This is a genomic window from Desulfomonilia bacterium (assembly GCA_036567785.1).
Classification (GTDB): domain Bacteria; phylum Desulfobacterota; class Desulfomonilia; order UBA1062; family UBA1062; genus DATCTV01.
The window spans coordinates 1-115,343 of sequence record DATCTV010000043.1; the positions used below are offsets into that span (position 1 = coordinate 1).

93 protein-coding genes and 1 tRNA gene (1 of these 94 running past the window's edge) are annotated in these 115,343 nt (G+C 47.3%); 45 read left to right on the forward strand and 49 right to left on the reverse strand.

Translation table 11 applies throughout. From position 1 onward, the window contains the following. A partial coding sequence (locus VIS94_12240) for a hypothetical protein (protein ID HEY9161836.1) occupies positions 1 to 197 on the forward strand: 197 nt, incomplete at its 5' end. Between the two features lie 277 nt (positions 198 to 474). Here VIS94_12240 and VIS94_12245 read toward each other — a convergent pair. The 19 genes from VIS94_12245 to VIS94_12335 all read right to left on the reverse strand — a co-directional run bounded on the left by VIS94_12245 (position 475) and on the right by VIS94_12335 (position 22,027). Beyond that, positions 475 to 975 (reverse strand): hypothetical protein, encoded by a 501-nt coding sequence (locus tag VIS94_12245; GenBank protein HEY9161837.1) that lies wholly within the window; start codon positions 973 to 975, stop codon positions 475 to 477. Positions 976 to 1,322: 347 nt separating this feature from the next. Beyond that, complete coding sequence (tssG, locus tag VIS94_12250) at positions 1,323 to 2,330, reverse strand: type VI secretion system baseplate subunit TssG (protein ID HEY9161838.1); 1,008 nt, start codon at positions 2,328 to 2,330, stop codon at positions 1,323 to 1,325. Next, positions 2,294 to 4,087, reverse strand: a complete 1,794-nt coding sequence (tssF, locus tag VIS94_12255; GenBank protein HEY9161839.1) for a type VI secretion system baseplate subunit TssF — start codon at positions 4,085 to 4,087, stop codon at positions 2,294 to 2,296. Before tssF ends, tssG begins: the two co-directional genes overlap by 37 nt. A 61-nt stretch (positions 4,088 to 4,148) precedes the next feature. Continuing rightward, complete coding sequence (locus VIS94_12260) at positions 4,149 to 4,553, reverse strand: four helix bundle protein (protein ID HEY9161840.1); 405 nt, start codon at positions 4,551 to 4,553, stop codon at positions 4,149 to 4,151. A 16-nt stretch (positions 4,554 to 4,569) separates the two neighbouring features. After that, on the reverse strand, positions 4,570 to 5,034 hold the full coding sequence (tssE, locus tag VIS94_12265) for a type VI secretion system baseplate subunit TssE (GenBank protein ID HEY9161841.1): 465 nt from the start codon (positions 5,032 to 5,034) through the stop codon (positions 4,570 to 4,572). Positions 5,035 to 5,103: 69 nt separating this feature from the next. Then, the gene (locus VIS94_12270; GenBank protein HEY9161842.1) at positions 5,104 to 6,054 is read right to left on the reverse strand and encodes a GNAT family N-acetyltransferase; all 951 of its coding nucleotides are present in this window, start codon (positions 6,052 to 6,054) and stop codon (positions 5,104 to 5,106) included. 156 nt (positions 6,055 to 6,210) lie between these two features. Then, entirely contained in the window at positions 6,211 to 6,708 is a 498-nt protein-coding gene (locus tag VIS94_12275) for a type VI secretion system tube protein Hcp (GenBank protein HEY9161843.1), read from the reverse strand. 110 nt (positions 6,709 to 6,818) lie between these two features. Beyond that, the gene (gene tssC / locus VIS94_12280) at positions 6,819 to 8,309 is read right to left on the reverse strand and encodes a type VI secretion system contractile sheath large subunit (GenBank protein HEY9161844.1); all 1,491 of its coding nucleotides are present in this window, start codon (positions 8,307 to 8,309) and stop codon (positions 6,819 to 6,821) included. A gap of 19 nt (positions 8,310 to 8,328) precedes the next feature. Then, the gene (gene tssB / locus VIS94_12285) at positions 8,329 to 8,841 is read right to left on the reverse strand and encodes a type VI secretion system contractile sheath small subunit (GenBank protein HEY9161845.1); all 513 of its coding nucleotides are present in this window, start codon (positions 8,839 to 8,841) and stop codon (positions 8,329 to 8,331) included. A gap of 3 nt (positions 8,842 to 8,844) precedes the next feature. After that, on the reverse strand, positions 8,845 to 10,227 hold the full coding sequence (gene tssA, locus VIS94_12290) for a type VI secretion system protein TssA (protein ID HEY9161846.1): 1,383 nt from the start codon (positions 10,225 to 10,227) through the stop codon (positions 8,845 to 8,847). 10 nt (positions 10,228 to 10,237) lie between these two features. Then, a complete protein-coding gene (locus VIS94_12295) occupies positions 10,238 to 11,041 on the reverse strand; it encodes a type VI secretion system accessory protein TagJ (GenBank protein HEY9161847.1) in 804 nt (267 codons plus the stop codon). Positions 11,042 to 11,128: 87 nt separating this feature from the next. Further along, positions 11,129 to 11,815, reverse strand: coding sequence for a hypothetical protein (locus VIS94_12300; GenBank protein HEY9161848.1), 687 nt, complete (start codon positions 11,813 to 11,815; stop codon positions 11,129 to 11,131). Beyond that, positions 11,800 to 15,264 carry a type VI secretion protein IcmF/TssM N-terminal domain-containing protein gene (locus tag VIS94_12305; GenBank protein HEY9161849.1) on the reverse strand — a complete coding sequence of 1,155 codons (3,465 nt, stop codon included), beginning with the start codon at positions 15,262 to 15,264 and terminating at the stop codon, positions 11,800 to 11,802. The genes VIS94_12300 and VIS94_12305 overlap by 16 nt, the downstream gene beginning before the upstream one ends. A gap of 1 nt (position 15,265) precedes the next feature. Next, positions 15,266 to 15,931, reverse strand: a complete 666-nt coding sequence (locus VIS94_12310; GenBank protein HEY9161850.1) for a DotU family type IV/VI secretion system protein — start codon at positions 15,929 to 15,931, stop codon at positions 15,266 to 15,268. A gap of 2 nt (positions 15,932 to 15,933) precedes the next feature. Beyond that, positions 15,934 to 17,313, reverse strand: coding sequence for a type VI secretion system baseplate subunit TssK (gene tssK / locus VIS94_12315; protein HEY9161851.1), 1,380 nt, complete (start codon positions 17,311 to 17,313; stop codon positions 15,934 to 15,936). A 14-nt stretch (positions 17,314 to 17,327) separates the two neighbouring features. Further along, positions 17,328 to 17,849 carry a type VI secretion system lipoprotein TssJ gene (tssJ, locus tag VIS94_12320; GenBank protein ID HEY9161852.1) on the reverse strand — a complete coding sequence of 174 codons (522 nt, stop codon included), beginning with the start codon at positions 17,847 to 17,849 and terminating at the stop codon, positions 17,328 to 17,330. 4 nt (positions 17,850 to 17,853) lie between these two features. Next, entirely contained in the window at positions 17,854 to 18,573 is a 720-nt protein-coding gene (locus tag VIS94_12325; protein HEY9161853.1) for a hypothetical protein, read from the reverse strand. Between the two features lie 42 nt (positions 18,574 to 18,615). After that, positions 18,616 to 20,631, reverse strand: coding sequence for a hypothetical protein (locus tag VIS94_12330; protein HEY9161854.1), 2,016 nt, complete (start codon positions 20,629 to 20,631; stop codon positions 18,616 to 18,618). A 226-nt stretch (positions 20,632 to 20,857) separates the two neighbouring features. After that, the gene (locus VIS94_12335) at positions 20,858 to 22,027 is read right to left on the reverse strand and encodes a Xaa-Pro peptidase family protein (protein HEY9161855.1); all 1,170 of its coding nucleotides are present in this window, start codon (positions 22,025 to 22,027) and stop codon (positions 20,858 to 20,860) included. A gap of 257 nt (positions 22,028 to 22,284) precedes the next feature. Here VIS94_12335 and VIS94_12340 point away from each other — a divergent pair, with 257 nt between their 5' ends. Continuing rightward, complete coding sequence (locus VIS94_12340) at positions 22,285 to 23,865, forward strand: amidohydrolase family protein (GenBank protein ID HEY9161856.1); 1,581 nt, start codon at positions 22,285 to 22,287, stop codon at positions 23,863 to 23,865. A gap of 52 nt (positions 23,866 to 23,917) precedes the next feature. Here the strand turns inward: VIS94_12340 and VIS94_12345 are convergent, their stop codons facing one another. Beyond that, a complete protein-coding gene (locus VIS94_12345; GenBank protein ID HEY9161857.1) occupies positions 23,918 to 25,483 on the reverse strand; it encodes an FGGY-family carbohydrate kinase in 1,566 nt (521 codons plus the stop codon). A 154-nt stretch (positions 25,484 to 25,637) separates the two neighbouring features. Between VIS94_12345 and tatA the strand changes: the two genes are divergently transcribed. The 4 genes from tatA to VIS94_12365 all read left to right on the forward strand — a co-directional run bounded on the left by tatA (position 25,638) and on the right by VIS94_12365 (position 30,574). Beyond that, entirely contained in the window at positions 25,638 to 25,826 is a 189-nt protein-coding gene (gene tatA, locus VIS94_12350; protein ID HEY9161858.1) for a twin-arginine translocase TatA/TatE family subunit, read from the forward strand. A gap of 187 nt (positions 25,827 to 26,013) precedes the next feature. Then, positions 26,014 to 28,074 carry an MMPL family transporter gene (locus VIS94_12355; GenBank protein ID HEY9161859.1) on the forward strand — a complete coding sequence of 687 codons (2,061 nt, stop codon included), beginning with the start codon at positions 26,014 to 26,016 and terminating at the stop codon, positions 28,072 to 28,074. Beyond that, positions 28,071 to 29,480 (forward strand): hypothetical protein, encoded by a 1,410-nt coding sequence (locus tag VIS94_12360; protein HEY9161860.1) that lies wholly within the window; start codon positions 28,071 to 28,073, stop codon positions 29,478 to 29,480. Before VIS94_12355 ends, VIS94_12360 begins: the two co-directional genes overlap by 4 nt. 23 nt (positions 29,481 to 29,503) lie before the next feature. Further along, the gene (locus VIS94_12365; protein ID HEY9161861.1) at positions 29,504 to 30,574 is read left to right on the forward strand and encodes a branched-chain amino acid aminotransferase; all 1,071 of its coding nucleotides are present in this window, start codon (positions 29,504 to 29,506) and stop codon (positions 30,572 to 30,574) included. A 10-nt stretch (positions 30,575 to 30,584) separates the two neighbouring features. On the opposite strand, the gene VIS94_12370 is transcribed toward VIS94_12365, so the two are convergent. Genes VIS94_12370 through VIS94_12390 form a run of 5 tightly spaced genes read right to left on the reverse strand, consistent with a single transcriptional unit; the run spans position 30,585 to position 38,654 of the window. Beyond that, a complete protein-coding gene (locus VIS94_12370; protein HEY9161862.1) occupies positions 30,585 to 32,207 on the reverse strand; it encodes a DUF6178 family protein in 1,623 nt (540 codons plus the stop codon). 51 nt (positions 32,208 to 32,258) lie between these two features. After that, complete coding sequence (locus VIS94_12375) at positions 32,259 to 35,417, reverse strand: efflux RND transporter permease subunit (protein HEY9161863.1); 3,159 nt, start codon at positions 35,415 to 35,417, stop codon at positions 32,259 to 32,261. A 36-nt stretch (positions 35,418 to 35,453) separates the two neighbouring features. After that, positions 35,454 to 36,653, reverse strand: coding sequence for an efflux RND transporter periplasmic adaptor subunit (locus VIS94_12380; protein HEY9161864.1), 1,200 nt, complete (start codon positions 36,651 to 36,653; stop codon positions 35,454 to 35,456). 11 nt (positions 36,654 to 36,664) lie between these two features. Next, on the reverse strand, positions 36,665 to 38,065 hold the full coding sequence (locus VIS94_12385) for a TolC family protein (protein HEY9161865.1): 1,401 nt from the start codon (positions 38,063 to 38,065) through the stop codon (positions 36,665 to 36,667). Next, entirely contained in the window at positions 38,058 to 38,654 is a 597-nt protein-coding gene (locus tag VIS94_12390) for a TetR/AcrR family transcriptional regulator (GenBank protein HEY9161866.1), read from the reverse strand. Before VIS94_12390 ends, VIS94_12385 begins: the two co-directional genes overlap by 8 nt. A gap of 159 nt (positions 38,655 to 38,813) precedes the next feature. Here VIS94_12390 and VIS94_12395 point away from each other — a divergent pair, with 159 nt between their 5' ends. From VIS94_12395 to VIS94_12405, 3 genes are read left to right on the forward strand one after another with little or no spacing between them, the layout of a single operon-like run. Beyond that, complete coding sequence (locus VIS94_12395) at positions 38,814 to 40,685, forward strand: GNAT family N-acetyltransferase (protein ID HEY9161867.1); 1,872 nt, start codon at positions 38,814 to 38,816, stop codon at positions 40,683 to 40,685. A 19-nt stretch (positions 40,686 to 40,704) separates the two neighbouring features. Further along, positions 40,705 to 41,055: an STAS domain-containing protein gene (locus tag VIS94_12400; GenBank protein HEY9161868.1), complete on the forward strand. Its 351-nt coding sequence runs from the start codon at positions 40,705 to 40,707 to the stop codon at positions 41,053 to 41,055. 44 nt (positions 41,056 to 41,099) lie between these two features. Continuing rightward, positions 41,100 to 43,445, forward strand: coding sequence for a SpoIIE family protein phosphatase (locus tag VIS94_12405; GenBank protein HEY9161869.1), 2,346 nt, complete (start codon positions 41,100 to 41,102; stop codon positions 43,443 to 43,445). A gap of 96 nt (positions 43,446 to 43,541) precedes the next feature. Here VIS94_12405 and VIS94_12410 read toward each other — a convergent pair whose 3' ends face one another. Beyond that, positions 43,542 to 43,742: a cold-shock protein gene (locus VIS94_12410; protein ID HEY9161870.1), complete on the reverse strand. Its 201-nt coding sequence runs from the start codon at positions 43,740 to 43,742 to the stop codon at positions 43,542 to 43,544. A gap of 241 nt (positions 43,743 to 43,983) precedes the next feature. Between VIS94_12410 and uvrB the strand changes: the two genes are divergently transcribed. After that, positions 43,984 to 45,978, forward strand: a complete 1,995-nt coding sequence (gene uvrB, locus VIS94_12415; protein HEY9161871.1) for an excinuclease ABC subunit UvrB — start codon at positions 43,984 to 43,986, stop codon at positions 45,976 to 45,978. Between the two features lie 3 nt (positions 45,979 to 45,981). Then, positions 45,982 to 46,725 (forward strand): lipopolysaccharide kinase InaA family protein, encoded by a 744-nt coding sequence (locus VIS94_12420; GenBank protein HEY9161872.1) that lies wholly within the window; start codon positions 45,982 to 45,984, stop codon positions 46,723 to 46,725. 42 nt (positions 46,726 to 46,767) lie between these two features. Here the strand turns inward: VIS94_12420 and VIS94_12425 are convergent, their stop codons facing one another. From VIS94_12425 to VIS94_12450, 6 genes are all read right to left on the reverse strand, one after another. Further along, positions 46,768 to 47,526 (reverse strand): DUF169 domain-containing protein, encoded by a 759-nt coding sequence (locus VIS94_12425; GenBank protein ID HEY9161873.1) that lies wholly within the window; start codon positions 47,524 to 47,526, stop codon positions 46,768 to 46,770. Further along, a complete protein-coding gene (locus tag VIS94_12430; GenBank protein HEY9161874.1) occupies positions 47,511 to 48,272 on the reverse strand; it encodes a lysophospholipid acyltransferase family protein in 762 nt (253 codons plus the stop codon). Before VIS94_12430 ends, VIS94_12425 begins: the two co-directional genes overlap by 16 nt. Positions 48,273 to 48,457: 185 nt before the next feature. After that, positions 48,458 to 50,983, reverse strand: coding sequence for a zinc dependent phospholipase C family protein (locus VIS94_12435; protein ID HEY9161875.1), 2,526 nt, complete (start codon positions 50,981 to 50,983; stop codon positions 48,458 to 48,460). 180 nt (positions 50,984 to 51,163) lie between these two features. Next, positions 51,164 to 51,781 (reverse strand): LPP20 family lipoprotein, encoded by a 618-nt coding sequence (locus VIS94_12440; protein ID HEY9161876.1) that lies wholly within the window; start codon positions 51,779 to 51,781, stop codon positions 51,164 to 51,166. Between the two features lie 99 nt (positions 51,782 to 51,880). After that, a complete protein-coding gene (locus VIS94_12445) occupies positions 51,881 to 53,011 on the reverse strand; it encodes a serine protease (GenBank protein ID HEY9161877.1) in 1,131 nt (376 codons plus the stop codon). A 101-nt stretch (positions 53,012 to 53,112) separates the two neighbouring features. Next, positions 53,113 to 54,369, reverse strand: a complete 1,257-nt coding sequence (locus VIS94_12450) for a lactate racemase domain-containing protein (GenBank protein ID HEY9161878.1) — start codon at positions 54,367 to 54,369, stop codon at positions 53,113 to 53,115. An 88-nt stretch (positions 54,370 to 54,457) separates the two neighbouring features. Here VIS94_12450 and VIS94_12455 point away from each other — a divergent pair, with 88 nt between their 5' ends. From VIS94_12455 to VIS94_12470, 4 genes are all read left to right on the forward strand, one after another. Continuing rightward, on the forward strand, positions 54,458 to 55,234 hold the full coding sequence (locus tag VIS94_12455) for a hypothetical protein (GenBank protein HEY9161879.1): 777 nt from the start codon (positions 54,458 to 54,460) through the stop codon (positions 55,232 to 55,234). Further along, positions 55,218 to 55,988, forward strand: coding sequence for a TPM domain-containing protein (locus VIS94_12460; protein ID HEY9161880.1), 771 nt, complete (start codon positions 55,218 to 55,220; stop codon positions 55,986 to 55,988). The genes VIS94_12455 and VIS94_12460 overlap by 17 nt, the downstream gene beginning before the upstream one ends. A gap of 82 nt (positions 55,989 to 56,070) precedes the next feature. Next, the gene (locus VIS94_12465) at positions 56,071 to 56,637 is read left to right on the forward strand and encodes a LemA family protein (protein HEY9161881.1); all 567 of its coding nucleotides are present in this window, start codon (positions 56,071 to 56,073) and stop codon (positions 56,635 to 56,637) included. Between the two features lie 8 nt (positions 56,638 to 56,645). Then, positions 56,646 to 58,151 carry an ATP-binding cassette domain-containing protein gene (locus tag VIS94_12470; GenBank protein ID HEY9161882.1) on the forward strand — a complete coding sequence of 502 codons (1,506 nt, stop codon included), beginning with the start codon at positions 56,646 to 56,648 and terminating at the stop codon, positions 58,149 to 58,151. A gap of 38 nt (positions 58,152 to 58,189) precedes the next feature. Here the strand turns inward: VIS94_12470 and VIS94_12475 are convergent, their stop codons facing one another. The 4 genes from VIS94_12475 to VIS94_12490 all read right to left on the reverse strand — a co-directional run bounded on the left by VIS94_12475 (position 58,190) and on the right by VIS94_12490 (position 63,477). Next, positions 58,190 to 58,510, reverse strand: coding sequence for a YkgJ family cysteine cluster protein (locus tag VIS94_12475; GenBank protein HEY9161883.1), 321 nt, complete (start codon positions 58,508 to 58,510; stop codon positions 58,190 to 58,192). Positions 58,511 to 58,534: 24 nt separating this feature from the next. Further along, entirely contained in the window at positions 58,535 to 59,590 is a 1,056-nt protein-coding gene (locus VIS94_12480; protein HEY9161884.1) for a mannose-1-phosphate guanylyltransferase, read from the reverse strand. Positions 59,591 to 59,621: 31 nt separating this feature from the next. After that, complete coding sequence (gene carB / locus VIS94_12485; protein ID HEY9161885.1) at positions 59,622 to 62,822, reverse strand: carbamoyl-phosphate synthase large subunit; 3,201 nt, start codon at positions 62,820 to 62,822, stop codon at positions 59,622 to 59,624. A 94-nt stretch (positions 62,823 to 62,916) separates the two neighbouring features. Beyond that, positions 62,917 to 63,477: a hypothetical protein gene (locus tag VIS94_12490; protein ID HEY9161886.1), complete on the reverse strand. Its 561-nt coding sequence runs from the start codon at positions 63,475 to 63,477 to the stop codon at positions 62,917 to 62,919. Between the two features lie 90 nt (positions 63,478 to 63,567). On the opposite strand from VIS94_12490, the gene hemB reads away from it, so the two are divergent. From hemB to VIS94_12505, 3 genes are read left to right on the forward strand one after another with little or no spacing between them, the layout of a single operon-like run. Beyond that, positions 63,568 to 64,539, forward strand: a complete 972-nt coding sequence (gene hemB / locus VIS94_12495) for a porphobilinogen synthase (GenBank protein ID HEY9161887.1) — start codon at positions 63,568 to 63,570, stop codon at positions 64,537 to 64,539. Next, a complete protein-coding gene (locus VIS94_12500) occupies positions 64,536 to 65,531 on the forward strand; it encodes a radical SAM protein (GenBank protein HEY9161888.1) in 996 nt (331 codons plus the stop codon). The genes hemB and VIS94_12500 overlap by 4 nt, the downstream gene beginning before the upstream one ends. Continuing rightward, complete coding sequence (locus VIS94_12505; GenBank protein HEY9161889.1) at positions 65,521 to 65,964, forward strand: Lrp/AsnC family transcriptional regulator; 444 nt, start codon at positions 65,521 to 65,523, stop codon at positions 65,962 to 65,964. Before VIS94_12500 ends, VIS94_12505 begins: the two co-directional genes overlap by 11 nt. Here the strand turns inward: VIS94_12505 and VIS94_12510 are convergent. Continuing rightward, the gene (locus VIS94_12510) at positions 65,961 to 66,458 is read right to left on the reverse strand and encodes a hypothetical protein (GenBank protein HEY9161890.1); all 498 of its coding nucleotides are present in this window, start codon (positions 66,456 to 66,458) and stop codon (positions 65,961 to 65,963) included. The genes VIS94_12505 and VIS94_12510 overlap by 4 nt on opposite strands. Before the next feature lie 396 nt (positions 66,459 to 66,854). Here VIS94_12510 and atpE point away from each other — a divergent pair, with 396 nt between their 5' ends. Together atpE and VIS94_12520 are read left to right on the forward strand one after the other, a co-directional pair. Next, a complete protein-coding gene (atpE, locus tag VIS94_12515; GenBank protein ID HEY9161891.1) occupies positions 66,855 to 67,229 on the forward strand; it encodes an ATP synthase F0 subunit C in 375 nt (124 codons plus the stop codon). Positions 67,230 to 67,284: 55 nt separating this feature from the next. Beyond that, a complete protein-coding gene (locus tag VIS94_12520; GenBank protein ID HEY9161892.1) occupies positions 67,285 to 68,583 on the forward strand; it encodes a cache domain-containing protein in 1,299 nt (432 codons plus the stop codon). A gap of 83 nt (positions 68,584 to 68,666) precedes the next feature. Here VIS94_12520 and VIS94_12525 read toward each other — a convergent pair whose 3' ends face one another. Together VIS94_12525 and VIS94_12530 are read right to left on the reverse strand one after the other, a co-directional pair. Then, positions 68,667 to 69,314 carry a response regulator transcription factor gene (locus VIS94_12525; GenBank protein ID HEY9161893.1) on the reverse strand — a complete coding sequence of 216 codons (648 nt, stop codon included), beginning with the start codon at positions 69,312 to 69,314 and terminating at the stop codon, positions 68,667 to 68,669. Between the two features lie 7 nt (positions 69,315 to 69,321). After that, positions 69,322 to 70,413 carry a PAS domain-containing protein gene (locus VIS94_12530; protein ID HEY9161894.1) on the reverse strand — a complete coding sequence of 364 codons (1,092 nt, stop codon included), beginning with the start codon at positions 70,411 to 70,413 and terminating at the stop codon, positions 69,322 to 69,324. A gap of 149 nt (positions 70,414 to 70,562) precedes the next feature. Between VIS94_12530 and VIS94_12535 the strand changes: the two genes are divergently transcribed. Beyond that, positions 70,563 to 71,123 (forward strand): type 1 glutamine amidotransferase domain-containing protein, encoded by a 561-nt coding sequence (locus VIS94_12535; GenBank protein HEY9161895.1) that lies wholly within the window; start codon positions 70,563 to 70,565, stop codon positions 71,121 to 71,123. 92 nt (positions 71,124 to 71,215) lie between these two features. Here VIS94_12535 and wrbA read toward each other — a convergent pair whose 3' ends face one another. Together wrbA and VIS94_12545 are read right to left on the reverse strand one after the other, a co-directional pair. Beyond that, the gene (gene wrbA / locus VIS94_12540) at positions 71,216 to 71,827 is read right to left on the reverse strand and encodes an NAD(P)H:quinone oxidoreductase (GenBank protein ID HEY9161896.1); all 612 of its coding nucleotides are present in this window, start codon (positions 71,825 to 71,827) and stop codon (positions 71,216 to 71,218) included. Positions 71,828 to 71,879: 52 nt separating this feature from the next. Next, entirely contained in the window at positions 71,880 to 72,785 is a 906-nt protein-coding gene (locus VIS94_12545) for a ferritin family protein (GenBank protein ID HEY9161897.1), read from the reverse strand. 222 nt (positions 72,786 to 73,007) lie between these two features. On the opposite strand from VIS94_12545, the gene VIS94_12550 reads away from it, so the two are divergent. Further along, positions 73,008 to 75,083: a thioredoxin domain-containing protein gene (locus tag VIS94_12550; GenBank protein ID HEY9161898.1), complete on the forward strand. Its 2,076-nt coding sequence runs from the start codon at positions 73,008 to 73,010 to the stop codon at positions 75,081 to 75,083. A 68-nt stretch (positions 75,084 to 75,151) separates the two neighbouring features. Here VIS94_12550 and tmk read toward each other — a convergent pair whose 3' ends face one another. Continuing rightward, complete coding sequence (gene tmk / locus VIS94_12555) at positions 75,152 to 75,742, reverse strand: dTMP kinase (protein HEY9161899.1); 591 nt, start codon at positions 75,740 to 75,742, stop codon at positions 75,152 to 75,154. Next, positions 75,739 to 78,405: a pyruvate, phosphate dikinase gene (ppdK, locus tag VIS94_12560; protein ID HEY9161900.1), complete on the reverse strand. Its 2,667-nt coding sequence runs from the start codon at positions 78,403 to 78,405 to the stop codon at positions 75,739 to 75,741. The genes tmk and ppdK overlap by 4 nt, the downstream gene beginning before the upstream one ends. A 375-nt stretch (positions 78,406 to 78,780) precedes the next feature. On the opposite strand from ppdK, the gene VIS94_12565 reads away from it, so the two are divergent. The 8 genes from VIS94_12565 (at position 78,781) to VIS94_12600 (ending at position 86,227) form a co-directional block, all read left to right on the forward strand. Next, positions 78,781 to 79,587, forward strand: coding sequence for a MotA/TolQ/ExbB proton channel family protein (locus VIS94_12565; GenBank protein HEY9161901.1), 807 nt, complete (start codon positions 78,781 to 78,783; stop codon positions 79,585 to 79,587). Then, on the forward strand, positions 79,587 to 80,351 hold the full coding sequence (locus tag VIS94_12570) for an OmpA family protein (protein HEY9161902.1): 765 nt from the start codon (positions 79,587 to 79,589) through the stop codon (positions 80,349 to 80,351). The genes VIS94_12565 and VIS94_12570 overlap by 1 nt, the downstream gene beginning before the upstream one ends. Continuing rightward, entirely contained in the window at positions 80,351 to 81,055 is a 705-nt protein-coding gene (locus VIS94_12575; protein ID HEY9161903.1) for an OmpA family protein, read from the forward strand. The genes VIS94_12570 and VIS94_12575 overlap by 1 nt, the downstream gene beginning before the upstream one ends. An 8-nt stretch (positions 81,056 to 81,063) precedes the next feature. Further along, positions 81,064 to 82,062 (forward strand): flagellar motor switch protein FliM, encoded by a 999-nt coding sequence (gene fliM / locus VIS94_12580; GenBank protein ID HEY9161904.1) that lies wholly within the window; start codon positions 81,064 to 81,066, stop codon positions 82,060 to 82,062. A 14-nt stretch (positions 82,063 to 82,076) separates the two neighbouring features. Further along, a complete protein-coding gene (gene fliN / locus VIS94_12585) occupies positions 82,077 to 82,544 on the forward strand; it encodes a flagellar motor switch protein FliN (protein HEY9161905.1) in 468 nt (155 codons plus the stop codon). A gap of 84 nt (positions 82,545 to 82,628) precedes the next feature. Further along, positions 82,629 to 85,181, forward strand: coding sequence for a DNA mismatch repair protein MutS (mutS, locus tag VIS94_12590; protein HEY9161906.1), 2,553 nt, complete (start codon positions 82,629 to 82,631; stop codon positions 85,179 to 85,181). Positions 85,182 to 85,259: 78 nt separating this feature from the next. Next, positions 85,260 to 85,448, forward strand: a complete 189-nt coding sequence (locus VIS94_12595) for a hypothetical protein (GenBank protein ID HEY9161907.1) — start codon at positions 85,260 to 85,262, stop codon at positions 85,446 to 85,448. Between the two features lie 95 nt (positions 85,449 to 85,543). Next, positions 85,544 to 86,227 (forward strand): response regulator, encoded by a 684-nt coding sequence (locus VIS94_12600; GenBank protein ID HEY9161908.1) that lies wholly within the window; start codon positions 85,544 to 85,546, stop codon positions 86,225 to 86,227. A gap of 10 nt (positions 86,228 to 86,237) precedes the next feature. On the opposite strand, the gene VIS94_12605 is transcribed toward VIS94_12600, so the two are convergent. From VIS94_12605 to VIS94_12615, 3 genes are all read right to left on the reverse strand, one after another. Beyond that, positions 86,238 to 88,322 (reverse strand): LssY C-terminal domain-containing protein, encoded by a 2,085-nt coding sequence (locus VIS94_12605; protein ID HEY9161909.1) that lies wholly within the window; start codon positions 88,320 to 88,322, stop codon positions 86,238 to 86,240. Positions 88,323 to 88,325: 3 nt separating this feature from the next. Further along, positions 88,326 to 89,444: a nitroreductase gene (locus tag VIS94_12610; protein ID HEY9161910.1), complete on the reverse strand. Its 1,119-nt coding sequence runs from the start codon at positions 89,442 to 89,444 to the stop codon at positions 88,326 to 88,328. 230 nt (positions 89,445 to 89,674) lie between these two features. After that, a complete protein-coding gene (locus VIS94_12615) occupies positions 89,675 to 90,520 on the reverse strand; it encodes an NAD-dependent deacylase (GenBank protein ID HEY9161911.1) in 846 nt (281 codons plus the stop codon). Positions 90,521 to 90,623: 103 nt separating this feature from the next. On the opposite strand from VIS94_12615, the gene VIS94_12620 reads away from it, so the two are divergent. Next, positions 90,624 to 91,775 (forward strand): 6-phosphofructokinase, encoded by a 1,152-nt coding sequence (locus VIS94_12620; protein ID HEY9161912.1) that lies wholly within the window; start codon positions 90,624 to 90,626, stop codon positions 91,773 to 91,775. 35 nt (positions 91,776 to 91,810) lie between these two features. Here the strand turns inward: VIS94_12620 and VIS94_12625 are convergent, their stop codons facing one another. After that, positions 91,811 to 92,680 carry a shikimate dehydrogenase gene (locus VIS94_12625; GenBank protein HEY9161913.1) on the reverse strand — a complete coding sequence of 290 codons (870 nt, stop codon included), beginning with the start codon at positions 92,678 to 92,680 and terminating at the stop codon, positions 91,811 to 91,813. 233 nt (positions 92,681 to 92,913) lie between these two features. Between VIS94_12625 and VIS94_12630 the strand changes: the two genes are divergently transcribed. The 8 genes from VIS94_12630 (at position 92,914) to VIS94_12665 (ending at position 103,742) form a co-directional block, all read left to right on the forward strand. Continuing rightward, positions 92,914 to 92,988 (forward strand) — tRNA-Gly (locus VIS94_12630). Positions 92,989 to 93,269: 281 nt separating this feature from the next. After that, positions 93,270 to 94,910, forward strand: coding sequence for an AMP-binding protein (locus VIS94_12635; protein ID HEY9161914.1), 1,641 nt, complete (start codon positions 93,270 to 93,272; stop codon positions 94,908 to 94,910). Between the two features lie 251 nt (positions 94,911 to 95,161). After that, the gene (locus VIS94_12640; GenBank protein HEY9161915.1) at positions 95,162 to 95,917 is read left to right on the forward strand and encodes a GntR family transcriptional regulator; all 756 of its coding nucleotides are present in this window, start codon (positions 95,162 to 95,164) and stop codon (positions 95,915 to 95,917) included. Positions 95,918 to 95,980: 63 nt separating this feature from the next. Continuing rightward, a complete protein-coding gene (locus VIS94_12645; protein HEY9161916.1) occupies positions 95,981 to 97,654 on the forward strand; it encodes an FAD-binding protein in 1,674 nt (557 codons plus the stop codon). Then, the gene (locus VIS94_12650; GenBank protein HEY9161917.1) at positions 97,651 to 99,267 is read left to right on the forward strand and encodes an FAD-dependent oxidoreductase; all 1,617 of its coding nucleotides are present in this window, start codon (positions 97,651 to 97,653) and stop codon (positions 99,265 to 99,267) included. The genes VIS94_12645 and VIS94_12650 overlap by 4 nt, the downstream gene beginning before the upstream one ends. A gap of 51 nt (positions 99,268 to 99,318) precedes the next feature. Further along, entirely contained in the window at positions 99,319 to 100,557 is a 1,239-nt protein-coding gene (locus tag VIS94_12655) for an aminotransferase class III-fold pyridoxal phosphate-dependent enzyme (GenBank protein HEY9161918.1), read from the forward strand. A gap of 45 nt (positions 100,558 to 100,602) precedes the next feature. Then, on the forward strand, positions 100,603 to 102,297 hold the full coding sequence (locus tag VIS94_12660; GenBank protein ID HEY9161919.1) for a thiamine pyrophosphate-binding protein: 1,695 nt from the start codon (positions 100,603 to 100,605) through the stop codon (positions 102,295 to 102,297). Between the two features lie 17 nt (positions 102,298 to 102,314). After that, on the forward strand, positions 102,315 to 103,742 hold the full coding sequence (locus VIS94_12665) for an NAD-dependent succinate-semialdehyde dehydrogenase (GenBank protein HEY9161920.1): 1,428 nt from the start codon (positions 102,315 to 102,317) through the stop codon (positions 103,740 to 103,742). Between the two features lie 62 nt (positions 103,743 to 103,804). Here the strand turns inward: VIS94_12665 and VIS94_12670 are convergent, their stop codons facing one another. Together VIS94_12670 and tviB are read right to left on the reverse strand one after the other, a co-directional pair. After that, a complete protein-coding gene (locus VIS94_12670) occupies positions 103,805 to 105,067 on the reverse strand; it encodes an MFS transporter (GenBank protein ID HEY9161921.1) in 1,263 nt (420 codons plus the stop codon). Positions 105,068 to 105,165: 98 nt separating this feature from the next. Next, entirely contained in the window at positions 105,166 to 106,419 is a 1,254-nt protein-coding gene (gene tviB, locus VIS94_12675) for a Vi polysaccharide biosynthesis UDP-N-acetylglucosamine C-6 dehydrogenase TviB (protein HEY9161922.1), read from the reverse strand. A gap of 168 nt (positions 106,420 to 106,587) precedes the next feature. On the opposite strand from tviB, the gene fusA reads away from it, so the two are divergent. The 6 genes in view from fusA to gspE are tightly spaced (at most 56 nt apart) and all read left to right on the forward strand, a layout consistent with a single transcriptional unit that may run on beyond the window. Next, on the forward strand, positions 106,588 to 108,612 hold the full coding sequence (fusA, locus tag VIS94_12680; protein HEY9161923.1) for an elongation factor G: 2,025 nt from the start codon (positions 106,588 to 106,590) through the stop codon (positions 108,610 to 108,612). Between the two features lie 8 nt (positions 108,613 to 108,620). Beyond that, a complete protein-coding gene (locus VIS94_12685; protein ID HEY9161924.1) occupies positions 108,621 to 109,454 on the forward strand; it encodes a type II secretion system protein N in 834 nt (277 codons plus the stop codon). A gap of 56 nt (positions 109,455 to 109,510) precedes the next feature. Further along, positions 109,511 to 111,013, forward strand: a complete 1,503-nt coding sequence (locus tag VIS94_12690; GenBank protein ID HEY9161925.1) for an AAA family ATPase — start codon at positions 109,511 to 109,513, stop codon at positions 111,011 to 111,013. After that, complete coding sequence (locus VIS94_12695) at positions 111,010 to 111,708, forward strand: tetratricopeptide repeat protein (GenBank protein ID HEY9161926.1); 699 nt, start codon at positions 111,010 to 111,012, stop codon at positions 111,706 to 111,708. The genes VIS94_12690 and VIS94_12695 overlap by 4 nt, the downstream gene beginning before the upstream one ends. Positions 111,709 to 111,735: 27 nt before the next feature. Beyond that, on the forward strand, positions 111,736 to 113,985 hold the full coding sequence (gene gspD, locus VIS94_12700; protein HEY9161927.1) for a type II secretion system secretin GspD: 2,250 nt from the start codon (positions 111,736 to 111,738) through the stop codon (positions 113,983 to 113,985). A 37-nt stretch (positions 113,986 to 114,022) separates the two neighbouring features. Beyond that, positions 114,023 to 115,343, forward strand: partial view of a type II secretion system ATPase GspE gene (gene gspE / locus VIS94_12705; protein HEY9161928.1) — the 5' portion only. The gene runs 380 nt beyond the window's last position; the window shows 1,321 of its 1,701 coding nt (coding positions 1-1,321); it begins with the start codon at positions 114,023 to 114,025; its stop codon lies off the right edge, out of view.

Here is a 115,343-nt window from a genome sequence, read left to right on the forward strand (position 1 = left end):
AACCCCGGCTTCTCTCTCCTTCAGTATCCGGATTATCTGCTCCTCTCCAAATCTCCCTCTCCTCATGGTACGATCCTCCTCTTACCTTTTTACCAGATCATACTCGCTTCAAATATGGCTTATTTTTCGGGGGGAAGGTCAAAAATGTTAAAAATAATCCAAGGATGGACGCAATATTTCCTATACAGCCCAAATAAGGTGACCTTACGAGATCTTCCAACATAATTTTATCAATATACCATATGTTATCATTATGCCAATCATGAACATAATTGCCAACGTCAAAATCACCCCTTGCTACCACCGCGGAGCAACTTATTGAAAAATACCACTAGGGAGAGGACTGGGGTGGCTGATTCTTTAATAACTTAATCAATAATAAGTTATATAGTTATCGGCTTTTAAAAGGGGTCAGCCCCCAACAATTGACAAGAAAAGATGAATGTTGAAACGCGATCCCTTATGATTCCCCGACTATTGTTTCTGTCGAAATCCATTTATAACCCATCCCGCAGAATATCCAAGGCCATACACCCCTAAGCTAATACCAAGCCAGACGAGGAAGGAGAATAGGATGGTTTCTAGTTGTTTAGTTCTTAACCGAGCCATGCCCTTCTCATATGCGGTCTCAACGGAGGCAAAGTCAACTTTCTTTGAATACCTATCATGGAGCCGAGTAAGTATTTCTTTATCGCTCAAATCGGCGTAGTACTTCACTCTAATTTCATCAGGTGACTCATAGTCAATTGTTCTAAAGTCATAGGGCGTCATGCCTCTCGGAAAATCCCTTTCTATCTCAGTTTTTGAAAAACCAGCATCCAACATTTTTTTAATGTATTCATCGTGTCTAAGAGCCTCAAGTTCTTTAAGGAATGCATCGTTTCCGGATACAAGTCTAATTGAGTCCAATAGTCTATTGCGATCAAGTTCTGATCCAGAGGGCAGAGTTAAAATCGTCAATGCCGTAGTAGCCAAAAAAAACAGCCCGCAGAAAACTATCCATAGACGCTGCCAACCGTTAAATTTTTTTTCATTCCTTATTCGTCCTTACAATTAATATACGTAATACACAATTATGATATTTATCAAACAGCTTCCTTGATATTATGCTTGAATAACTACACTAATGGTTTATTCAAATCAAATGGTTATATCTCATGATAGCTCTTTCTTTTTGCTCACCACTCACCACTTTTATACAGGGCGGCAGAACAAAGCAGGTCGAGGAGCGACGAAGCGGAAATGCGAGGTGTACTTTTACGTACTCCGCAGCGTTTCCGCTAGGAGCGACAATGAGATGCAAAGTTCTGGCGCCCTGTCGCTCAAACCTTCTCGCGGATGATAATGTACTTATCATCCGCCGCCCCGCCTTCAGGCTGTACCAGCCACGTCGTCTCCCCTATATGATACCCCAACCCTAATCCCAGCGGCGGTACTTCTTCTTTTTTAAGTATGATCTTCAGATCGTATTCATATTCAATGCCTGCTGAAAACCGCACCATCGCTTTGACAGGTTCCTCCATATCGCCGCCCGGAAGGAACTTTTGATATTCATCATAGCCCATTGGCCCGATATTAACCCGGAAACCTGTCTGCATGTCCGTCACTTCGGAACCCACGACCGTATCGACTCCGAGCGCGGCATTCGCCGTACCCAGGCTTGTCATGTCCTCGGTCGTCAATTTAATGCTGCGTTCTCTGAATTGTTCAAGGCTTACATCGGTACCTGTCATGCTTGATATAACTGCCGTGAGCGAAGAGACTGACGGTGCAGGCCTTGAAAGCTGGCCCGTGTAAAAAAGGAACCTCTCTGCCGGAAGGCCCGACATTTCGAGAAGCCATCTCGTACCAAGGCCTGAGAGGCTCAAGAGCATGGCGCTCAGTCTGTCGGTATGGTCCTCGGAATAGTTCTCGGCGAAACGGCTCCTTTTCCAGGCCAGGTAAAACAGAGTAATAAGCCTGTGGTGGAAGATGTCGAGAAAAGACGTAAGGCTGAAATCCTTTTCACGGTTTCTGTTAAGCGCCAGATCATTGAACCAGTACGGCATCACCCCCGACGGTCCGATCATACCCATGAATGCGACCGACATTACCGGAGGGCCGCCCTCTTTATCCTCAATCGAATCAATCTCGCAAGGTGGAAAGGCGAAACCCGGCTTCACTGAAAATCTCACGGGCTCTTTTCCGGGTTCAAGTGTAACGCCAAGTTTCTCTTTACCGGAACTCAGCTCTTCCAGCAGCCTTACGGCCTTGAAGAATGAAAATGACTGCGGCTCTGCGAAGAGCCTGTCGGTTATAGAAGTATTCTGCTTCCGTTTCTTGGCGGCCATTTCTTCAAGGGCTCCTTTTTCTGGACCGTCCTTGCCTCTAGCTGGACGAATGAGTTTATGGAAACGTATTGTGCCAGGAAACTCTCGAGGATGGAGGCGAACAAAAACAAACCGGCGCCTACGAATTTGTCCTCATCAAAGGTTATGCTGGTCTCGATCCCGCGGATGAAAGACACCCCTATCCTCCTTGTGACATGATCGGATGTGACCTTCGTGATGCCCGATATCTGCTGTCCCGTTGAAGGCGAGTTGTCGAAATCATACAGCTTGAGTATCTCTTTAAGGGCCTCCTCTCCTCCGCTCACAATCGAGAGGTAGTTGAGCGAGAGGTGCGAGATCAGCTTCCACTGAAGGCTTCCGCCCAGTGAAGGCCTTCTGCAAGGAGTAGGCTTTATGAGGCTAGTTATCCTTGAGAACGGGCCCGCCGTGTCGAGGTCGAAGTCTCCCTGAGAGTCGCCGAAAGAAAGCCTTGCAGGCAGGTCCCTGTTCGTGCATGTCACGTGTACGGTTACAGTCTCGACACCCGGGTCGGCAGGTTTCAGCGTTGCATCTGTGAACGACAGGTACACCTCGGTGCCGGAATCGCCCTTCTTGCCTGAATCGAGCCTCTTTATGTTCCAGAAGACCTTGCGGCCCTCTTCCTCGTCTCCAAGGTGCCTCAGCGAGAATATGGGCCTGTAATCAACCACCTTGCCGCCAGAAAGGCTTGAAACCACGCTGTCAACGGCAAACACCTCGGTGGCGTTCTGCCGCCTGATGTCAGGTATGATCCGGTAGTCGCTCATCCTGTGTTCTATTCTTACAGGCTCGGCTATCCTCTTGAATATGTTCACGGCAGGCGTTGCGTTAAGGCAGAAGGTCTCAGCACTCATTACAAGGTTCTGCTTTACCGGCCTATCGAGATATATCCATATATCCAGGGTGTCAGTAAGTTCGTAATCCCTGAGCCTTCCCAGACCCGTGACATCTACGAAGAGGAATTTCTCCGGGAAGCAGAAATATTCAAAGAGCAGCAGGTAGCCGGGGAACGAACGTGACGAATACGGCAGCAGGTTTTCTTCCTCTTTGAAGCCCGCAGGCCTGATTTCATCAGGGGAAAGCTGGATATTGACGGTTTGTCCCTGTATGCTTTTCGCCTCGAGTTCGACATGGCAGACATTGTTCATGAGGAGTTCATAAAGATTATATACATGCTGATGCTGGGCATTAAGGAAAAACCTTATGCCCTCCCACCCGAGCTGGGAGACCGGGATGCTGTTGAAAGTCTTAAGTTCAATTTTTATGGCCTGCTGGGCGTTTCTGATGCTGAGTCTGGGTGTCTTGAGCGATGCGGACGCCACCTCGACAGGCCAAGCGGAAACCGGGTATGAGGTCGAGAACTGGCAGGCTATCCCTCCCACGGGTTTGGAATATAGAGTCGTACCCTTTTCAATAGAAAAGCCCGAGGCAGGGATGTTCTGTCTGATTGGCTCGAATTTTACAATCGTCATGGACGGGATCGGGTTTATATAATGTGGGTATATGATGCTGAGCAGAGACTCGGTTATCTCCGGGAATTCGTCGTCGATCTTTTTGTGTACCCTGGCAGAGAGGAACGCAAACGCCTCGATCAGGCGCTCGGTATGCGGGTCTTCGCACTTGTCCGGCTCGAGCTGTAGCCGGCCTGCTATTTTCGGGTATTTGCGCGCAAATTCCGCACCTAACTGACGGATAAATGTCAGCTCTTTTTCATAGTAACTTAGAAGTTCATCATCCATAGTATTGGGAATCAGTGGTGAGTTGTGAGTGGTGAGTTAACAAACAAACGTAAATGATCATTTAAATACTCCCCAGTTTTTTTATTAAGTTATAAAACATCCTTTGAAGTTCGTCTATTTTCACCTGCACGCATTCATAATGTTCATGACATATGTAATTCAACTCTTTTGCAAGAATTATCTGTGTGTCAAGCTCTGCAAGAGAACCTTTCGCTACCGATAAAAATCTTATAAATTCCTTTGTGCTGTTCCTAGCCTGACCTTCGGCAATGTTAGAAGGAATTGAAATTGCTGACCTGCGTGTTTGATAAAAAAGCCCGAATTTTTCTATTTCGGGAAACGTATTTGTAAGTTCATATACCTTTTTCACAAGTTCCATACTTTTTTTCCAGACAAGAAGACTCTTATAATTTTTTACCTCTTTTCCGGTCTTATCCATCATGAACTGCCTTTTCTCACCACTCACTACTCGGAACTCGCCACTATCCCTTGACTGTATATTCGCCTCGGTTCACATCAAAAAACGTATCGAACGAGACAGGCTCGGTTTCCGGTTCGACGACAAGCATGGCGTTTATCCTGAACCTGAGAGAATTGATCCTCGAATCGCCCTCGACAACAACACTTACGTTCTTGAGCCTCGGCTCAAAGCGGGCGATCACCTTTTCCATGTCCTGTTTTATTGCTTTTTTCACAGATATATTTCCGGGGTTCTGGGATGTAAAGTCTGAAACACCGTATGTAAAGAGTGAACTGTTGACCTCTTTAAAACCATCGGGGGGGTCGAATATGTGCCGTCTTGTGTTGAGAAGGTTTTCCAGGTCGCGAACTACCTGCTCCTTGATCTGCCTTATATCAAGATACCTTTTCTGCGGAGGCTCCTGTGACAGATCTGGGTCATTGTCTATCAGCCTGTCCAGTATAGACGGAAGAATATTTTCATCCATAGGCATCATTTACCTTATTTAGCTTATAAGTTCGAGTGCCCTTTTAAAATCATATCGAAAATATCAGGATCATGAGCCTTTTGGATGCAGCCTTCCTGCAACCCAGTCATCTCTCAGTATTGCATAAATGACATAATCTTCGTACCTGCCCCACTTCAAAAACGCCTGCTGCAAATATCCTTCACTCTTCATTCCCAGCTTTTGCATCACTTTGCCTGAAGCAGGATTGCGTGCAAAATGCTTGGCGGTTATACGGTTCAAATCAATTTCCTCAAACCCGTATTTTATGATGGCCGATGCCGCCTCGGTGCAATAGCCACGACCCCAGAAATCTTTCCCGATCCAGTAGCCCAGTTCCCCTGAATTGCAGGCCTTATCGATTGCATGTATTGAAATACAACCCGCAAGGCCTCCGGTTTCCTTTATCGTAACGGCAAGTGCAAGCATTTTGTCGCCGGTGAATTCATCCTTATGCGTATTAATCCATGCTTCTGCCGCACCGGCGGGATACGGGTGCGGTATGGCCGCTGTCGTGTCCGCCACTGCAAAGTCACCCGCCAGCCTTTGAAGTTCCGGCGCATCGGACAGATTAAATGGCCTCAGCACCAGCCTTTTGGTGACAAGCGTGGGAATTTCTTTTTCTCCAAGGAATGAATCCGCATCATCATCACAATCACGGAAATTTTCAGGCACGAAACGTGGTGTGCAAACTGCCAGGAATATAAGGTCTTTCTCCCCTGTGTTCGTTATCCTCTGTCTTACTCCGGGAGGTATTACTGCAACATCGCCTTTTGAAACAGAAACCGCTTTTTCGCCGCCGATCTCGACAAGCCCCTCTCCCTCAATGATTATGTACCGTTCCCATGTGCCTTCGAGCCAGTGGAATCTTGTCGTGACCCCGGGCTCAACCCTTACCCTGGCAATGGACACTCTATTGTCGGCGGATGAGTTCCACCATTCCGTGATAAAACAGTTTTCTCTGAAATGATATTCCTGGGGATTATTTCCATGTACAGACATAAAATCAAGTTATTGAGCTGTTAAAGCTGATGAGTTGCAAAAGGATGTCCTCATGTCTTTATTTCTTAATAGTTTGAGAGCGTATCAGCTTCATTATTTTAAAGCCGAAAAACCTCTCCTGCTTTTTTGTCTTGCAGGAGAGGCTTTTTATTTATCTTACGAACCCTTATTGGTTACAAGGTCCCAGTTGGCGGCAACGTTTCCTTTGGGTTTTCCGGTCTGATGATCTGTCTCTGTGTAAGTCCATTCCATCTTGCCGTAGCTGAATGCGACCTCTTCCAGTGGCAGTGTCTCACCGCCCGATGTAGAGCCTCCAGGCCTGACGGAGCTCACGATAACATCGGTCATCTTATATTCCATATATTTGACCTTGTCTCCGCCTGCCCTGCAGAGTTCAACCTTGACTTCCTTGATATGACTGCCGTTGCAACAGAAAAGGTTGAGTTTGGGTGAAGCCTTGTCCAGCGCCTTGACGATTGTAAACGGGCTGTGTTCACATCTTTCCGCAGTTCTGCCGCCCCCGCTGCTTACCGAACCTGAAGCCGGCTGTGAAACACCATGGCTGTAGGACAGTATTTCAATCCAGTCCTTATGCTTGTCATCCGTGCTTTCACCGGGTATTCCTTCAATTTTTAAAAAAGCATCAAATGCCATCGCCTATCCCTCCCTTTCTTTGTTTACTTTGTTTTAGCATAATCATGAACACGATCTTTTTATCTCAGCCTTTAATATGACCTGTAAGCCATATAAGGCCTATCCTGAATTTACCCTTTTGCCGGAGGCGGAAGCTCGGCAACCAGCCTTAAGGACACCGACAGCTCGTCGAGCTGGAAGTGAGGCTTGAGGAAAGCCACAGCCCTGTACGCGCCGGGCTTGCCCGGAATCTCCGCCACATCTATCCTCGCCTCTCTCAGGGGCATCTTCGCCTTTGCATCCTGTCCTGCATTGTCATCAAGAAGCACATAATTGCTTATCCAGCGGTTAAGGAAATCCTCTGCGTCCTTTCTGGTCATGAAGCTTCCGATCTTGTCCCGCATAATGGATTTCAGGTAGTGCGCAAACCTCGACACCGCCAGAATGTACTGGAGTTGAGATGAAAGTTTCGCATTGGCGTTGGCCGCATCCGTATCATATGCCTTGGCCTTGTTCACCGTCTGAGTGCTGAAGAATGCGGCATAGTCGGTACCCTTGCAGTGAACAAGCGGAACGAAACCGAGATCGGCAAGCTCTTTCTCCCGCCTGTCAGTAATCGCCACCTCGGTCGGGCATTTGAGAGCCACATCTCCGTCATCGGTTTTGAAGGTATGCACCGGCAGTCCCTGTACAAGTCCGCCGCCTTCGACACCTCTTATGGCCGCGGTCCAGTGGTATTTGGCAAAGGCCTCGGTCAGCCTCGAACCAAGGGCATACGCCGCATTGCCCCACAGATATTTGCTGTGGTCGGTTCCTGTCACATCCTCTTCGAAATCGAACGTCTCGACCGGCACATTGTCTTTTCCGTATGGCAGCCTCATAAGCACATGCGGCAGCGCCAGGGCGACATATCTGGAATCTTCCGATTCTCTCAGAGATTTCCATTTTGCATACTCCACACTCTGGAACGTCTTCGCAAGGTCTCTCGGAACACCGATCTCGGTGAAGCTGTCGAGATTGAACATGTTGGGCGAAGCGGCCGAGATAAATGGAGCATGGGCCGCCGCGGCAACCTGCGATACCTTTTCGAGAAGGGCCATATCCTGAGGGTGATTGCTGAACTCGTAATCACCGATCAGCGCTCCGTATGAAGCGCCGCCGAACATGCCGAACTCCTCTTCATATATCTTTTTGAAAAGTGTGGACTGGTCGAATTCGCTTGCTTTTTCCATATCTTTAAGGAGGTCGCTCTTTGAAACGTTCATAACCCGAAGCTTCAAAGACTCGCCAGTCTCGCTCTTGTTGACGAGATAGAAAAGCCCTCTCCACGATCCTTCAAGCTTCTGAAAATCCTGATGGTGCATGACCTCGTTGAGCTGGTCGGATATCAGCTTGTCGATCTGGGCGATGCGGGCGTTTATCATGGCCTCGGTATCTTTCGACACCGTGATCACGCCTTCCATTATCTGGCTTACAAATTCTGAAAGGATGTCCTTCGCCCTTGCCTTCTGCACATCGTCGCGGGCCATTCGCCCTTCGTCGATAATCTTGTCGAGAAGACTCAATTCCTCTTTTTCAACTGTTTTGGTCTCTTTCCGGGTCAATTCCTGATTATCAGGCATACTCGCCACCCCCTCCCTATTATTCCTTCTTCTTCATGCCCGCATCGGCGGAAAGCTTCTGCAGTGCGTCGGTCGACGAAATTACATCCTGGAGAAGCTCGTTGAGATTGTCATTTCCATCCAGTTTGTTCAATAGCTCAGATAGCTTTTTCCTGGTTTCTATAAGCTTCTTGAGCGGATCGATCTGCTCGGCAACACGCTCCGGGGAAAAATCGTCAAGAGACTTGAATTTAAGCTCGACCGCTATCTTGGAATCATCGTTCGAAAGCTTGTTGTCCACCTTGTATGCGAGCCTCGGTTTCATGCCTTCCAGCACCTTGTTGAAATTGTCGCGGTCTATTTCCGTGAATTTTCTGTCCTTCAACTTCGGCAGCGGCTCTTCCGGCTTGCCTGAAAAATCCCCAAGCACGCCCACAACGAACGGTATCTCCTTCATCTCGATGGAGTCCCCGATCTCGACATCATAGGTAATCTGGACCCTCGGGGCCCTGACTCTGTCGAGTGTATGCTGCAGACTCTCCTTTTTCGCCATAGCTTAACCTCCTGAGTTTATTTGCTCCTTATAGGAAATAGCCTTTGTTATATCCCTTGTGCAAAGCCTCGGGAACAGATCGTTCCTGGCCTTTGCAAAATCGTCTTCACTTGCCCCTTCCGAGGTCAGGCACTGGTAATATGCATCGATCACTTCGGCTATCCAGATCGGAGATTCCCACTTTTCAAGACCCAGTTCGTCGATAAGCGCATAAAGCTGTTCGATTACGGGCCTCGCAAGATCCGGCCTCTGCGCCGTGAGGCTGAGTTTTGCCATGAAGAGTTTGTACCGGTTTTTCTGTCTGATCGACGGAGCCGCCGAGGATGCGTCAAGAAGCTTCTGCAGGGCTTCCTTGATTCCGCCTGAATTAAGCGTATCGAGCGCATCCTGCCATACAGCCTCTTCCACTCCCGAATTCTCGCCTAAACTTGCCGGTTGAATTATCACCGATACACCTCCGGCAGGCTGAACAGGAGAAACTGCAGCAGGAGATTTCTTCGCCTTTCCCGGTGAATTCTCTTCCCGGGTCGCATCATAATCCGCTGCTGCCTGTTCAGTCTCTTTTTTCTGGGCAGGCTCGACACCGCCCTTTTCTTTAAGGATACGTTCAACAAGCCTTAGATTATCGTCTATGGCGCTTCCCAGCTCAGTCAGCCTCGGAGCGTCTCTGCCGAACTTTTCCTCGACAATGGCGTCAAATTTATCAAATCCGGCTTTACATCTGGCTATTTCCCCGGCAAGAGAGGCATAAAACTGCTTTGATGACCTTGAAGCCGCCGCGTCGAACTGTTCTCCGGTTATCTTGCCCTCAGAGATTTTTTCTTCACGGGCCTTTTTCTTGTTCTCGTCGATATCTCCATACTGGTTCTTGAGGTCCTTTTCAAAACCGACCTGCCTGGATTCCTGCCAGCGGATATAGGAGTAACCTTCCGTAGAAGACGGGTCAGTCAACGGAATTTCATTTATTGAAGGAGATATCTTGTCGTTTAAAAACGACAGGGGACCCGCCCTGAATTCAAGGTCTCCATCATCGATTGCAGGATATACAGTATCCCAGAAATCCGTCAGGAATGATGTCAGTATATCAAATCCTGCGGCAAGTCCCGAAAAGCCTGTCTTCTTTATCAGGGCCTCTATCAGCCAGACCGCAATCTGTATGTCTTTTGTTCTGTTGGCCAGGGCATCGATTGCTATCCTGATGACCTTTTCCCAGTCAGAGGTTTTCAGGTCGCGCTGCCACTCCCCCTGGTCGAGCGTATCATCAGCACGCCTTGCCTCCTTGATCTCCTCGTAAACACCTGAATACCTGAGGTCTTCACCGCTGGGATTCTCTCCTGCAATGGGGGCGATGATCCTGTCAATGTCCTGCTGTTCAATTTTTTTCATAACTTTTCAATCATTCCTTATGAGGAAAATTAAAGACGATTTCCGCTAGTTCAAGAAGCGGTACGTCATTTTGTCCGATTTGAATCACATGCTGTCCCAGACCTTTGGAGAAATTCCCGCCGAGATCTTCCCATTCAGTCATCCGCCCCAGCCTTATTTCCGGAGATTTACTGAATTCAGAACCCGGATATAAAACAGGGAGATTGCAGTTTGCAGTAAGACCTTCCCATGTAGTGATGCTTGCAGGAATCCAGATAAGGTCCAGAAGGCTCTTCGGTTTTGCAACAACAAGCTCTCTTATTGCTTCGAAAGGAATCCACACATATCTGTCATGCACGAATGCCTCTAGGAAGAATTCCAGCACCGAGTCCGTGTCCTTGATGCCCAGGAATTCTTTATCTCCAATCTTCCCTGAAAGCCCCGGCCTCATGCCTGCCGCATCGTCGAACAGTTTTCGTGCCTTTTTCAGTTCACCTTCCGCCAGGTTTTTACATGCTTCCCAGTATGCTTCAAAATATGTCGGCGCATCAGTCAGGAATGACGGGAGCCTGCTGAAAAGGCATACCTTCAGCCTTTCATCCTGCGCCCTCAGAATATCCTTATAAGCGGATACCGCAACAGCTTTTCCTGCATCAATGGTGCTTATCATGTCGAGGTGTTTGAATGCCCTGTCCCATTCACCGCATAATGCAAGCACCTGAAACATAAGTGTCCGTCTGGCGGTATCGGCAGGCTTTGCTTTGATTTCATCGGTGAGAATTCCACGGGCCTCTTCAAGCCTGCCGGCTTTTATAAGTTCTGCCGGGCCCATCATAAAAGGATTCCCTCCATGGAGTCATTAAGACCACAACATCCTTTAAAATACAATACAAACATCGAAATCCGACACCATTTTCCGGTCTTATTCATATGTCAGCAGATTCGATATATCGTTCGGGTCAAGCGGCTTCCTGAAAACGCACAGGCATGACCTTCCCTGAGTCCCACCTATGAAAACAGCCTCGGGGGAACTGGAATCAGTCTTCTTCAATCCTGCCATATAAACTGAAATCTGTTCGGCCATCCCGTCCTCATCTCCCGGGACAAGCGGTATGAAACCGCTGCGGGGAACGTCCGCGCAGCAGCCTGATTTTTCCGGAAAAACGCCCTTGCCTGCAGCAGAAGGCGCACCAAGTCTTGACAGTCTTGCCTTGAACTCATCAAGGGAGGCGAGTTTCCTTGAAATGATGTATTCGGCCTCGGAGCATACGCCGGCCATTGCTTCAGGAATCGTTTCCCACTTTTCTTCCCATCCGGTTAGCATTCCGTATCCTGCAACAACCAGGGGATATTCCCTCCCCACGGCATCCCGGCTGTCTTTGAAAATACCGCACGAGATCATGTCCTTTCCCCCGCATTTTAAAAAATACCTGTAGGATACATATCTTCTTCCTGCTGACCCTGTTTTCATGAATCCCTTCTCGACAAGGCCGGAAAATACCTTGAGGCATCCGCTCTGAAAACCTATGGAGATGTAATCTCTAGCAACAGGATGCTTGCCCGTCGCCCCCCACAGCCACACATCAGGTTTTCTCAGGGAACCCAGCATGATGCAATTCTTGCGGGCAGCGCTCCCGGGGCCGTAGCCTCAGCCTGGGCCTGGGCTTCCTTCGCTTTTGCCTTAAGCACGGCTTCATGCCCGCTGAATCTGTAATGCACCTTGATAAACCTTATCCCCATAGCCCTAAGAGAGGCACTTTTGCCCGGAAATTCAGAGGCGCTGAATGTGCGGCTTCCTCCTGGAAAGTCCTTGAGGAAAGAAACGAATGCATCGGGGCCTGAATAATTTTTCGTAAGCGTAATACCCCCGACATCGATTGCGAATGTAACTCCGGTGCACCTCTGCGAGGACCATGTGAACGCCTTCCTGACCGGGTAGTTCATATTGACCAGGGTCTGCAGCTGATCGCACTGGAGTTCCAGATGAGTTGCATTCGGCTGTGTCGTAGCACCTTCGTTCGTCTCAGTCGGAAGCCCCTCGACAATGACGGTTGAATCAGGCGGAGGTCCTGAAGGTGCAGCTGAAACGGCCTGACCTACACGCGCCCTTGAGAAAAAGCCCTTGAATGCCGCCTCGAACGGTATGGTCCTGCCGATGACCTGTCTGGCTGAATAGCCTCCGCTCACGCTCCTTGAAACGAACGGGGCGGCCGGTCCTTTTATGAATTTCGTTCCATAGCCCTCGGGCGAAAACATAAGCTGGTTAAGCTGCATGGGATCGCTTATGCCCTGCACCTCGACCAGGACTTCCTTCTCCCATATTTCCTGAAGCCTGCAGGCGGTCTCCTGGCATGTATAGGCCCAGATGAAGTTTACCGGACCGCTCACGAGCGACCAGAACGGTTCCGTTGAAGGTATCTGGCTTGCGCCCATGAGCATTTTAAATGCATTGACGGCAGGAAGCACCGGAGACTTCGACGGGTCTTCGTTGAATGTCTGGCTTGCAGCCTGGAATGCGGCCTGCCTTGACGTGGTTACGATCTGAGCCGCTTTTGCAAGTGATTTTACATATTCATTCAGCGCCTTCGCCTCATTGAATTTCGAAGGCATCTTTATCTGTTCGGTCGCACTCGTTACCTCTGACTTGTTCTTGAATTTTTCCTTAAGCTTCTCTACGGTCTCAGCCGCCTTGGATACTGCCCCCGTATCCGCAACTGCCGCAACTGCACCGAGGGAGTCTATTTCCATGACAAGCTTCATCCATGCAGGATCATTGCCGGTGCTGTAAGGTTTCAATTCTCCGGCCATCTTTTTGATAAGGGCGATATACGGACCAGACCCTCCCATTTTCCGGGCTGCCAGTTTCCACTCCTCCTGGCCTTTCAGCCTCTGTTCCCCCTGTGGAAATACAAGTCCGAAATTATGCCAGGCTTCAAGATAAGCCGTTTTGTACCATGAAACAAACTCCTGTTTTCTGGAAGTGATAAGGACCGGGTCGGATACAGCCGTTTCCATATCAGCCAGGAAAAGATCCAGTTGCTTTTTACCGTTCGCGGTAAACGCAGGGGCCACCTGCACATCATCAAGCACCGGATTGCTGCCCCCCCAGAATGACTTCAGGGTTACCGCATATCCAGGGTACATTTCATTTACCCACCCGGTGACCCAGTGCAGGTCCTGCCTGTTTTTAAGGATTACCTCCAGCAGGGATTTGAGGTTTTTCATCTCGCCTTCAAGCCTGGTCTTGTCTTCTTCCCAGACAAGACGCCAGAAATAAAGCCCCATCATCTGTCCGGATACGTCGCGGTTGTCAATCCCTGGCGCAGTCAAGGCATATTTTTGCGCATCATCAGGGCCAAGGTCATCATTGATCCTGTTCCTGACCATTATCATCCGGCTTACAATATGTATGGCATAGAGCCCTGTTTCGGATTCCGACCCGGAAACGGAAATATTTGCGACCTCGGCTGAAAGCCGCCTGTCATATGGATTTAAAAGCATGGAGTCATATGTCCTGCAATACTGCTTCTTTAAAAGCTTCTCGACTTCCCTGCTCTGGGTAAGCCCGAAAGAAGGCATCCACCATGACCTGTTCTTTTTTTCAATCCTGAATATCGAATCCCTGAACTTCTCCATGTATGATGCATCAGCAGTCATTTCACCCGTTATTGCCGGTTTGTTGAAGAACTCTGCGGGAACGCCCCTTATAATTCCCAGGTTCCTCACAAATGAGAAACTCAGCAGCCCGCATATGGCTATGCCTATGGCAAGCCACGCCATAAGTCCGAGATTCTTCGTGAGCCTGTTCCATGCAAGGGCCTGCCTGGTCGGGGTGAAAAGCCCGCGTTCGGATGGCAGGATCGACGCAAAAAAGTCATGCAGGAAAAGTCCTTTGCTGGTATTGGGCAGCATGTCCCTTTCTTCGATAAGCCCGAGGCTATTCAGGAAATGCGAATATGGGCTGCCCTGCTGCTGTCCGCTCGAGAAGTACAGCCCTCTGAACATGGGCGTTTCCTGATAGGGATTGACCTCAAACACGCCTTTCAGAAACAAGGCAAGACCCGATTTCATCTTCCTGAATTCTTCAGGGAAAAGAAGAAGCGCAGGATCAAGTGACTGCGGCTTGTGGAATATAACGAGCCTGAGCGCGGCAAGGCGTTCGGACAACGTGTTCATGGCGCTGTCGATAAATGTATTGTATTCCTGTGAAGTATTGTTGTTTATCGCGCCGAATGCCTGATTAAGGCTTTCTTCAGGAAGCTGTCCGGAAAACTGCGTCATACCCTGGATCAGGTCGCACTTGGTTACAAGAACATAAACCGGGAACTTGCTTCCGAGCACCCTCATAAGTTCGCTGATGCGCTTCTTTATTTCCCTGCCTTCCTCTTCGAGTTTTTCCGGAGCACTTTCCACAAGGCTGTCTGCGGATACGGTCACTACAAGCCCGCTTAATGGTTCCTTTTTCCTGTATTTCGCGAGCAGGTTGAGGAACTTCTGCCACTCGTCCCTGTCGCGGCCATCATCAACCGGAATCGCATACCTGCCGGCCGTATCGATTATTATGGCCTGCTCGAAGAACCACCAGTCACAGTTTTTTGTACCCGAAAAACCCGATACCCTGTTCATCTCGGCGAATGGCGAGGAAAGCCTTGCGCTTTTTATTGCCGTTGTCTTGCCCGAACCGCTTTCGCCGAGCACCATATACCAGGGCAGTACATAAAGAGGATTGCCCAGTTTTTTAAGGTGAGAGCCCTTAAGTGCATTTATCGCTTCCCTGAACCTGTCCTGAAGTTCGGTGAAGTTTTTCTTCTCGTCATCCTTGAGCGTTTTTATGTAGGCCTCATCCTGCTCTATTATGCGGCTTACAAACTCCTGCTCCTTCTTTTTCTTCAATATCTGCCTTACGATGAAGGCGGCCATAGCAAGCCCGGCGAACCCGATCAGGAGGAAGAAACCCACCCACCAGGGCCAGCCGAGAATGAGCACTATCCCGAATGAAATAAGACAAACCAGAACTGCAGCCAGAAGGATTATCACATATTTTATCAGGCTTTTCATATTAAGGTACCAGTGTATTCGCTATATTGTTAAGGACGAAATAGTAAATCCCGTACAAAAACCCGAAGAGAGCGACCGGGATTGAAACGATTATTATGTTCATGAGGCCGTAACCGGGGCCTGAGGAAGCCCTGACACGGGCATTTTCAGCCGGAGGATACGCCTCGGGGAAAAGCTGAGTCTTTTTGAGCGCAGGAACTCCGACGGAACTTCCCATGAGCACTTTAAGGTTGGAAGTCTTCAGCTGATCGAGCAGAAATCTGTCTCCCTCCTTGCAGTATCTGCCCATGAACCCCATGGCAAGACACAGGTAGTAAACCTCTCTAGCATCGTTATTCTGCGGCCCGAGTGCATTGAGCTTTTCAAAAAATATCTCTCCTGCGGCAAGCGTCTGGTAATATTTAAGCTGAAGCGGCTCCTTCTGCCATTTCCCCTTTTCATTCCAGCCCGAACTCAGAATGGCCTCGTCAATCCAGGCGCACACGGCAAAACGGGCCAGATCGGCATCCTCCGCTCCGAAAGGCTCCAGGGCTTCATTGTAGGCGGCTGAAAGCATGCCTTCCACCCGGGACCTTACCTGTTCGAACGGCGGCTGTTTTTTCCCGGCCGATTTCAAAAAATATGCGACATATGCAACAAGTTCCATATAGCAGTCGGACAGTCTCATCTCTAGCCTCTTCCCGTGACCATGAGTTCGACCTTGAGGTCAGCCGGGGCGGAATCCCAGAATAGCGCAATATTCTTTCCCTTGAATACATTGGACCATTGATCGGTGTTATGATCGAGCTGATAATATATGGCCCCTGCCCTTCGCGGAAGTTCCTGCGGCGGCCTGTCCAGTTTCTTAAGAGCAACCCCCGGCAGTGCCCTTACGATAAGTATGGGCAGCGATTCCCTCGATGATATTTTGGCGCCTGCCTGAATCGAGGTTGCCATCGTCTTTGCATCCGACGAGGATTGAACCACCAGGTAGAACCTGTTCTTTCCCTCGAATATCGGCGCCGGAAGATCCGCGGAATAGTATGTTCCGTCATATATGAGCCCGTAGACATATTCAGGCCCTGCCGTTATCTCATCTAGGAGTGAAGTAATAACACCCTGGGCTTTCATAAAGCATGACCCAAGGTTTGTGTGCTGATACTTAGGGAAAACCTCATCAGTGGAATCACCGGCCCAGTTGTATTTTTCAGAAAAACCCGAAAGCTCCCCGATAATCTGCTTGAGAAGCCCGAAAGCGTTGAGCGGGTGACTCTGGGACGTCTCAGTCATCAGATAAAGGAGCGGCAGATAGCGGTTCAACGTCATAAGCGCCAGCAGATAGACCATATCACGTGAGCCGAAATCAGATGTCTGTATGCCGCGGTCCCTCTTGTATCCTTCAAGCTGGAAGGCTTTTGCTGCTATCTGGTCGCGAATCTCTCTTATAAGCTTCTCAAGCTGTTTTGATGATGAGAGAGTAAGGCTGGGTGGGATAAACGTCCCGGAAAGCACAATTTCTTCACCTCTTCTCTCAAGTTGGGCGACAGGAATTATCTCATAATCACCGAGCCTGTCTTTCTCGGTCTCCCAGAAAACCCTTATCGCGTATCTTATGGACCTCACTTCGGAAGAAGGCCCGTCAAGGTGAAGATCGGAAACCTGCTCGGGTTCGAGGAATGAAACGTATCTTGTGTTTATGCCGGTTACGGTGTCTTTTGCTGATATATTCGTTACATTCCTGCCCCCATTTTCCAGCTTTTTTATACCGATATAAACCGTAAGCGGTTTGCCGCCCTCGATCTGGTCTGCATCGAATTTTCTTGTCTCGCACACGGCATTTTCATGAATCCTGGCATAGCTCATATCGGGAAAAATGAAATCTCCTTCCGCTATCTGGAAACTGCCCGTTCCAAGGGAGGCTTCCATTATTTCGAGCCTGCCGACACCCCACATCTCGCTGGTCATGTAGCGTATAAGGGGTTCGGTCTGTGACTGCGAATAAAGCTGAAGGAGCTGCAAATGCTGAGGCTGAAGGAAAAGCCCCTGGTGCCATAATAGCGGTTTTTCCATAATTTGTTTTCCTCTTATTTGGAAATTATTTCTTTCGGTCCGAGGTCCAGGGTCAATTCAAGTTTTCCCGGCACCTTCTTCTTTTTCATCTTGAGGAAACCATATTTTTCATACACTTCCGGTATCTGATAAAGCCTTATGATGTTGTTCTTTTCCAGTTTGTAATACCCGGCAACAATCGCCACATACTTTGCGCCTTCAGCCCTGTCGACAAGCGTTTTCTGGTCCTTGCCGGGATCGACGAAAATCCTTGTGCATGCAATCGCACTGAAATCGAAATTGCTGCACTCCAGAAGCTTGTAAAGCCCCTGTTCATTTCCGGCAAGCTGGTTGAACATCGACGGATCCTTCAGCTGATACAGGCATATTGCAAGCTTATGCCCTTTGTTTCCCTTCAGGTTGAGTTTGGCATCGGACTTTATGTCAAGGACTATGGCATCCTTCTGATAGACCCACTGCACCACATCCGGTGAAGATGCGCATGAACTCATTATAAAAACGGCGAGCAGCACGACAGCATATCTTAGAGTTCTCATAATATTACCCCCTGTTTTCCATGAATAGTTTCTGGCAGTTCTTTTCAAACTGCCTCAATAAATCTTCCATGAAACGGCCGGAATCATACCATTTCCTGCACTTCATATATTTTTCCTCGAATATTTCAAAGGACTCGGCCTTTTTAAGCGGCCCTATTTTAAGGCCTGTCTGTACAGGCTCCATCTGTTTCGGATCGAGCACGGCGAGTACATTTCCGAGAACGGTTTTCGCAGCATCCTTGAATGCCTGCTGAGTTATAAGAAAGGCCTTCTTGACCTGTGAAAGATATTCTTCCAGCGATTTTTCCGAAGGCCCGTCTCCGAGGTTCGTACCTATTATGTGGCGGATCGTTTCATCGCCTTCTCCCGGCGTTCCAAGCGTCGAATTGATAAGGCCTACAAGCTGATTGAGTGAATCGAATATTATGTTAAGAGACTGCGCCAGCTTTTCAGGAAGAATCTCGGCCGGCATATCCGATGCGCTTCTGCCCAGTATCAGCGGAATAAGCCTCTGCATCAACAATGCGTCGGCATTGATGCTCTCTTCCGGTACGGGTTCTTCCTGCCCGCCTGCAAGGATATTTTTAATTCCTTCTATAACAGAAAGCTTATCCCTCAGGTCCTGACCTTCAAGCTCCCCCTGCAGAAGGGCCTCTATGGAAAATTCGGCGACAGCAGGATTAAGGCTGTATATCTTTTTTATCTCTTCTGTCAGTTTTTTCAAATCAGAAGGCAATGTCCCCATCCTTTACCTGAATCAATCGTCTTATTTTTTTATTATCACAGTCTCACTGAGTTCATCATCCTTATTTTCGGGTTTCTTTGTCCTGGCCCCATCCGGTTTTGCAGTTTCGGCAAGGGGTTCTGGGACCTTTTCCATATTCTGCGTCATTATGATTGTCGCCTCAAGAAGGTCTTCCCGGCTTACGGGCGGTTCAGGGTTCTGTCCGGAAGGCTCTGCCGTTCTCTTTATTTGGCCCCTAAGCGTAGATGAATTAAGTATTACCGTTTCATGAAAATCTTCCGGCTCTTCTATAATTTTTGTTTCCTGTACCGGTTTGTCTGCAGTTATAATAATGGTCTTTTCAAACGATTCCTCCCGGACAGATTCTTCTCCGGGAAGCGAAGTTTTATCATAATCCATCCATTTCTCTTTGATGCTGTCGAGGATACCGGCAATCCTTGCATTTGATTCGTCATCAACCGCAGCTTCCTTTTTTTCCACGATACCGGCCGGAATTTCATGATGGGCCCCGGACGGTTCGAAGAGCATCTTCATTATCCTATCCTTAAGCGCATTTAATGAAGAGACAAATTCATCTTCTGGAAAACCGCCATCGCCCGCATAGCCATGAAGCATAAGAGATATGCATGTTTGAACCGCCTCGTTCCAGATATCCGCATACTCTTCCCTTATGATTACACCTTCCGGTTTATAAAAGATATTTTCAGGACGGAATAAGCCATCGACTGTCAAATCCAGGCCCAAAGGTTCACCCCTGACAAAGGCATTGAGCATTTCCAGGAGACGGGCATCAATAGTGTCCCTTCCGGCGGATGGATTTGATATGAGAATGTATATCAGCATTCTTCCGAAGAAGTAGGCGAAAAAGGATTTCGGGGCACCGGGAAGCATCTGAAATGATTCGTCCGCTTCAGGGCCTTTGAGCAGGATGGTCCTGAAATTCCAGAAAGCTGGCAGGAGACCGCTTCCTTCTGGCAGTGTCACCCAAATCGATTCCGGACTCAATCCAAGGTCAGGATATATGAGGCCATCTGAACCTTTTACAATCCGGAACAGCAAATCAGCGGCAAATGAAAGCTTCAAATAAAGTATCTCCAGAAACACCCTGTCGTCGCCATCAAACAACAGTATTGACGAATACCCCTTACCCTTGTTAAAGGCCCTGAGGGCATTCAGACGGCCCGTAAGCCCCCTGGATTCAAGACTGTCCTCGATTTCCTCATATGGCGCGCCTGAAAGCAGCAGAAGAAAATCCAGGGCATTGATTGTACCGGCTTCGCTCAGAACCGCATGAAACGGATAAAAGGAGAGGCTCACTATATTCTTGAGGGCAGACCATCCTTCCCCGTAGCACTCAGTTCTATGTTCACACGAGGGGCAGGGTATATTCTGATCGGCCTTTACCAGCAGATTTACATACCCCTGCACAAGAGCGCTTTTGTCCCTTACATTTGCAGGTTCTTCACCGGAGATTTCAGCTGCATAAAAAACCGGGGTTCGGCCCTGAGAATGACATTCCGGACAGTAAAGATACCGTTTCAATGAGCTTGCGTATGAAGCGAGACTATTTTCCTTCAGCAAATATTCATCCCTGCAGATATCGAAACCTGACGAACAGACCGGACATACCGGAGTAAAATACACCTGCTGTTTAATACAGTAGAAAACTGGGTCAAACGGCAGATACACCCCATGAGGGTCCGTCCTTGCATTAAGAAGCATGCCGTTTTCATCTTCGAGCGCTTTTGTGATTATCCTTTGCCAGCTTTCATCGAGTGTTTTATTCGTAATGTCACCGAGTGTGCTGCCGTATTGCCGGTAATCATCCCGTGAAATTGTCAGGAAAGCCTCTTTGATGACAGCTCCCGCAGATGTTGCAACATTTGCCCTGATAACACTGGTAAACGGAAGAGATGAGTCTGCCGTAACAAACGGATATGATAGGCCTTCCGGTTGGGCAGCCTTAGCCGCAAGATCAAGCTTAAGGTGGATGCCGTTTCCGGTATCACCCAAAAAGACTGTGAATGGATTATTCATAATATCCTTTAATTATCGTTCTAATTTTCAAAACCATGCTGCCGGTGATGAATTTTCATGCAAGTTGCCCAGAGTTTCCAGAGATGCCTTTCAGACGGCATTTATTGAATCCAACTGTTTGCAAATATTAATTTTTATGGCTCAAAAGTCAAGCTTGCAACGGATGATTTCTCTTGTTCATGATTAGCAATAACGTTCTGAAAAAACCATTATCAGCCTTATGCCTTTAAATAGATTTCAGTACCAGGTCCTCAAGCCTGTCCGGCCAGTTCGTCAGGGAAACACAGCCTTCTTCAGTAACAAGAACGGTATCTGAATGCCTGAATCCGCCCATCCCCGGGATGTATATCCCCGGTTCGATACTTATAATCATATTTTTTTTGAGAATGGTCTCGCTTCCCAGCGCCACCCAGGGCGGTTCATGTCCGGTAATCCCGAAACCGTGACCTGTTCTGTGAAGGATATTGTCTTTATATCCGCGGTCCTCGATTACCTTAAGGACCTCCCGGTCCACTTCGGCGGCTGAAATCCCCTGTCTGACCATTTTGAAAGCCTTTGCCCTGGCCTCCATCATGGCGTCATATGGATCGCGGGCCTCGTCCGGTACCGATCCCATGAAAAAGGTCCTTTCGAGTTCGGCCGAGTATCCGTCGGCCTGGACTGCAATTATAACTACATTCGGTCCGCCCTCTGCGAACTGGTCAAACAGGCCCGGCATGGAATGAGGCTGTGCAGAAAGCTTTCCGGGCCAGACCGCGCAGACCGCTTTGCTTACCAGAATATTCGGATTGGGGATTTCGAACAGTATGCGGGCCAGCATTTGTCTGGTTCCCTCAGAGTAGACCGCAAGCTGCTGAGCTCCCGGACGGCTGAGCTCCAGTGCCGTCTTCATGCCTGTTTCTGTAATACTGCACGCATGGGATATTCGGCCTACTTCATAGTCGCTCTTGATCATGCGGGCTTCATCAACTATATCGACTGCTTTGAGCTTTCCGGGCATGACGCCTTTCAATGCAATTGAAATGGAAGATTCGATGCCGACCTCGGCGTCATCAGGAATGATCTCCTTCAGTGTTTCCACATATGTCCGGCCATGAGGTGCGGGAAACTCATAATAAGTGTGATATTCAACATCAAGAAGGACCCTGTCCTGCGCATGGCTGACCTCCAGCCCGGGCGTAACCATTGAAGGCTTGCCGGAGGCAGGTATCACAAGAAAGAAAGGCCTCTCAAACGGTATGTATGCAAAATTTGTCAGGTAATAGACATTCTCGGTATTCGCGCAGACATAGTAATCAAGTTTTTTCCTCTGCATGTACTCGCGCAAAGCATCTATGCGGGACTGCAGTTCCTGTTTTTCAGGTCTTGAGGTAACTGGCGTTATTTTGACCGGCATCTTTCCCTCCCCTGTTTTTCTTATCATTTACTATAGCGTGTTTCCTGCGGCAAAGCTTCTGTTTATATGTTACCCCAAAAGTCATCGGCATTGGCAAACAAGTTGCTTTTTTACCTGTTGTCAAATGATTACATATACTAACTCTAGCCAATATTGAAATTGTTGTTTATCTTTATTGAAGATTTTTCACGAAAAACATCTAGAGAATTTCCGGAACAACAACTCAGTCAGAAAACAAATTGAACAAGGGGGATGATATGAACAGTGATCTGAAACAGGTGAATTTTTCCATGCAACCCGGAGAAGAGGTAATGGAGCTTTGCAGGATTTTCGGCATTTCACAGCCTGATCAGGCCCCGCCCCGCAAGGAGGGCCAGGGACCGTTCAACAGACTCGTGCTCAAAAATGCGATGATGATCGACGGTACAGGTGCACCCGTTCAGGGGCCATTCAACATCGTAGTCATTCGCGACCGGATAGCGGAGATCCGCCATGCAATGTTCCTTCTGCCCCCTGAGCAGGGAGACCTCGAGATAGACTGCACCGGCAAATATGTTCTTCCCGGATTCGTCGATTCCCATGTCCACATTGGAAACCCTTCGGAAGGACTTTGCGGAAAGGTCACCCCTCCGGAATATATATTCAAGCTATGGATGGCTCACGGCGTAACGACCGTTAGGGAATGCGGAGCGCTTATGGGTCTCGACTGGACCCTAGCGCTCGAAAAAAAGAGCGAGGCAAATGAGATCACCGCACCAAGGATCGTCTCCTACCCGACACCCTATACGCCATATATAGTAACACAGGTGAGATCAGGAGAAGCGGCACGCGCATGGGTAGATGAAGTGGCGAAAAAAGGTATCAAGGGCATCAAGCTGTTCGGTCACTATCCGGAGGTAATGAGTGTCATTTACGACGAGTGCAGGAACCGCGGGCTTAGAAGTTCATGCCATCATACGATAGTCTGGGCCAGCCGTGTGAATGCGCTCGACTCCTGCCGCATGGGATTGACCAGCATGGAACATTTCCTGGGGCTGGCGGAGGCGCTGGATCCCACCTCCACGATCCAGAATTTCCTTCCTGACTATAACTATGAAAACGAGCTTATGCGCGCCCTGCAGGATGCGCGCATGTGGAGGCCGATTATACCGGGTGACCAGCGGTGGAGAGACGTGCTCGACGAAATGCTGGAGCACGACCTTACCATAGTGCCAACCCTTTCAAGCTGGGAACCGGGCATGGACGTCATGCGATATACGTATGCAGAGTGGCACAAGGATTATACGCTTCCTGCACTCTGGCGCTTTTTTCAGCCGAGTCTGATGTCCCACTGGTCTTTCTATTACGACTGGACCACGGCTTATGAGATCGAGTTCAAACGTGCGTATCCCAAGTGGATGGCCTTTATAAACGATTACAAGAACATGGGCGGCCGGGTAACGGCCGGCAGCGATTCAGGCTTCGGAATGAAGCTCTTCGGTTTCGACTTCATCCGCGAGCTGGAACTGCTTCAGGAAGCGGGTTTCCATCCTCTGGAGGTGGTAAGGTCGGCAACGCTCGACGGAGCGAAACTTCTGGGTATGGCTGATGAAATAGGCAGCATCGAACCGGGGAAGAAGGCAGATCTTCTGGTAATAGATGAAAATCCCCTCATGAACTTCAAGGTGCTCTATGGAACCGGACATATGCGTATGGATACGACTACAGGAGAAGTAAAGAAAATAAAGGCCCTGCGTTACACCATAAAAGACGGCATCGTCTATGACTCCCAGCAGCTTCTGGCCGATGTGGCCGAAATGGTTACAAGGGAAAGAGAGGCTGAATCAGTGGCCGGTTAAACAAGGGATTCTAACAAGGCATCGGGCATTATGAGCCCGATGCCTTGTTTTTTCAGTCTTTTGGCGGATAACCCGTTATCTGTCCTATCCTTTTATTCAGAGGGGCGATTATTTCAAAATTCTTTTTATAAACATCATTGAACAGATCGGTATAAATATTGTGAGTCTGAGCATTTGGTTCGAACTTTCTGCCTGTCCGCACCATGGCCTTTACCGCATCCTCGAATGAACCGTGCATGCCTACGCCTACAGCCGCATCTATTGCTGCGCCAAGGGCCGATATCTCGGTTGTGGCCATACGGTATGTCGGCAGGTTGAACATGTCGGCTGCTATCTGAACGGCAACATCACTCCTTGAACCCCCTCCTCCAACCCTTATCTCTTTGATTTCCACACCGGTTTTGCTTGTGACAACCTCGTTCATGCGCCTGAGTTCAAATGCTATGCCCTCGAGTATCGCCCTGTAAATATGAGCCCTTGTATGGACATCGCCGAAACCTATGATCGAACCTTTTGCATACTTGTCATTTACCAGCGGCGACCAGTAAGGCTGAACCATAAGACCCATACAGCCCGGTGGAATATTCTTTATCACCTCGTCGAATATGACTTCGGGCGCCACACCGCGTTTCTCCGCCTCCAATGCCTCCCTGTGTCCGAATTCCTGCTTGAACCATGTGACCATCCAGAAACCGCGGAAGATGAACATTTCAATGTCCCATGTCTTCGGGATGGCCGCGGGCCATGTGAAAAACCTCATTTTGCCGTCTTCGATATATTTTCTTGTAATAACTTCCATTGCCGTTGCGGTACCGAAACTGATCACCGCTATCTTCGGGTCGATAGCACCTGCTCCAAGGAGTTCACACTGCTTGTCGCCAGCACCTACAACAACGGGAATGCCTTCAGGAATACCTGTTTCAGCTGATGCCTTTTTGGTAATGTGCCCGATAATTTCATTCGGTTCGCAAAGTTCGACACAATGGTCCTGCCTCATTCCGAAAGTTTCATAAACAAATCCAAGGGCGCTTCCATACCAGGAAAGTTTCTTGTAATCGAAAGGCCATATGCCGGTTATCATGCCTTTCGAATCCTTGAATTCGTCGGTAAGCTTCTTTACGAAAAACCCTGTAACCTGAACGAACTTGTGGGTTCTGGCATAGATTTCCGGTTCGTTCTCTTTTATCCAAAGAAATTTGGAATTCTTCTGTGCATAACGTATTGTTTCGGTCTTGCCCATCAATCCGAAAGCTATCTTGCCGATGGCGGGAAGCGGCGGGGGGTTGTTGACTATTCTATTGTCAAGCCAGATTATACCCGGACGCAGCGCATTCCCGTCTTTATCCATGGGTATTACCGTGTTTCTCTGACTTGTTATCCCGACAGCGCCTATTTCTGCCTTGTCAATTTTGACCCTGTCCAGAAGGGTGCTGCACACGAGACAGAGCTTGCTCCAGTAGTCTTCAGTCCTCTGTTCGGCCCATCCGGGCTTCAGGGAAAAATATGGTTCATACTGTGCCTGTTCGATTCCGAGTTCATTGCCTTCCTTGTCGAACAGGACCGCCCTTATACTCTGTGTTCCGGAATCAATTGCCAGGATATATTTTTTTTCTGCCACTTTAACCTCCAGGAGAAATATTTAACTCCAATAATAATCAGCAACAGCATGAAAAAAAGCGGTTGGCAAGATAAAATAAGTATTCAAATTTTTCTTTACTTGAGAAGCCCTTTTGTGGTTTATCTCCAATTTACGCATAAAGGAGGTAAGAGCAATGGGTACATTCAGCGTATGGCACTTGATAATCCTTCTGGTGGTGGTTCTTATAATCTTCGGCGCAGGAAAATTGCCTGAGGTTGGACAGGCGCTCGGCAAAGGCATAAAGAACTTCAAAAGCGCAATGAATGAGGAAGAAAAAAACCTCAAAGGCAACCTGGAAGACAAGAACAAACCTTCAAATTGAATTAAAGAGGACAGGCCGGACTTTTTCGCCTGTCCCTGATCCTATTTTTAATCTTTTCTCTAATAAACGCTTAGACTTCAAATCGCTGATAATCGGCCTATATTCATTAAAGATTTTAAATAAATTCTTTATGCAATATCATGAAATTTTCTGATAATATTACCTAATGCGACCCTTGATTTCATTTGTGACACGTCACCCGTGGATCGTCCTTATCGTAGGGATAATTCTGGCGGTTCCGCTTGCTTACATGAAGCAGATGACACCTCTCAACTATGACATCTTCACCTATATGCCGGAGGACGTCGAATCGGTCAAAGGTCAGCAAATTCTTCACGAGCATTTTCAGACGGCTAATACCGCATACATACTTCTGAATACTACAAATGTACCCTTTGTACTTAGAATACAGAAAGATGTAAGTTTGATAGATGGAGTCCAGCGCGTCTCATGGATAAACGAAGTTGTCGATCCTAGCGTACCTGACAGTTTTGTACCCCAGCAACTCCTTGGCATTTATAAAAAAGGCAGCTATTCCCTGCTTCACCTTTCATTTGCCGAACCGAGTTCATCCGCAAAGACTCTTGAAGCCATAAAACAGATCAAATCCTATCTCGGGAAAAAAGCCACAGCATTCACAGGCCTGCCGATATTCCTGTATGAACTGAGAGAACTCATGGAAAGCGAGAAGCTCATAACATTCATGGCTGCGGCATGCTTTTCCTCGCTGGTAATCGGCATTTCTCTTGGATCATGGGCGATTCCAATTATATTCATGCTCTCCATCGGAATAGGGGTAATCTACAACCTGGGCACGAACTACTTCATGGGTGAGGTTTCATACATAACAAGCGCTATTGCATCAGCCATTCAACTCGGGGTAATCCAGGATTTTTCCATCTTCCTCATACATCGCTACCATGAGGAAAAAAAGCTCTTTCCCGACCCGCAAAAGGCAATGGAATCCGCCATAGCAAATACCCTTCCAGCCATTCTGCCCTCTGCCCTCACATGCATGGCAGGATTTCTTGCACTCATTCTCATGAAAATGAGGCTGGGACTAGATATGGGATTTGTTATGGCAAAGGGCGTTTTCATGGGTCTTGCAGTAACAATGACGCTTCTGCCTGCAATGCTGCTGGTGGCCAACCGCTTTGTCAAAACAAGAGGGGAAAAGACTACTAGCGCCATCGGTACAAAAATATCCACATTCCTAGTGAATAATTCCGGCAGGATTACGGTTTTGTTCATCCTGCTTTTTATTCCAATGATCTGGGGGAAAACCCATGTGAAAATATCCTATGATCTTGATGAAATGCTTCCCAGAAATCTGGAATCCATCAAGTGTCTCGAGACAATAAAAAATGTGCTTGGTTCAATGGAAATATCCTATATCGTATTCCCTGATACGATCCCCCGCTTCAGACAGGAAAATGCCATAAAAGAAATCAGGAATATAAAAGGCATAGTCAGTGTGATTGCGCTTACATCTCTCGCGGATTCCGCCGTGCCCGAAAGTTTTATACCTGATAAGGCCAAAGCCCTTTTTTCCAAAGGCGGTTATTCAATGATCATGGTCAAATTCTCGGATGAACCCGGCAGCACCATCAGCAACCAAGCTGTCGATTCGATAAGGTCAGCAGTAGAGAAAGCCGGCATCAAACCTTCCTGGCTGGCCGGCACCACACCCATCAACAAGGACATGATGGACATCTCCAAGAGGGACATTCCGGTTGTCGATATGGCGTCCCTTATAAGCATTATAGTAATAATAGCCCTGTTCATGCGTTCCGTTTCCATACCTTTTGTTCTGGTGGCAGCAATCGAGCTTGCCATTTACACGAACCTAAGCATTCCGTACGCCATGGGCCGTTCAATACCTTTTCTGACAATAACCAGCATCTCATCCATACAGCTTGCGACAACGGTGGATTTCTCTATTCTGCTTATGACCAGGTACAGCCAGTGGAGAAAGAAGTTACCGAAGAAAGAGGCCATGATTAAGGCTCTCTCAGGCGGAATGGGCGCAATAACGATTTCGGGATTGAGTCTGGCTGCCGCAACAAGCGGCATAGCCCTTACGTCGCATGTAAGCGCGGTATCATCGCTTACACTCATGATCGCCCGCGGAGCGCTCATATCGACGGCCGTTATAGTATTCCTGCTGCCTTCGTTCATCCTCACCTGTGATAAGATAATTACTCATACGAGTATCGGATTTTTAAGAAAGAAAGGAGAAGAGGCATGAAAAAGGCTATCTTCATAACAATGCTGATCATGTTTGCGGCGCTACCGGTTTCAGCCAGAAGCCTCAGCCGTAATGAAACGGTATATGTCAATCTTGACGCTTCAGGTAAACCCCGGAGGCTGGAAGTGGTGACCTGGCTCAGAACTGACGGTAAAAAACCTTCATCAGATGCCACAATTCTTACGGGCATAAAGAACATCAAAAGCGAGACACTGCCTGTGCAGAAAGACGGGTCATACTTGTTCGACACAAATGATAGAGATATATTTTACAGCGGCATGACAGACAAGCCGCTTCCTTTATCAATTGATATAACATATTTCCTGAACGGCCGTCAGACGGACCCCTACAGGATTAAAGGCATGAGCGGAAAACTTGAAATCAGGATGACAATAACCAACAGAACATCAATCAACAGAACGGTAAAATACCGTGAAATAGGAACCGGTATAACAAAAACATCACAGGCATCAGTTTCCGTTCCCTTTACCGTTATGGTCTCCACTGACCTTCCCATCGAGAATTACGGCAATGTTGACGCGCCTCAGGGTGCATTTGCAGTAGTGGGAAACCAGATTAAGATGAACTGGCTGGTTTTTCCCTTTACCACGGAGACAATCCATCTGAAAGCGGATGTTACCGGCTTTAAAATACCATCAATAATGTTTACGGTGATTCCGAAGATGCCCCCCCTCCCCAAGTTTGAAGTCGAGGGCAGGATGAATAAGATATACAGTGGGGTTGACCAGGTTGGAGCGTTTCTCATGAAAGCTCAGGCCGGAGCGGTGGAAATGAATGACGGCCATAAAAAACTTAAAAACGCTCTTGTCCAGATGGAAGACGGCACCGCCAAACTCATTCAGGCAAGCGAAGCTCAGGCTGAAATGACAAAAGGTGCAATCACTATCAACAGGGGGCTGGCTGAAAATCTTGTCAGACTCAAAAAGGTGCCGTTTATGTCTGGTAAGGCAGACCAGGCGATTGGTTATCTGGATATCCAGGCGAAGTTTCTTGAGCTGCTTGTTTCAGGAGGGCCCTTTCCTGAAGACGTACTTTCATTTCTGAGAGAGCACGGAAAGCCGGCGCCGCCTGTCAAGGAATTCCCGGGAATAATAATTACCGAAGGGGGGCTAAGGCAGCTTGATAATGGTATAAAACAGATGTCTGCCGGCGCCGTGCTTCTTGAAAAAGGGTCAGGACAACTTCAGGACGGTCTAACCCAGATACGCTTGCAGGGTACGGAGAAAATCAAGAAAGGCATTCAGGAAGGGGCTGAACCTCTGATGAAACAGCTGGCAACCATTGACATCGGATACATTATGGCACAAAAGTATGACAGGTTCTCAGGCAGGCAATCTGACATCAAGAGTTCAGTACAATTTATCATGAAAACACCTGGGGAATAATTTTATAAACGGAGGAAATTCATATGAGCATGAAAATCAATTTCATAAGGCATGACAAACCAAAGGAAAAACCTCATCACAGCATCCTTGGCTTTGGCAAGCATTTTACGGATCATATGTTTATAATGGACTATAACACCGAGAACTCCTGGCATGATCCGAGGATTGTTCCTTACGGACCCATAACCATGGACCCGTCAACAGCTGTTCTGCATTATGGACAGGCTATATTCGAAGGGATGAAGGCCTATATCTCGGAGGATAAGAGAACTCTGCTTTTCAGGCCCGAAAAAAACATCCAGAGGATGAATGCAACCTGCGAGAGGATGTGCATTCCCCTGCTTGATGAAAACTTTGTCCTTGAAGCCATAAAGACATTCGTGAAATACGAAGAGCACTGGATTCCCACCGCTCCCGAGACATCCCTGTATATCAGACCGTTCATTTTCGCAACGGATCCGTACCTGGGCGTCAGACCTTCGTCGACGTACAAGTTCATGATTATTCATTCGCCTGTTGGGGCATACTACCCGCAAGGCATCAATCCGGTAAACATCTATGTTGAAACGAAATATGTAAGGGCAGTGCCCGGCGGAACCGGCAGCATCAAGACCAGCGGCAACTATGCGGCAAGCCTGAAAGCGCAGGCCGAAGCCGCGGAAAAGGGCTATATCCAGGTTCTCTGGCTTGACGGCGTCAACAGGAAATATGTCGAGGAAGTCGGTTCCATGAATGTATTTTTCAAGATTAGAGGAGAGGTCATCACACCTTCTCTGGAAGGCAGTATCCTTCCGGGCATAACAAGGGACTCGGTAATCCAGCTTCTCAAGCACGAAGGCATACCTGTTCAGGAAAGAAAGATATCAATCGAGGAGATATACAGCGCCCATGAAAAAGGTGAACTTGAAGAAGCCTTCGGGACAGGCACGGCTGCCGTCATATCTCCGATCGGCGTCCTTGACTGGGCAGGCAGGGATATCCTTGTAAACAACGGCAAGATAGGACAGATTTCACAGCATCTTTACACCACGCTTACGGGTATTCAGTTCGGCCGGATTCCGGATAAATTCGGCTGGACGGTCGAGGTGAAGTAATAAGAAGTAATCAGAGTCTGACTATAAGGCATGTAATATATCTGGGATTTATTTCATTGACTGACTTAAATCCCGATAGTTCCGACTCAAGGCGCATGCAGAGCTGATCAACAGTAGCGCTTACAGCCTGGCGTTTCGATTCCGGAACCATGCCATAAACAAGATCTTTCAGCTCACCGGCAAAAGCAGTTCTTACACATCTCTTCCCTTCTTTCAATGAAGTTGCAGTCTCGACAAATACTGCAAACTCGCTTTTAGAAAGAGGCCTGAACCTGTTTTCTCCTGAAACAACGTTAGCCGCAATCGCTGTAAGTATTATATTTTCCAGATCAAGACCCTCGGAATCGACATTGGATCCCTTCAGAGAAGCCCCCTTGAAATCGAAATACTCAAGCATCAAGCGCAGCAGGTCAAGCCTTCTTATAACATCATTTGAATAATCGACATCATCTATTGTTATGAACCTGTCTCCTGTCATCACTGGATATTTTTTGAGAAGATCATCGGTAATTTCTCTGCAGGATGCAGGAACAATGCCCCTGTTCAGGCCCTTCAGGCTTTTCCTGAGACTGTCCTGCAGTTCCATGAGGGTATTGAAACCAAGAGAAAACAGTGTTTCAGCCGTCATTGTCTTCAATATGGCAGGGGCATCCTGAGCTTTTGTGCGCATTGCAATGGATAATCCAAGCGATGTCAAAGCCGCTGCTTTTTCCACCGATAATTTCAAAGAGACGATATCATTGAGAGGCTTGTAGTCGGCCATTATGATCTTATTTGCAAGATACATCATTTCAAACGAGAAATTCTCCACTGTCAACGGGTCTGCTTCTGCCATCGCCGAAACCAAGAGGCTGTTCGCTGATATCTTCTCGTTGTACAATGCAGGCAAAAAGAATTTCTCCTCTTCCCTGATAACAGGAATCTGATCTGTTCTCAGATCTGAAGAAATGATTTTATCCGTGGGTCTTCTTGCATAAATTCCCGATGCTTCCTCAGGCGGTGTGAAACCGAGTTCCGTGAGCCTGATTGAACGGTGATGAAATGCCGTTTCCTCCATGTTTGCAGGAAGTTCCCAACGAACACCTTCCAGTATTCTGAAATACATTTCCTGGTTATACAGAAAGGCGCTGTCCAGTATAAATCTCAGAAGCTTCGTTTCTTCCGTATCCCCGGAAAATATGAAAAAGTAGTTATTATCAAACGTTTCAAATCCCGCCTCTATTATCTGGGGTATGTTGTCATCGGTAGGACTGGTGACAATTACTTTCAGGTATGGATAAAACAGGAGGACCAGAAGTTCCAGGTCCAGTATGTTAAGAACATCCATAAGGGTATCGTCAGCCGCATTGACAAGCTCGTTCAGCCATTCAAAAATACCTTCGATCGACGGACTGTCACCTTTCCAGCAGTCAATGTCAATGAAGGAAGCCACCCTTTCAGGCTTGACATAAGGAAGCAGGAACCGGCTGTCTCCGCCAAAGCTTTCCTTGATTATCATGTAGGCGTCCTGAACCGGTATATGCTGGAGTATTTCTTCGCAGTAAGGGGAATCGATTATCGCTTTTGCCCTGTCTTCCAGAGAACCGGCAAGGACCTTTGTTATCTCTGTCGCAAGCTCTTTACTGTTTTCCATCCCCTAGGGATAGCACAGGCTCAGCATGTCATCAAGCCTGCAATAGGTTTATCACTTAAGCCTGTCCTCGTGGCCCATGAAATCATCTTCGCCGAAGAGTTTGCGGCTGAACCAGTGCCTGATCCTCGGGGTATAATCTTCTACTACATAATAAATCGAGGGGATTACGAACAATGTAAGTGCCGTACTGACCAGAAGACCGAAGCTTACCGCAAGGGCCATGGGAGAACTGGTCTCAGAACCTTCACCACGGGAGAATGCCATGGGAAGCATGCCCACAATGGCCGTCAAGGACGTCATCAGTACCGGCCTCAGTCTTATGCTCGCTCCCTGTATGATCGCCTGCGTCTTATCAACCCCCCTTAATCTGAGCTGATTGATATAGTCAATCATGACTATTCCGTTCTTAACGACTATACCCATAAGAATTATAAGGCCCATTATCGAAGATACCGACAGAGTGTTGCCTGTGATGAGAAGGCCAAGAACAACACCAATATATGCGAGCGGCATTGTGAACATTACGACAAAAGGCTGCGACAGCGATTCAAACTGAGCGGCCATGATCATATAGATAAGCAAAACAGCAACGAGGAAAGCAAGGCTCAGTTCCTTGAATGACTTCTGCATCTGCTCATACTGTCCGCCTATTTCATATGAATATCCCTGTTTCATTTTAATTTTGTTGAGAACTGCCTGTATGTCCTTGGTTATACTCGCAATATCCCGCTTGAAGTTGGCTGCACCGATTGTCACAACACGTTCCTGATCTTTTCTGAAAATGGAAATCGGGCCATATGATCTGACTGATTTCGTAACCTGTGAAAGGGGAATCATCGTGCTTATTCCTGCTCCGGGATATGAAGCGGCCGCCTGCGCTGCAACAGGAGACTGTATGTATATATTCTCCAGCGCCTTGAATGAGCCACTCCCGGCATCATTGAATTTTACCTTTATGTCGTATTCCTTGCCGCCTTCGCGGAAGAAGCTTACTGTTGTACCCTGCATTGCGGTTTGAACGGCATCGGCAATCTGATATACATACAGGCCCAGTCTTGCCGCCTCCTCCCTGTCAACTTCAATATGCAGTTCCGGTTTTCTCTTTTGAAGCGATTTCTTAAGGTCCTTCAGTCCCGGGACAGGTATAAGCTTCTGCATTACTTCATCGCTCAGCTTGTCCAAGACCTCAAGATCCGGGCCTGTAATATCTATTGTGATAGGGCTGCTGTCACCACCCATAAGATTTCCTACGACGTCCTCGAATCTGTAATCAACACCTTTCAATTTCGGGAAGAGGTTCCTTACCTCATTAACAATGACATCCATGTCTTTTTTACGGTCATCTTTTTCCTTGAATCTGATCCATACAGTTGATTTATTCGTACCGCTGCCCTGGTCAAATTTTGATCCCTGAGTCTGGCCGACAATACTTACGACACCAAGCACCTCGGGCCTTGCAAGAAACAGTCTTTCGATCTGTTCGGTGACATGATTGGTTTCGGACAGCAAGGAACCTTCCGGTAGCGTAATGTGCATTGACGAGATCGAATAATCCTGCTTGGGCATAAACTCGGCACCCAATAAAAACGTGAGACCGATGCTTAAAAGGAGGATGCCGAATGCGCCGCCTACAACCTTTTTCTTATTATTTAGTGCTTTCGCAAGGAGTACTGAATATTTATCATTCATTTTCTTGATCCAGCCTTTTTCTTCAATGTTCTCATAGACCTCTTTTTCTTTCTTGAAGAGTGAGGCTGCAATAGCCGGAATAACGGTGAAAGCCACAATCAAAGAGGCTCCCAGAGCAATACAGACAGTGAATGACAGAGGCCGTGCAAGTTTTCCTGCGACATTCTTTGCAAGGCTCAAAGGGATGAAAACCGCCATGGTAGTAAACGTGCTGGCGGTAACCGCAAGGATCACCTCTCTTGCGCCATCTATTGCAGCTATGTTCCTTGGTTTGCCCTGTTCCAGATGTCTGAATGTGTTCTCTATTACAACGATTGCATCGTCAACAACCAGTCCGACGGCAAGAGTTAGGCCCCCCAGGGTCATGATGTTGAAGGTGTAGCCCAACCAGTTCATGCCTATAAAAGTAGTGACTATCGATAGCGGTATGGCCAAGGCTATCGCAAATGTGGCCCTGAAAGACTTCAGGAAGATAAAAACTACGAATATGGCGATAAGTCCACCCAACAGGGCGTCTTTCCCGGTGTTAGAAATGGAATTCTTAATTATCTTTCCTTGGTTGTAGATCATAAAGAATTTGACGCCTGCCGGTACAGTCTTTTCGATTTCCTTCATCTTTGCAAGAACGCCTTCGGCCGTCTTGACCGTATTTGATCCGCTCTGCTTCATTACTCCGACAATGACTGTCGGCTCACGGTTGGTCCTTTCCTGACCTCGAACCTCCTTGAAACCGTCTTTCACTTCGGCGACATCGCTCAGATGTATGATCTGGCCCTGTTTTGTCGCATTGATGACTATGCCGCGTATGTCATTCAAATTATTAAAATAACCGCTGGTTCTGATCAGATACTCTTTCTGGTCAATGTTGACATGCCCGCCTGACATACTCAGGTTTGACACAAGAATGGCTCTCTTTATCTGCTCGAGCGAACAATCCGTGGCCTTCAGTTTGACCGGATCAATCAGGATTTGAATCTCACGTTCCTTGCCTCCGTAAAGCCATACCTGTGAAACACCATCAACCCGCTCCAGCTTCGTCTTTACGGAAGTCCTGAGATATTCTCTGAGCTGCATGGTATTACCCAATCCGGTAACTCCATACTGGATTACAGGCATGTTTGAAATATTATATTTCATAACCATCGGGTTATCCGCATCCTTGGGAAGATATTCAGATACCCAGCTCAGTTTTTCTCTTACATCCTGCGCAGCCGCATCGATATTTACACCCCACTCCAATTCAATCCTGATTGTGGATATACCTTCAGCCGACGTCGAATTTATCTGCCTTACCCCTGCTACGCTTCCGACAAATTCTTCTATGGGACGTGTTATACCTGTTTCGATCTCTTCTGAGCCTACCCCGGGATAAGTCGTTATTATTGTAACAACCGGAAATTCAAGTTCAGGAAAAAGATCAATGCCAAGATCCCTGAATGCCAGCAGGCCAAAAAGGGCAACAATGAGAGTAAACATTGTAATGGCGATGCGTCTCTTGACTGAAAATTCAACAATACTCATTGTATCCCCTCCCGTTTAAGTCAATACAGAACAGGTTTATTTATTGACAGACGGCGCAACCGGACTCTTCTGCTGCTGAACGGCTGCCGTTCCGGCTGCGACAGGTGCAGGCGCGATAGCAGATTTGTAATTAACGGATGGTGCAAGAGTAGCTTTCACCATGAGGCCATCACTCAGACCTACCTGACCTTCGACCACCACATAATCTCCGGGAACAAGACCATTAAGTACTTCATATGAATCATTTCCCTCTATTCCAATTTTAACGGGTGTTTTTATTACTTTTCCGCCTGAAATCTTGAAAACATAGAAACCTTCTTCTCCTGGCAGAAAAGCCACCTTTGGAGCATTTACGGCATCATTCCTGGCTTTCTGTACAATCTGAGCCCTGGCTGTCATTCCACTCCTTAGTTTCAAGTCCGGATTCTCAATGGTTATCGTCACCTTGAAAGTTTTGCTGACTGAATTTATTGATGGGAATATCTTTGAAATTGTACCCTCGAAGGATTTATCAGGTATCGCGTCAACAGTGACAATACATTTATTGCCTACTTCAAGATAACCGAATGCATCTTCAGAAAGGTCAATCTCGAGTTTCACCCTGTTCATATTTTCAACCACAAATGCAGGCGTTGGGGACTGGGGGGCCGTGAGTTCTCCTTCATTTACAAACTTGCTCGTGACTATACCTGAAATAGGGGAAACAACCCTGCATTCGCTGACGTTCTTTTTCGCGTTTGCAAGTTCAGCGTTTGCCTTATCCATAACAAACTGATCACCTTCAAGTCCGCTTTTTGCATCCTGATACAACTGCTCTGCAATTGCATCTTCCTTATGAAGGCTTTCCGCACGCAAGAAATCCCTTTTGCTCTTTTCAACTTTAACCTGCTGACCTTTTGCCATTGCGGCAACACCCTGGACCATTATACGATAATCGGAATCATTTATCTGCATAAGGATCTGCCCGGCTCCAACAGGTGAACCCTCCGTTACATAAATTTTGAGCACCCTTCCGGCAACCTTTGGAAATATTCTGGCTACATCTTCAGCAGCTATAGTCCCCATCGCCGAATATTCCTTAAGGATGGTCCCTCTTTCGACTTTGGCAACAACAACTTCAGCCTTTCCAGAATTGGCGTCCTTCCGGTTTGACTCATCTTTTGAACCGCAGCCGCTAAAAGCCAGAACCATTGCTCCGATTGTTAAGGATAATATAACCCTGTAGTAATATTTCATAGCTGCCTCTCCTAAAGTATCCCCATAGCTGCTTTAAGTTTTGCCACCGATATGGCATAGTCAACCTTGGCCTTAATATAGTCTATTTTGGATTTATCAAGCATGGTCTGTGCATCGAGAACATCCGTTGAAGTACATGCCTGAAGATTGTACTTGTGTTTCTGAATTCTAAGATTTTCCTCGGCAAGCTCAATTGATTTGCTCCCAACATTCATTTTCGCAATTGCAGCATTTGCAGTCAGATATGCGTCTTTAACCTGAAGTGCGATTTCATCGGCTGTCCTTTGCCTTTCCAGCAGAACCTGAGACTGCATTGCTTTTGCCTTTCCTACATTTGTATAGGCAGTTCCACCTTCCGCAAGTTTGCCGAAGAGAGTCCATTCCAATCCCACACCGATTTTCCACTGATCATTGACAATATCTATATCGGCACCATACCTCTGATAAGTATATGATGCGGCTATGCGTGGGGCATATCCGCCTTTGGCCGCCTTTACACCTTTTTTTGCAGAATCCATATAAATATCGAGTTCTTTAAGTTCCTGTCTGTTTTCCATTGAATATTCGATCGCCTCTTCAAGAGTATATTCAATCTTTGATATTTCAATGTCATTTTCTATTACTACTGGTTCAGTCAATGGTCTTGCCATCGAAACATTAAGTCCGGCTTCTGCTGTGTTGACCATATTCTCAGCAGCTATCAGGTTCTGCTCCTGCTCGGCGAGTTTGACCTTTGCCTGAAGGACGTCATTCTTTGCAATGACACCGGCTTTATAGAATGCCATGGCCTGATTTACATGTGCCTGCAGGGATGCTATGGCAGCTTTGGCAACATCCACTCCCTGTCTGCTGGCAACTACTCCATAGTATGCCTCAATGACCTTGACTTTCAAATCCCGGATTTTTTTCTGGGTTTCAATATCTGTCGATTTCTTGCTGTTTTCCTTGATCAGATAGTTATTATATAGTGAACCGCCGGCAAAGAGAACCTGGGTAACTTCAAGTGAAAGCGAATGGTTATCCTGTGTACCCACGGTTATCCCTTCGGCAGGAATATAAGCATACATCGGCCTTCTAGTATCCCAGTCAAGAGCGATATTTCCATTGCTGTCAAAACGGGGTGGGCTTGCTTCGTTCAGTATTGGAAGATACAGGTCCTGTCCGATATCCAGCACCTGAGGTTCATCAAGACGATAATAGCCATAGTTAACCTTAACCTTCGGAAGCATCATTATCAGGGCTTCCTTTTTTTCCATATCCTTTATTGTTGACTCTTCCTTGAAAGCTTTGATGCCCGGATAATTATTGACAGCTATTTCAAGCACCTGTTCGACGGACATAACTTCCTGTGAAAATGCCTGCCCTGTAATCATCACCATAAAAACCACAATACATATTGCCAGTCTAAACATCTTCACCTCCTGCAACAACCTGCATGATTCCGGAAATATACTCAGTAGGAATCTTTTTTAGAACACCCATAAGCCAGTCATTGGCAATAGAATTAATTGTCCCAGTGACTACAAGTGCCATCAGATCAATATCAATGTTCTTATTAGTTTCAAGCGATTGTGAAAGGATTTCCTTCAGCATTCCAGTATTTTCTTCATAAATTTCTCTCAGGCGCATTACAATCTGAGATTTGATATCAGGAACGGGGAAATAGATTATTTCCATAATAAGACGCTGAAGATCCGGCTGCTTTTCCACCCAGTTGAGCCTGTATTCAATAAATGTCTTAAGCTTATCCTGCCAGGTATCTTTCCCGGCCAGAGACTCCTTCAATCCGGTGCTATATGCCTCTACTCCTTCAATGATTACCTCAGAGAAAAGGGCCTGTTTATTTGGGAAACACTGATAGATAGTACCCATTCCGAATTCTGCAACACCGGCTATCTGGGACATGGTGGCATTGAAGTAACCATCCCGGGCAAATACCTTTCCTGCTGCCTCCAGGATAGCATTTCTTCTAAGTTGTCTTTCCCGTTCTTTCCTCGTCATATATTAGAATCCATATTCGAACGTAGAATCAGTATTCAAATCTAATGTAAATATTCAATTAAGTCAATAAGAAACATTGGTAACCTTTTCTATTAAAGGAATTTATCTGTTTCGCCGAAAGTTTTTTATATTTCCAAAGTTCCTCCACGGGAGGCATGCATGAACGGAAAGCAGGCCGGCGAATACGGCAAAAAAATTGTAACAGCAGAGAAAGCTGTTAAATGCATATCTCAGGGAAAGAGGGTTTTTGTCGGCTCTTTCTGCGGAGAACCTCAGCATCTTGTTTCAGCGCTTATCAACAACACATCCAATTTCTTTGATATTGAACTGATAAGATTTTTAAACCTTGAAGGCTCTCTTATGGGCCTGGTTGCCGAAGAAACAAAAGGAAGAAGCTACCATGTCAGGTCAATATATCAGGGTTCCGGGATGCTCACAGGTCTTTCTGCGGCAAAGCGTTTTTTGACACCTGTGAATCTCTACATGGTGCCTCAACTTTTTCTCAAAAGGCATATCCCTATTCATTATGCCCTGGTCCAGGTCAGTCCGCCTGATGAATTCGGCTGGATGAACCTGGGAATATCGGTGGACATTACCCTGGCGGCAGTACAGGCAGCCGATGTTGTTATTGCACAGATCAACTCAAAAATGCCAAAAATCCCGGGATACGGCATGCTTCATATTGACGATGTGGATTATATAATCGAGCATGATGAGGAACTCCTGACCACCTATCCCGTACCTGATTTGCCTGGTATGGAAAATATTGCAGGATATCTTTCCAATCTGGTCGATGACGGCTCAACAATCCAGCTAGGCCCAGGCATTCCAGGTGAACTTGTCGAGAAGGCCCTTGGGAATAAAAACGACCTTGGCGTACACAGCCAGTTCATACTTGATTCAATGCTCGCACTATGCAGAAAAGGCGTTATAACAAACCGTAAAAAGGGATTTAATGACGGCAAGATGGTTGCTTTCGGAGCCATAGGCTCCGAGCAACTTTATAGTTTCCTTGACATGAATCCAGCGGTCGAATTCAGACCGAGTGATTTTGTCAGCAACCCGCGCATCATATCCAGACACAATAAAATGGTTGCCATCAACCTGGCTTCCGCCATAGACCTCAAGGGACAGGTTTCCGCCGACGGAATGCCTCAAAACCATTTTGCAGATGTCGCAGGAATGGTCGATTTTACAAGAGGAGCCTCAATGTCTGAAAGGGGCAAGACCATTATAGTAATATCTTCGGCATCGCATGATGAGCAAACCAGCAACATTATTCCTGAGATCTCAACCGGCGCTGTTGCCATTCCCGCTCCCGATGTAACATACATCGTCAGTGATTATGGCGTTGTGAACCTTTTCGGAAAAAATATCCAGGAAAGGGCCATGGCAATTATCAGTATTTCCCACCCAAAATTCAGGGATGAACTTTTCAATAAAGCCAAGGAACTAGGGCTAATAAGCCAGGAAAGAAGCATCAACGAATCCATTAACGGCATCTATCCTGCATGGATGGAAGAGACCATAGAATCAGGCGGTGAAAAGATCACCTTCAGACCCGCCAAGACTACCGACAGCAGGCTTATTCAGGAACACTTCTATTCCATGGATAAAAAGGATATCTCAAAGAGGTTCTTCGGCTTGAGATTGCATTTCTTCTGGGATGAACTCAAAAACATGTTCATGGTAGATTATAAGAACAAATTCTCCGTAATTGCCTATGTGGGAGAAGAGGGACTCGGTAAAGTTGTTGGAGTGGGTATGTATTGTATTGACGAAGGCAAAGACATAGCGGAAGTTGCATATTCTCTTGATCAGGACTGGCAGGGCAAGGGAATTGCAGCGAAGCTGCAGCAGAAAATAGTTGATGCGGCGAGGCATAACGGACTTGCAGGCCTTTATGCAATGACATTCCCTGACAACAACTCCATGATCAAACTTTTTAAGAAACTGCCGTATAAAATATCAAATCACTTTGAAGATGGTGCATTGATAATGGAAGCATTTTTTTCAGAGCCAAAAGAATAAAACTCTAGGAGGAATATAAATGGAGATTTCAATAGAGAATTTATCACCCAGGATCAGGGTTTTATCAGTCAAAGGCAGGGTTGATGCATTGAGCGCTCCCGAAATGGAAAAGGCTGTTACAAATTCCTTTGCAGAACCCGGATCAGGATGCATTCTCAATCTTTCCGGTGTCGATTATATGAGCAGTGCGGGAATCAGGGTTTTAGTGCTGGGCTCAAAATCAGCCGCATCCACCGGAGGGCTGTTCTATGTATCAGAACTCCAGGAAAGTGTGCGTAAGGTTCTTGAAATTGTCGGATTTCTCCCATTAATCGATGTCTTCGCCGAAGTATCTCAGGCAAAAGACGCCGCCGTCAAAAAGCTTTCGTAACTTTGATATCAGGGGGGGGAAATAAATACCGGTAAAGAGAGATGTTGAATAATATTACAAAAAGCCTTACCACCAAGCTGGTAATACAGATCTCCAGTACGGTTCTTATTATTTATTCAATCGTGTTCGCATATAATTATTTTGAATCCAGGAAACAGATTTCCGCTTACGCTGAAATGCATTGCAGGGAGGTCGCAGACAGTACGGCAAACCTCATCATATCGACCATGCATGATGCAGAAAAGGCCGGTATGGATTCGATACCGGTTTTGCTGCAGAAAATAAACGATAAGGCGCTCATAACAACTCTGATTGAAATGATCGTCAGGCAGAATCAGCAGCTTGAAGGCGCACTTCTTATTACTGGTGATCCAGACAGAGCCGATACGCTTTCAGAAATACACTTTCACAGAACTCCACGTGGCATTAAAATGGCATCCGTTGATGCGCTTGAAAAAGACTCCATTTATTTAAAACTGTATGAGACCTCAAAAAAATCACTAAATCCTTTCTGGAGCAGGCCCGTTATAGAGCCCGAACTCAGTTATCCCATGGTGGTTTTTACGATACCGATATTGGATATACATGATGAAAATAATGAGTTCAAAGGCGCATTTCTTATCAAGGTTTCACTCCTGAACATTGCCGAAACCATATCAACAGTCAAAGTGTTCAACACAGGGTACTGTTTCATCATATCAGGCGACGGCACATTAATAGCCCATCCGTTTGTCGACAAAATCGGACGCGAAACCATTTTCCAGCTTGCAAAGGAATATAACAACCCGTCGGTTGCAAATATAGGGACACAAATGATCAGTGGTGAAACAGGATTTTCAGTATTCAAAAGCATCATTTTGAAAGAAAGCAGTTTTATATATTATATCCCAATCACAGAATATAACTGGTCACTGGCCGTTCTCTGCGCCGAATCCGACATGTTCAGCGGCATGGATGAGCTTTCGAGACGTCTTATCGCGCTTTCTCTGGGAGGGCTGCTGATACTTCTCATATTTGTTGCATTTATATCAGGCAGGATAACCAGGCCGCTCAGAAGCCTGGCAGTTGCGGCCAGGGCGATAGGCAAGGGAAATCTGGACTATGACATTCCCAGGACAAACATAAAGGATGAGGTGGGCGTCCTTACGAACGTATTTTCGGATATGTTGGAATCATTAAAAAAATACATAGTAAAACTTACTGAAACAACTTCTGCGAAAGAACGCATTGAAAACGAGTTGCAGATTGCACATGATGTTCAGATGAGCATCCTCCCAATGCTCGATTCCATACCGAAATCAAGTGAATTCGATCTGTTCGCCCTTATGTCTCCAGCCAGGGAAGTCGGCGGTGACATGTATGATTTTTTCATGAGTGATGAAAATTCATTGTGGCTTATTATTGGTGACGTCTCCGGGAAAGGAATACCTGCGGCATTTTATATGGCGCTTACGAAAACCATGCTTCACATGTCATCACTTTCGAATTCAACCCCCGGTGAAGTTCTGACAACGGTAAATAATGAAATCTGCAGGAACAACCCCTATTCAATGTTCATAACGATTTTCATAGCCCGCCTGAATCTAAGGACCGGGGTACTTCTATACTCGAATGCAGGTCATAATCCGCCCGTTATCATACATAAAAATGGCGGTCTCTCATTTATGGACGAAAGAATCGGCCCTGCCTGCGGAATGTCGCCAGGGATAAAATACGGAACCAGAAGGACCAGATTTTCAAAGGAGGCAACACTTTTCATGTTTACAGACGGCGTAACGGAAAGCATTAACGGTTCCGGATGCCTGTTTACTGATGAAAAACTTAACGAAGTTTTATTGAGTGCTGCCGACATGAGCCCGCGTGAGATTATTTCACGGACAATGCAAACGATAGAGGCTTTTGCTAAAGATATGCCGCAAAATGATGATATTACATTGCTGGCTCTTAAGTATCACGGGATGAGATCCGAAACTTCACATATAAAAAACGCCCATATCTATGTTGAAAATAAACCGGACAACATCGACAGGATCCATGCATTCATAACCGATTTCAGCAACTCATGCGGCATAAAGGAATCTATCATAAATGACCTTAATCTTATTTTCGAAGAGCTTTTCATAAACATTTGCAATTATGCATATTCAGACGGCAGAACTCACCATGTTTACCTTTCTCTGAGTTTTGACGGTGCGGAGATCACGTTTTCGATAGAGGATGACGGCATCCGGTTTGATCCTCTGGCATATATTCCGCAGCCGTATTCGGCATCCATTGAAGACATCAAGATCGGCGGCCAGGGAATCAGGCTTGTTGTAAGCCTCTCTGATTCGATCAGCTATGAGTATAAAGATGGAAAAAACATAATTACCGGGAAAAAAATTATTTGATCGGCAAAATTTTATTCCAGCTATATCAGGTATGACCGAAGAAAAAAGCAGGTGGAAACAGTAAACGGGACGGCCTGAAGGCCGTCCCGGTCTTCATCAGACTTTGACGACGTTCGAAGCCTGGGGGCCTTTCTGCCCCTGGACCACATCATACTTGACCTTGTCACCTTCCTGGAGCGTTTTGAAACCATCCTGTTTGAGTGATGAGAAATGAACAAATACATCCGTTCCATCATCCTGTGTTATAAACCCAAAACCCTTTTTCTCATTAAACCATTTCACTGTTCCCTGCGCCATTAATACACCTCCGTTTAACGACCCCTAAGCCTGGCAAAGCATCAAGGCCTTTTGTTTTGTTTCTGGAACACGATTAGCTAACGAAACCTCGGAAAAAACTTCTTATTGGTTTTACCATGTTTCATGCCGATAATCCTTCCAGTTGAAGAATAATAAAAAGCAACTGCATTTTAAAGTCAAGCTAAATGAAGAAGGACAAATAAATTTTACAGTGTACACTTTTTATGCAAGAATATACCGGATGAATTTCAAGCTTGTATCAGACTATAAACCCAGCGGTGATCAGCCCGGGGCAATCGATTCCTTATGCGAAGGCATAGAAAAAGGAGTACGTGACCAGGTGCTTCTCGGCGTGACGGGTTCAGGCAAAACATTCACCATGGCCTGCGTAATAGAGCGCATGAAGAGACCTGCACTTGTTATCGCACCCAACAAGATACTGGTGGCGCAGCTATACGGTGAATTCAGGGAGCTGTTTCCAGATAACGCGGTCGAATATTTTGTAAGTTACTATGATTATTATCAGCCCGAGGCATATGTACCGTCCCGGGATCTTTATATAGAAAAGGATTCGGACGTTAACGAGGATATAGACAAGTTAAGGCACAGGGCCACACGCGCGCTTTTCGAACGCGAGGATTGCATCATCGTGGCGTCCGTTTCATGCATCTACGGCCTGGGCTCTCCGGAGGCTTATTCCGGGATGTTGCTCTTTCTTGAACAGGGCCGGGAGGAAGGCCGCGACAATATCTTGAAAAAGCTTGTCGAAATTCAATACGAAAGGGGTGATTTCGATTTTCACCGCGGTTCATTCAGAGTACGCGGCGATACGATAGACATATATCCGGTTCATGAAGAGGAAAAAGCCGTCAGGGTGGAGCTCTTCGGCGATGTCATAGAAACCATATGGGAGATCGATGCGCTCAAAGGTTCTAAAATCAGGAAGCTTTCACATTTCCCGATATATCCTGCCTCTCACTATGTCACACCGGAAAGCCAGATGAAGAATGCGATAGCCACGATCAAGGAAGAGCTTGCCGACAGGCTCGATTTCTTCAGGTCAGAAAACAGGCTGGTGGAAGCACAGAGACTTGAAGAACGCACGCGCTATGACCTCGAACTGCTTATGGAGACGGGCATATGCAAGGGAATTGAAAATTATTCCCGCCATCTTACAGGAAGGAAAGAGGGTGAACCGCCACCTACTCTCATGGATTATCTACCCAGGCACAGCCTTGTATTTCTTGATGAATCTCATGTCGGCGTCCCTCAACTGATAGGCATGTACAGAGGCGACCACAGGAGAAAAGCCACACTCGTTGACTATGGTTTCAGGCTCCCCTCCGCTCTGGACAACAGGCCGCTCAGGTTCGACGAGTTCAACGCCCTTGTTAATAAGATCATTTATGTCTCGGCAACACCCGGCGAATATGAACTCAAGCAGACAAAAGGGCAGTTTACCGAACAGGTGGTAAGGCCAACCGGGCTTGTCGATCCCGAAATAGAAGTCAGGAAGGCCTCCACTCAGATTGACGACCTTCGTGCCGAGATAGAAAAGGTAACTGCCCGCGGAGGCAGAGTCCTTGTTACAACTCTCACCAAGCGGATGTCCGAGGAGCTGACCGATTATCTCGTCAATCTCGACGTGAAAGCGAAATACATGCACTCGGACATTGACACCCTTGAAAGGATCGAACTGGTGAACGGCCTGCGCGAAGGAAAATTCGACGTGCTTGTAGGCATCAACCTCCTTCGTGAAGGGTTGGATCTTCCCGAGGTCGAGCTTGTGGCAATCCTTGATGCGGACAAGGAAGGCTTCCTGCGTTCGGAACGTTCACTGGTGCAGACTTCCGGCAGGGCCTCCAGAAACATAAACGGCCGAGTCATATTCTATGCCGACAGGATCACCGGTTCCATGGAAAGGGCCATGAACGAGACAAAGCGCCGCCGCGATAAGCAGCTTCTTTATAATAAAGAGCACGGCATAACTCCGAAGAGCATTCAGAAAAACATACGCGATATCCTTTCTTCAATTTATGAGCGCGACTATGCCGACATGAGCGCCGAGGTCAAAACATCACAGGGCACAATCAACATAAGACAGATCGAGAAGACCATAAAACAGCTGGAAAAGAATATGACCGAAGCGGCCAGAGCTCTCAGATTCGAAGAGGCGGCTGAATTCCGCGATGAAATAAAAAGATTAAAGCGCATCAGGCTTGCGGTCGAAGATTAATCTATGATGACATGTCCTCTTTCCGGTTACCGGATAATAAAAACAGGCGATACAACAATCATTGTAAAAGAATATCTTCCTGAAAATATCATCCCGGCATCAGGCCCCATAGGCAGGCCGTCGTCCATGACAGGCCGGGGCAACATGCGGTTGCTGGGCGATGACATGATCGTCAGGGAGCTGGTGCACGGAGGTTTGTTCGGAAAGGTCACTGGAAGACTATTTCTCAGCAAATCAAGGAGCGTGAGAGAACTCAGGATCAGCAATTATCTGATAGGAAACGGCATACGCACACCCGAGATACCTGCCGTCAGATTTATCAGAAGCGGGATATTCTATTCAATCGATGTCATTTCCCGGCTTGTGCCTAATTCCATCGACCTCCTCACATGGCTTGAGAAATTCAGGGCCGAGCAGAAAGGAGAAGTCTTGAGGTTTGCGCAAAATAACTGGCAGGACAATCTTTTCACAACGATTTTTCATGAAACAGGCTCCCTTGTCCGCAGGATGCACGATCTGGGCGTCTGGCATGCGGACCTGCACCTTAAGAACATACTGCTGGACGAACATATGAATCCGTGGATTATCGACCTGGACAAAGCCTTGCATCTGCCCGTACTCCCGGGTTTCATGCGGCGGATGAACCTCAATCGCTTTTTCCGCTCATGCAAAAAATGGACTGGCAAGGGAATGATAAACCTGCTGCCGGATTATAGAACAATTTTCCTTGACGGATATAACAGCTGAACTACAGCTATATGATATTTTATTTCCCAGACAGTGTAATTTTCAGTCTGCCAAACCCTTCTGAATCCTCTTCTTTATCGTCTGCCAGCTGTGGGTGAAGAGGAAGCTGTCACGGTAGCAGGCCATAAGCCTTTTGAACACGGAATATGGAATTGAAAACGTAAGTTCATCGGGCGCCATGAAGGGCCTCGCCGACGGGTCAAAACCTGCTATGACCGCGCGTTCTCTACCTTCCTCGAGATTGCGTTTCACCCATGTATACACGCCCGCACAACCTGCCCCGAACGGCGCGATAATGCTGTTGCTTTCGCCTGTCTCAAACTGCACCAGCGTGAAAAGTCCTGAAAGGACATCCGGCGTTTCAAAGAAGACCACAACCTCGGGTGAATCGCTTTCATCGAGCATGTCAAGGGGCTTGAATACCCTATAAGGCAGGGGATCGGCTTTTAGCGCAACCAGTTCGAGATATTGCCTCACAATATCCGGGGACTTGCAGTAGCGTTCTCCCTCGAATACGCCTTCCATGCCGGTTGAAACAAATGCGGGTATGAAATCGCTGACAGCGCCTTCGAGGTTCATATAAACCCTGCCGCCAGGGCACAGACTGTCATGATTCATGGATACCGCGGGTAATCTCTTTTTTCTTGCAAGTCTGAGTACTCCTATAACGCACCTTGAGTTTTTCGGGGTAAGCGCCCCTTCGGGAACAACATCCGAACTGAACACTGCAAACGGCATTTCCCTAAGAGACAGGGCCTCGGCGAATTCCTTTAATTCCCCTGGATTTATAAGGTTTGCCATAAGATGTTTTCTTTAAGCTTTGACTTGCTGCAAAGTTCTATAATGGAAGCCCTTAAAACATCAAGCAGTTCTTCCTTGTTTTCCAGAGAATATAAAGAAGCATCGATCGGTTTGCCTACATTGACCTTGACTTCTTTGCCGAGATAAAAATCCCATGTCTTTGGCTGAAGTATTTCGGCCGCTCCGACGATTCCTACCGGAATTATTGTTGCGCCTGATTCTATGGCCATTATCACGCCGCCTTTCTTGAATTCTCCCAGCTCTCCGGTTCTTGAACGCGTTCCTTCAGGCGCAATCCACAGCACGATCCCGCTTTCCATCTTTTCGCGTGCCGCCTTAAGGTCTCTTTTCGCCTGTTCGAAATCATGCCTGTCTATGGCTATGAATTCGCCCGCCTTCATGCCCTTGCCCCACAGGGGCACCTTGAACAGCTCTTTTTTGGTCAGCATTCTGATACTGCCCGGCATGGTCTTTATTATTATCGGTATATCGTAAAGACTTGAATGATTGGACATGATTATATAGCGCTTGCCCGGTTCGATCCTTACATTGTACGGGTCATTGAACAGGCATTTCACATCTACGGCATCAAGCAGGTGGGATGACCACCACCTGAGCATCTTATCGCCGTATAAACGGTCATATGTATTGGTAAGCTGCTGCCACAGCACCAGGATTGTTATGTAAAGAGTAACATACAGGCTTACCGCCATTATCTTGATTTTTCTTAATATACTGGCTTTCATTATATACTCATCCCTCCCTGTTCCTGATATATAAAATGGTAAAGCATCGAATCCGCTATAAAAAAGCTTTTGTCAAGTTTTTAAGGAACCTTTCACAAAGAAATCCGGATGAAAACAAACCTGACATCGTCATCAAATTAAAGTCCCTGCCTGGCAGGGACTTTTGTCATAGGTTCAATCTGTTTCTAAAGGCCTGCGGTCATTATAAAACAGATGCTGCTGCCATTACTTTCTGACGACGGATTACCAATTTCGGTTGCGCCCTCTCCTTCCACAGGATTATCCGGATCATCCGGATCATCGGGCCGAACTGTGCCGTCAGGAGACAGCATCACATAAACCGCACCCTCAAGCCTGCCGTTTTCGCCGGTTGCCCTTGGTGCCGATATAACCGTATCCGTTGCATTATCGGCATTGAAGTCAAGAAATGTATAGCACGAACCGAACTGCGATTTTTTTCCGCCTTCCCTGAGGGTCATTTCCGGCCTGGCCATTGAGGAGAGTATCGTTCCGGCAGGCATTGTACTGCCGCCTTTGAAATAATATACGACACCTGATTCGAGCTTTGCATTGACCGCTCTCATGGTCTCACTGACCCACAGGTCATCAATTCCGTCGGCATTGAAGTCGGAAAAGGCCACCTGCGCCCCGAATCTGGAAAAGGCCCTGACGCCGTTTATAACTGCAATCGGCTTGACATCGGATATTTTAAGGTCGCCGCTGAGGGTGGAAAGGCTTGCAAGCATAACAGAGCCCGGCTGATCGATAAGCTGAAAGAGTCCCAGCATCATCAGGTCTTTTGCGGGCGATGACACCGCAAGAACCGTTTTGCCCGTTCCATAAGGATCTCCGGTTGAAAATGAAGAACCCAAACCTTCAAACTCGCTTTCGCCGGTAAGCGTGAACTGTGGCGTCGTACCGGCCTTTGTTATGCGAAGGCCGGCAAGGTTAAAACCGTAAACCCTGCCGGTATTCTGCTTGCCGGAATTGTAGGCGGGAGCACCCACAATAAGCATTCCATCCGATTTATTTACAACTTCAACGTGACAGCCGAACCAGGAATACGCCTGTTCCCCGTTCAATACGCACCATGCGTTATCGAGGGTCATGCTTCCCCGTGGAATGTTTTTTGATGAGTTGAATATCGCAATGCTGCCGCACTGCTGCATTTTTCCTTTGCCCGAAACAGCAACTTCTCTGAAAGGAGCGCCGACGATCAAGTCGGGATTCCCGTCATTGTTCAGGTCTCCTGCTGAAAGTGAAAATCCCAGAGCGGATGTCTTTGCCGTATCGATAATGATAACGGACGGCTCCACTGCAATGCCTTTTTCCGAGCCGGGGAAAACATAAACCTTGCCGTTATAGAGCCTTTTACCGGCACCCTCCGAAGGCGCCGAGACGACAAGGTCTTCATATCCATCGAGGTTGAAGTCCAATACCGTTACCGCCCAGCCGAACCTGCCTCCGTCCTCATTCCCTGTCAAAACTGCATCGGCGTTACCGAAATCAATCCCCGAAGCGAAATATGTTTTTGCATCCTTTCTGCCGTAAACGACATATACGGCCCCGAGATCGGGATGTCCGGGCGTTTCGAAGCCGGGTGCACCGATTATAAGATCATCGATACCGTCATTGTTCAAATCACCTCTGGCAAGGCTTTTCCCCGTATAGGAATATGCCTTTGCGCCTATTGTCATGAAATCGGCCTGTTCAGGCTTCTTGGCAACATATGCTTCCGGGGTTTCTGCTGTGCTTTTTTCAAGGCTCAACATGACGCCGCCTGCAACAACGGCCTCTCTTACATTAATCCCTTTTGTATCAAGTTTATTTCGGGCTTCCGTAACAAAACTCTCTTCGGCTCCGGCATTTGCCAGGAAAAAACCGGCATTATCAGTTTCAACACCGTTTTCCATCCAGTCTATCGCTTCTTCCCATCTTAAAAGAGTCCAGAAGGACATATCGTCCAGACCACCCATGAAGAAGCCCTGGAGTTCATCAATAAGGAAAGTCGACTTTCCAGCCGGTATCGAAAAGAGAAGATAACCTGCATTCGTCTCGGCTTCTGTCGCTGCAAACATGAGTTTGTTGGCATTTGCGATGAATCTGGAAGTCACATCGGGAAATCCCATTTCATGATAAACCTCGGCCATGTCATCGGCAGGCACCCACATTTTATCCTCTATCCAGGACATATCGAACTCGTGCGCGCATGCAATGTCCCCTCCAAAATCAGCTATCTGATGTGCGTCATCGAAACTGCCATTGAAATTCTGTTGCCCCATGATACCCACAAAGCCGTCACCTGCATGCCAGGCCACGTCAGCTGCGTGGTGGCACATGAGCCCCAGAACAAAGGCTGCATAGCGCCCTGCTTTTTCGGCTTTTGCAGGGTCAGAGGAATTTATGTCAGCCTTGTATTTCTGGTGAAAACGATTTGCAGCGGCCTTGATGAAAGGGTACCAGTGGGCAAGCTCCGATTCGTCCTGATAACCCGTCCAGTAACCCCAGTCAGGGAATCTGCATCCGGCCTGGATTGCATCCCTGTATTTTTCGACAAATCCATTGTATTCGGGATAAGCGCTTGAATGAAACGCCACGGATGCGCGTTCGCTTACCTCGGTATGAGTGGCCATTCCTGCTGCCAAGAGGCTTTTGCAGGTCAACAGGACAAGGGCGATAACAAACCAGACGCTAAAACTTGTTTTCCTCATATATACCCCCGTGGGAAAATATCAGCGGACATCAGCTTTAAATAACTTTTAAATAAATATAAGGCCGCTGTTAACCAGAAGCAATCCCGTATCCTAATTTGTTTCCCGTTACCGGTCAAGCACCGTATGCCGGTCTTTACAGTAAGGGCATTCCGTGTCTGAGAGAACGGACTATTTTATTTACTGATCCTGACCCTTATCAGTATTCTCATCGAGTTCTTCAAATGATTTATCAGCCCTTTCACTTACAGCCTTGCGGACGGAATCTGAAAGGTTGCCCATCTTGCTGACTGAATCCTTGAATTTATCGACATCCATGGCTACAAGGGCATAAAAAGTTCCGTTCAAGCTTACCCAGGTATCCTGGAGCTCTGTTCCTGTAAGGGTCATATCGGTGATCTGCTTTGATACATCCGTTATATTCTGCTCATCGGCCGCTGCCGTGCCGAAATCCTGTCCGCCGGTCGTAGTGGCCTGATAGTCCTTCAGCATGGCCTTGACCTTGACCTGAAGAGATCTTGCAAGCGCCGTCCTTGCACGAGCCTCGGCTGTTTCGCGCATCAGCGATACGTTCCTGCTGCCGCCCGCAGAACCCACACCGCACACCATGGGCGTACCCTTGGCCTTGTAGTATGTCCCGCAGCTCTTGGTCACCCAGTCGGGAGCGCCCTTCAGTTCTCCGCCTATAACCTTCTCTATTGGTTGCGGTTCAGGCGTTTTGCCGGAACATGCGCCGAATTCAAGCGCTACAGCAAACATTAACAAGCCCATAAGCAGTCCATACATGATTTTTTTCATAAAGAATTGCCTCCCTGTTTTATTTGTAACCTGAAAACATAAGTTCTTATAATTTTGCGAAAACCATGCACGGAAAATGTTCCCGGTTCAGCTGGAAAGCTAGTCAGCCTCGTCCAGTTCTTCAAAGGCCTTCTGAGCTTTCTTTTTAGTCCGGTCATACAGCATTCCGGTCGTATCGTTCAGGTTGAATTTCCCTTCGGGAATTCCATACATGATCTCACCGCCAGGGCCTTTGAATTCCCTGAGTTCTTCTTCCGCGCCAGTCATGTTTTTGTCGTCAATGACCCCTGTTTCTTTCTTTGTAGCGGTTTTTTTCTTTTTTGTTTTTTCCGGGGGTGTGCCTGGCTGTTTTTCAGCCTCGGATTCAGGCTTTAATTCCTCTGCAGTCAGGGCCTTTTTCTCTTCAAATTGGGGAGGCTCCGGTTCTTCAGGCATTCCGGCCTTTTCCTTCCGGACAGGGGCAAGGGCTGTGTTCTCTTTTGCATCCGCTGCCTGTGCGGACCGGACAGCGATATTGATCCCCTGCGAATCAAGCCATTTTTTAACCTGAGTGCTCTTTACTGCAAAATTTACGCCCACAATGGGAATGTTGTCGGCCGACATGCGGGACATGCTCGTGTTTATGCCTATCATGTTTCCAGATGCATCGATAAGGGGCCCTCCCGAATTGCCACGGTTTATGCTGGTCTCTGTCTGGAAGACATCCTGCGGACCGATCTTCTTAACGCCTGATATGGCACCCGTGGTGAGAATCCAAAGCCCGCCTCCTTCAGGATGCCCGATCGCCGCGACAGGATCGCCTATCGATACGGTCCCGGCATCGCCGAGAGGTATTGCCGTCAGAACACCCTGAACATTTTCAAGCTTGAGCACGGCCAGATCGATCTCAGTGTCCCTCGAAATCACACGGGCCGAAAGGCACTGCTTGAGATCGTCATTTGAATCTCCCGAAAGCCTTGCAGGCTTGAGGCAGACCACTATGGTGCCGTAAGGATTTTTCGTTTTTGCATTTGTTATGACATGACTGTTTGTGAGCACAAGCCCTTCAGGCGTTATGATGGAGCCCGTACCCGCACTGCCTGTCCGTGCCCCCTGGTCAAATGCCGAGATGAAAACAACCGCCGGTGCATCCCTTGAATATATCTCTTTTGGTGTGAAATTAACCGCGCCTGAGGAAACAGCGCTTAATAATATGATTATCAGCGATAGCAGCCCTGTTGATGTTTTCATTTTCGGCCCCCGGTTTTTTATAGATAATCATTTTACGGGATCATTCATCCTGCCTTAAAAAAATAATATCTGAAGATGATTCTTCCCGTCACGCCTTATTCTCAATTGTCCCTGAACCTGTATAAAATCTCGCCCGCATTCCTGACAACCAGCATATCCTCATTCTGTTCCCCAATCGGATTTCTGGGATTTATCTCAAGTGGATTATAATAGTTCAGATTAATCTTTTTGCAGACAAGGGGGTGAATCCCTGTTGCAAGAGTAGCGTTTATACGGGGATGCTCCTTCCCTTCTTGATATGTCCCGTCAGGCTTTAAAAGTGTCGAATGTGCAAGAACCATCAAAGGATAGCCCTTATAATAATCCCACTTCTTCAGGAAAAAATCCCTCACATGATACCCTATTTTTTCCATGAGCATGCCGTGGGCAAAAGAAAGCCCCCTCACATGCGGGGCATAGATAATCAATTCCCCATCATCCTTTACGATCTGTTCAACCTTCTGCAGTCCCTTCACTCCGACCCAGAGATCGGGATAGCTTTTGGGCAGTACTGCAATCACTTTCGAATATCTCTTATCCGAATATACGATATGCACCCGTAAGGACAGCTCAACCGCTTTTGTCCATGCCTCATCATGTTCACCGATAAAAAGACCGCTCACACCGTATTCCCTGACAACAGGGCAGATATACAGCTTGGATGCGGGAATGAATGAAGCCGCCCTGTCGATTATCCTCCTGACCGATGTGTCCCTAACCCCTAGAATATCCCGCCTCATATGCAACGCTCCAAGCCAGCTTATATAATTCATCACTTCCGGACTGCCGGTTCCTGAAAAGAAATATTTGTTGCCTCCTGAAAACCCGGCAAGTTCATGGGGCGAGACGGGACTTAGGACGATGATCATGTCATAATTGAGCACCTTTCGGTTCAGCCGCACAGGAAGTTCCGCCTTGAGCATACCCGATGTAAGACTGTCTGTTTCATCCTCGCTGATTGTCCCGAGAGTTGCATAATTTTCAGGAAGGTTCCACTGGTGAGTGAATATGTTCACATCCCTGTAGATGCCTTCTGCAAGCTGCCTTGGCGTAATGCCGAAGTGTTTGTTTATATCTTCACTGGACATGGGTGCATAAGTACCGGATGAAATCAGATAATCTATGGATTTGGCCTTTCCTGCAAGCCCTTCATGTATAAGCCTGAAGAAAAGAGGCATTGGCAGTATCCGGGTTGAGTCAGGGACGATAACAAGCACCTTTTGTCCCGTCATGTCCCACTTGGTGAAGGCCTGCTGAAGAAAATCCTCAATATCTTCGTTTGTCAGAAAAGCATCCATCAATCCTTTTCCGATAACCATGATTTCCTTTTGAAGAGATATTTTTCCTGTGTCAAGCATTCTTTGGAAAAGTTGAACATTGTTTTATTATGGACAAGATGACCATCCCGTGATAAATCGCTATCTCATGATTGATAAAAAAGTGATGAATCTTGACGGCCTTCCTCTTGATGCCCTGCCCGTTATCAGAGATTTTTCAGATGACGTGATTGCATCTGCAGGCCATGACCTCGAATCAATTGTCCTTTCAGGCAGCATCATTACACAGGACTATATACCGGGAATATCCGACATCAATCCTGTAATCGTGATGAAGAAGCTCGGCCAGGATTTTCTTGATTCGCTTGCCGGGTTCGGGAAAAAATACGGCAGAAAAAAAGTGCGTGCCCCTCTTGTTATCACAAACGAATATCTTGAACGCTCCATTGATGTCTTCCCGATCGAATTCCTGGAATTAAAACTCATCCACAAGACGATTTACGGCTCTGAAATCTTTTCCGGAATCAGTATAGAAAAACCCATGATAAGGATTCAATGCGAAAGGGAATTGAAGGCAAGACTTATCCAGCTGAGCAGGGGTTATATATCCGCTTCCGGCGATAAAGAGCTGCTGCTTGGCCTTATAATACAGTCATCATTGGGTTTTTATCCGCTCTTGAGGGCTATCCTTTTCATGGGAGGATATATAGTGCCGGTTGACAGGTCATCTGTCCTGAGTGCAATAGAATCACATTGCAGGGTCAGCCTCGATTGTATGAAACAGATTCAAACAATACGCTCACAGAAAAAACCATCCCTGAAAAGCGAAGAGATTCGCCTGCTTTTTAAAAAACTTTATGACCTGACACATGAGCTGTCGCTTATTGTTGATGAAACCTCGTGCTAAAAAGTTTTCATTCCTGGCTGTTCTTTCCATGCTGTTCATCCTTTCAGCAGCGGTTAAAGTTCCGGCTGTCGAAGGCCCGCCGGCGGATTATATCGAGGACAGGGCCGGTATAATAGACGCCTCTACAAAGGCCGGCCTTTCTTCCAGGCTTAAAGCGCTTGATCAGAAAACCGGGATACAGATGGTCGTGCTTACCGTTCCTTCTACAGAAGGGATACCCATTGAAGAATACTCGATAGAGCGTGCGCAGAAATGGGGTATCGGACAGAAGGGAAAGGATAACGGCATACTCTTTGTTGTTGCCGTAAATGACAGAAAATACCGCATCGAAGTCGGATACGGTCTTGAATCAGTGATGCCCGACAGCCTTGCCGGGACAATAGGAAGACAGTACATGGTGCCTAAATTCAGGCAAGGCGACTTCTCGGGCGGGATCAACGATGCGGCAAACGCCGTAATCGGCACCGTAGCAAAGGCCTACGGCACCGAGGTCGAAGGGACCGCACCTGCTGAGCCTGTCCGTCAATCAAAAGGCAAAGTCAAATCCATTCCTTCTGCATTCCTTCTTATATTTGTAACCTTCATCGTTCTGAGCAGGATTTTTTCTCCATTCGGACGGCGTTCATTCGGAAGGCGCCACGGGGGAATCTGGATAGGAGGCGGTGGTTTCGGCGGTGGCGGCAGCTTCGGAGGCGGAGGTTTCAGCGGAGGCGGAGGCGGTTTCGGCGGAGGCGGCTCATCGGGCGGATGGTGAACAATAATTTGAGATTTGAAATTTGAGATTGAAGAACTTATTTAAAACAGATGATTTTTCAAATATTCAATATGGAGGAAGGATGAAAAAGACACCAATCGTTGTCGGAATAATCATCGGAATTGTTGTTATAATCGCCGGCTACTGCATCTCTCAGTACAACAAGGCCATCAGCCTTAATGAAGCCGTAAAAGCCCAGTGGGCGCAGGTTGAAACACAGCTCAAACGCCGGTTCGATCTTATTCCGAACCTGGTAGAGACTGTAAAAGGCTATGCCGCATATGAAAAAGGCGTGTTCGAATCACTGGCAAATGCCCGCAAATCATATTTTTCGGCACAGACCATAAACGACAAAGCAAAGGCGGCAGGCGACTTCGAAGGTGCGATCTCCAGGCTCCTTATGCTGCAGGAGCGCTACCCTGAGCTGAAAGCGAACGAATCGTTCCTGAAGCTTCAGGACAGTCTCGAAGGCACTGAAAACCGCATTTCAGTCGAAAGAAAGCGTTACAACGATGCAGTGAGAGCCCTCAATTCATATGTGAAATCTTTCCTGGGACGCTTTTTCGCCAATTGGGCAAACGTAAAAGAGGCCGAATATTTCGACATTCCTGAAGCCGAGAAGGCAGTACCGCAGGTAAAATTCAATTAAGAGAGGAAATGCCTGAAAGTTTTTTAAGTTTCAATGACGTAAGCTTTACATATGACGCGCTTGCAGACATGCTCATATCGGGCATGTCCGCAAGTTTTCCCAACGGATGGACCGGCATCGTTGGCGCAAACGGTGTAGGGAAAAGCACCATTTTAAAACTCGCATCAAATGAGCTTACACCCTTAAAAGGAAAAATAATCTCTCCGGGCACTGCGGTTTATTGCGCACAGAGGACCGATAAAGCACCTCCTGACCTTCCCGACCTTATTATGTCGGCAGACAGTGCTTCCTGCAATTTAAGGCGCATCCTAGAGATAGGCGATGACTGGCCTGAACGCTGGGAAACTCTGAGCCATGGCGAGCGAAAACGCGCTCAGATTGCTGAAGCGCTGTGGCGTAAACCCGGCGTCCTTGCCCTTGACGAACCTACAAACCATATAGATATGGCGACTAGAGCCATGCTCATATCGTCTCTGTCCGGGTTTGGCGGCATAGGTTTGATCGTTAGCCATGACAGGGAGTTGCTCGATAAATTGTGTTCCAGGTGCCTCTTCGTCGATACGCCCAAATGTACAATGAGGCCGGGGAATTATTCTCTTGCCAGCGCACAGGAGAAAAAGGAGACCGAAGCAGCCTTAAGAAAAAAGGTGGCCGCAAAAGAAGCATATGCAAAGCTCAAGCGTGAGGCCTCATCGCGTATGAATGAGGCCAGAGCAGCGGACAGGAAACGCTCAAAACGAGGAATCGATAAAAAAGACCATGACGCAAAATCGAAAATCAACCTTGCAAGGGTGACTGGCAAGGACGCCGTTGCGGGGAAGCTCCTGCGGCAGCTCGAAGGACGCCTCGATCAGGCAAAAAAACTGGAACAATCAGTCAAGGTCAATAAAACCTATGACCTGGGCATATGGATCGAAGGCCTCAGATGCGAACGAGATTTCCTTTTCAGGATCAACTCTGGTGAAATACCCCTTGGAGCAGGAAGAAAGTTGTTTTTTCCGGACCTCGCCATGAGACCTGATGACAGGATTGCGGTATCAGGCATCAATGGCGCTGGCAAAAGTACTTTGATAAGACATGTCATCTCATGCTCATGTCTTCCTGAAGACAAGATCACCTACATTCCACAGGAGATCGACCTGAAAGATACAGGCAGGATAATGGATGAGGTGAAAAGGCTTCCTAGGGAAAGGCTCGGCCATGTAATGACCGTTGTGAGCTGTCTCGGGTCAAGGCCCGGAAGGCTTCTTGAAAGCACCGAACCGAGCCCGGGAGAAACCAGAAAAATATTACTTTCTCTCGGCATATCCCGAAACCCCTGGCTCATAATTATGGACGAGCCCACAAACCACATGGACCTTCCTTCCATAACATGCCTTGAGGAGGCCCTCGCCGGATGTCCATGCGGATTGCTGCTCATTAGCCATGACAGGAGATTTCTTGACAGCCTGACTGAAAAAGACTGGCGCATAATAAAAAATGCTTCGGGAGATTCCCGGCTGTTTATTGATTAGATTGAGCACTTTTTTTTAAAGTGGAAGGAATGCCTGCCTCAGTAACCGTCCCACTGGGGGCACAGAGGTGAAGAACCTGGAGAATAAGAAGCGCAGACACCAGGCCTTGTCTCGTATATCATGCAGGTGCAGCCGTCTTCAGTCCTTTTGAGGAACTGGCATTCCCTGAAATACTCGCCGGTTGAGGTCATTATCCTGTCTCCGGCCCATATGGTTTCACCGTTTTCGGCAATATCAATGAGATCTTGCCTGTGCTCTCTTCTCCATCTGTTCAGATCATCTTCATTAACATATGCGAACATGCTCGTCCCGCAGCACTTGCCGCATCTTTTGCATTCCTTTTCCTGAACCTGATGCATCTTCCACCTTGACGATAATCTTCTTCAATCCTTCTTTCCGGCCATGAGTTTGAGGACCTTGCTTAAATCCTGCGACATCGTCTTTTTTGAGACAAGTATTGCGTCGCTGCCTTCAACTACGGCCATATCGTCGATTCCTATCAGGACAATCTTCTTACCGGAAGACCAGATCACATTGTTCGATGACTCGTAAGTAAAGGCATCGCCGTGGACTGCGTTGGCATGGGCATCCTTATCCAGAAGGCCAGTCACTGCACTCCATGAGCCCACATCGTTCCAGCCGAACGAGGCGGGAATAACACCTACGTTTTCCGCCTTTTCCATTATTGCAAAGTCTATGGAAATCGACTCACATGACGAGTAGAATTTCAAGATGTCTTCTTCCCTGAAATCCGAATCAATAAGTTCCATTGTCTTCTCGTACAGCCCCGGAGCATTCTTTTCAATTTCACTTAGAATCGTGCCGACCTTCCATATAAACATGCCGGCGTTCCATAAAAAACCCCTTTTGATATACTCTCCGGCTGTTGATGCCTCCGGTTTTTCATGAAAATTCCCGACTTTCAGAAGCCTGAGCCCGCCATCCTCTTTCAGAGTGTTTTGTGGAGAGATATAGCCATATCCCGTTTCAGGCCGTGTCGGCATGATGCCTATGGTCAAAAGAATTCCCGGTTCATCATCAAGGCATTTGACGCCGAATGAAACGACCCTTCTGAACATATCGCTGTCCGAGATATCGTGATCAGACGGAAAAATGGCCATCACGGCATCCGGGGCCTGCTTCTCTATCCATGCTGCCGCAAAGGCCACGCACGGTGCGGTGTTTCTGCCAAAAGGCTCGACCAGAATATTCCCGGCCGGAATTTCATTAAGGTCTGAAGCAACCGCCGCAGAAACATCCCTGCCCGTGACACAGCAGATTTTTTCCGGGCTTGTCAGTGGCAGGATCCTGTCTACAGTAGTCCTTAAAAGGCTTTTCTCGCCATTGAAGGCAATTAGCTGCTTGGGCATCAAGGACGTTGAAACAGGCCACAGCCTTTCGCCCTTTCCTCCGGCCATGATTACTGCAAAGAGTTCCATTTTCACCTCTGATAAGCCAATACCTTAACAGCTATTTTATTTCCCTATGATACTCCTGTATCGACTTCACTGCACCCCTTGATTTTCTGCAGGCCTCAATTCCCCTGGCGGCCGCTGTTGCCGCCGCCAGTGTCGTGATATAAGGTATCTTATATTTTATGGCGGCCTTCCTTATATAGGAATCGTCATATGTGCTCAATTTCCCTATCGGGGTGTTTATGATCAGGTTTATCTCTTTATTCATGATGGCATCGAGTATATTTGGTCTTCCCTCGTGCAGTTTCAGGATCGGAACGGATTTTATGCCGTTCTCGTTCAGCAGCCTGCTGGTGCCGTCAGTAGCAAGTATTTTAAATCCGAGCTTGTCAAACATTCCTGCGACATCGACCAAATACGGTCTGTCAAGAGTGGATACCGTTATAAGAACGGTACCTGACATCGGCAGCGTCTGACCGGCTGCTTCAAACGCCTTGTAGTAAGCTTCTCCGAAAGAGCCTGCCATGCCAAGCACCTCTCCGGTGGAACGCATTTCGGGCCCCAGGACAGGGTCAACCTCGGGAAACATGTTGAACGGAAATACCGCCTCCTTCACCCCGAAATGCGGGAATTTTCTGTCATGCAGGTCAAAATCCTTCAGGGTCTTCCCCAGCATGATCTGGGTCGCCACTCTTGCCATCGGGATATTGCAAACCTTCGACACAAGCGGCACGGTCCGTGATGCCCTCGGGTTCGCCTCGAGCACATAAACCTTGTCATTGGCTATCGCATACTGCATGTTCATGAGCCCGACCACGCCAAGTTCGACCGCTATTTTTCTAGTATATTCATAAATGGTATCAAGGTGTTTTTGCGGGATGCTTATCGGAGGAATAACGCATGCGGAATCACCCGAATGGACGCCTGCGAACTCTATATGCTCCATTACCGCCGGCACGAATGCACTTGTGCCGTCGGCTATTGCATCGGCCTCGGCCTCTATTGCGTTTTCCAGAAACTTGTCTATAAGTATCGGCCTTTCAGGGGTTACACCGCGGGCGGCAGAGACATAGGATTTAAGCATTTCCTCGTCATGGACTACTTCCATTCCGCGTCCGCCCAGTACATAGGAAGGCCTGACCATAAGCGGATAACCTATGCGGTCTGCAATTTGGAGGGCCTCGTCCATCGTGCTTGCCATACCGGACTCGGGCATGGGTATGCCCAGCCTTTCCATTACCTTCCTGAACCTGTCCCTGTCCTCGGCAAGATCGATGGCATCCGGAGTGGTGCCTAGTATCTTCACGCCCGCAGCAGCAAGCTCACTGGCAATGTTGAGCGGCGTCTGTCCGCCGAACTGCACGATGACGCCCTCGGGCTTCTCCTTCTCATAGATGGCCAGCACGTCTTCAACGGTTAATGGTTCGAAATAGAGCTTGTCCGATGTGTCATAGTCGGTGGATACCGTCTCGGGATTGCAGTTGACCATGATGGATTCAAGGCCCTCATCCCTGATGGCGAATGCCGCATGCACACAGCAGTAATCAAATTCAATGCCCTGCCCTATCCTGTTAGGACCGCCTCCCAGCACCATTATCTTCTTGCGGGTGCTGACGGGTACCGAGTCCGGGGCGTTATAAGTCGAATAGTAGTAGGCTGCATTCTCCACCCCGCTGACATTTACCCCTTCCCAGGCATGTACTATACCTAAAGTCTTTCTTTTATCCCTGATTTCAGGCTCGGGAACATCCAGCAGTTTTGAAAGATATTTATCTGCAAAGCCGTCTTTCTTGGCCCTGGCAAGGAGCTCATCAGGAATCATTCCGCCTCTGTATTTCAGTATCTCCTCTTCGAGCTCCACCAGTTCCTTCATCTGAGAGATGAACCAGGGTTTGATATGAGTTCTCCTGTAAAGCTCTTCAACATCCGCGCCTTTTCTGAGCGCCTCATACATTATGAACTGCCGTTCGCTCGTTGCATAGCCGAGCATGCCCATCAGTTCATTAAGGCTTTTTGAATTGAAGTCTTTTGCAAAGCCCAGACCGTAACGGCCGATTTCCAGCGATCTTATTGATTTCAGGAAGGCCTCTTTATAATTCTTTCCCAGGCTCATAACCTCGCCCACGGCCCTCATCTGTGTGCCCAGCTTATCCTCGACGCCTTTGAATTTTTCAAAAGCCCAGCGTGAGAACTTGACGACCACATAATCGCCCCACGGGATGTACTTGTCTAGCGTTCCTGCCCGCCAGTACGGAATCTCGTCAAGATTGAGGCCGCCAGCCAGTTTTGATGAAACAAGGGCGATCGGAAACCCGGTCGCCTTTGAGGCAAGGGCTGATGAGCGTGATGTCCTGGGGTTTATCTCGATGACCACCACCCTGCCCGTTTTTGGATCGTGTGCAAATTGTATGTTCGTGCCGCCGATTACCTCTATAGCCTCAACGATATCGTATGAATATTTCTGAAGCCGTTTTTGCAGTTCTTCGGAAATCGTAAGCATGGGCGCCGTGCAGTAGGAATCGCCGGTATGGACACCCATGGCATCGACGTTTTCAATAAAGCATACCGTGATCATGTTGTTCCTTGCATCGCGAACCACTTCAAGCTCAAGCTCTTCCCAGCCGAGAACCGACTCCTCGATAAGTATCTGCCCCACCATGCTCGCGGAAATTCCCCTTGCCGCCACGACCCTCAACTCTTCAACATTATAGACGAGGCCTCCGCCTGTACCTCCCATTGTATATGCAGGTCTGATCACCACAGGATAGCCAAGTCTTGCTGCTATCGACTCGGCTTCTTCAACAGAGTACGCAGGTTCGCTTGCCGGCATTTCAATGCCCAGTCTGTTCATTGTTTCCTTGAAGGCTATCCTGTCCTCTCCGCGCTCGATTGCATCAAGCTCGACACCGATGACTCTGACCCCGTGCTTTTCAAGCACTCCGGCTTTTGCAAGTTCGGATGTCAGGTTCAAACCGGTCTGTCCGCCAAGATTAGGCAGAATCGCATCGGGTTTTTCCTTTTCAATGATCTCGGTCATCGTCTTAACGTTCAAGGGCTCGATATAAGTTATATCAGCCATTCCCGGGTCGGTCATGATAGTCGCCGGATTTGAATTCACCAGCATTATCTGATACCCCAGACCTCTAAGGGCTTTGCACGCCTGTGTGCCCGAGTAATCGAATTCGCATGCCTGACCTATTATGATTGGACCTGAACCGATGATCATAACCTTGTTGATATCCGCCTTTTTGGGCATCTTGTTTCCTCCATGTGTCTTGAATTAAATTAAATGCATGTGAGATTACAGATAAGCCGGTAACCCAGTCAAGATAAAAGGAGTTTAATACGACCTATTGCAGACAGAGCCCGCCTATGAGATCTTTTATCGCGCTAAAATATTTTTCAGGAACTTTTCCCGGGTATATGTAACGAATGATGCCATTTTTGTCGATCAGGATGAAAACCGACTCGTTGCCGGGCATGCCGTAAGCCTCTTTCATGGACCCGTCCCAGTCACCATATACAGTAACTCTATTCTGCTCCGAGTTTCTGATAAAGCCCTTTTTCCATAAGGGTCTTGTAATAAAATTTGCAGGGGTTGCGTCTATTACCGAGAGCATGAATACATTTTTTGAACTGATTGCAATATTGTCATAATAATATTTCTGGAGGAAGATTTTGAGCTGTTTGTTCTTTTCAATTGTATCCCTGCCTTCATAAAATCCGACTATTACCTTTCCTTTGAGGGTATCAGAGTCAAGCATCGCATCATTACCGTCTGATACAGTGAATCCCGGCGCATACTTTCCGGGTTCAGCCAAGGCCCAGATAAATGATGAGAAGAGCAGACTTATCATTACAGCCGCAAGTGCTGATAATTTTATTTTTTTCATAAAAAGATTTATCGGCATAATATTACGCCCCCTTGAAGTCCAAGCCTAAGGGCTTGCACTAATGAAGCACAAATTATATAGGCTTAAACAAAAAAACCGGAGGCGCATATGTTCCCGGAAAACAGACCGCGCAGATTAAGGGCGAATGAGACAATCAGAAGGCTTGTCAGAGAAACAAGGATAAGCCCGGACAACCTGATTTATCCGATATTCGTCAAAGAAGGCAGGACGATCAAGGAACCCATAAAATCAATGCCCGGTCAATTCAGATATTCACCAGATACTGCTGCCCAGGTTGCCAGAGATTTATTCGGCAGAAAAATCCCGGCGGTTCTCCTTTTCGGCATCCCGTCAAGAAAAGACCGGTTCGGGACAGAGGCGCATAAAAGGGACGGCATAGTTCAAAAGACAATCACAGAGATAAAAAATAAAGTGCCGGAAATGCTTGTCATAACCGACGTATGCATGTGTGAGTATACCGATCACGGCCATTGCGGCATTCTTGATGAAAATGGGTGCGTCTCCAATGACGAGACCCTTGACCTGCTTGCCAAGATATCCCTCTCTCATGCAAAGGCGGGAGCGGGAATGATAGCACCTTCCGACATGATGGACGGCCGCATCGGCGCTATCAGAGAGGCCCTTGATGAAGGCGGCTTCGAGAACCTGCCGATTATGAGCTACTCGGCCAAATATGCCTCGTCCTTTTATGGGCCGTTCCGCGATGCGGCGGGCTCAGCACCTTCATTCGGCGACCGCAAGGCCTATCAGATGGATCCTGCGAATGCACGGGAGGCCATTCGTGAAATTGAGCTCGATATCGAGGAAGGCGCCGATATAATAATGGTCAAGCCTGCCATGCCCTGTCTTGATATAATCAGGACTGTCGCCGATGAATTTAACGAACCTCTGGCCGCCTATCAGGTCTCCGGGGAATACGCCATGATAAAGGCAGCCGCATCCCTGGGTATGCTTAATGAAGACGCTGCAATAATCGAAAGCATTACGGCGATCAGACGTGCAGGCGCTGATATGATCATCACCTATTTCGCGGACAGAATTGTCGATCTGATTTCATGAATGCACCGCTCATACTTGCCTGGGAACTGACAAAGGCGTGCAATCTTGAATGTATGCACTGCAGAGCCAACGCTTCGCCCGACAGAGACCCTGAAGAACTCACAACCGAAGAAGGGACTGGCCTTCTTAAAGAAATTTCCGCCCTGGGAACTAAAATGGTCATTCTTTCAGGCGGGGAAGCGCTGCTGCGGGATGACGCCATGATTTTTGCCCGTTTAGGGACATCACTCGGCCTGCGCATGACGCTCGCAACAAACGGTTCTACTGTCACCAGTGCTTCAGCGAGCGAAATAAAAGCCTCCGGCATTTCACGGGTATCAGTAAGCCTTGATGGTGTTACACCCGGTATTCATGATGAATTCAGGGGCAGACCGGGTGCATATGAGCTGGCGCTCTCCGGCATCGAGCATTTGAGAAGCGCGGGAGTGCCCGTACAGATAAACACAACGGTGGCAGCGATTAACATTTCCCAGATGCGGCTGTTCCCGGATTTTATCAGAAGACTCGGTGCCGTGGCATGGCATGTTTTTTTTCTGGTACCTACAGGCAGAGGGCACGAAATGGAACTTGCCACAATGCTGGAATATAAATCCATGCTGACCGACTTCATGGATGTTTATATCTCAGGTGGTATTGAGTGCAAAGCCACCTGTGCCCCGCAGTTTTACAGAATGATTGCTGAATCGGAAAGCAGACCCCTTGCAAAAGGTTGCCTTGCGGGGGACGGCTTCGGCTTTGTTTCTTCGACAGGAGATGTGCAGCCATGCGGTTTCCTTGACATTAAATGCGGAAATGTGAAGGAAAAGAGCTTCTCGGAAATATGGAATAAATCCGATATTCTTGTCAACCTGAGAAACCCGGATCTCCTTGATGGCAAATGCGGAACATGCAATTATAAAAACATTTGCGGAGGATGCAGGGCAAGGGCTTATGAAACTACCGGGGACATCAATTCCACAGACCCTATATGCTGGTTCAAAGATGGACAATAAAGACAGGAAAATCCTTGAATTAATAAGTGAGCGTTTTCCGCTTGATACACATCCCTTGAGAATTATTGCCGAAGAACTTGATATAGATGAAAATGACCTGCTTCAAAGAATGAATCACCTTAAATCCGATGGAATAATACGCCGGATAGGTGCAACGATCGTTCCCCGCAGATTGGGATGGTTCTCGACCCTGTGCGCTGCCGATGTACCTCGGCATATTGTTGATAAATTCTCCAGAACGGCAAACAGCTATAAGGAAATTACCCACAACTATGAACGGACAGGCACACCGAACTGCTGGTTTACTATAATCGCACCGGATAGAAACGAAGCGCTTAAGATCATATCAGAAATAGAAAACGCCTGCGGGATAAAGATTATCGAACTTCCCGCAAGGCGCATTTTCAAAATCGGGGTCAAATTTTCCCTTTAGGCTTTACCCTTTTTCAGCAGACTGCGGATCAACCCGCCGTGTCCGGCGTCTTTCATCTGCTTGGCGAGCTCTTCTTCGTAACCGATTGTTACATTAATTATCGCCCTGTCGAAATACAGAACGATCTTGTTGTTCAGTTCAAGAGCCTTTGTGCTCTCGTAGGTTGTGTCAAGAAGATGATTTTCAAGGACAAACAACCAGATATGTCTTTTGATTAGCATCAGATACATGATTGTCTCATGAAGGGGAATATCTGCCTGAAGGCGTTTCTTACCCAGTTCTTTGTAAAACTTTTCCATATGGGTTTTCGGCTTCTCTTTCTCAAGCCAGCTGATAAGGTCACTAAATATATCATTTACCCGTTCAAGATGAAATTCTTCTGTAAATTTCCTGTAACTTTTCGTCTCCTCTCTATTCAAAAAATCTTTTACAACTCGCTTGGAAAGCTCATTAACATTAGCCTTAATCTGATCCAGAACTCTCATGTAGATCATATTTCCCCCTAATATTATTATCTGTAATCAATACATCACTGAAAACATTTTATATTAACAAAACCCACTTATCAACAGGAAGTTGTCTGCTTCAAATTATATGATACCGCTGTCCTTAATCAATATGCCGGCCTTTAATTATCAGATTATGATCCGGTGCACTTTTTGTTAAATTGCAAAATAAATTATTTAACGATTTGTTAAAACCAGTCAGAGCGGCATCCTCTGCTGAATTAACCCTTGAAGTATTCATTTCATCGTATTATTAAATGGTTACCACTCATTTCTTGTTGTTTCCGAAATCTGGCATGCAGGTTGCTCTGTTAATTTTGAAAATTGAAGCTTCACTCATATTGGAAATTACAAAAATAAGAAATAAAAGAAAGGAGAAAAATCATGGCAAGTAACACAAAAAAAATTATGTTTTCGTTCTTCGCAATAGCTGTTCTCTGGCTATTGGGCGCGTCTTCCGCTTTTGCAGCTGATGTCATCAACACCCAGGCCCCGTACACAAAGGTGATCTTCTCGGTCGGCGCAATGATCGGCGCAGGTCTGGCAATCGGACTCGGGTGCATCGGTTCAGGCGCAGGAATCGGCAGCGCAACAGGAAGCGCCTGCGAGGCAGTGGGACGTAATCCTTCGGTTCAGCCAAAGATCATCATGACCATGATGGTCGGTATGGCTCTTGCGGAATCAGTTTGTATCTACTCACTGGTTATTTCTTTCATTCTTCTGTTTGCAAATCCATTTAAGACTTTTATACTTGGTTAAACTTGGTCCAGGATGAATTTAACTGAACAGAACAAAAAATAATAAGGGGGAAAAAATGCCTGACTCCAATAGTAAACCACGTATTTTTACAATTGCAAGGCTGTTTTTCCTGCTTGTCGTAATCCCCTTATTGCTGGTTGCATCGCTAATCGCATTCAGTATCTTTAAATTTGGAGGCATATCCAAAACTGACACGGCAACATCTCTTGATCAGAAATCCAAGAATGAAATACTCACCCGCGCAATCGATCTTTCACAGAATATTGCCGGTTTTCTAAGCGAGCGTCAGAAGGATATCCTGATTGCAACCATCTTTCCTGCCAATGCAGAAACTTACAGATCCTTTCTGGATACAAAAACTCAGGAGCTGTGGATTAAAAAAGATGGCGTAATCGTAAAGGAAGCATTCCCACTATATGTTGAAATGTCACTCACGGACAAGAACGGCCAGGAAATCATCAAGATAAGAAACGGCAGAATCGTCGGCGCCAATGAGCTTGTCAACGTAAGTAATCCTCTCAACACATATTACAAATCAGAGGATTATTTCTCAAAGGCAAAAAATCTTAACAAGGGAGAAGTTTACTTTTCTCCCGTCACTGGGTGGTATATCAACAAAGCTGAATTCGATAGCGGCAAACGTTTTGAGGGTATCATCAGGATGGCAACTCCTGTGTTCGACAAACAGGGTTTCTCAGGTGTAATCACACTTGCCTTGGACATAAGACACCTTGCCAAATTCACCGATAATATTGTTCCTACAGAGTCCACGTATGTAATCAAAGCCGATGCATCTTCCGGCAACTATGCTTACCTGGTAGACAACAGAGGCTTTGTTATCGCTCATCCGAACGATTATTTCATCGCCGGACTTTACAAGGATGGAACAAGAGTTCCGCAGATCAACTCTTCAAATTATCAGGAAATGAAAAAGAAGGGCGAAGAGGTAATCAACTTCAAAGACCTCGGCGGAATTGAACCAATGCTTCCCGAAATAGAAAAAGAAGCGGAAGCCGGAAAATCCGGCATAAAGACTTACACCTTTGAAGGCAGCACGAAGGTGGTAGCTTATGCGCCGATTCCATTCTATTCACAGGAGTTCCCGAAACCGGCAGGATTCGGCTGGGTAGGTATGGGTGTCGATGTGGATAAATTCCACGAACAGGCCCTTCTTTCTCAAAAGAAGATAGAAAAAGAAGGACAGAAATGGCTGACTACAATCATACTCATCATGTTCATAGCAATGGCCATACTGTTCGCAATCGCTGCAATCCTTTCCCGCGGAATCAACCGGTCCATTGAATCTGAGGTTCCTGAGGATTCAGTATCTCCGGGTGAATACGACAAGGATTGATCCTTCTACAACATCCTGTCTCAGGAATATTGTCCTGAGACAGGATGGATAACCTTTTTGAATTCACATGAATTATTTTCCGTTCAAAGCGATGTGATACCTTCCCTTACAGCGTATTTTGTCAGTTCGGCAATGCTTCTGAGGCCTATTTTCTCCTGAATCTTCAAACGGAAAGTCTCGATGGTTTTAATGCTGAGATTAAGATCGAATGCTATCTCCTTTGTAGATTTGCCTTCCGAGAGCTTTTGGAGGACATCACGTTCCCTCGGGGTAAGAATGGAAAAAGCCGACAGATCAACAGTATCTGCAAGCTGCACATAATCCCTTACCATATCATCGACAAGAGAAGGGCTTATATAGATACGGTTTTTAAGTATTACCTTGATGGCATTCAAAAGTTCATCAGACGCGCAATCCTTGAGCAGATAACCTTTTGCTCCTGCCTTGAGCATTTTTATAAGGAAACCCCTGTCTGCATACATGGACAGCGCAAGAATTCTTGACCCCGGTATTTCGGTTATGATTCTTTTTGTTGCTTCAATCCCGTTGAGATCGGGCATATTGATATCCATTATGATAATATCTGGATTGAGCTTCTTCGCCAGGTCTACCGCTTCAACGCCATTGCCTGCTTCGCCTGAGACAATCATGTTAAAATTCTTTTCGAGGATCGATTTCAGCCCTTCCCTCATGATCTTATGATCGTCTGCAAGCAGTATTTTAATATTCATTATTTATCTAAGCCTCCCCATTGACAGGAACAATTATACTTGCCACGGTTCCCTGCCCGGGACTTGACTTTATATTGAAAAAACCGCCGATATTGTTCAAACGTTCCTGAATGCTGAATAATCCGAAATTCTGTGATTTTTTTCTTATCGTCTCGCCCACATCGAAACCGATGCCGTCATCCTGGATACTTATTAAAATGTGGCTGTCTTTCTTCTTTATCGACACGACTGTTTCATTAGCTTTCGAGTGTTTGGCCGAATTGTTTAAAAGTTCTCGAATTATCTGAAAAAGGAGAATTCTGATTTTCTGGTTCAGTTTATCTTCAAAATCGTCACTTTCAATCCTGAACAGGATGCCCCTCTTCAACAGGATATTTTCTCCAAGCCATACGATAGCGGGTTCAAGTCCGAGTTCATATAAAACCGGAGGACTCAATTCGAAGGTCAATGTCCTTATACTCTGGATTGTCCCGGAAATAATTTCCTTCAGTTCATTTATGGTATTCTCGGACGGCGTGGCTGTACAATCCTTATAGAATTCATCGAGCTTGATCTTACAGTATGCGAGGTTCTGGATAACATGATCATGAAGCTCCATGGCAATGCGTCTTCTCTCCTTTTCCTCTGCCAGAGAAAGCTCCAGTGTTAATGCCTGCAGATCATTCTTATATTCATGAAGTTTTTCAAGGGTTCTCTTATACCCGGTAATGTCGCGCGCGATGCACCCGATCTGTATTGTTTTCCCCTGGCTGTCCCGTATGATGTGCTTCTTGTCGTGAAGCCAGACTATTGAACCGTCAGAAACAATAATCCGGTATTCCTTCTGGGAATAACCGGATATGAAAAGCTCATTAAGACTGTCTACTGCAATCTGCTTATCTTCCGGATGTACAATGTCGATCCAGAGACCGGGATTCGCCTTGAAATCAAACACTGTCCTCCCATATAGATTTTCGAAAGAGGGATTTATATAATAGAGCTGGTTGCCATCCAGGGACATTATCCAGACCACATCGTCAGCAATAGATATAAGCTTATAGAAACATTCCGGGGTTACCGACAGGGCTCCTTTTTTAATTTCCGGTATAACTGTATTCATATCTTTCTCGATATAAAAATAATAGCGTTAAGGTTTTATTCAAGGCACCACAGAAAAATTCCACTTGAAATCCACTATCAGGTTTTTTGAACCGGCAAATAAGGTAATCCCCTATTACAAATTACTGAACCCCGGCAGATTATATGAAAATGAAAGCTTTAATCATAAGTTTCGACAATTTCGAAGACCTGGAACTGCTTGTCCCATACTATCGCCTGAAGGAAGCTGGCATTGAAGTTGACATAGCTTCATTGAACAAGAGAACCATAACGGGCATACATGACTACAAGGTGGCGGTGGATATGTCACTTGAAGATGTAAATCCCGATGACTATTCCATGCTGGTCCTGCCTGGCGGAAAGGCACCGCAGACAATAAGGAATGAAACCAGGGCAAAGGAAATATCCCGCAGCTTTTTCACACACAACAAGCCGGTTGGGGCTATATGTCATGGGCCACAAATTCTTATAAGCGCAGATCTTCTCAAGGGCAGGCATGCCACAAGCTATATATCCGTGGCAAAAGAGCTGAAAAATGCAGGCGCCATATACGAAGACCAGGACGTCGTCGTTGACGGTAACCTCATAACGTCAAGGGGTCCGTCTGATCTGCCGGCTTTCATGCGTGAGACGATGAAAATTCTCGGAATTAACAATTCTCACGAAAAAGAATCGAGTTGCCATGAAGTTAAGGATAAGTCCCGGAAATAAAATATATCAGTTGTAACCCGATCTGTTATCTATCATAGAAAAAGCCAGCAAAACCAGCTTTGTGGTTATGGTTACGGGTTTTTGATTTCAGACTAGCCGAAAAGTTTTCTTGCGATCATCGCAACATGTCTCCCCTGATACCTTGCACCATCGAGTTCATTCGTACTCGGCGAACGCTCACCCGAAGGACCTGCAATGGTGGATGCGCCATATGGAGAACAGCCGGCAACCTCATCCGTGCGGGATTGACCATCAAAGGAATATGGCAGCCCGACAATGATCATGCCGTGATGCAGCAATGTGGTATGAAAACTCAGAATCGTAGATTCCTGCCCGCCATGCTGGGTGCCGGAACTGGTAAAAACACTACCTACCTTGCCCACAAGAGAACGCTTTGCCCAGAGTCCGCCCGTCGCATCGAGAAACTGCCTCATCTGAGCGCACATATTCCCAAAACGTGTCGGAGTGCCGAAGATTATTGCATCGGCCCCGGCCAGTTCGTCCATACTGCAAACCGGAACATCTGCAAACATCTTCCCGGTTTCGATCGCATGCATTTTCTTGAGTATCTCATCACTGAGCGTTTCAGGAACACGCCTCAATTTCACTTCTGCTCCGTCCACTTCATTAGCGCCTTCCGCAACAGCCTTTGCCATCTTGTAGATATGGCCATACATGGAATAGAAAACGACCAGTACCTTCATATTATCCTCCTGTCTTTACCAGTCTTGAATGCAGCTTAACATGCATGCTCAATTACTGACGGGATTTATTGAAAACAGAATACCTCTCTTTTGCCCCATTGCACAGGGGACACTTGTCAGGGGCTTCCCCTTCTATTGTAAAACCGCAGATATTACAGACTACAACATGCCCGAGTTCGACATCTCTTTCTCTTTCAATCGCCCTCAGCGCCTTTTCAAGGAGTCTTTTATGCTCTTTCCCTGTGTTATACGAATACTCAAACCTGCGCAGTGCCCCTTTTTCCTCCTGAAATTTAGCAACCTGAATATAGACAGGATACATATCGTCTATCTGACAGGTCTTATCCATGATAGCACATTGCAGATTCTTCCTAGTGTTACCTGGACCAAAGACAGGCATACAACTGGAAACAACTCCGCCCTTAAGACGGCTGAGTTCCCTGTAATAATTCATGGCATGGACGTATTCGGCATGAGCGACGGCCCGGAATAGTCTGGCGGCGTTATGATATTTTTCCTTAACAGCTTGTGTAGAGAAGTAAAGATAGCGGACATACGTCTGAGATTCGCCTGCAAAGGCATTAACAAGATTCTGCGCGGTCATATGCTTGATTTGATCTGACTTTGCTTCCGATATGTCCATGATCTCATCAATCCCCGCCCTGTCATAATTGGTAAACCTGATTCCTGTGCCCTTATCCGAAACATGAACGACATTTCCACGCACCCATACCACCTTGCCGTAAACCTCAAGATCCAGGTCTGCCTGGATTCTTTCACCTATTCTGTGTTCTATTTCCGATTCAAACAACATGCCGCCGGGGCTTATGTCACGAACCTGCCCCATTTGATCACCGTTGGTTTTACTCCTGTATCTCATGGGAATGGAGATCTTTCTTCTTGGATATTCCCGGCGTTCATTCATTTCTGTCTGCTTGATATCCGTTACCTGAGCCATCATGCCCTCCACTTCAGCAATGAAAAAGCTGAAACGCTTTAATGTTAATTTCCTTATTTTTATATGACCAAATTTTTAGAGGTTCGGTAATCAGGACTATCCTTAATTACCGGTTCAAAAAACCTGAAACGGTTCAGTAATCTGTTTTTTACGCTGCTCTTTGTTTGACAATCAGAAAACGAGACCTTACTGAACAATAAATATGAATGGAGTAATAACCTGATGAACAGGCTTTCAAATGAAAAGAGCCCTTACCTTCTGCAGCATGCGCAAAACCCCGTAGACTGGTACCCCTGGGGAGAAGAGGCCTTCGCAAAAGCCAGGAACGAAGACAAGCCCCTATTCCTTTCAATCGGCTATTCCACCTGCCACTGGTGCCATGTCATGGCTCATGAGTCTTTCGAGGATGAGGAGACGGCAAAACGGATGAATGAGGTTTTTATAAATATAAAAGTCGACAGGGAAGAGAGGCCGGATATCGACGGCATATACATGAGCGTTTGCCAGGGACTTACAGGCAGCGGCGGATGGCCCTTAACAATTATCATGACCCCCGATAAAAAACCCTTTTTCGCCGGCACATACTTTCCAAGGAAAACCGCACACGGTATTTTGGGAATGAACGATCTGATCGATAAGATCGAGGACCTCTGGAAAAACGAACGCGACGGCATCATTGAGTCGGCAGAGAATATAACAAACTGGCTCGGGCAGAAAAGGTATACATCATCAGGGAAAAACCCGGGAACAGACACGCTTAAAAAGGCTTTCAAAGAGCTTGATTCAAGGTATGACAGCAAGAATGGGGGATTCAGCCCCGCCCCAAAATTTCCCACCCCGCATCAGCTCACTTTTCTTTTAAGATACTACCGGCGCTTCAAGGACACATATGCACTGGATATGGTCGAAAAAACCTTGAATGCAATGTTTCATGGCGGCATTCACGATCATGTCGGGTCCGGTTTCCACCGCTATTCAACAGATGCAAAGTGGTTTGTCCCGCATTTCGAAAAGATGCTCTATGACCAGGCTTTGATCGCTTTCGCTGCGACGGAAACCTTCCTGGCCACTGGCAAGACCATTTTTGCGGATATCGCCAATGATGCACTCACCTATGTCATCAGAGATCTGCATTCGGATACAGGCGCCTTCTTCTCGGCAGAAGATGCCGACAGTGAAGGTGTCGAGGGAAAGTTCTATCTCTGGTGCGAACCTGAAATCAGGGAAGTTCTGAATGAGGAGGAGGCCGGACTCTGGATAAAAGCATATGGAATTGAGACCAAAGGCAACTTGAGGGATGGCATCTCTGATAAAACACTTAACATGAATATCCCCTTTTTGAAAAAATCATCAAAGGAACTTTCAGTCGAAACCGGTATTGATGAAGAAGTTCTAAGAAATATTCTTGAGGCATCAACAAAGAAACTCCTTGCAGTGCGCGGCAAAAGAACCCACCCTCAAAGGGACGAAAAGATCCTGACAGACATGAACGGGCTTATGATTGCCGCTCTGGCAAAAGGCGCCCGGGGTTTTGATAACCCGGCTTATGTTCATTATGCAGAGAAGGCAGCAGCTTTCATTCTAGGACAAATGCGCATAGACGACGGCGGACTTTTCCACAGGTACTGCGACGGACAAACTGCAATCCCGGGATTCCTTGACGACTATGCATTTTTCATATGGGGACTCATCGAACTTTATGAGACGACATTCGATGTAAAATATCTGGAAGCAGCAATAAGCTTGAACTCATACATGACAGAACATTTTCATGATAATGAGGCAGGCGGTTTCTTTTTTACATCGGATATGCAGGAAGAAGTCCTTGTGCGGAAAAAGGACCTCTATGACGGAGCAATACCTTCAGGCAATTCGGTTGCAGCACTCAACCTGATCCGCCTCTCGAAGTTAACAGGAAATCCCGGGCTTGAGGACATGGCCAGTAAGATTGCAGAAGCTTTTTCCCAGCAGATAATGGAAAATCCGTCGGCATTTACTCAATTTCTTGCTGCGCTTGATTTCATGATCGGGCCTTCACATGAAATCGTCATCACAGGCGACGATGACAGCGATGATGCTTCGGAAATGATCCGTGCACTGAGAAGGCTTTATATGCCCAACACAAGCATTATGTTTATTCCGGGAGATGACTGCCTTGATAAAATAAAAAAAATCGCACCATTTGTCTCTGATATGAAAATGCAACCTTCGATGACGATTGCATATGTCTGTTCAGGAAGCACATGCCTTAGTCCGGTTTATGACATGGAATCATTGAAGGCCTTGCTTGAGCAGTAAAGAGACTCATTCAACCTTGTATATAAGTGCTCTGAATGTAAACCGGTGATAAGGCCGGGAACTGCGATCTATGTTATGAAATCAGGTGGGATTACTTTTTCGATCTCTTCAAATACCTTTTCTTCAGGCTTTTCCGCATCAATCACATGATGCCTTTTCCCTCTGCATATATCGAGAAATCCCTGCCGGATGATTTTCTGCGTCTCGATGCCTCTCGTCTCGAGCCTGTCAGCCGGCATGAAACGTGAGTAAGCGATTGCCGGGTCAATATCGAGGAGAAATGTAAGATCTGGTTCAATCAGTGTACCTGTCATTTTCATCAGGTTCCTGACATTTTCTATCCCCAGCCCCCCGGCGATTCCCTGATAGACAAGCGTTGAATCAATGAAACGGTCTATAACGACAGTTTTTCCGGCATCAAGTGCAGGCATTATAACACTCGATATATTATTCCGCCTTGCCGCCAGCAGCAGCATAAGTTCGGTCATCGAATCCATCGGATGGGCAAGGAAGAGTTTTCTGATATATTCAGAAAGATTTGAACCGCCGGGTTCCCTCAATGAGACAACCTGGCGGCCTTGTTTTTCAAGATATTCTTTGAGCAGGGCGGCCTGGGTTGTTTTGCCTGAACCCTCGCCGCCCTCGAAAGTTATAATCACTTCTTGTTTGCTTTCAACGCAGCCTGGGCTGCCGCAAGTCTTGCAATCGGAACCCTGTAGGGCGAACAGCTTACATAGTTCATTCCGACGCCATGACAGAATTCGACCGATGCCGGATCTCCGCCATGCTCTCCGCAGATTCCCACCTTGAGGTTTTCCCGTGCAGACCGGCCTTTTGTAATCCCTATCCTTATCAATTCACCCACGCCTTCAGTATCAAGCGTCATGAAAGGATCTGCGGGGAGTATCTTCTTGGCCACATATACTGGCAGGAATTTGCCTGCATCATCACGCGACAGGCCGAATGTCGTCTGCGTCAGGTCGTTTGTACCGAACGAGAAAAACTCGGCATGTTTTGCAATCGTATCCGCAGTGACCGCTGCCCTTGGAAGTTCTATCATCGTTCCCACCATATATTTCAGCTTCAGCTTGTATGTCTTCAGCACCTCTTCACAGACGTTTATTGTCATATCCTTCAGCACTTCGAGCTCTTTTGCCGCTCCGACAAGCGGGATCATGATTTCGGGCTCGACCTCGATGCCTTCCTTTTTGCATTCACATGCCGCTTCCATTATGGCCCTTACCTGCATTTCATATATTTCAGGGAAGGTAATCCCCAGTCTGCAGCCCCTGTGGCCCAGCATCGGGTTCGCCTCATGGAGCTGTTCGTTCTTGGCTTTTATTTCGGCAACAGGCTTTTTCATTGCCTTGGCGACATCGGCCATTTCTTCTTCCGTATGCGGCAGAAATTCATGAAGCGGCGGGTCGAGGAGCCTTATGGTCACGGGGAAACCGTCCATCTCTGCAAATATGCCCTTGAAGTCGCCCTTCTGCATCGGCGCCAGTTTGGAAAGCGCTTTTCTTCGGCCTTTTTCGTCTTCGGCCAGAATCATCTCGCGTACTGCAAGGATGCGGTTGCCTTCAAAGAACATATGCTCGGTGCGGCACAGCCCGATTCCTTCGGCGCCGAATTCGCGGGCAATTCTGGTATCCTTTGGCGTATCGGCATTTGTCCTGACCTTCAATTTCCTGAACTTGTCCGCCCACTCCATGATGGTGCCGAATGCGCCGGAAAGAGTGGGATCAACAGTCGGACACTGCCCCAGGATGACTTCGCCTTTGGATCCGTCAAGCGTAAGCCAGTCTCCCTTCTTTATCTTGTTCCCGCCGATGGTGCAGACCTGCTTCTTGTAATCGACAGCAAGATCGCTGCAGCCGGCAACACAGCATTTGCCCATGCCGCGTGCGACAACCGCAGCATGCGATGTCATGCCGCCCCTTGCTGTTAGAATGCCCTGGGCTACGTTCATGCCGTGGATGTCTTCAGGTGATGTCTCTACGCGGACAAGAATGACTTTCTGGCCGTGCTTCGCTTCGATTTCAGCATCTTCAGAGGAAAATACCACCTTGCCGACCGCAGCGCCCGGGGACGCCGGCAGGCCCTTGCTGATTACATTCCTCTTCGCCTTCGGATCTATTGCCGGGTGCAGGAGCTGATTTATCTGTTCCGGATCGATCCTGAGAACAGCCTCTTCCTTGTCTATAAGCCCCTCGTCGACCATGTCGGCCGCAATCTTAACGGCAGCCGCGGCCGTGCGTTTTCCGGTCCTCGTCTGCAACATCCACAGGTTGCCTTCCTGGACCGTGAACTCCATGTCCTGCATATCCTTGTAGTGCTTCTCGAGGGTCTTGTATATTTCTACAAGCTGTTTGTACTGGTCCGGCATGGCCTTTTCCATTGATACCTGGTCCTTGTCACGCTTGCCCTTCTCGTTAATGGGCTGAGGCGTGCGTATGCCGGCAACAACATCCTCGCCCTGTGCATTTATCAGGTATTCACCGTAGAATATCTTCTCGCCCGTTGACGGGTCGCGGGTAAAGCATACGCCTGTGGCGGAGCTTAAACCCATGTTCCCGAATACCATAGCCTGCACGTTTACAGCAGTACCCCATGAGTCCGGAATGTTGTTCAGTTTGCGATATGTAATGGCGCGCGGTGTGTTCCATGATCTGAAGACCGCATTGATACCCCCCCAGAGCTGCTCCATCGGGTCGGAGGGTACAGGATTGCCAGTAAGCTTTTCAACTTTCTCCTTGAATATCTTCACAAGCTTCTTAAGATCGTTGGCATCGAGCTCCGTATCAAGCCTGACCCCTTTTTTCGTCTTCATCTTCTCGAGCTCTTCTTCAAGCTCCTGCGAATCGGCTTCCATGACGACATCGGAATACATCTGAATGAACCTTCTGTAACAATCCCATGCAAAACGCTCGTTGCCGCTCATCTTGATGAGTCCCTGTACGGTTTCATCATTTATTCCCAGATTGAGAACAGTATCCATCATACCCGGCATGGACGCCCTGGCACCCGAACGTACGGAAAACAGGAGCGGTGCTTCCGGGTCGCCAAAGGAAAGCCCCATTATCTTCTCAACCTTTCTGAGGGCATCTTTTACCTGAGTCTTTATCTCTTTCGGGATCCCGTTCGTCTCATAATAAATCGAACACACCTCTGTAGAGATAGTAAATCCCGGAGGGACAGGGATGCTCAGGTTTGTCATCTCAGCCAGATTTGCGCCTTTGCCGCCAAGAAGGGCCTTCATGTCTGCGCTGCCTTCTGCTTTGGTTGCCCTTCCGCCAAAAAGATACACGTATTTTTTAGCCATGTGTTCTCCTTCCCAAGGAAGTTTATAGTGGAAAAAATATGTAGGCATACATGGTTATAGAAAGAGGCCCCTTTTATCAAGAAAAAAATTCCGCGTCGTTCAAGCCCTGTTCATACATGTAATAGTACATTATCATACAAAAACAGAGTGTTACCATGATTCAGATGAAGGCTTAACAACAATTTCCATGCATAGCTAATTTACTCACGAGCTTGACAGATCAGCAGCTGATTTCAGAGCGCCATAATTATTTCATCAAACCGTCAATAAACTGTTGAAGGCTAAACGCCGATAAGGGATGTAACACTCATGAAATGCTGGCAGATTGAGGCTTTTGTCTCATTTTAAAACAAATGGCATCAGACTTGCTTAACCATGAGTGAATCCAAGGCAGGTGTAAATATGGACCTTGCAACTATTATCGGACTTGTTGTCGCCCTGGGGATGATCCTCTATGGAATCCTCATGGGAAGTCCCTTGAGTCTGTTCTGGGACCTGCCGAGTGCGCTTATAGTAATCGGTGGCACACTCGGAATTGTATTCATCAATTTCCCGTTGAAGGACATAGGCGGTGTTGTCGGTGTCATCAAAAATGCCTTCAAGGCATCGGCTTATGACTCGAAAGGCCTTATAACCACATTTGTAACATTTGCCACGAAGGCCAGACGCGAGGGAATTCTGGCGCTTGAGTCAGCTGCGGTCGACATAAAAGACCCTTTTCTCAAGCAGGGGCTGGAACTGGTCATAGACGGCCTCGAACCCCAGTCGATACGTGATATCCTCGAAAGCGAGATGGACAATCTGGTTATCAGACACAGGAAAGGCACGGATATTTTAAACTCAATTGCCACATATGCCCCTGCAATGGGAATGGTAGGGACCCTGATCGGACTTGTCCAGATGCTGCAGTCCATGAACGACCCGTCGAGCATCGGGCCGGCAATGGCCGTGGCCCTGATGACGACGTTTTACGGCGCCCTTATCGCCAACCTCTTCGCACTGCCAATGGCAGGGAAACTTTCCTCCCGCTCAAGCGAAGAAATGCTGATAAGGGGCATCATTGTTGAAGGTATCATGTCCATATCTGCAGGCGACAATCCGAGAATAGTCGAAAGGAAGCTGCACTCGTATCTGGCGCCAAGGCTGAGGGAACGGGAGAAAGACAAATCCAGGGAAGAATGATGAATCACAGCGCACATAATCTATCTCAAAGAAGAAGATCGAATACTGTAATCATGACATCAATCAGTCTTCTTCTGATGAGCTTCTTTGTCGTGCTTGCATCGATATCCATACCAGATGTCAGAAAAGCAAGGCTTGGTATCAGTTCTATAGCGGAAGGCTTCGGCATGGTACCGTCACAGACGATAGGCTTTAAGAGGATTTCCATGACCGAGGCCGACGTGCTTGATATAATAAGATTCAGAAAAGCCCTTCAGGCAGAAGGAATCATGATGGGCACTGGCGTCTATTCAACCCCTCTGGGAACAACCCTTGCCATAAAAGGGAGCCTGCTTTTCGACAAGGATTCCGCGGGCCTTAAATCCGATTACCTTGAAAAGATTGATGCCATAGCTTCACTCATCAAAGACATACCGAACGAAATCATTATAACAGGTTTTACGGATTCCAGACCTGTCGAAACCGCATCATTCGGGTCAAACTGGACGCTCTCGGCGGCAAGGGCGATGGCTGTCATGAATTACCTCGCAGAAAAAGGCATAGATTATAAAAGAATGCGGGCTTACGGAATGGGTCCTGAACATCCGATATCGTCAAATTCAACCGAAGCAGGCAGGAATATAAATTCCCGGGTAGAGATCACCATAGCAGGAGGAACAAAGAGTCAGACTGATGTAAAGATGAAAGAACTCGATAAGGAAAAAATGAACCTGCCGCCGGTCTATCACTATAAAGGGTATGAAATACCCATCGAGGCAAACTGATGCACAGAGTAAGGAATGAAGAGACTTTTCTCAGCATATCCCCTCAGGACAGCTGGAGGATTACATTTTCAGACGTAATCACTCTCCTTATGACCTTTTTTGTCATGATAGTGGCGATGAGCGGATTCAACGATAAAACTATAATTAAGACGATCAGTCTAAACAAGGATAAGGATATCGTCATGAATCTCCATGAAAAGTTTCTTCCACCTGATGCAGTTATGCTGCAAGCAGCTAAATCAGCTTTTTCGGTTGATCTTCTTGATAAAATATTATCGTCATTTCCCCAGGACGAAGGAAGATTCTTTATTTCAGAAAGCGAGCGCGGAACGGTTTTAACCATATCAGACCCTTTGGTATTTGAGCCGGAAGGGGCAAAACTCAGCAACACTGCATTGAAATACCTGCAGGCAATTGCAGCTTCACTGAAAGAGACTCAGGATTTTATTTCAATAGAGGGACATACCGCAAGATCAGGAAATGATGAAGCGGATTCGAAGCTAACGCTGCAGATGGCTGCTTCCGTCCTTGATTACTTTATTTACGAATCCGGCATGAGCCCTACAAGATTCAGTATTGCAGGCTATGGCAGCAGAAGGCCTGCCATTTACAGGAACAAACAGGCAATGGAATCGCGTCTGGAAATAGTAATTCTTAAGGTAAGACCTTATACCGAGACAGCCGGTATGGCATCAATACAATAGAGGGTGGAATGGGACAGATATTGACTCAGGAAGAGGTCGACGCCCTTTTAAGAGGCATGGAAGGCGGAGATATATCCCGGGAGAGAGCGGACAGCGGGAAACGTAACGAGGCATGGATCACCAGACCATATGATTTTGCATCGCATGACAAGATCGTCCGGGGAAAACTGCCGCAGCTGGACGCTGTCAATGAAAGGTATTGCAGACTTTTCAGGGTAAGGCTTTCAAATATGCTCAGAAAGATGGGAACCATCTCCTATGCCTCTCTTGAAACGCTCAGTCTGGGCAACTTCATGCGCTCAGTTTCAGTACCCTCAAGCATCAACATAATACGCTCTGAAAAGTTCAATATCAGCGGGCTTGTAATACTTGAAACCAAACTCGTCATTTCCCTTATAGATCTTTTCTTCGGCGGAAAAGGCGGTGCAGGAAGCGGTTATAAAATGGAAGGACGGGAATTCACTTCCATCGAGCAGAGCATGCTCGAAAAAGTGGCCGTAGGAGCGGTAAAGGATCTCAACGAGGCATTCAAACCTGTTGCGGACCTCGATCTTGTATATGTAAGGAACGAGTCCAATCCTCAGTTTACAGGAATCCTCAAAGATAACGACACTGTAATAGTAGCCGAATTTGAAGCAGGTCTTGAACATGTCAGCGGTTCGGTCATGGTTTGCCTTCCTTATACGCTGATAGAGCTTATAAAACCGGGTTTCGGCGCAGGGGCGTCAGGTAGTCCATCATCATCCGCCGACAGAAAATGGACCGAACAATTCATGGGTCATCTCAACTCCGTACCGGTGGAAATATCTGTCAGACTGGGCAATTCCAGACTGACAGGGAGACAGATTGCAAACCTCAAGAAAGGTGATGTCATAATGCTTGATAATTCACCCGATGGCGAAGTCGAAGTAAACGTGCAGGGTGAGACCAAATTTTATGGCAGGGCGGGAACTCTGGGGAAAAATTTGGCGGTTGAAATAATCAGGGCTTGTAAGGGGAAAGCATAATCCGGAGGAATATCATGGAAGACGAAGACAGAATATTTGAGAGCGCGGGAAATGTTGACGAGGTCCAGTCATTGCTGTCGAGGGATCGGGCTGATGAACTGAGCTTCACTGAAATTGACAAGGAATCAGGTGATGCGCACCGGATAAGAGAAAAGCTTGACGATACGCTTGAAGAGCCGAAATTCAGGGAACTCAAAAAGACATCCTTAGAAAAAGAGCGGCCTAGAGAGCTGGATTTCGTTCTGGATATACCCCTTGAAATTTCTGTTGAGATAGGCAGGACCCGGATGCTGATAGGTGATATGCTTAAGCTCGGGCAGGGTTCGGTGATTGAACTGAACAAGCTTTCCGGCGAACCGGTCGATATATTCGTAAACAGCAGGCTCATTGCACGCGGTGAGGTTCTCGTTTCAGGCGACAAATTCGGCGTAAGGGTAATTGATATAATAAGCCCCACGGAAAGGGTGAAAAGACTCGGATAAACTCCTATAATATTTCAACTGCCGGCTTGTCCTGACCTGGTCTTTCGTCTATATTCTTTCTCCATGACCGAAAAGATTACTCCCATGATGCAGCAGTATCATGAGATCAAGAAACAGCATACCGATGCAATACTGTTCTACCGCATGGGAGATTTTTATGAGATGTTCTATCAGGATGCAATCGAGGCCTCGAAGATTCTCGGGATCGTCCTTACCACCCGAGACAGGGCAAAGGAAAATCCCGTACCGATGTGCGGGGTGCCTTATCACAGCGCCTCCTCCTATGTCGCAAAACTGATAAAGGCAGGCAGAAAGGTCGCCGTATGCGAACAGGGTGAAGTCGGCGGCAAGGGTCTTGTAAAGCGCGAGGTCGTGCAGGTCCTCACACCCGGCCTGATAAATGAAGAAACCCATCTTGACAGCAGGAGCTCGAATTATCTGATGGCGGTTTTTCAGGACGACAAAAATGACTCTTACGGTATTGCATTCACCGACATCACAACAGGTGATTTCCGCGTCACGGAGCTTAACAGCCGTAATGATTTCATAAGCGAGGTCTGCCGCATTTCGCCGAGCGAGATATTGTGCCAGGATGCATCAGGTGTGCCTCAAGGTTTTTATACGAGCATTATCGATTCCGTACCTTCTTTATCCAGATGCCGGGAAATCCTGTGCTCTCATTTCAAGACGGCGTCCCTTGCCGGCCTAGGACTCGAAGGCAATCAGGCGGCAGCCATGGCGGCTGTTATGGTACTCAATTATGTACTGGAAAAACAGAAATCCTCAGCAGGCAATATCACATCTGTCAGGTTCTATAACCCCGGCCTTTACATGATTCTCGGAGCCAATACGAAAAAGAATCTCGAACTTTTCGAGTCCTTTTCTAAATCAAAGGAAGACTGCCTCTATAACATCATCAATAAGACAAAAACAGCAATGGGTGCCAGAAGGCTGGCCGACTGGCTCAATTTTCCCTTAATGGATGAAGCCTCCATAAACGAAAGACTCGATGCGCTGGGTGAGCTTAAAAACAATCCTGAAAAACTGTCTGAAATCAGGGAAGCCCTGAAAAACGTCTATGACCTTGAGCGCATCCTCGGCAGGATAGTCTCTGACAGGGCAACACCGAGGGATCTGTTCTCCCTTGCCATGGGTCTCGAGCAGGTCCCTCTGCTTAAATCTCTTCTGAATGAATTTGAAAGCCGCCTGATACAAAATCTGGAACTGGATCCCCTTGAGCATATAAGATCGAGAATTATTGAAACCATTGTTGACGACCCTCCCCTCAAGCTGGGAGATTCTCCTGTCATAAGGAGCGGCATCGATGGAGAACTCGACGAATTGCGTGAAATAAGGAGGGACTCGAGGAAATGGATAGCTGAACACGAAGCCCAGCAGAGATCCATAACAGGGATCACCACACTCAAAATCGGTTATAACCGCGTATTCGGATATTATATAGAGGTTACCAGGGCCAATGCAGAAAAGGTCCCGCAGAGCTATATCCGCAAGCAGACACTTGTCAATGCCGAACGCTACATAACGCCTGAACTGAAAGAATATGAAGTTAAGCTTCTGAATGCGCAGGATCTGATTGCAAAGATCGAGGCCAGGATATTTTCAGAACTTAAGGAGTTTGCAGCATCACATAAGGATGGTCTCAAAAAGACTATAAACGGTATAACCGTGCTTGATGCCATATCCTCATTGGCGCAGGCGGCGCTTGAAAACGATTATTCCAGGCCCCTTGTCGAACGGGGCCGCATAATTGAAATCAAGGCCGGACGGCACCCGGTTGTCGAAAAGGTACTGAAAGCAGGCGAATTCGTCCCCAATGACTGCAGATTCGATCATACCGCGGATAACATTCATATAATTACAGGGCCGAACATGGCCGGAAAATCGACATATATGCGCCAGATAGCCCTTATCGTGATCATGGCCCAGATGGGGTCGTTCGTGCCTGCGAAATCGGCCACAATCGGGATTGCAGACAGGATTTTCACACGCATCGGCGCATCGGACAACCTTTCGACGGGACAGAGCACCTTCATGGTTGAGATGAGCGAAACCGCCGATATCCTCAAGAATGCAACCGGATCATCTCTGGTGATCCTCGATGAAATTGGCCGGGGAACGTCCACCTATGACGGCATGTCTCTGGCATGGGCCGTTTCAGAATACCTTGACAGGCTTGGAACCAGGACTTTCTTCGCTACCCATTATCATGAGCTTGCCGACCTCGCCCGTAAGAACAAGGGGATAAAGAACTACCATATGGCGGTCGAAGAAAGCGGGCATGATGTCGTATTCGTGAGAGAAGTCAGACGGGGGGCAACCGGTAGAAGCTATGGAATCCATGTAGCAAAGCTTGCGGGCATACCCGAAGAAGTCATTGCAGATGCAAGAGCCGTTCTGGGAAGCATAGACAAGAAAGCCAGAACAGTTGGAATATCATCCGGTTCAGGCGCCATGACGCAGACAAGTATCTTCGATCAGCCGGAACCGGATAACACGGAAAACATTCTGGTATCAGACATAATCAAACAGATCACGGCAATCGACCTGTCATGCACAACCCCTCTTGAAGCCCTTAACTTTCTTAATCAGATCAAGGAACGAATCAATAAATCCTGATTTCACATTATACCTGTTAAGCAATTCTGATTGACGCCGATACATACCAGTAGGACACGAGAGAGGAGATAAGCGATTATGATGACGACAGAGACTTCAAGCCAGAGCAAAGGAAATTGGGAAGGCGTAAGGCCTGTTGTAATTTACTTTGCGGGTGAAAGGTTTGTTGTCGAATACGGCGAGCACTACAATCGCATGTCTTCCCCTATCGTTGCCCTGGTTCATGCATATATTGGCAGTTCCGGAATTACGAACTGTCTCCACTAGAATAAAGCAGCCGTACTGTTTTTCATGTGTCTCATTTCCGGTTAAATCCGAGATGCTTCTTGATTTATTGTTAAGCGTTACTTATTGTAATCAATATGCCCGATAGAAAGAAAAATCAGCCCGCAAAAAAGACCCTGATCATCGAACAGGATGATGCGAATGCATGTCTTCTGGAAGAAATACTTATGTCTCAGGGATTGGAAGTAATAAGGGCCGGGGGCGGGAAAGAGGCACTGGAAATCCTTGCCGGGGAAGATTTCCCGATCGTGATAACAAACCTTGAAATGTCGGATATAGACGGTTTCGGCATTATTGATTTTCTCAAAAAAAGAAAAAGAGACAGCCTGGTCATTGTGATGACGGATCATGCCAGTATCGACAGCGTAATCGTAGCCTTAAGGCTCGGGGCGTATGACTATATCATCAAACCCTTTGTTCCGGAATTTCTTCTCAATACCGTATTGAGGGCGTTTGACTACATTTCCAGACGTGACGACCTGGAGCGCCTGGGGCAGGTAGGCCTTGTAGCAGAGCTTGCAACAACCATGTCACATGAGGTTTTCCAGCCGCTTACCGTTCTGATGGGGCTCGCACATGAAATACAGAGGGCATCACAGAATGAAAGGATAAGGTCAATGGCGGGCGAGATCCTCAATGAATCCAGAAAGATCAGGGACATCATCCGCAAAATGGATTCTCTGGACCCTTTCGTAACCAAGGAATTTCCCGGCGGCCATGTGATTATAGACATAGAAAAGGGAACAAAAAAACCGGGGTAATCCCCCCTCGCTATTTCAGGATAATCAAAACAGCCATGCCATCAGTAAAATAATTCCTGCCGAAGAGTTTCTTTTTGTTGATTTTGTCCATTAATTTTATCTTTCCATAAGACTGGACTGCCCCCGACTCATAAAGGGAAGCGAAGAGGGCATCCCTCTCCTCATCTATATCGGGCTTTATCTTATGGATAAACTTCGATCCGAGGCTGATATCATAAGAGGCGCTGCCAACAAATATTTCCTTTTTGTCGGATGTCCTTTCCCCTGTTCTCCATATCCTCACCCAATGCATCTCTGCAATGCCATTTCTGAGCGCAGGCTTTTCAAACGCGACATCCTGGATACGCGAATGCCAGAAAGCAGAAGTCACCGGTGAATTATAGTAATTTTCATTTGTAACAATAGCCTTCGCCCTTTTGAGAATATTTGAAAAGCTCGTCGGATCCGCAAGATTCCAGCCTGCCCTGACCATGTAACTTTCAAGTTCGTTCAAGCTGTCCGCGGCAATAATTAAGTTGATCGGTTCCCGGTTCTCCCCGAACAGTGATTCCGAATATATGGGATAATGCTCGTTCAGGAAAATATCCGCCGGATTTTTCGACTCTTTAAGGCGGGGAGTCTCTTTTTCATGATAAACCTTTGAATATTCGCTCAGGCCGAAGAACAGAAACAGCACAATCCAGCATGCAGCCAGGGCAGCGCATAAGCCTTTGATTTTTGGAGGCACTGCATGAATATATCCGTGAGGATGGGAATACTCCAGGTATTCGGCAATCAGTATCGACAATATAAGCCACAGCATCCCCAAGGCCCATCCCGCCTGAATATCGGTAACATAATGCATACCCAGGTATATCCTTGAGAAGCCTATAAGAACAATTACAGGTACCAGGAAAAAAACCGCATTAAGTCTGGTCCTTACATTCCTAGACACCTTGAGGACAAAGTAGATAATATAGCCGTAAAATACCAGCGAGACGCTGGAATACGCACTTGGAAAGTAATAGATGTGTTCATGAACGGCAGGCATTGCAGGTAGAGGCCTTTTGAAAAAAAATCCCCCCGTTAAATTGCATATATAACTGCCGGCAATCCCCAGCCACATGGGTAATACATATCCGGGCTCTTTGACCAGCCACATCATCACCATTATGGCTATACCCAGGGTAACGACAACCCATATATTTCCGAGAACTCCGATCCAGGAGAAGATTTCCACCATAGCTGGTGTTCTGAATATGTACAGATAACTGATGATCCTCAAATCCGAATCCGCCACGGCATCTGTCCTGACAACACTCAGAACTATCGAAGCAAGAACCGCAAAGCACAGTATAAAAACTGAAATAGCCAGTGTCAGTTTAAGCCCGGTCAGACGGTTCCTGTCAATTCGCTGGCCGGCGAACCGGATTATACCTGATGGTCTGGATTTGAGATATTTGACAAGCCTGTCCCAGGCACTGCCTGTATGTATAAGAAAAATCATGCTTTGATGCGCAATGTATTCACGTAGAAGATATGCGGTAACGACTGTTGCCAGTAGGAGAAGTACGATCACCCCTCCCCTTGTGCTCCACATCTTTGCCAGTTCCCACAATATCCAGACGGCGTTGCCAAGATATATATACACCATTGACCAGCTCAGTGCGCTTATTGCATCCCAGATGATGAACTTTTTTGTGCTCATGCTGAAAAGCCCTGTTACAAAAGGCACAATGGGTCTCAACGGACCGATGAACCTTCCGAACAGAATACTCTTGCTGCCGTGCTTCTTTACAAATTCCCTTCCCTTCTCGATATATTCTGGTTTAACGAACCGTCCGAACCTGCCAAGGACCCCTTCCCCCTTCCTTCCAAGCCAGAAACTTAAGACATCTCCAACTATGGCCCCGAGCGATGCTGCAATGATAAGGATTTCAGGGTCCATCACCCCTTTTGCAGCCATTGCTCCTACAATTATCAGCAATGTGGTTCCCGGAATCAGCTCGCCGACAAAGGCGATCGATTCCAGAATACAGATAAGAAACATGGCTATGTAGCCAAGCTCCTTATGCATTTGGACGAACGCCAGAAATGCGTCAATATTTTCGTGCATGTCCTACGAGCTTACGAACCATGAGACGGGCATCCTGAGACTCACAGGCTGAGGATATTTCTTAATGTAACCTGTTCTCAGAATGAACTGGATTTTCTTCTCAATCCCTAGTTCATTATTGACATTATCCTTAAATGGAACTTCTTCAAGTATCTGGGTCATGGGATGCACTGCAATCATTTTTTCTCTTACATTAAGAAACATATCCTGAAATTTCGAGCCGGCAGAGATGAGAGGGGCTATGTCTGATTTTTGAGAAGTTATTATTATCCAGCCTCCATAGTTTGAAACCTGTCTTGTCACCATATCTATGGATTTCTTTTTGAAATCATCAGTAAGGACTGACTTCCTGTTATAAAAATTCCTTACAAACCATCCCGCCGCACCTTTGATGTCCATAGATGCCGGGGTAAGGCCGTTTCTGAATTTTCTGGCATCACTATTTGACCACCTTATCCAGTTTGAAAGCTCTTCCCATGCCGGCACCCGGCCGGCCTGAATCCGGTTTGCCTCGATTGTTGCCGTCTGAAGATATGACGCCTCTTTCGTTCCCTTTGGAATATAAATGAAGTCGTCTTTGTTGCCGCCGGTTATAAATGAATAATCCGCCGCTGATATTGGCAGGGTCAACAGGTCTTTTCTCACCGTACGTCTTGAGGTCAGCTTTTCAATGTCAAAAGGGACAGATTTTCCCTTTTTAAGTGATATTTCTGCAATGGAATTGTCCTTGGGATCAATTGAGAGAATATCTGTATTCACACTGTATCCTCTTGCGCCTGCTGCGATCTCCAGATTCCGCAGGAAAGCACCCATGGAAAGCATCAGTTCCCTGTTTGCAGGATCGACTCCCGGGAGCCATCTCTGTCTTGCTGAACAAAGCATCCATTTGCCGGGTTCCATTATTCTGATTTTCCACGGCTGAGTATTATGTCCGCTAGGCGCAAGCGAGGCCATATTCAGTATATCAAATTCCTCCCTGCTTATAAGTTTTGCAACCCTGTCATAATCATCTTCCCTGATGTCTTTTCTCGTCAGATCACCAAATCCGTAAACAGCCGGCATACTTGAAGCTAGTATAAGGGTACCGGTTATCCTGATAAAATCTCTTCTTTTCATTTCCATAACAGAGTCTCCTTTATTCCTAATTAAGAATTGGGAAAGAAAGACCGGCAGAATTCATAAAAAACATTAAAAATTCCGGCGCTGCATCACACTTGCAAGTTCAGGCAATAACGCCGGGTTTCTAAACATATAATAGACTTTGCAGGTCTTCTTCCTTTTGCAGGAACTCGCACACACCTCCACAGAAATTTTGGGACTGCCTTTTCTCTTCGGACACGTGATGTAATTTTTCATTTTATTCTCTTCAACTTTTTAATCCTCTCGATAATACTCTGAAGAATCAACCCAGTTGATCCCTGTATGATGAAATCCGATACTCTTTCAGTCAATGAAGTCGGTTCTCTGTTGATTTCGATAATCCTGCATTCCTTTATACACGCATTGAAACCGCCGAGCCTTCTTGATGAAGAATGCATCCCCTTTGCAATGAGAGGCAATGAAGCCGCCGGCTCTACCTGTGCAGATGTCCCCACAACAAGCATGAGATCGCACGCCTCTGCCTCATCGATCGACTTCCTCATCGCTTCGGCCGGAATAGGCTCCCCGAACAGCACCGCATCAGGCTTTAAGAGTCCCCCGCATGAGCAGACTGGCGGAACTACACGACTCACCTGTTCGACAACCTCTTTGTACCAGATTTTTTTTGAACAGCTCATGCACTTCGCAAACAGCATATTTCCATGGAAATCTATGACGTTTCTGCTGCCGGCCTTCTGATGAAGATTGTCGATATTCTGTGTAATGACTGTCTTTATAAGGCCTGCATGTTCAAGAATCGATAATGCCTCATGCCCCCGGTTCGGCTTTGCATCCCACAGGGGCAGATCGCCTGCGCTGAACATTTCGATGAACGACCGCCAGACATTCTCTGGATGCGATATAAACCTGTCAAAGAAAAATATCATCGGATCATATCTTTCCCATATCCCTCCCGGTGACCTGAAATCGGGGATACCGGATTCCGTGGAAATCCCTGCTCCTGTAAGGGCTATGGCATGATGAGAATTTATGATGATATCAGCAGCCTTTTCAATCAGATGTGGGTCCATATTAAGATAGAGTTTTAACAGAGACATCTCTTTAAATCAATCCTTACAAACAACACCGGATAAGCGCCTCTTGACAAAATTTTTCATCTGCAAGTAAACATAGGCACAATTTTTATCGGGAGGGGAAGATATGAGGATAGGTATTCTGACAGGAGGCGGTGATGTACCGGGTCTTAATCCGTGCATCAAGGCCCTGGTTTACAGAGCAATCGATGAGGGTCACGAGGTAATAGGAATAAGAAGGGGCTGGTTCGGCATATTGAATTACAATCCGGAACTGAGCCTTAAAGATAATGCCGTCAATGCACTCATTCTGGACAAACAGGCCGTAAGAACTGTGGACCGTTCAGGCGGTACGTTCCTTCACACATCGCGCACGAATCCTTCCAAGGTCAAGGCTAAAGACCTTCCTGCCCATCTGAAAGGCAGCATCCCTGATGGAGACAGGTTTGATATGACACCGCATGCCCTTAAGGTCGTTGAAGCACTTAATCTGGATGTCCTGGTTCCCATTGGCGGAGATGACACTCAAAGCTACAGCGAACGGCTTCACCGTGAAGGCGTCAGGGTGATTGCAATTCCCAAAACAATGGACAATGACGTGTTCGGAACAGATTATTGTATCGGCTTTTCAACAGCTGTCAGCCGGAGCGAACAGCTGATTACAAATATGCGCTCAAGCGTGGGCTCCCATGAAAGGATTGCTGTCATTGAACTCTTCGGAAGGAATTCAGGTGAAACATCTTTGATGGCCGCATATCTTTCCTCTGTTGACAGGGCGCTGATTTCAGAAGTTCCTTTCGATCCTGATAAACTGGCAAAATTAATCATGGAAGACAAAAGATCAAACCCGAGCAACTACGCAATGCTGACAATTTCCGAGGGTGCAATGCTTATGGGTGGCAGCATAGTTGAAAGCGGAGAGGAGGACCCTTACGGCCATAAGAAGCTTGGCGGTATAGGCCAGGTTACAACCGACATCCTGAAAAAAGAAACCGGGCAGGAAGTTGTATACCAGTCCATCGGATACATGATGAGAAGCGGCGCCCCGGACTCCGTCGACCTCATGGTGGGATTCAATTTTGCAAATCTGGCACTTGACCTGATAGGTAAACAAATCTACGGCAGAATGCTGGCCATCAAAAACGGCGTCTACACGCACATTCCGCTAAGCATGGTCACAACAGGCATCAAGAGGGTGAATGTCGATGAGTTCTATGACATCGAAAAATACAGACCGAACATAAAAAATCTTGAAGGAAAACCACTGTTCCTCTACTGATTTAAAAGGGCGGCATGAAAACCGCCCTTTTTTCTTTATATTCTAAGCTTATCGAGAACAACCTTTCTCATTACTTCAACTGGGGCCTTGACCCCGGTGAAATGTTCAAACTGAAGGGCTGCCTGATTGATGAAAAGTTCAACCCCGGGGATGACTGCAAGACCGCATGACTTTGCTTCTTTGATGAGTTTTGTTTCAAGCGGGTTATAGACTATGTCGAAAACGACCTGATCTTTCCTGAATATTTCGGGAGGTATAAGGGATGCATCTTCATTCGGGTGCATTCCGACCGAAGTACAGTTTATAATTATATCCGCCCTTTTAACGGCATCAAACACTGTACGATCCGTTATAAGTTGAGCAGTAATAGGGGTTTTTGTCCCTGAGACAAGGTCTCTTTCCAGTCCCCTGAGCAGAGTTTCGTTTATATCAAGCAGCGTAATTCCCGAGATTCCGGCATTCATTGCCAGCGTGAATGAAATCGCCCTGGAAGCGCCCCCTGCGCCCAGAATCAGGACATCTCGCCCTTCAAGCTCGACCCCGCCATCAAGAAGTGCCTTCATCGCACCCGGCCCGTCAGTTCCCAGCCCGATAAGCTTCTCTCCCTCATGAATGACGGTATTGATGGAGCCTATCGCTTTGTCAGTATCTGAGATTTCATCCACATATTTAATGATCTCAATCTTATGAGGGATGGTGACGCTCAATCCCCTGAGATTGCTCAATGCCCTGACACCTGCCAGAGCGTTCCTGATATCCTCCACCCTTGAAGCGACATAGACGAAATCTAGTCCAAGATGCTCGTAGGCGGCATTGTGAATGGCAGGTGACAGACTGTGAGCAACCGGATTTCCTATTACTGCACAGAATCTGGTACTTGTATTTATTGATGTCAGATTGCCCATGAACCCTCCCTAGTAATGAATTTCTTATATAAAATACCGCCAGCCTCATTTGTCAACATGGCTTGCTTTTTCCTATTGGAAAAAAAGGCGTTGAAATATCCCGTTTCGTTAACGGTTTATACCGGCAGAAACAGGGACAGTAAACAATAACTGTTTATCGTCAAGTTTTTTTCCGGAGAATCTCAAAGAATCTTGACAAGGTAGAATCTCTTGCATATAAAGGGGCGCACGGTGCGGGAATAACTCAGTGGTAGAGTGTAACCTTGCCAAGGTTAAAGTCGCGGGTTCGAATCCCGTTTCCCGCTCCAGTAAGAAATATTCCGGAAAAAAATCCCGCAATAAGAAATACAAGGTATTTTTGTATTTGCAGTTATGGCTTATCAACCATAAGGCCTTGGTTTGTTTTATGGTCGGTTCACCTCAACGTATGCCTATTATAAACTGCAGCAAAAGTATTTTTTATGGATTATTAAAGGATTAGTTTTTTTCTCAATATTTTAAAAAAGTTTGGCACGCATCTGGCAAATAATGCGAATGAAAAAGGGTTGGTTTTCAGATCATATCTTAAACAATAAATGGGGGGATTAAGATGAGCGGTTTTCGCAATATCACAGTCGGCAAAATTCTACATGAAACAGCGTTACTACACCCTGATCGTGATGCGCTTGTATTTCCTGAATCCGGGATAAGGCTTTCATGGAAGGAGTTCGAAAAAAAGTGTGTCAGTGTTGCAAAGGGATTCATGGCGCTCGGAGTCGAAAAAGGGGATCATGTATCCGTATGGACTACGAATCTGCCTGAATGGATTTACATGCAGTTCGGTCTCGGCATGATAGGGGCTGTTCTTGTAACGGTAAACACGAACTACAAATCTAGCGAGCTTGAATATATACTCAGGCAGTCGGATTCCACAACACTTGTTCTTATGGACGGATACAGGGATTCCAGCTTTGTCGATATGGCCTATGAAGTCCTTCCCGGATTGAGTGAGACCGGCTGCGGAAGATACTCAAATGAAAAAATGCCTTATCTGAAAAACGTTGTCTACATAGGCCCAAGGAATGACACTCCGGGCATGTTCAGATTCGATGAGCTGCTTATCATGGGAGAGGCTGTAACTGACATGCAACTTCAGGAGCGTGCTAATTCACTGGATACGCACGATGTTATAAATATGCAGTACACATCCGGCACAACCGGTTTTCCCAAAGGGGTAATGCTTACACACCACAATGTAGTGAACAATGCAATCATGGTCGGAGATGTCCTTGACCTGACTCATGAAGACAGGCTTCTGATTCACGTCCCTTTGTTCCATTGCTTCGGATGCGTTATGAGCACACTGAATGCCGTAAGCCACGGTTCGACAATGGTCGTCGTGGAAAGTTTCGATCCCCTGAAGGCCCTTCAGTATATCGACAGGGAAAAATGTACGGCGATAAACGGTGTGCCGACTATGTTCATAGCAATGCTGAACCACCCTGACTTCCCGAATTATGACATGTCATCATTAAGGACAGGCATCATGGCCGGCGCGCCCTGCCCGGTCGAGGTCATGAACGACGTGCGCACGAAGATGCACTGCCCCGAAATCGTCATAGCATTCGGTCAGACAGAAAGTTCACCTGTAATGACCATGACCAGGAGAAATGACCCGGTGGAACTCAGGGTATCGACCGTCGGTACACTTCTGCCTGACATCGAAGGCAAGATCATCGACCCTGCTACAGGAGAAGATGTCGGCCCTGATATACAGGGAGAGATAGTAACCAGAAGCGCCTGCGTCATGAAGGGCTATTACAAGATGGACGATGCGACATTGGAAACCATAGACAAAGACGGATGGCTTCACACCGGAGACCTCGGAAAAGTTGACAATAACGGTTATTTCAAGGTGACCGGAAGGATAAAGGAAATGATAATCAGGGGCGGAGAAAATATCTATCCCCGTGAGATCGAGGAGTTCCTGCATAAGAATCCCAAAATCAGCGATGTTTATGTTGTGGGAATCCCCGATAAGAAATACGGGGAGCAGCTTCTCGCGGTTATAAAGCTGACCGATGGTCAGGTGTCCTCGGCTGAAGAGATGGTGGAATTCTGCCAGGGGAAAATCGCCAGGCATAAGATTCCCAAATACTGGGAGTTCGTTGACTCCTATCCCATGACCGCAAGCGGAAAGATACAGAAGTATAAAATAGTTGAAGAATACTCCAGCAAATACGCCTACTAGATGAACTCGGTTCAAAGCCTGCAACAAAACAATTGTTGCAGGCTTTTCTACTTGAAAATAACCGATTATGCCCTCCAAAAGATAAACCTTATTTAATCTCCGCAGCACATCCGCCTTCTCAGGAAACCAGCTATTTCTGTTCAATATGATAAATTCATATTTCCAGGATTAATCATGTGGACAAAAGATGATGAATCTAATATATAGTCATATAGTCATATATATAACTTAAATACAGAGAGATATGAAAAATGCATAAGTCGGATCATGGAATATTGCAGAGGGAAGGCGTTCCCTTGCCTGCCTATTACAGGCTGCAGGAGGCGCTGCGCGGAAAAATAGAGGACGGCCACTGGAAGCCGGGAGATGCAATCCCTTCAGAGCGGCTCATAACGGAGGAATACAGGATAAGCGCAGGTACCGTTAAAAAAGCCCTGGGCAACCTTGTGGACGAAGGTTACCTCTACCGTGTACAGGGCAAGGGCACATTCGTAGGAAAAAGCATCCTGAGACAGGAGAGCCTCAGATATTACAGGCTGGTAAGGGAGTTCGGCGACGGCATGGCAGAACTTAACGTGAAGCTCCTCGGCATAAGAGAAGTTAAGGGATTCGAACCTGCAAACCGATTCCTCAGGATCGCAGGAGATCATTCCCTGTTCGAAATGAGAAGGCTTTTCAGCTCTAACGAAAAGCCAGTCGTCTATGCCGTTTCATATATCCCTAAAACTATGTTTCCCGGCTTTGAAACGATTTCCGCATCACGGCTTGAAAACAGTACATTCTATGAGGTTATCGAAAAGGACTACGGCATTCCCACCATCAGGAATCAGGAACTTTTTGGTGCGGCCTTGGCAGACGCCAAAACTGCTGGAGTTTTAAAGATCGGAAAGGACGAACCTTTACTTACGATAGAAATGCTCTCTTACACATACAAGAACATGCCATACGAATACCGCCTGAGCTACTGCCTTACATCAGGGCATAGAATACTTGCAGAGATAAGATAACAGGACAGCCCGTCATTATTGTTTCATGGCGGGCAATTATACATGTTGCATCAAGGAGATTACATGAAGAAAGATTTTCCCGAAATTGTTTGCGACGTGCTCGTTATAGGAGGGGGAAGCGCGGGCGCTATGGCAGCCATACGCGCCAAGGAGCTTAATCCGTCTCAGGAGGTGGTCGTATTCGAGAAGGGTGATATCACCTATTCAGGATGCATTGTGCGCGGTATGGATGCTCTCAATATAGTAGCCGTGCCCGGTATATCGACACCGGATCTGTATGTCGAATCAAGCCGCATGGCATGCGAAGACATCCTCGACGAACCGCCCAGCTACCTGATGGCAAAGCGGAGCTGGGACATGCTGAAAAAGCTTGAAAACTGGAATGTATGCTTCCCTGTTGACGACAAGGGCCAGTACGAGGTTCTTCAGGTACATCCCAAGGGCAGGTTCTGCGTGACCATGAAGGAACCGGAACTCAAGACCATCCTGGCAAAACGTCTTACGGATTTGAATGTGCGCGTTCTCAACCGCACCATGGCGCTCGAACTTCTTATGGATGAAGGTCGAGTGAGAGGAGCTGTGGGAATAAACGTACGCACCGGAGAGATCATTGCATGCGCAGCTAAATCAGTCATCCTCACGGCAGGAGGGACGGCGCGATTCGGCCTTCCGAACAACGGATATCTCTACGGCGTCTACGATTATCCCGGCAACACGGGCGACGGATACTGCCTCGCGTACAGGGCCGGTGCAGAACTGAGCGGGTTCGAATACACCCTCATCTACTATATTGTTAAGGACATAAACGCCCCGCTCCTCTACATTACCCTCACCAGGGGGGCAAAGCTGTTCAATGCATTCGGCTTAGACAAGAGCAGGGAGCATCCATCGATAAAATCAATGCTGGTGGACCATTACCGCGAAGGTAGCGGCCCGATGCGCATCGTGATGAACCATCTTCCTGAACAGCGCATTCGTGAAATTGAGGAGATACTCTTTACGACCGAGCGGCCTGTGCAGGAGCGCTTCTATGAAGGCCGCGGGGTGAACTTCCGCACCGGCGAGATCGAACTCTGGCCCACGGAATGCTTCCTGTGCGGCGGCCACGGGCTCACAGGCGTGCGCGTGGATGAAAATGCAGCAAGCACGGTCCCGGGCTTGTTTGCGGCAGGAGACACATCTCTGGTGGCGCGTGGACACCTCTCCGGGGCCTTTGTATTCGGAGAGATTGCTGCCGAAAATGCAACCACATACGCCGAACGCTCAAGCGGAAAGGCGGATTATGACGATGGACAGATAAGAAAGGTGATGAGGGACCGCAACATCAGGCTGGAGCAGAGAGCCAATCCGATACCCGTGGAAGAGTTCGAATACAAGGTTCGCAGGATAATAAACGACTACATCGTACCTCCGAAAAACGAATACAAGCTCGACCGAGCGATATGGTGGATGGAGCGTTTCAGGCAGGAGCTTGACGAAAAGGTAAGAGTTGATGACGTTCACGACCTTTTCAAGACTTTTGAAATCGAAAACATCATCCAGTGCGCAGACCTCAGTGCGCGAGCCTCAAAGGCACGCAAGGAAAGCCGCTGGGGCATGTGGCATTTCAGGACTGATTTTCCGGAAAGAAACGACAGCGAATGGGTGAAGCACATCGTGCTCTCTCAGGGATCTGAGCCTCGCGACGTCAACATCACATTCAGAGACATCATAAGGCTTCAGGAGGGTTCAAGGTGAGCGGGATCAACCTTTTAACAGCGCTGACAGACAACATAATTGTCGAAAAGGACAAGTGTGTCGCATGCGGCATATGCGTGGAAAAATGTCCTATGGACAACCTCAGACTCAAGCTCTCGCCGTGCAGGCAGGCATGCCCGCTTGGTGTCAACTCTCAGGGATACGTCAACCTTGTTGCAAGGGGTGAAGAAGAAAAGGCGATGAATCTCATTCGTGAAAAGCTTCCTTTTCCCGGGATCATGGGACGCGTCTGCTCGCAGCCATGCGAAAAGAACTGCCATCATGCCTCTCTCGGCAGCAGCAGTATCGCAATACGCGCACTCAAACGATACCTTGCGGACCGTTTCACCGAAGAAGGCGAAACGGCGCTGCCGGAAATGGCGTCAGCCTCAGGAAAGACTGTGGCGATAATCGGAGCCGGGCCTGCCGGGCTTATGGCCGCTTACGATCTGGCAATGCGAGGACACAAGGTAAGTGTATTCGATTCGGAATCCCGCCCCGGCGGCATGCTGCGCTGGGCAATACCCGAATTCAGACTTCCCGCACACGTTCTCGATAGCGAAATCGCTCTCCTTGAACGCATGGGAATTACCTTCATTTGCGGTACGGTAATCAACTCGGATCGAATTGAATCACTCAGAGAAGAATTCGGTGCCGTAATTATTGCCACAGGTTCGTCAGGTCACCGGAAACTTGGTATAGAGGGAGAAAACCTGTCAGGTGTATACCATGCCGTTGTCTTCCTTAAAGCCATACGCTCAGGAAATCCACCGGCCGTCGGAATGCGTACTGTCGTCATCGGCGGAGGAAACGCGGCTGTGGATGCCGCACAGTCCGCACTCAGACTCGGAGCGGCATCAGTGATAATGGTCTGCCTCGAATCGGAACAGGAGATGCCAGCATTCCTCTGGGCACTCGAAGGGGCCCGGAATGAAGGCGTGGCTGTGATGAATTCACTCGGCCCTTTAAGGTTCCTCTCTGAAAACGGCAGATTAAAAGGCGTGGAGTTCGTCAAATGCGTGAGCGTATTCGATAAATCAGGGAACTTCAGCCCTTCATTCGATGCATGCCAAATGGAAACATTGGACGCAGATACAGTCATCATTGCAGCAGGCCAGTCGCCCGTAACAAAGCCTTTTGAAGGGCTCGGCATTATAAAAAACGGCAGGATAGAGTATGATGAAAAAACTCTCGAAACACTTGAAGAAGGTTTGTTCTGCGCCGGAGATGCGGCCAGCGGCCCTACATCCGTCGTCGATGCCATGGCATCAGGTCGCGTTGCCGCCGAATCGGTTCACCGATATCTCATGGGTGAACACATGCTCTACGGGCGCAGCTACAGGGGACCGGTCGTAACTGAATTCGAGATCAAAACAGGCAGCGACATCAGAAGTGAAAGGATTTCCGTTCCGGTACGAAAGTATACGGGAAAAGACGATTTCGCAGAGATCGAGACCTGCCTCGATGAAAAATCCGCCAGAAAAGAGGCCGGACGCTGCTTTTCCTGCGGTCAGGCTTTCGGGGAATATCGCACATGCTGGTTCTGCCTGCCCTGCGAGATTGAGTGTCCGCACAAGGCGCTCAGGGTGGAGATCCCTTATCTGTTGAGGTGAAGGCAGGTTCAGGCCTGCCCGGATATTATAAAGAACCGACGGAGGTGACGTATGGAGCTTTATTCTTTCGAGAAGTCCTACCAAATGTTCGAGGAAGCGAAAAAAATCATACCTAATGGAATCTACGGACCCAGAAATCCGTATTTCCTGACGTTTGGCTCCTACCCGTGCTTTTTCAGCAGAGGCAGGGGCTCTCATGTCTGGGATGTGGACGGAAACGAATACATCGACTACATGTGCTCATTCGGCACGAACCTTTTAGGCATGTGCAACCCGGAAGTGAACGAAGCAGCGATGGACCAGATGAAACGCGGCGACTCCTTCACTCTGCCTACTGACAGGTGGAACGAGCTTGCTGAACTTCTCGTCAGACAAATCAGGGGCATGGACTGGGCCGCCTTCGGCAAGAACGGTTCCGACGTCACTACATATGCGGTCACCATCGCGCGCCAGCATACTGGCAGGAAGAAGATAATCGCCATTGACGGCGCATATAACGGGGCTCATTTCTGGTGTTCGCACAGCACGAACGGCGTACCTGAAGAATACAGGGCACATGTGCTATCATTCAGATATAACGACCTTGACGGGTTCAAGAGGCTTGCAGATGAATACAAGGGAGATGTTGCGGGAGTCATTCTCACACCCCATCACCATCCCGCAATGGAAGACCAGGTACTGCCAGCACCGGGTTTCTACAGCAGCCTGACAGAGTTATGCAGAAATGAGGGCATAATAGTCATAATGGATGACATACGCTGCGGATTCCGCATCCACGCAAACGGCTCGCACTGCCACTACGGATTGGACGCCGACATCATCTGCTTTGGCAAGGCCATGGCCAATGGTTATCCCATCTCGGCCATCACCGGAAAAGAGGCGGTCAAGTTCGCCGCCGAGTCCACCAATTTCACGGGCACTCACTTCTTCTCGGCAGTGCCGATGGCGGCATCCATCGCGACGATAAGAATCATCAACCGCGAAGGAGTAATCGAAAAGCTCTACGAAACCGGCGTCAGGCTGAGAGAAGGAATGCTCGCCCAGGCGAATGCGGCTGGCATCAATGTGCATTACACAGGACACCCCGTGATGCCTTTCATGAGATTCGACAACGATGCCGACTATTCTCTCAACCGGCTTTTCTGCGGCGAGGCCGCCAAACGCGGCGTATTCCTGCATCCGCACCACAATTGGTTCGTATGCAGGGAGCACACGAAGGATGATATCGACAGGACTATCGATGTCGCAGGCGAATGTTTCAGGATAGTATCCGAACATATGAACAAGTAAACGGCATCATTGATTGATGACCGCTGTTTTTTCAGGAGGGGAATTATGTTGCAGTCCATTGGAAATGCGGCCGTTCAAACACTTATAGAATGCGGGGTTGAATATGTGTTCGGCATCCCGGGCGGCGGTGCACTCTTTCTTTATGACGGGCTCTACGAGCACCAGGGCAGGATAAAGAGCATTACAGTCCGCCATGAAGGTGCAGCTTCATGCATGGCCGACATGTATGGCAGGATGACCGGAAAACCCGCGGCCGTTATCGCCCAGGGGGCATGGGCAGTCTCCAACGCCGCCTTCGGCATTCTCGAAGCCTATCTGACCGGTTCACCCATGATAATCATCACCGACACCAGCGACTACGGCGGACTGACACAATTCGGGCCCTGGCAGAACGGCACCGGCGAATACGGGTCTTTCAACCTGCCTAATATGATGCGCTCCATGACCAAGTACACGACTTTTGCAAACAGCCCGGACGAACTGCTGCACGGCATCCGCCTGGCTGTCAAGCATGCCATGACAGGCCGCCCCGGTCCCGCATGCGTCTGCGCCAGGATGAATGTCTTCGCGCAGCAGTTCGATACGGATAAGGCGAATCCCCCGCTTTATCCAGCAGCAGGCCACTTGAATATCATGAAACCATGCATCGATGATGAAACCGCAGGTCGTATCGCAGACATGCTGATAAACGCCTCGGCCCCTGTAATCATAGCGGGATCAGGCATCCACCATTCGAAGGCCCACGAAGAACTGCGGATACTTGCAGAGCTTACCGGCATTCCTGTAGCAACGAGTTATATGGGAAAGAGTGCCATTGCCGAAACTCACGCCCTGGCTCTTGGTACGATGGGCGGCACCGGACAGAAGATAGCGAACGAGAAAATCATTGGAGCAGATATTATTTTCGCAATAGGCACCGGCCTCTCCCCGGAAAACACCATGATGCTCTCCCCTTTTTTCATAAATCCGGCAAAACAAAAGATCATCCAGATGGATATCGAGCCTCTCAATGCAGGCTGGACTTACCCGGTCGAAATCAGCGCCATAACGGACGCCAAGGCAGGCCTCAACAAGATCATCACGGCTTTGAAGAGAAGAAACTTCGGAAAAGACACCTCAGCCTTCATTGATGCGATGAAAAAGAGAAAATCCGAAACAGGGTTCTTCACCTGCCCCGAGTTCATATCGGACGAGTCCCCGATAGCCCCCGAACGCATCGTGCACGAAGTGAACAAGGTGCTCGACGGCGACGCAGTTCTTTGCCTCGATGCAGGGAACAACCGCCAGTGGACGGCGCGCCATTTCATGTCAAAAGGTGCAGGCCAGGTGTTCGCGCCGGGCGGAGCAGGAGGAGTCGGATGGGGCCTTCCGGCTGCCCTGGCAGCACAGCTCGTGAGAAAGGATGCAAAAATCGTCTGCATATGCGGCGACGGCGGGATGATGATGATGCTTCACTGCCTTGAAACTGCCAGACAATATGAGCTGCCTGTCAATTATGTGGTTCTCAACAATGCGGCATTCGGCAACATACTCGACTTCCAGGCACCTGACAGGCGCTATTGCACACAATACCCGGCGCCTGATATAGAAGCATATGCGCGCTCCGCCGGATGCGATGCTTTCAAGATCACAAATCCCGGTGACCTGGCAGATGCACTTAAAACGGCCACCGAAAGCAATAAACCATCGGTGGTAGAAGTCATCACAAAGATCGACTCGCATTTCAAGCTTATGATGTAAAGAAGGAGCTATAGGTCATGGAACATTACCAGGTTTATTTGAACGGAACATGGGTGGACAGTCCCAAAAGAATCTCTGTTATGAACCCAGCGACCGGCGAGGCATTCGCCGATATAGCAACTGTTGACCGAAACCAGGTCCGCAAAGCATTGGGAGACGCCGAAGAAGCCTTTCCGGCATGGTCAGGGCTGCCTGCAATAAAACGGGGTGATTACCTGCTGGCCATAGCCGGGGAATTAACCTCAAGGACAGAGAAGATCGCAAGGGCGATCACCATGGAAAACGGCAAGCCCCTTACCCAGAGCAAAGCCGAGGTCGCCATGACCATAGACCATTTCCGCTGGTTCGCTGAAGAGGGCCGCCGTGCCTACGGCCGATGGGTCCCGAACCAGACCGACAGCAAGCGCCACATAATTATGAAAAACCCTGTCGGAGTCGTGGGTGCAATCGCACCATGGAATTTCCCGCTCATGCTGGCGGCCAGAAAAGTAGGGCCTGCCCTGGCAGCAGGCTGTCCTGTGATACTGAAGCCGTCCAGCCTTACCCCCGTTTCGGCTGTTGAACTTACCAGATGCGTAGAAATGGCTGGCCTCCCGAAAGGGGCCTTCCAACTTGTGGTGGGCAACTCTTCCGAAATAGCCTCCGAGATGCTTGATAATCCCATCTGCCGCAAAGTGAGCTTCACAGGCTCGAGCGCAGTTGGCAAGCTCCTGATAGCAGGTGCAGCGAAAACGTGCACCAGCCTTTCCCTCGAACTGGGGGGAAATGCCCCTTTGATTATCTTCGCCGATGCCGATTTCGACAAAGCTGTCGAAGGCGCCATGACCGTCAAGTTCAGGAACACGGGCCAGTCGTGCGTTGCGGCAAACCGGATATATGTGGAGCGTTCAGTTTACAGCAGGTTCGTCGAAGCATTCGTAAAAAAAGTTAAGGTGATGAAGATAGGAAACGGCCTCGAGCCGGGCATTGACATAGGCCCCATCATAAACGAAGAAGGGCTTCAGACCGCACTCGAATTCATCGACGATGCTTTATCGAAAGGGGCGCGCCTCGTATGTGGAGGAAAGCGCTTGAATGTATCGGGATCTTTCCTTGAACCGGCAGTTCTGACTGATGTTCCTGATACTGCACTATGTATGAATGAAGAGATATTTGCGCCGGTGGCCGTCTTCGTCCCTTTTGATACCGAAGAAGAGGTCCTCGCAAAGGCCAACTCTACCGAGTACGGGCTTGCCGCATATGTATACACAAGCAATTTGAATCGCGGCTTGATGATGTCCGAGAGACTGCAGGCAGGCAGCATTGGTCTCAATGATGCTGTACCGGCTACCAGTAACTGCCCGTTCGGCGGGTTCAAGCAGAGCGGATGGGGACGCGAACTTGGAATAGAGGGCCTGGACGCCTATCTGGAAACAAAGCATATATCCATCGGGGGATTCTGTTGAGGGCCTGAATAAAAAGAGCGGCTTCGGTAAGTACCGAAACCGTTCTTACTACTATTTCTCTATCAGGCTGAGGGCTCAATCAAAGCCTTTTCATCAGCATCTTCCTCAAGCTTGAATCCCTTTGTTTCCGGCAGCAGGAATATCACTATTATTGTAGAAACTATAGGACCCAGAGCCATCAGCGAGGCTGCATTTCCTGTACCGCCGATTTGAACTGCAAGATATCCGACCAAGCCCGGCGCTACAACCTGGGCAAGCCTCCCGAATATGTTATTACCCCAGGCCGAGGCATTGGCCCTTATTCTGGTCGGGAAAAGTTCGTTCGTAAATGATGCGCACAGCACCGTGAATACCCCTATAAAGAATGTCCCGAAAACAAGGGATGCGAATATCAGATAGTACTGTGACATCTGGAATGTGCATACGGTCCCGAGGGTGCCGCAGATGAAAAATATTATCGCGGTTGGTTTTCTTCCTATTGAATCCATAAGCTTGCCGGCCAGGATGTAACCTGCGAATCCGACCAGATATGCAACCGATGTGGTCAGGGATATCATGCCGGGTGTCCACTGGTGGGTATTGACTACATGGTATGAGAAGAAATTCATCGCCGTCGTATAGCAAAGGTAGGAGAAGAACCATAGCAGAGAAACTGATATCATGAACTTGCGGTATTCCGGTTTGAACACTTCGAAAAATTCCGCCTTGTTTTTCTTAGTATCGGCCGCTTTCTGGAAGCTCTGCGTTTCGGTGAAGTTCTTTTTAAGAAGCAGTATGATCAATAATGGAAGGCCTCCCAATACGAAAAGTCCCCGCCATCCAAAAGACGATTTCATCATCAAACCAAGCAGGGCTGAAGGGAAGATCGCCCCAATACCGGCAACAAACTGGAACAATGCAAGACCGCGGCCCCTTGTCTCTGCAGGAAATTCTTCCGCAACAACGATGAAACCTGTCGCCCATTCGGTGACAAGAAACACCCTTGCAAAGAACTGGCAGACGACAAAAAAGTATATATTCGGAGAGAATGCCGTAGCTATGCTCATAATGGCATACAGACAAACCGCCCATATGAAGACGGGCCTTCTCCCTATTTTGTCTCCCATCCTTACGAAGAAAAAAGCCGCCAGGGTTCCGATGGCCACGAGGGTAAGAACAAGACCGGTCGCCTCGACCCCGATATTCATGTCCTTTGCAATATACGGCAGGGTCATGTTTATAACCATCCAGTCAAAACCTTCAAAGAACGAACCGCACATCAGAACAGGCATTATCTTTTTCTGCCTGTCCGTAAGCCTGAATTTAACATTTGCTTCAGATGCCATCTGTATCCTCCATTATTGCATTATTGTGAACTGCCGCCGGTGAAAATAAATTTAATTTAGAATAGTCTTTTTTAATTCATTGCTCAATAATAAAACAGTTACAAAGCCCCGTCTGCCCCGGCAATAATACCCTTTACATCATAAACTACACAGTCCTTGCCCATGAACTTGATAAGGCTCATTTCCTTGAATCTCTGATGGGCAACAGCCGCTACAATGGCATTATATTTTCCAAGTCCCTTTTCAGAAGAAACAATATGAATGCCGTATTCCTCCATAACCTCTTCAGGTTCGGCATAAGGATCATACACATCAACGGCGCAACCGAAATCCTTCAGTTCCCTGATAACGTCAACAACCTTCGAGTTTCTGATATCAGGACAGTTTTCCTTGAAGGTGATCCCCAGAACAAGAACCTTCGCCCCTCTGATGTTGCATCCTTTTTTGATGAGCAGTTTGATTACCTCGGAAGCGACATACGGGCCCATGCTGTCATTGAGTCTGCGGCCTGCAAGGATAATCTGCGGGATATAGCCCAACCCTTCCGCCTTATGTGTCAGGTAATAAGGATCGACCCCTATACAGTGTCCGCCGACAAGTCCCGGTTCAAAGGGCAGAAAATTCCATTTCGTCCTGGCAGCTGCGAGCACATCCCTTGTCCTGATACCCATCTTTGAAAAAATAATGGAAAGTTCGTTTATAAAGGCTATGTTTATATCCCTTTGCGAATTTTCGATGACCTTCGCCGCCTCGGCTACTTTTATTGATGGCGCCTTGTGTGTGCCCGCGGTTATTATCGATGAATAGAGCCTGTCCACGATCGCCGCAATCTTCGGCGTGGACCCGGATGTCACCTTTTTTATTGTGGGAAGCCTGTGCGCCTTGTCCCCCGGGTTAATTCTTTCCGGGCTGTATCCGCAAAAGAAATCCTTGTTGAATTTGAGGCCTGATACACTTTCCAGTACCGGAACACAGTCCTCCTCAGTACAGCCGGGATAAACGGTGGATTCATAAACCACGATATCTCCCTTTGAAAGAACGCTCCCCACCGTTTCGCTGGCCTTCTTGAGCATGGTGATATCAGGCCTGTTGTATGAATCGATCGGTGTCGGCACGGTCACGATATAAATGTTACATGTGCTTATATCTTTTTTATCAAGAGTGAAACTAAGGTGTTTTGCAGGCTTGAATTCTTCAGGTTCAATCTCTCTGGTCCGGTCATAATGACCGGACAATTCCCTGATTCTCTCCGAATTTATATCAAAGCCTACAGTCGGATATATCTTGCCGAATTCCACTGCAAGCGGCAGTCCAACATATCCGAGGCCTATAACAGCAATGCGGTAATCCATTCTCATCCTCCCTTGCAGAATACTCTCAGTCTTCTGATAAAATCGTCGGAATCGAAAAAATACTTTATTCTATTATGATATAAACTCTTATAAACCATATTTTGCTGATGAAATGGACTAGGTATATAGGTTATATCTTGGTATATAATTTTTTAAGGTAAAAAGGGTATGAAACCGGACAGGCTGAGAAAAATTCGAAATATGGGTTTTGTGGCGCACATTGACGCCGGGAAAACCACAGTAACTGAAAGAGTGCTGTTTTATACAGGCCGCATCCACAAGATGGGAGAGGTGCATGACGGCCAGGCGACAATGGATTATCTGCCTCAGGAACAGGAACGCGGCATCACGATAACATCTGCGGTCACCACCTGCAAATGGAATGACCACGAAATTCACATAATCGATACACCGGGACATGTCGATTTCACTATAGAGGTGGAAAGAAGCCTAAGGGTGCTGGACGGCGCCGTCATGATCCTCTGCGGTGTCGGTGGCGTACAGGCGCAGACCGAGACAGTCTGGCATCAGGCGAGAAAATATGAGGTCCCCACACTGGCATTTATAAACAAACTCGACAGGCCGGGCGCCGATTACAGGTCTGTCCTCTCCCAGATAGAAAAACGCCTGGAGATAAAACCGGTCCCGGTACAGCTGCCCTATTATGATGGCGACTCCTTCAGGGGCGTAATCGATCTCCTTCGGATGAAGCAGCTCGTCTGGAAAGATGATGATCAGGGCAGCGAGGTCATCGAAACGGATATTTCCGAAGATATTCTGAGCGAAGCATCGGCGGCAAGGGACCACATGATGGAAACACTCGCTGAACTTGACGATTCTCTGATGGAATCATATCTTTCAGGGGATACAATCAGTGTAAGAACCATAAAAGACGTCATGCGCAAAGCCACGATTGAAAACAGAATCCTGCCGGTGCTTTATGGAGCGGCACTAAGGAACAAGGGCATCCAGCCACTGGTAGATGCAATAATAGACTACCTTCCCTCCCCCAATGATATAAGGCCGCCGCTCGGGCATGACAAAAAGACAGGTGAGATAATCACGATACCATCAGACCCTCAAAGCCCGCTGGTTGCATATGCTTTCAAGGTATACATGGAGGAAGGCAGAAGGCTTGTTTACTTAAGACTTTATTCAGGCGAAATATATACGGGCGATGAGCTGTTCAATACCACGAGGGAAACCTCCGAGAAGGTCGCCCGGCTCTTCATGATGCATGCTCATCACAAGGAGAGGATCGAAAAAGCCGTGGCAGGTGATATCATTGCCGTTGCTGGCCTGAAAGACGCCGTAACCGGTGACACACTGACCATAGGCAATGAAACCCTTGTGCTTGAACCGATAGAAGTGCTCAAACCCGTTATATCAATCGCCATTGAACCAAAAAGCGGAGGAGGAGAAGCCTACCAGAGACTGATGACAACCTCTTCAAAGCTCATGGATGAAGACCCGACGATTAAAGTCAGCGAAGATCCGGATACAGGCCAGGTAATCCTTGCAGGCATGGGCGAACTTCATCTTGAAATTGCCGTGGACAGGCTTAAAAACGCCTTTGGAATCGATATAAATGTTGGGAACCCGCAGGTACTTTACTGCTCAAGTATAACAGGACAGGCCGATGGAGAATCGATGTTCAGCAAAAAACTGGGAGACACTCTCCATTCCGGTCATGTCACACTCCATGTCTCCCCTGCCAGAAGAGGTACGGGAAACACGTTTGATATTATTCCCGATATGAATGACCAGCTGAAATCTTCAATCCTTCTCGGGCTTGAAGAGGGCTGTCTGGCCGATCCTGTTAACGGTTACAACATAGTTGATGTTGCAGTTCAGGTAAAAAAAGTTATTATAACAGATGAGACGACCGGACAGGGAATGAAGATAGCCTCGCAAATGGCTCTTCAGGAAGCGGTTAAAAATGCAGGTATCCTTGTCCTTGAACCGGTTATGGATATCGAGGTTATGGTTCCTGAGGAATATGTCGGAGATGTTGTGGGAGACTTGAGCTCTCGCAGAGCGAACATCGAGGGAGTTGTAATAAAAGGTAAATATCATTGCATAAAGGCATATGTTCCATTATCAAGGACAGTCGGATACTCCACTCAGTTGAGATCCATGAGCAGAGGAAGGGGCAGCTATAATATGAAATTCTTCCGTTATGACAATTTGTGAGGTCAGGTATGCTTAATCGCTACAAATGGGTTATACCTGTTGTATTCATAACTCTTTTTGCCTGGGTTATCGTAGGAATAATCATGAGTGTCAGCGGACGGCTTCTGTTCGTAATGCCCGGTCCGCCCAAGCACAGTGAAGTAATCGTAAAAACACCGAAAAGACAGCCTGCACCACTTTCATCCTATGACATCATAAAAGAAAGAAAGCTGCTCGGTTCAATCTCCGCAACTCCGCAAGGAGCCCTTACAGGTGATGACAGAGACCGTCCGATCGCCGCACTGGGACTTTTATTGAAAGGCACCATCGCCGGATCGGAACTTTACAGCAGGGCTATTATTGAAGACAAGGGCAAACAGCAGATATATAAAATAGGTGATTCGGTATCGGGAGCAAGCATCATCGGAATCTTCAGAAACAAGGTAATCCTTATGTTGAACGGCCAGGAACAGATGCTCGTCCCGGAGGAGAAAACAGATAAGAAAGGCCAGAGAGGCGGCCCTGCATCAGGTCCGGCAATATCAATACCCAGCATGGCAGATGGCGGAGATATGTCGGCAGTCATGCAGAATATGGAACAGCTCCTTGGAAATGCACGGGTTGTCCCCTATTACAAAGGAGGGGAACCTTATGGTTTCAGGGTAACCAACGTTGAGAACAATTCACCGCTCTTCGGCCTTGGCGTACGTTCGGGAGATGTAATTAAATCGGTTAACGGAACACCCGTGAAATCATCTGAAGACGCAATGAAGTTATACCAGAACATGCAGAATGTATCCTCGGCAAACATCGAGCTTGAACGCCATGGTGTGACAACTTCCGTTAACATACCTTTGAAATAACTGTTCATATTCCAGGAGATATCGGGATTATAAAAAAAATATCGGGGCAATGGTAAATGTTTGAGAAATATTTCGGCCTTACTGAAAATCCTTTCAATCTTACACCTGACCCCAAATATCTCTTTTTTTCAAAAGTCCATAAAGAAGCACTTTCCCATCTGAAATACGGTATCGATGAAAAAAAAGGCTTCGTTCTGATTACCGGTGAAATCGGCGCGGGCAAAACCACACTTTGCCGGGTTCTGCTGACAACATTGCCGGATACCATAAAAACCGCCCTGATACTGAATCCCACACTGTCCGATATTGAACTTCTGCAGACGATAAACCAGGAATTCGGCATCAGCTCGACAAGTTCTTCAAAAAAGGCTCTGCTTGACGAATTGTATGGTTTTCTCCTTGATGTCAGGGCAGACAACAAAAACGCGGTGCTGATAATTGATGAATGTCAGAATCTTTCCACTGATGTGCTCGAACAGATCAGAATGCTTTCAAATCTTGAGACAGAGAAGGAGAAGCTTCTCCAGATAGTCCTCATAGGACAGCCTGAACTGAAATCAATGCTGTCAACCCCGAGCTTGAAACAGATAAACGACCGCATCACTGTAAGATACCACATGGGACTTCTTAATAAACCTGATACAAGAGATTATATCAGACACAGACTTATAATATCAGGCTCTCATGGCGATATAAAATTCTCCAGGGCCGCGCTGAACAGGATCTACAAATTTTCATCAGGGCTTCCAAGAAGAATCAATTCGGCATGCGAGCGTTCGCTTCTCATCGCATTTACAAAAGGGACAAGTTCAATAACCGGTCCCATTGCCCGTCAGGCAATCGGAGAGATTACAGGAGAGAGTACAGGAGCTGCATATTTCAGAAAGGCCCTTGCCGTTGCTGCGGTACTCGCAATTATTGCCGGTGTGATGTTCTTCTGGAAGCCTTTGCTGTCTCTTATCGACGAAAAAACCGGCATGGCGAAACCAAATGAAGAAATATCCCTGACCCGGCAGCCCGATGTAAGGACTCCTGGCCCTCCGGCTTACGACTGGATCATGAAGGATTATAAAACTGCGATAAACTCCCTTGAACAGCTCCCGGAAAACGCCGGGGCAATTTCTGTTCTGAACCTTCATCCGCCCTTTGATTTTCTCAAGAGCATCTCGAAACCTTTTGCCGCTTCAGTATGGGGGGGCTATGTCATTGCAGAACGTATCGATAATAATACTGCCGAGCTGATAAAAGCGGACGGAAGCAGGATAAATATCCCCTTAAAAAACTTTTCAGATATATATCAGGGCCATGCGTTTATGATATACAAGAAAAATCCCTCAGGAAATATTTTCGGTAAATCATCAAAAGGGAACGGTGTTAAAAAAGTACAGGAAAAACTTAAAGAACTGGGATATCTATCTAACGACCCGAATGGTGTTTACGATAATGAAACTTATGAGGGCATAAAAAAACTGCAGGGAAAATGCGGTCTGACAGAGGACGGTATTGCCGGCACCGAGACATTGACCCTGATTGATATGCTCAAAGGTGAAAAGATATGAGTTCCATATATGAAGCCCTGAAACGGGTTCAAAACGAAGATAACAGCACATTGCCCCTGACCGACAAACCGAAGGGCTGGAACACCCCGAAGAACTGGGCGATTATTATCGTTGCGGTAACTCTCAGTTCGCTGGTTACCATGGGTATATATTCTTATGTCTCGACAAATCTCTTAAATAAGAACATCCAGAGCAGACTCAAGAACAATCATTCACAGGCACCGTTAAAACCCGAAACCATTCAGAAAAAAGAGGCCCCGGCGGCTCAAATAATACATAAGGCTGAAGCAGCAGTTCAGGACCCCCTGGCAAGTGCTCCTGACAAAAGCAGAGATGAATATATACAAACTGCAAATCAAAGTTTTGAAAAAGGTGACCTCGATAAAGCAATTTCCATTTACAAGGAAGCTCTGGGTGTTTATAAAAATGATGCGGGTCTGATAAACAACCTTGGAGCAGTCTTGTTGGCAAAGTCCGATTATGACAGTGCAATAAAGTATTTTAAAATTGCAATTCAGTGCTCGAAAGGTAATGTTGAACCGGTATATAATCTCGCCTGCGCCTATGCAAAAAAAGGAGACAGTACCTCTGCCTTGAAAGAGCTTAGAAAGGCGCTTGAGATGAACAGGAAGGATGTCAGAAAATGGGCAAAGGATGATCCTGATCTCAAAAGTCTCAAAGGTAAATGGGACTAGAGTGATGATAATCGTTAAGGGGGAGAAATGAAAACTGTACGATTTTTGGTGATACTGATTATGATTACACTGTTTTCGATAGGCAGTACATATGCCGCGAGAATGGTGGATAAAAACTCGACAGTTTCAACAGCACCAGTCGATGTCAAACAACAGGGGAAAGCCGTACAAAAAGAAACAACGAATACACCCGATGAAGAGGTTTTATCAGCCAAGGACTTCAGTTCTTCCGCTTCCGACACGAACAAATCTGAAGCCAGGAAAGGCACAAAGAATACAAAGGGCAAAACACAGTATGTAACAATGGATTTTGACGGCATGGATATCAGCATGCTGGTGAAATTCATTGCCGATATCACCAAGAAAAACTTCATCATCGATAACAATGTGACAGGAAAGGTCAGTGTCGTTTCCCCCCGCAAAATGACAATTGACGAGGCCTATAAAGTCTTCGAGAGCATCCTGGAGGTAAACGGATATACGACTGTCAAAACCGGCAATATAATAAAGGTGGTGAAATCAGCGGACGCAGTCACCAAAGGAATTGAAACGCAGACTTCAATATCGACATCTGTCCAGGACAAGCTGGTTACACAGATCATACAATTGAAGTATGCCGATGCCGAAGACATTAAAAATCTCATTACTCCCCTTATTTCAAAAAGCAGTTCGCAGATAATGTCATATCCACAGAGCAATATCCTCATAGTTACCGATACCATCTCAAATTTAAAGAAAATCATGGAAATATTGAAGGTGATCGATGTCAAAGGAAATGCTCAGGATGTCAAGATACTTCGTCTTGAGCATGCCTCTGCAACCGACCTTTCAAACAAACTGAACCAGATACTGTCAGGTTCCGCCGTTGATCCCAGCACAAGGGCGATATCAAAACGCATGCCCGGGGCAACTTCATCGAAAGAACCTGCAAAGATCCTACCTTACGAGAGGACAAATTCATTAATAGTTGTAGCAAATGCACAGGACATGAAAGACATTTCAGCACTGATCACAGAGCTGGATATCCCTACACCAAGCGGAAAAGAAGATATCCATGTCTATTATCTGCAGAATGCGACCGCTGAGGATGTGGCAAAGGTATTAAGCGGAATGCCTTCCATTACAAGCCCCGACGCTTCAGCAAAGGCCGGCTCCAACGTCCAGCAAAATATTGCCATGTCGAGCACATCTAGTCAGCAGCAGAATTTCAAGATTTCTCCCGACAAATCGACCAACTCCCTTATCATATTTGCCGATCCCTACACCTATGAAAACATTGTTGAAACAATCCGTTATCTTGATATTCCCCGCAAACAGGTATTCGTCGAAGCATTCATCATGGAAGTCAATACCAACTACGATTTCGAGATCGGTGTTCAGTGGTCTTTCTTTAATTCCTTTAAATATGACAGCGGCAAAAAAACAGGGGGATGGTTTGCCAGGACAGGTGACACATCGATAGCATCATTAAGTGACCTGCCGGCAGGACCGCTTCTCGGTGTTATCGGTCAGGCGATCACAATAAACAAGGGCGATACGTCGATAACACTGCCCAACATGGCCTCATTCATAAATGCCGTAAGCAGTGATAAGGACATACACATAATTTCCAAACCGCAGATAATCACTATGGACAACAAACAGGCCGAAATAAAAGTCGGCAAGAATGTTCCCTATATTACAAGAGAAGATACAGACTCTACAAATATCAACAGAACGGTCAGGACATACGACTATCGCGATGTCGGTGTGACACTGAAAATCACACCGCAGATAAACCAGGAAGGCGGCGTCAGAATGGATATATTCCAGGAGATAACAACACTTGTCCCTGGCACCGGCGAAGATAAATATGCTCCCACAACATTCAAACGTTCAGCCACAACTACAGTATCGGTTAAAGACAGCGAGACAATGGTTATAGGGGGGCTTATAGGAGACAGCCTGACAGTCGGTAACGCCAAGGTTCCCATGCTCGCCGATATTCCTCTGATCGGTTATCTGTTCAAAACAGTCAACCGCTCACGTGAAAAAACAAACCTTTATATTTTTATAACGCCAAGGGTAGTTGACACCATCGAAAAGTCGGATGACCTCTATAACAAGAAATACGGCGAAGTAAAGGCTGTTGAGACCAAACTGAGGCAACAATCACCTGACATGTCCAAGACCGAGGAAGCCCCACCCATACCAAAAAATCCTGAATCAAAGGAACAGGCCGCTCCTCAGGTAAACGTGAAAGAACCGGATGTTAAGATAGAGCAGAAAAGCAATTGATATGCTTAACAGGCATGATGACAAGGGGTGAATCTTAATGAGAATACCAAGCCTTGAGCAGGTAGTTATCTCGCAGAATCTTGCAAATGAAGAAGCACTTCAGAAGGCGCTGCTGGCTCAGAAACAGAAGGGCGGCTCTCTAAAGGACGCGCTTGTCGATTCAGGCGCTGTCAATGATGTCGAACTGCTCAAAGCCATATCCAAAGCATGGGGGATCGAATTCATGCACATGCTCGGTGACCTTGAGGTTGACCCTGCAATACTTGACAAACTGCCGGTCACTTTTCTCAGACGCTATAATATGGTGCCTTTCAAATGGCAGGGGGATACGCTGATAGTTGCAGTGAATGACCCCATGGATCAGGACCCATTCTTTGACATAGGCAAGGAAATGTCTGCCAGAGATATAAAGCGCATCCTGGCAACGAAGCAGGAGATCCATTCAGCCATAAACCGGCTCAATGACATGAAAAACGAAAGCGCTCAGGATATCGTCGAGGATATCCGGGAAGAAGAGGAAGAGGATCTCCTGACAGATATAGAAAATATCCAGGATATAAGCGTCATGGAAAGCGACGCCCCGATAATCAAGCTGGTGAACAGACTCATGATGCAGGCCTTCCGGGAAAGGGCATCGGATATTCACGTCGAACCTTATCAGTCCGAGGTCAGGATACGATTCAGAGTCGACGGAATCCTGCATGATGTATTGAGCCTCCCCAAACGCATCCAGTCGGCAGTCATTTCACGAATAAAGGTCATGGCGAATCTGAACATTGCAGAAAAACGCCTGCCACAGGATGGAAGAATAGGAATCAAGCTTGGAGACCATTCCGTTGACCTGCGTGTCTCTACGGTCCCGACGGCAAACGGCGAACGGGTTGTAATGAGAATCCTGGACAAGTCCTCGGTGCTCTATGGACTTGAAGAACTTGGCTTCTATCCTGATGACATGGAAATTGTGAACATGCTGCTCAAGCAGGAACATGGCATTGTCCTTGTAACCGGCCCTACAGGTTCCGGCAAGACCACATCACTGTATTCAATGCTAAGCAAAATCAACTCTCCGGAGAAGAATATCCTGACAATTGAGGACCCGATTGAATATCAGCTGAAGGGTATCGGACAGATACCGGTCAATACTAAAGTAGGCGTCACATTCGCTTCCGGGCTCAGGTCAATAGTCCGCCAGGACCCGGACATAATCCTGGTCGGTGAAATCCGAGACCTGGAGACCGCCGAAATCGCCATTCAGGCCGCACTGACAGGACATCTTGTCTTCTCAACTCTGCATACAAACGATTCCGCAACTGCTATTACACGCCTCATAGACATGGGCATTGAACCTTTTCTTGTTA

Excerpts from the sequence above, each read along its gene's own strand:
- tssG (HEY9161838.1), bottom strand. The coding sequence starts at position 2,330 with ATGGCCGCCAAGAAACGGAAGCAGAATACTTCTATAACCGACAGGCTC.
- tssF (HEY9161839.1), bottom strand. The coding sequence starts at position 4,087 with ATGGATGATGAACTTCTAAGTTACTATGAAAAAGAGCTGACATTTATC.
- tssE (HEY9161841.1), bottom strand. The coding sequence starts at position 5,034 with ATGGATGAAAATATTCTTCCGTCTATACTGGACAGGCTGATAGACAAT.
- VIS94_12270 (HEY9161842.1), bottom strand. The coding sequence starts at position 6,054 with ATGTCTGTACATGGAAATAATCCCCAGGAATATCATTTCAGAGAAAAC.
- VIS94_12275 (HEY9161843.1), bottom strand. The coding sequence starts at position 6,708 with ATGGCATTTGATGCTTTTTTAAAAATTGAAGGAATACCCGGTGAAAGC.
- tssC (HEY9161844.1), bottom strand. The coding sequence starts at position 8,309 with ATGCCTGATAATCAGGAATTGACCCGGAAAGAGACCAAAACAGTTGAA.
- tssB (HEY9161845.1), bottom strand. The coding sequence starts at position 8,841 with ATGGCGAAAAAGGAGAGTCTGCAGCATACACTCGACAGAGTCAGGGCC.
- tssA (HEY9161846.1), bottom strand. The coding sequence starts at position 10,227 with ATGAAAAAAATTGAACAGCAGGACATTGACAGGATCATCGCCCCCATT.
- VIS94_12295 (HEY9161847.1), bottom strand. The coding sequence starts at position 11,041 with ATGATGGGCCCGGCAGAACTTATAAAAGCCGGCAGGCTTGAAGAGGCC.
- VIS94_12300 (HEY9161848.1), bottom strand. The coding sequence starts at position 11,815 with ATGCTGGGTTCCCTGAGAAAACCTGATGTGTGGCTGTGGGGGGCGACG.
- VIS94_12305 (HEY9161849.1), bottom strand. The coding sequence starts at position 15,264 with ATGAAAAGCCTGATAAAATATGTGATAATCCTTCTGGCTGCAGTTCTG.
- VIS94_12310 (HEY9161850.1), bottom strand. The coding sequence starts at position 15,931 with ATGAGACTGTCCGACTGCTATATGGAACTTGTTGCATATGTCGCATAT.
- tssK (HEY9161851.1), bottom strand. The coding sequence starts at position 17,313 with ATGGAAAAACCGCTATTATGGCACCAGGGGCTTTTCCTTCAGCCTCAG.
- tssJ (HEY9161852.1), bottom strand. The coding sequence starts at position 17,849 with ATGAGAACTCTAAGATATGCTGTCGTGCTGCTCGCCGTTTTTATAATG.
- VIS94_12330 (HEY9161854.1), bottom strand. The coding sequence starts at position 20,631 with ATGAATAATCCATTCACAGTCTTTTTGGGTGATACCGGAAACGGCATC.
- VIS94_12335 (HEY9161855.1), bottom strand. The coding sequence starts at position 22,027 with ATGCCGGTCAAAATAACGCCAGTTACCTCAAGACCTGAAAAACAGGAA.
- VIS94_12340 (HEY9161856.1), top strand. The coding sequence starts at position 22,285 with ATGAACAGTGATCTGAAACAGGTGAATTTTTCCATGCAACCCGGAGAA.
- tatA (HEY9161858.1), top strand. The coding sequence starts at position 25,638 with ATGGGTACATTCAGCGTATGGCACTTGATAATCCTTCTGGTGGTGGTT.
- VIS94_12360 (HEY9161860.1), top strand. The coding sequence starts at position 28,071 with ATGAAAAAGGCTATCTTCATAACAATGCTGATCATGTTTGCGGCGCTA.
- VIS94_12365 (HEY9161861.1), top strand. The coding sequence starts at position 29,504 with ATGAGCATGAAAATCAATTTCATAAGGCATGACAAACCAAAGGAAAAA.
- VIS94_12370 (HEY9161862.1), bottom strand. The coding sequence starts at position 32,207 with ATGGAAAACAGTAAAGAGCTTGCGACAGAGATAACAAAGGTCCTTGCC.
- VIS94_12375 (HEY9161863.1), bottom strand. The coding sequence starts at position 35,417 with ATGAGTATTGTTGAATTTTCAGTCAAGAGACGCATCGCCATTACAATG.
- VIS94_12380 (HEY9161864.1), bottom strand. The coding sequence starts at position 36,653 with ATGAAATATTACTACAGGGTTATATTATCCTTAACAATCGGAGCAATG.
- VIS94_12385 (HEY9161865.1), bottom strand. The coding sequence starts at position 38,065 with ATGTTTAGACTGGCAATATGTATTGTGGTTTTTATGGTGATGATTACA.
- VIS94_12390 (HEY9161866.1), bottom strand. The coding sequence starts at position 38,654 with ATGACGAGGAAAGAACGGGAAAGACAACTTAGAAGAAATGCTATCCTG.
- VIS94_12395 (HEY9161867.1), top strand. The coding sequence starts at position 38,814 with ATGAACGGAAAGCAGGCCGGCGAATACGGCAAAAAAATTGTAACAGCA.
- VIS94_12400 (HEY9161868.1), top strand. The coding sequence starts at position 40,705 with ATGGAGATTTCAATAGAGAATTTATCACCCAGGATCAGGGTTTTATCA.
- VIS94_12410 (HEY9161870.1), bottom strand. The coding sequence starts at position 43,742 with ATGGCGCAGGGAACAGTGAAATGGTTTAATGAGAAAAAGGGTTTTGGG.
- uvrB (HEY9161871.1), top strand. The coding sequence starts at position 43,984 with ATGAATTTCAAGCTTGTATCAGACTATAAACCCAGCGGTGATCAGCCC.
- VIS94_12420 (HEY9161872.1), top strand. The coding sequence starts at position 45,982 with ATGATGACATGTCCTCTTTCCGGTTACCGGATAATAAAAACAGGCGAT.
- VIS94_12425 (HEY9161873.1), bottom strand. The coding sequence starts at position 47,526 with ATGGCAAACCTTATAAATCCAGGGGAATTAAAGGAATTCGCCGAGGCC.
- VIS94_12430 (HEY9161874.1), bottom strand. The coding sequence starts at position 48,272 with ATGAAAGCCAGTATATTAAGAAAAATCAAGATAATGGCGGTAAGCCTG.
- VIS94_12435 (HEY9161875.1), bottom strand. The coding sequence starts at position 50,983 with ATGAGGAAAACAAGTTTTAGCGTCTGGTTTGTTATCGCCCTTGTCCTG.
- VIS94_12440 (HEY9161876.1), bottom strand. The coding sequence starts at position 51,781 with ATGAAAAAAATCATGTATGGACTGCTTATGGGCTTGTTAATGTTTGCT.
- VIS94_12445 (HEY9161877.1), bottom strand. The coding sequence starts at position 53,011 with ATGAAAACATCAACAGGGCTGCTATCGCTGATAATCATATTATTAAGC.
- VIS94_12450 (HEY9161878.1), bottom strand. The coding sequence starts at position 54,369 with ATGGTTATCGGAAAAGGATTGATGGATGCTTTTCTGACAAACGAAGAT.
- VIS94_12460 (HEY9161880.1), top strand. The coding sequence starts at position 55,218 with ATGAAACCTCGTGCTAAAAAGTTTTCATTCCTGGCTGTTCTTTCCATG.
- VIS94_12465 (HEY9161881.1), top strand. The coding sequence starts at position 56,071 with ATGAAAAAGACACCAATCGTTGTCGGAATAATCATCGGAATTGTTGTT.
- VIS94_12470 (HEY9161882.1), top strand. The coding sequence starts at position 56,646 with ATGCCTGAAAGTTTTTTAAGTTTCAATGACGTAAGCTTTACATATGAC.
- VIS94_12475 (HEY9161883.1), bottom strand. The coding sequence starts at position 58,510 with ATGCATCAGGTTCAGGAAAAGGAATGCAAAAGATGCGGCAAGTGCTGC.
- VIS94_12480 (HEY9161884.1), bottom strand. The coding sequence starts at position 59,590 with ATGGAACTCTTTGCAGTAATCATGGCCGGAGGAAAGGGCGAAAGGCTG.
- carB (HEY9161885.1), bottom strand. The coding sequence starts at position 62,822 with ATGCCCAAAAAGGCGGATATCAACAAGGTTATGATCATCGGTTCAGGT.
- VIS94_12490 (HEY9161886.1), bottom strand. The coding sequence starts at position 63,477 with ATGCCGATAAATCTTTTTATGAAAAAAATAAAATTATCAGCACTTGCG.
- hemB (HEY9161887.1), top strand. The coding sequence starts at position 63,568 with ATGTTCCCGGAAAACAGACCGCGCAGATTAAGGGCGAATGAGACAATC.
- VIS94_12500 (HEY9161888.1), top strand. The coding sequence starts at position 64,536 with ATGAATGCACCGCTCATACTTGCCTGGGAACTGACAAAGGCGTGCAAT.
- VIS94_12505 (HEY9161889.1), top strand. The coding sequence starts at position 65,521 with ATGGACAATAAAGACAGGAAAATCCTTGAATTAATAAGTGAGCGTTTT.
- VIS94_12510 (HEY9161890.1), bottom strand. The coding sequence starts at position 66,458 with ATGATCTACATGAGAGTTCTGGATCAGATTAAGGCTAATGTTAATGAG.
- atpE (HEY9161891.1), top strand. The coding sequence starts at position 66,855 with ATGGCAAGTAACACAAAAAAAATTATGTTTTCGTTCTTCGCAATAGCT.
- VIS94_12520 (HEY9161892.1), top strand. The coding sequence starts at position 67,285 with ATGCCTGACTCCAATAGTAAACCACGTATTTTTACAATTGCAAGGCTG.
- VIS94_12525 (HEY9161893.1), bottom strand. The coding sequence starts at position 69,314 with ATGAATATTAAAATACTGCTTGCAGACGATCATAAGATCATGAGGGAA.
- VIS94_12530 (HEY9161894.1), bottom strand. The coding sequence starts at position 70,413 with ATGAATACAGTTATACCGGAAATTAAAAAAGGAGCCCTGTCGGTAACC.
- VIS94_12535 (HEY9161895.1), top strand. The coding sequence starts at position 70,563 with ATGAAAGCTTTAATCATAAGTTTCGACAATTTCGAAGACCTGGAACTG.
- wrbA (HEY9161896.1), bottom strand. The coding sequence starts at position 71,827 with ATGAAGGTACTGGTCGTTTTCTATTCCATGTATGGCCATATCTACAAG.
- VIS94_12545 (HEY9161897.1), bottom strand. The coding sequence starts at position 72,785 with ATGGCTCAGGTAACGGATATCAAGCAGACAGAAATGAATGAACGCCGG.
- VIS94_12550 (HEY9161898.1), top strand. The coding sequence starts at position 73,008 with ATGAACAGGCTTTCAAATGAAAAGAGCCCTTACCTTCTGCAGCATGCG.
- ppdK (HEY9161900.1), bottom strand. The coding sequence starts at position 78,405 with ATGGCTAAAAAATACGTGTATCTTTTTGGCGGAAGGGCAACCAAAGCA.
- VIS94_12565 (HEY9161901.1), top strand. The coding sequence starts at position 78,781 with ATGAGTGAATCCAAGGCAGGTGTAAATATGGACCTTGCAACTATTATC.
- VIS94_12570 (HEY9161902.1), top strand. The coding sequence starts at position 79,587 with ATGAATCACAGCGCACATAATCTATCTCAAAGAAGAAGATCGAATACT.
- VIS94_12575 (HEY9161903.1), top strand. The coding sequence starts at position 80,351 with ATGCACAGAGTAAGGAATGAAGAGACTTTTCTCAGCATATCCCCTCAG.
- fliM (HEY9161904.1), top strand. The coding sequence starts at position 81,064 with ATGGGACAGATATTGACTCAGGAAGAGGTCGACGCCCTTTTAAGAGGC.
- fliN (HEY9161905.1), top strand. The coding sequence starts at position 82,077 with ATGGAAGACGAAGACAGAATATTTGAGAGCGCGGGAAATGTTGACGAG.
- mutS (HEY9161906.1), top strand. The coding sequence starts at position 82,629 with ATGATGCAGCAGTATCATGAGATCAAGAAACAGCATACCGATGCAATA.
- VIS94_12595 (HEY9161907.1), top strand. The coding sequence starts at position 85,260 with ATGATGACGACAGAGACTTCAAGCCAGAGCAAAGGAAATTGGGAAGGC.
- VIS94_12600 (HEY9161908.1), top strand. The coding sequence starts at position 85,544 with ATGCCCGATAGAAAGAAAAATCAGCCCGCAAAAAAGACCCTGATCATC.
- VIS94_12605 (HEY9161909.1), bottom strand. The coding sequence starts at position 88,322 with ATGCACGAAAATATTGACGCATTTCTGGCGTTCGTCCAAATGCATAAG.
- VIS94_12610 (HEY9161910.1), bottom strand. The coding sequence starts at position 89,444 with ATGGAAATGAAAAGAAGAGATTTTATCAGGATAACCGGTACCCTTATA.
- VIS94_12615 (HEY9161911.1), bottom strand. The coding sequence starts at position 90,520 with ATGTCTCTGTTAAAACTCTATCTTAATATGGACCCACATCTGATTGAA.
- VIS94_12620 (HEY9161912.1), top strand. The coding sequence starts at position 90,624 with ATGAGGATAGGTATTCTGACAGGAGGCGGTGATGTACCGGGTCTTAAT.
- VIS94_12625 (HEY9161913.1), bottom strand. The coding sequence starts at position 92,680 with ATGGGCAATCTGACATCAATAAATACAAGTACCAGATTCTGTGCAGTA.
- VIS94_12635 (HEY9161914.1), top strand. The coding sequence starts at position 93,270 with ATGAGCGGTTTTCGCAATATCACAGTCGGCAAAATTCTACATGAAACA.
- VIS94_12640 (HEY9161915.1), top strand. The coding sequence starts at position 95,162 with ATGCATAAGTCGGATCATGGAATATTGCAGAGGGAAGGCGTTCCCTTG.
- VIS94_12645 (HEY9161916.1), top strand. The coding sequence starts at position 95,981 with ATGAAGAAAGATTTTCCCGAAATTGTTTGCGACGTGCTCGTTATAGGA.
- VIS94_12655 (HEY9161918.1), top strand. The coding sequence starts at position 99,319 with ATGGAGCTTTATTCTTTCGAGAAGTCCTACCAAATGTTCGAGGAAGCG.
- VIS94_12660 (HEY9161919.1), top strand. The coding sequence starts at position 100,603 with ATGTTGCAGTCCATTGGAAATGCGGCCGTTCAAACACTTATAGAATGC.
- VIS94_12665 (HEY9161920.1), top strand. The coding sequence starts at position 102,315 with ATGGAACATTACCAGGTTTATTTGAACGGAACATGGGTGGACAGTCCC.
- VIS94_12670 (HEY9161921.1), bottom strand. The coding sequence starts at position 105,067 with ATGGCATCTGAAGCAAATGTTAAATTCAGGCTTACGGACAGGCAGAAA.
- tviB (HEY9161922.1), bottom strand. The coding sequence starts at position 106,419 with ATGGATTACCGCATTGCTGTTATAGGCCTCGGATATGTTGGACTGCCG.
- fusA (HEY9161923.1), top strand. The coding sequence starts at position 106,588 with ATGAAACCGGACAGGCTGAGAAAAATTCGAAATATGGGTTTTGTGGCG.
- VIS94_12685 (HEY9161924.1), top strand. The coding sequence starts at position 108,621 with ATGCTTAATCGCTACAAATGGGTTATACCTGTTGTATTCATAACTCTT.
- VIS94_12690 (HEY9161925.1), top strand. The coding sequence starts at position 109,511 with ATGTTTGAGAAATATTTCGGCCTTACTGAAAATCCTTTCAATCTTACA.
- VIS94_12695 (HEY9161926.1), top strand. The coding sequence starts at position 111,010 with ATGAGTTCCATATATGAAGCCCTGAAACGGGTTCAAAACGAAGATAAC.
- gspD (HEY9161927.1), top strand. The coding sequence starts at position 111,736 with ATGAAAACTGTACGATTTTTGGTGATACTGATTATGATTACACTGTTT.